This window comes from Streptomyces deserti, from assembly GCF_054782695.1.
The window spans coordinates 1-111,868 of record NZ_BAAGRZ010000021.1; the positions used below are offsets into that span (position 1 = coordinate 1).

107 protein-coding genes and 1 pseudogene (1 of these 108 cut by a window edge) are annotated in these 111,868 nt (G+C 72.1%); 40 read left to right on the top strand and 68 right to left on the bottom strand.

Annotated elements, in window-relative coordinates; genetic code table 11:
* The 4 genes from ACYVMZ_RS27740 to ACYVMZ_RS27755 form a co-directional block, all read right to left on the bottom strand.
* Positions 1–457, bottom strand: a 457-nt coding sequence (locus ACYVMZ_RS27740; protein ID WP_461084318.1) for a ParA family protein, incomplete at its 3' end; no start/stop codon positions are given.
* A gap of 175 nt (positions 458–632) precedes the next feature.
* Entirely contained in the window at positions 633–1,208 is a 576-nt protein-coding gene (locus tag ACYVMZ_RS27745) for a helix-turn-helix domain-containing protein (RefSeq protein WP_461084320.1), read from the bottom strand.
* Positions 1,205–2,707, bottom strand: coding sequence for a helix-turn-helix domain-containing protein (locus tag ACYVMZ_RS27750; protein ID WP_461084322.1), 1,503 nt, complete (start codon positions 2,705–2,707; stop codon positions 1,205–1,207). Before ACYVMZ_RS27750 ends, ACYVMZ_RS27745 begins: the two co-directional genes overlap by 4 nt.
* Positions 2,708–3,110: 403 nt before the next feature.
* The gene (locus tag ACYVMZ_RS27755; RefSeq protein ID WP_461084546.1) at positions 3,111–3,245 is read right to left on the bottom strand and encodes a hypothetical protein; all 135 of its coding nucleotides are present in this window, start codon (positions 3,243–3,245) and stop codon (positions 3,111–3,113) included.
* A 90-nt stretch (positions 3,246–3,335) separates the two neighbouring features.
* On the opposite strand from ACYVMZ_RS27755, the gene ACYVMZ_RS27760 reads away from it, so the two are divergent.
* The gene (locus tag ACYVMZ_RS27760) at positions 3,336–4,121 is read left to right on the top strand and encodes an SDR family oxidoreductase (RefSeq protein WP_461084324.1); all 786 of its coding nucleotides are present in this window, start codon (positions 3,336–3,338) and stop codon (positions 4,119–4,121) included.
* A 173-nt stretch (positions 4,122–4,294) separates the two neighbouring features.
* Entirely contained in the window at positions 4,295–5,866 is a 1,572-nt protein-coding gene (locus tag ACYVMZ_RS27765) for a sodium:solute symporter family protein (protein WP_461084326.1), read from the top strand.
* A gap of 121 nt (positions 5,867–5,987) precedes the next feature.
* Here the strand turns inward: ACYVMZ_RS27765 and ACYVMZ_RS27770 are convergent, their stop codons facing one another.
* The 8 genes from ACYVMZ_RS27770 to ACYVMZ_RS27805 all read right to left on the bottom strand — a co-directional run bounded on the left by ACYVMZ_RS27770 (position 5,988) and on the right by ACYVMZ_RS27805 (position 10,910).
* The gene (locus ACYVMZ_RS27770; protein WP_461084328.1) at positions 5,988–6,251 is read right to left on the bottom strand and encodes a TM2 domain-containing protein; all 264 of its coding nucleotides are present in this window, start codon (positions 6,249–6,251) and stop codon (positions 5,988–5,990) included.
* A 233-nt stretch (positions 6,252–6,484) separates the two neighbouring features.
* Positions 6,485–6,916: a DUF2752 domain-containing protein gene (locus ACYVMZ_RS27775; protein WP_461084330.1), complete on the bottom strand. Its 432-nt coding sequence runs from the start codon at positions 6,914–6,916 to the stop codon at positions 6,485–6,487.
* Complete coding sequence (locus tag ACYVMZ_RS27780) at positions 6,909–7,367, bottom strand: TM2 domain-containing protein (RefSeq protein ID WP_461084332.1); 459 nt, start codon at positions 7,365–7,367, stop codon at positions 6,909–6,911. The genes ACYVMZ_RS27775 and ACYVMZ_RS27780 overlap by 8 nt, the downstream gene beginning before the upstream one ends.
* A 107-nt stretch (positions 7,368–7,474) precedes the next feature.
* Complete coding sequence (locus ACYVMZ_RS27785; RefSeq protein WP_461084334.1) at positions 7,475–8,590, bottom strand: ADP-ribosylglycohydrolase family protein; 1,116 nt, start codon at positions 8,588–8,590, stop codon at positions 7,475–7,477.
* Positions 8,591–8,725: 135 nt separating this feature from the next.
* The gene (locus ACYVMZ_RS27790; protein ID WP_461084336.1) at positions 8,726–8,986 is read right to left on the bottom strand and encodes a hypothetical protein; all 261 of its coding nucleotides are present in this window, start codon (positions 8,984–8,986) and stop codon (positions 8,726–8,728) included.
* Positions 8,983–9,330 (bottom strand): hypothetical protein, encoded by a 348-nt coding sequence (locus ACYVMZ_RS27795; protein ID WP_461084338.1) that lies wholly within the window; start codon positions 9,328–9,330, stop codon positions 8,983–8,985. Before ACYVMZ_RS27795 ends, ACYVMZ_RS27790 begins: the two co-directional genes overlap by 4 nt.
* A gap of 101 nt (positions 9,331–9,431) precedes the next feature.
* Positions 9,432–10,250 (bottom strand): helix-turn-helix domain-containing protein, encoded by an 819-nt coding sequence (locus ACYVMZ_RS27800; RefSeq protein ID WP_461084341.1) that lies wholly within the window; start codon positions 10,248–10,250, stop codon positions 9,432–9,434.
* A 225-nt stretch (positions 10,251–10,475) separates the two neighbouring features.
* A complete protein-coding gene (locus tag ACYVMZ_RS27805; RefSeq protein WP_461084343.1) occupies positions 10,476–10,910 on the bottom strand; it encodes an ATP-binding protein in 435 nt (144 codons plus the stop codon).
* A gap of 113 nt (positions 10,911–11,023) precedes the next feature.
* Between ACYVMZ_RS27805 and ACYVMZ_RS27810 the strand changes: the two genes are divergently transcribed.
* The 5 genes from ACYVMZ_RS27810 (at position 11,024) to ACYVMZ_RS27830 (ending at position 13,449) form a co-directional block, all read left to right on the top strand.
* On the top strand, positions 11,024–11,836 hold the full coding sequence (locus ACYVMZ_RS27810) for a helix-turn-helix domain-containing protein (RefSeq protein ID WP_461084345.1): 813 nt from the start codon (positions 11,024–11,026) through the stop codon (positions 11,834–11,836).
* The gene (locus ACYVMZ_RS27815) at positions 11,833–12,018 is read left to right on the top strand and encodes a DUF397 domain-containing protein (RefSeq protein ID WP_461084347.1); all 186 of its coding nucleotides are present in this window, start codon (positions 11,833–11,835) and stop codon (positions 12,016–12,018) included. The genes ACYVMZ_RS27810 and ACYVMZ_RS27815 overlap by 4 nt, the downstream gene beginning before the upstream one ends.
* A gap of 92 nt (positions 12,019–12,110) precedes the next feature.
* Positions 12,111–12,605, top strand: a complete 495-nt coding sequence (locus tag ACYVMZ_RS27820) for a DUF2165 domain-containing protein (RefSeq protein ID WP_461084349.1) — start codon at positions 12,111–12,113, stop codon at positions 12,603–12,605.
* A 32-nt stretch (positions 12,606–12,637) separates the two neighbouring features.
* Complete coding sequence (locus ACYVMZ_RS27825) at positions 12,638–13,099, top strand: prevent-host-death family protein (protein WP_461084351.1); 462 nt, start codon at positions 12,638–12,640, stop codon at positions 13,097–13,099.
* Positions 13,096–13,449 carry a hypothetical protein gene (locus tag ACYVMZ_RS27830; protein WP_461084353.1) on the top strand — a complete coding sequence of 118 codons (354 nt, stop codon included), beginning with the start codon at positions 13,096–13,098 and terminating at the stop codon, positions 13,447–13,449. Before ACYVMZ_RS27825 ends, ACYVMZ_RS27830 begins: the two co-directional genes overlap by 4 nt.
* 19 nt (positions 13,450–13,468) lie before the next feature.
* Here ACYVMZ_RS27830 and ACYVMZ_RS27835 read toward each other — a convergent pair whose 3' ends face one another.
* The 4 genes from ACYVMZ_RS27835 to ACYVMZ_RS27850 all read right to left on the bottom strand — a co-directional run bounded on the left by ACYVMZ_RS27835 (position 13,469) and on the right by ACYVMZ_RS27850 (position 17,913).
* Positions 13,469–14,035, bottom strand: coding sequence for a hypothetical protein (locus tag ACYVMZ_RS27835; RefSeq protein ID WP_461084355.1), 567 nt, complete (start codon positions 14,033–14,035; stop codon positions 13,469–13,471).
* Positions 14,036–14,116: 81 nt separating this feature from the next.
* Positions 14,117–16,702, bottom strand: a complete 2,586-nt coding sequence (locus ACYVMZ_RS27840) for a bifunctional FO biosynthesis protein CofGH (RefSeq protein ID WP_461084356.1) — start codon at positions 16,700–16,702, stop codon at positions 14,117–14,119.
* Positions 16,703–16,776: 74 nt separating this feature from the next.
* Complete coding sequence (locus ACYVMZ_RS27845) at positions 16,777–16,917, bottom strand: hypothetical protein (protein WP_461084358.1); 141 nt, start codon at positions 16,915–16,917, stop codon at positions 16,777–16,779.
* A gap of 126 nt (positions 16,918–17,043) precedes the next feature.
* Positions 17,044–17,913, bottom strand: a complete 870-nt coding sequence (locus ACYVMZ_RS27850) for an LLM class F420-dependent oxidoreductase (RefSeq protein ID WP_461084360.1) — start codon at positions 17,911–17,913, stop codon at positions 17,044–17,046.
* A gap of 186 nt (positions 17,914–18,099) precedes the next feature.
* Here ACYVMZ_RS27850 and ACYVMZ_RS27855 point away from each other — a divergent pair, with 186 nt between their 5' ends.
* Positions 18,100–19,608: a CehA/McbA family metallohydrolase gene (locus ACYVMZ_RS27855; RefSeq protein WP_461084362.1), complete on the top strand. Its 1,509-nt coding sequence runs from the start codon at positions 18,100–18,102 to the stop codon at positions 19,606–19,608.
* Positions 19,609–19,658: 50 nt separating this feature from the next.
* Here ACYVMZ_RS27855 and ACYVMZ_RS27860 read toward each other — a convergent pair whose 3' ends face one another.
* Complete coding sequence (locus tag ACYVMZ_RS27860; protein WP_461084364.1) at positions 19,659–20,498, bottom strand: endonuclease/exonuclease/phosphatase family protein; 840 nt, start codon at positions 20,496–20,498, stop codon at positions 19,659–19,661.
* A gap of 111 nt (positions 20,499–20,609) precedes the next feature.
* Here ACYVMZ_RS27860 and ACYVMZ_RS27865 point away from each other — a divergent pair, with 111 nt between their 5' ends.
* Positions 20,610–21,002 (top strand): nitroreductase family deazaflavin-dependent oxidoreductase, encoded by a 393-nt coding sequence (locus tag ACYVMZ_RS27865; protein WP_461084366.1) that lies wholly within the window; start codon positions 20,610–20,612, stop codon positions 21,000–21,002.
* 58 nt (positions 21,003–21,060) lie between these two features.
* Here ACYVMZ_RS27865 and ACYVMZ_RS27870 read toward each other — a convergent pair whose 3' ends face one another.
* From ACYVMZ_RS27870 to ACYVMZ_RS27895, 6 genes are all read right to left on the bottom strand, one after another.
* A complete protein-coding gene (locus tag ACYVMZ_RS27870; protein WP_461084368.1) occupies positions 21,061–22,512 on the bottom strand; it encodes an aldehyde dehydrogenase family protein in 1,452 nt (483 codons plus the stop codon).
* Positions 22,509–24,239, bottom strand: a complete 1,731-nt coding sequence (locus ACYVMZ_RS27875; protein WP_461084370.1) for an N-acyl-D-amino-acid deacylase family protein — start codon at positions 24,237–24,239, stop codon at positions 22,509–22,511. The genes ACYVMZ_RS27870 and ACYVMZ_RS27875 overlap by 4 nt, the downstream gene beginning before the upstream one ends.
* Positions 24,240–24,357: 118 nt before the next feature.
* On the bottom strand, positions 24,358–25,476 hold the full coding sequence (locus tag ACYVMZ_RS27880) for an LLM class flavin-dependent oxidoreductase (RefSeq protein ID WP_461084372.1): 1,119 nt from the start codon (positions 25,474–25,476) through the stop codon (positions 24,358–24,360).
* 115 nt (positions 25,477–25,591) lie between these two features.
* Positions 25,592–26,362: an SDR family NAD(P)-dependent oxidoreductase gene (locus ACYVMZ_RS27885; protein WP_461084374.1), complete on the bottom strand. Its 771-nt coding sequence runs from the start codon at positions 26,360–26,362 to the stop codon at positions 25,592–25,594.
* 9 nt (positions 26,363–26,371) lie between these two features.
* On the bottom strand, positions 26,372–27,292 hold the full coding sequence (locus ACYVMZ_RS27890) for an LLM class F420-dependent oxidoreductase (RefSeq protein ID WP_461084376.1): 921 nt from the start codon (positions 27,290–27,292) through the stop codon (positions 26,372–26,374).
* Complete coding sequence (locus tag ACYVMZ_RS27895) at positions 27,289–28,527, bottom strand: amidohydrolase family protein (protein WP_461084378.1); 1,239 nt, start codon at positions 28,525–28,527, stop codon at positions 27,289–27,291. The genes ACYVMZ_RS27890 and ACYVMZ_RS27895 overlap by 4 nt, the downstream gene beginning before the upstream one ends.
* Before the next feature lie 220 nt (positions 28,528–28,747).
* Here ACYVMZ_RS27895 and ACYVMZ_RS27900 point away from each other — a divergent pair, with 220 nt between their 5' ends.
* Together ACYVMZ_RS27900 and ACYVMZ_RS27905 are read left to right on the top strand one after the other, a co-directional pair.
* Positions 28,748–31,699, top strand: coding sequence for an AfsR/SARP family transcriptional regulator (locus tag ACYVMZ_RS27900; RefSeq protein ID WP_461084380.1), 2,952 nt, complete (start codon positions 28,748–28,750; stop codon positions 31,697–31,699).
* A gap of 202 nt (positions 31,700–31,901) precedes the next feature.
* Positions 31,902–32,054 carry a hypothetical protein gene (locus tag ACYVMZ_RS27905; RefSeq protein WP_461084382.1) on the top strand — a complete coding sequence of 51 codons (153 nt, stop codon included), beginning with the start codon at positions 31,902–31,904 and terminating at the stop codon, positions 32,052–32,054.
* A gap of 247 nt (positions 32,055–32,301) precedes the next feature.
* Here ACYVMZ_RS27905 and ACYVMZ_RS27910 read toward each other — a convergent pair whose 3' ends face one another.
* Positions 32,302–33,903: a FadD3 family acyl-CoA ligase gene (locus ACYVMZ_RS27910; protein WP_461084384.1), complete on the bottom strand. Its 1,602-nt coding sequence runs from the start codon at positions 33,901–33,903 to the stop codon at positions 32,302–32,304.
* Positions 33,904–34,027: 124 nt separating this feature from the next.
* Between ACYVMZ_RS27910 and ACYVMZ_RS27915 the strand changes: the two genes are divergently transcribed.
* From ACYVMZ_RS27915 to ACYVMZ_RS27930, 4 genes are read left to right on the top strand one after another with little or no spacing between them, the layout of a single operon-like run.
* Positions 34,028–35,185: a lipid-transfer protein gene (locus ACYVMZ_RS27915; RefSeq protein ID WP_461084386.1), complete on the top strand. Its 1,158-nt coding sequence runs from the start codon at positions 34,028–34,030 to the stop codon at positions 35,183–35,185.
* 7 nt (positions 35,186–35,192) lie between these two features.
* Positions 35,193–35,606 carry a Zn-ribbon domain-containing OB-fold protein gene (locus ACYVMZ_RS27920; protein ID WP_461084388.1) on the top strand — a complete coding sequence of 138 codons (414 nt, stop codon included), beginning with the start codon at positions 35,193–35,195 and terminating at the stop codon, positions 35,604–35,606.
* Positions 35,603–36,373, top strand: coding sequence for an enoyl-CoA hydratase/isomerase family protein (locus tag ACYVMZ_RS27925; RefSeq protein ID WP_461084390.1), 771 nt, complete (start codon positions 35,603–35,605; stop codon positions 36,371–36,373). The genes ACYVMZ_RS27920 and ACYVMZ_RS27925 overlap by 4 nt, the downstream gene beginning before the upstream one ends.
* Positions 36,374–36,422: 49 nt before the next feature.
* On the top strand, positions 36,423–37,373 hold the full coding sequence (locus tag ACYVMZ_RS27930) for an alpha/beta fold hydrolase (RefSeq protein ID WP_461084532.1): 951 nt from the start codon (positions 36,423–36,425) through the stop codon (positions 37,371–37,373).
* 7 nt (positions 37,374–37,380) lie between these two features.
* On the opposite strand, the gene ACYVMZ_RS27935 is transcribed toward ACYVMZ_RS27930, so the two are convergent.
* From ACYVMZ_RS27935 to ACYVMZ_RS27945, 3 genes are all read right to left on the bottom strand, one after another.
* Complete coding sequence (locus ACYVMZ_RS27935; protein WP_461084392.1) at positions 37,381–37,986, bottom strand: hypothetical protein; 606 nt, start codon at positions 37,984–37,986, stop codon at positions 37,381–37,383.
* Between the two features lie 217 nt (positions 37,987–38,203).
* Positions 38,204–40,591, bottom strand: a complete 2,388-nt coding sequence (locus ACYVMZ_RS27940) for an outer membrane protein assembly factor BamB family protein (RefSeq protein WP_461084394.1) — start codon at positions 40,589–40,591, stop codon at positions 38,204–38,206.
* A 189-nt stretch (positions 40,592–40,780) separates the two neighbouring features.
* Complete coding sequence (locus tag ACYVMZ_RS27945; protein ID WP_461084396.1) at positions 40,781–41,548, bottom strand: VOC family protein; 768 nt, start codon at positions 41,546–41,548, stop codon at positions 40,781–40,783.
* A 134-nt stretch (positions 41,549–41,682) separates the two neighbouring features.
* Here ACYVMZ_RS27945 and ACYVMZ_RS27950 point away from each other — a divergent pair, with 134 nt between their 5' ends.
* Entirely contained in the window at positions 41,683–42,318 is a 636-nt protein-coding gene (locus ACYVMZ_RS27950) for a TetR family transcriptional regulator (RefSeq protein ID WP_461084534.1), read from the top strand.
* Between the two features lie 280 nt (positions 42,319–42,598).
* Here the strand turns inward: ACYVMZ_RS27950 and ACYVMZ_RS27955 are convergent, their stop codons facing one another.
* Complete coding sequence (locus tag ACYVMZ_RS27955) at positions 42,599–43,051, bottom strand: Lrp/AsnC family transcriptional regulator (protein WP_461084398.1); 453 nt, start codon at positions 43,049–43,051, stop codon at positions 42,599–42,601.
* Positions 43,052–43,133: 82 nt separating this feature from the next.
* Between ACYVMZ_RS27955 and ACYVMZ_RS27960 the strand changes: the two genes are divergently transcribed.
* Positions 43,134–43,757, top strand: a complete 624-nt coding sequence (locus ACYVMZ_RS27960) for a LysE family translocator (RefSeq protein ID WP_461084400.1) — start codon at positions 43,134–43,136, stop codon at positions 43,755–43,757.
* Between the two features lie 3 nt (positions 43,758–43,760).
* Here the strand turns inward: ACYVMZ_RS27960 and ACYVMZ_RS27965 are convergent, their stop codons facing one another.
* Entirely contained in the window at positions 43,761–44,234 is a 474-nt protein-coding gene (locus ACYVMZ_RS27965) for a nitroreductase family deazaflavin-dependent oxidoreductase (RefSeq protein WP_461084402.1), read from the bottom strand.
* Positions 44,234–45,409, bottom strand: coding sequence for an acyl-CoA dehydrogenase family protein (locus ACYVMZ_RS27970; RefSeq protein ID WP_461084404.1), 1,176 nt, complete (start codon positions 45,407–45,409; stop codon positions 44,234–44,236). The genes ACYVMZ_RS27965 and ACYVMZ_RS27970 overlap by 1 nt, the downstream gene beginning before the upstream one ends.
* Positions 45,410–45,515: 106 nt before the next feature.
* Here ACYVMZ_RS27970 and ACYVMZ_RS27975 point away from each other — a divergent pair, with 106 nt between their 5' ends.
* The 3 genes from ACYVMZ_RS27975 (at position 45,516) to ACYVMZ_RS27985 (ending at position 47,970) form a co-directional block, all read left to right on the top strand.
* Positions 45,516–46,679, top strand: a complete 1,164-nt coding sequence (locus ACYVMZ_RS27975) for a thiolase C-terminal domain-containing protein (RefSeq protein WP_461084406.1) — start codon at positions 45,516–45,518, stop codon at positions 46,677–46,679.
* A gap of 186 nt (positions 46,680–46,865) precedes the next feature.
* Positions 46,866–47,324 carry a pyridoxamine 5'-phosphate oxidase family protein gene (locus ACYVMZ_RS27980; protein ID WP_461084408.1) on the top strand — a complete coding sequence of 153 codons (459 nt, stop codon included), beginning with the start codon at positions 46,866–46,868 and terminating at the stop codon, positions 47,322–47,324.
* Positions 47,308–47,970, top strand: a complete 663-nt coding sequence (locus tag ACYVMZ_RS27985; protein WP_461084410.1) for a pyridoxine/pyridoxamine 5'-phosphate oxidase — start codon at positions 47,308–47,310, stop codon at positions 47,968–47,970. The genes ACYVMZ_RS27980 and ACYVMZ_RS27985 overlap by 17 nt, the downstream gene beginning before the upstream one ends.
* Positions 47,971–48,109: 139 nt before the next feature.
* Here ACYVMZ_RS27985 and ACYVMZ_RS27990 read toward each other — a convergent pair whose 3' ends face one another.
* A complete protein-coding gene (locus ACYVMZ_RS27990) occupies positions 48,110–48,658 on the bottom strand; it encodes a YciI family protein (protein WP_461084536.1) in 549 nt (182 codons plus the stop codon).
* 136 nt (positions 48,659–48,794) lie between these two features.
* Positions 48,795–49,469: an HAD family hydrolase gene (locus ACYVMZ_RS27995; protein WP_461084413.1), complete on the bottom strand. Its 675-nt coding sequence runs from the start codon at positions 49,467–49,469 to the stop codon at positions 48,795–48,797.
* Positions 49,470–49,599: 130 nt separating this feature from the next.
* Here ACYVMZ_RS27995 and ACYVMZ_RS28000 point away from each other — a divergent pair, with 130 nt between their 5' ends.
* The 4 genes from ACYVMZ_RS28000 to ACYVMZ_RS28015 all read left to right on the top strand — a co-directional run bounded on the left by ACYVMZ_RS28000 (position 49,600) and on the right by ACYVMZ_RS28015 (position 52,771).
* Positions 49,600–50,814 carry a helix-turn-helix domain-containing protein gene (locus ACYVMZ_RS28000; protein ID WP_461084415.1) on the top strand — a complete coding sequence of 405 codons (1,215 nt, stop codon included), beginning with the start codon at positions 49,600–49,602 and terminating at the stop codon, positions 50,812–50,814.
* A gap of 94 nt (positions 50,815–50,908) precedes the next feature.
* The gene (locus ACYVMZ_RS28005) at positions 50,909–51,271 is read left to right on the top strand and encodes a hypothetical protein (RefSeq protein WP_461084417.1); all 363 of its coding nucleotides are present in this window, start codon (positions 50,909–50,911) and stop codon (positions 51,269–51,271) included.
* Positions 51,268–51,750 carry a DUF6415 family natural product biosynthesis protein gene (locus ACYVMZ_RS28010; RefSeq protein WP_461084419.1) on the top strand — a complete coding sequence of 161 codons (483 nt, stop codon included), beginning with the start codon at positions 51,268–51,270 and terminating at the stop codon, positions 51,748–51,750. Before ACYVMZ_RS28005 ends, ACYVMZ_RS28010 begins: the two co-directional genes overlap by 4 nt.
* A 439-nt stretch (positions 51,751–52,189) precedes the next feature.
* Positions 52,190–52,771, top strand: a complete 582-nt coding sequence (locus ACYVMZ_RS28015) for a hypothetical protein (protein ID WP_461084421.1) — start codon at positions 52,190–52,192, stop codon at positions 52,769–52,771.
* A 20-nt stretch (positions 52,772–52,791) separates the two neighbouring features.
* On the opposite strand, the gene ACYVMZ_RS28020 is transcribed toward ACYVMZ_RS28015, so the two are convergent.
* From ACYVMZ_RS28020 to ACYVMZ_RS28035, 4 genes are all read right to left on the bottom strand, one after another.
* Complete coding sequence (locus tag ACYVMZ_RS28020) at positions 52,792–53,649, bottom strand: GNAT family N-acetyltransferase (RefSeq protein WP_461084423.1); 858 nt, start codon at positions 53,647–53,649, stop codon at positions 52,792–52,794.
* 139 nt (positions 53,650–53,788) lie between these two features.
* Positions 53,789–54,391: a GNAT family N-acetyltransferase gene (locus tag ACYVMZ_RS28025; RefSeq protein WP_461084425.1), complete on the bottom strand. Its 603-nt coding sequence runs from the start codon at positions 54,389–54,391 to the stop codon at positions 53,789–53,791.
* A 4-nt stretch (positions 54,392–54,395) separates the two neighbouring features.
* Positions 54,396–54,809: a Zn-ribbon domain-containing OB-fold protein gene (locus tag ACYVMZ_RS28030; RefSeq protein ID WP_461084427.1), complete on the bottom strand. Its 414-nt coding sequence runs from the start codon at positions 54,807–54,809 to the stop codon at positions 54,396–54,398.
* A complete protein-coding gene (locus tag ACYVMZ_RS28035; RefSeq protein WP_461084429.1) occupies positions 54,810–55,259 on the bottom strand; it encodes a DoxX family protein in 450 nt (149 codons plus the stop codon). It lies immediately after the preceding gene.
* Positions 55,260–55,563: 304 nt separating this feature from the next.
* Here ACYVMZ_RS28035 and ACYVMZ_RS28040 point away from each other — a divergent pair, with 304 nt between their 5' ends.
* The 3 genes from ACYVMZ_RS28040 (at position 55,564) to ACYVMZ_RS28050 (ending at position 59,997) form a co-directional block, all read left to right on the top strand.
* Positions 55,564–56,751: a flavin-containing monooxygenase gene (locus ACYVMZ_RS28040; RefSeq protein WP_461084431.1), complete on the top strand. Its 1,188-nt coding sequence runs from the start codon at positions 55,564–55,566 to the stop codon at positions 56,749–56,751.
* 191 nt (positions 56,752–56,942) lie between these two features.
* Positions 56,943–59,168, top strand: a complete 2,226-nt coding sequence (locus ACYVMZ_RS28045) for an acetate--CoA ligase family protein (protein WP_461084433.1) — start codon at positions 56,943–56,945, stop codon at positions 59,166–59,168.
* 7 nt (positions 59,169–59,175) lie between these two features.
* Positions 59,176–59,997: an enoyl-CoA hydratase/isomerase family protein gene (locus tag ACYVMZ_RS28050; RefSeq protein WP_461084435.1), complete on the top strand. Its 822-nt coding sequence runs from the start codon at positions 59,176–59,178 to the stop codon at positions 59,995–59,997.
* Positions 59,998–60,058: 61 nt separating this feature from the next.
* On the opposite strand, the gene ACYVMZ_RS28055 is transcribed toward ACYVMZ_RS28050, so the two are convergent.
* Positions 60,059–61,018, bottom strand: coding sequence for a hypothetical protein (locus ACYVMZ_RS28055; RefSeq protein ID WP_461084437.1), 960 nt, complete (start codon positions 61,016–61,018; stop codon positions 60,059–60,061).
* 79 nt (positions 61,019–61,097) lie between these two features.
* Here ACYVMZ_RS28055 and ACYVMZ_RS28060 point away from each other — a divergent pair, with 79 nt between their 5' ends.
* Positions 61,098–61,799: a flavin reductase family protein gene (locus tag ACYVMZ_RS28060; protein WP_461084439.1), complete on the top strand. Its 702-nt coding sequence runs from the start codon at positions 61,098–61,100 to the stop codon at positions 61,797–61,799.
* On the opposite strand, the gene ACYVMZ_RS28065 is transcribed toward ACYVMZ_RS28060, so the two are convergent.
* Both ACYVMZ_RS28065 and ACYVMZ_RS28070 read right to left on the bottom strand, forming a co-directional pair.
* Complete coding sequence (locus tag ACYVMZ_RS28065; protein ID WP_461084441.1) at positions 61,773–62,894, bottom strand: methyltransferase; 1,122 nt, start codon at positions 62,892–62,894, stop codon at positions 61,773–61,775. The two genes, ACYVMZ_RS28060 and ACYVMZ_RS28065, sit on opposite strands and share 27 nt — an antisense overlap.
* A gap of 106 nt (positions 62,895–63,000) precedes the next feature.
* Positions 63,001–64,299 (bottom strand): MFS transporter, encoded by a 1,299-nt coding sequence (locus tag ACYVMZ_RS28070; RefSeq protein WP_461084443.1) that lies wholly within the window; start codon positions 64,297–64,299, stop codon positions 63,001–63,003.
* Positions 64,300–64,370: 71 nt separating this feature from the next.
* Here ACYVMZ_RS28070 and ACYVMZ_RS28075 point away from each other — a divergent pair, with 71 nt between their 5' ends.
* Positions 64,371–65,570, top strand: coding sequence for a GlxA family transcriptional regulator (locus ACYVMZ_RS28075; protein WP_461084445.1), 1,200 nt, complete (start codon positions 64,371–64,373; stop codon positions 65,568–65,570).
* A 73-nt stretch (positions 65,571–65,643) separates the two neighbouring features.
* Here the strand turns inward: ACYVMZ_RS28075 and ACYVMZ_RS28080 are convergent, their stop codons facing one another.
* The 3 genes from ACYVMZ_RS28080 to ACYVMZ_RS28090 all read right to left on the bottom strand — a co-directional run bounded on the left by ACYVMZ_RS28080 (position 65,644) and on the right by ACYVMZ_RS28090 (position 68,917).
* On the bottom strand, positions 65,644–66,693 hold the full coding sequence (locus tag ACYVMZ_RS28080) for an alcohol dehydrogenase catalytic domain-containing protein (protein ID WP_461084538.1): 1,050 nt from the start codon (positions 66,691–66,693) through the stop codon (positions 65,644–65,646).
* A gap of 11 nt (positions 66,694–66,704) precedes the next feature.
* Positions 66,705–67,865, bottom strand: coding sequence for an acyl-CoA dehydrogenase family protein (locus ACYVMZ_RS28085; RefSeq protein ID WP_461084447.1), 1,161 nt, complete (start codon positions 67,863–67,865; stop codon positions 66,705–66,707).
* A gap of 137 nt (positions 67,866–68,002) precedes the next feature.
* Positions 68,003–68,917, bottom strand: coding sequence for an SDR family NAD(P)-dependent oxidoreductase (locus ACYVMZ_RS28090; protein ID WP_461084449.1), 915 nt, complete (start codon positions 68,915–68,917; stop codon positions 68,003–68,005).
* Between the two features lie 103 nt (positions 68,918–69,020).
* Here ACYVMZ_RS28090 and ACYVMZ_RS28095 point away from each other — a divergent pair, with 103 nt between their 5' ends.
* On the top strand, positions 69,021–69,956 hold the full coding sequence (locus ACYVMZ_RS28095) for a cyclase family protein (RefSeq protein WP_461084451.1): 936 nt from the start codon (positions 69,021–69,023) through the stop codon (positions 69,954–69,956).
* Between the two features lie 431 nt (positions 69,957–70,387).
* Here the strand turns inward: ACYVMZ_RS28095 and ACYVMZ_RS28100 are convergent, their stop codons facing one another.
* The 4 genes from ACYVMZ_RS28100 to ACYVMZ_RS28115 all read right to left on the bottom strand — a co-directional run bounded on the left by ACYVMZ_RS28100 (position 70,388) and on the right by ACYVMZ_RS28115 (position 74,650).
* Positions 70,388–70,873: an ATP-binding protein gene (locus ACYVMZ_RS28100; protein WP_461084540.1), complete on the bottom strand. Its 486-nt coding sequence runs from the start codon at positions 70,871–70,873 to the stop codon at positions 70,388–70,390.
* A 510-nt stretch (positions 70,874–71,383) separates the two neighbouring features.
* On the bottom strand, positions 71,384–72,307 hold the full coding sequence (locus ACYVMZ_RS28105) for an acyl-CoA dehydrogenase family protein (protein ID WP_461084453.1): 924 nt from the start codon (positions 72,305–72,307) through the stop codon (positions 71,384–71,386).
* Between the two features lie 8 nt (positions 72,308–72,315).
* Positions 72,316–73,449 (bottom strand): acyl-CoA dehydrogenase, encoded by a 1,134-nt coding sequence (locus ACYVMZ_RS28110; RefSeq protein ID WP_461084455.1) that lies wholly within the window; start codon positions 73,447–73,449, stop codon positions 72,316–72,318.
* Between the two features lie 7 nt (positions 73,450–73,456).
* Positions 73,457–74,650 carry an amidohydrolase family protein gene (locus ACYVMZ_RS28115; RefSeq protein WP_461084457.1) on the bottom strand — a complete coding sequence of 398 codons (1,194 nt, stop codon included), beginning with the start codon at positions 74,648–74,650 and terminating at the stop codon, positions 73,457–73,459.
* Between the two features lie 90 nt (positions 74,651–74,740).
* On the opposite strand from ACYVMZ_RS28115, the gene ACYVMZ_RS28120 reads away from it, so the two are divergent.
* A complete protein-coding gene (locus ACYVMZ_RS28120) occupies positions 74,741–76,258 on the top strand; it encodes a class I adenylate-forming enzyme family protein (protein ID WP_461084459.1) in 1,518 nt (505 codons plus the stop codon).
* On the opposite strand, the gene ACYVMZ_RS28125 is transcribed toward ACYVMZ_RS28120, so the two are convergent.
* A complete protein-coding gene (locus ACYVMZ_RS28125; RefSeq protein WP_461084461.1) occupies positions 76,242–76,754 on the bottom strand; it encodes an EF-hand domain-containing protein in 513 nt (170 codons plus the stop codon). The genes ACYVMZ_RS28120 and ACYVMZ_RS28125 overlap by 17 nt on opposite strands.
* Before the next feature lie 225 nt (positions 76,755–76,979).
* A complete protein-coding gene (locus ACYVMZ_RS28130; RefSeq protein ID WP_461084463.1) occupies positions 76,980–77,360 on the bottom strand; it encodes an STAS domain-containing protein in 381 nt (126 codons plus the stop codon).
* A 350-nt stretch (positions 77,361–77,710) separates the two neighbouring features.
* Between ACYVMZ_RS28130 and ACYVMZ_RS28135 the strand changes: the two genes are divergently transcribed.
* Both ACYVMZ_RS28135 and ACYVMZ_RS28140 read left to right on the top strand, forming a co-directional pair.
* Positions 77,711–78,292, top strand: a complete 582-nt coding sequence (locus ACYVMZ_RS28135) for a sigma-70 family RNA polymerase sigma factor (RefSeq protein WP_461084465.1) — start codon at positions 77,711–77,713, stop codon at positions 78,290–78,292.
* A 152-nt stretch (positions 78,293–78,444) separates the two neighbouring features.
* Positions 78,445–79,794, top strand: coding sequence for a maleylpyruvate isomerase N-terminal domain-containing protein (locus ACYVMZ_RS28140; RefSeq protein ID WP_461084542.1), 1,350 nt, complete (start codon positions 78,445–78,447; stop codon positions 79,792–79,794).
* 63 nt (positions 79,795–79,857) lie between these two features.
* On the opposite strand, the gene purU is transcribed toward ACYVMZ_RS28140, so the two are convergent.
* Together purU and ACYVMZ_RS28150 are read right to left on the bottom strand one after the other, a co-directional pair.
* On the bottom strand, positions 79,858–80,739 hold the full coding sequence (gene purU / locus ACYVMZ_RS28145; protein WP_461084467.1) for a formyltetrahydrofolate deformylase: 882 nt from the start codon (positions 80,737–80,739) through the stop codon (positions 79,858–79,860).
* A gap of 480 nt (positions 80,740–81,219) precedes the next feature.
* Positions 81,220–81,720, bottom strand: coding sequence for an SCO4402 family protein (locus ACYVMZ_RS28150; RefSeq protein WP_461084469.1), 501 nt, complete (start codon positions 81,718–81,720; stop codon positions 81,220–81,222).
* Between the two features lie 117 nt (positions 81,721–81,837).
* Here ACYVMZ_RS28150 and ACYVMZ_RS28155 point away from each other — a divergent pair, with 117 nt between their 5' ends.
* Complete coding sequence (locus ACYVMZ_RS28155) at positions 81,838–83,151, top strand: ABC transporter substrate-binding protein (protein WP_461084471.1); 1,314 nt, start codon at positions 81,838–81,840, stop codon at positions 83,149–83,151.
* A gap of 73 nt (positions 83,152–83,224) precedes the next feature.
* Here ACYVMZ_RS28155 and ACYVMZ_RS28160 read toward each other — a convergent pair whose 3' ends face one another.
* A complete protein-coding gene (locus ACYVMZ_RS28160) occupies positions 83,225–85,075 on the bottom strand; it encodes a hypothetical protein (protein WP_461084473.1) in 1,851 nt (616 codons plus the stop codon).
* 351 nt (positions 85,076–85,426) lie between these two features.
* Entirely contained in the window at positions 85,427–86,812 is a 1,386-nt protein-coding gene (locus tag ACYVMZ_RS28165) for a transcriptional regulator (protein WP_461084475.1), read from the bottom strand.
* Positions 86,813–87,118: 306 nt separating this feature from the next.
* Between ACYVMZ_RS28165 and ACYVMZ_RS28170 the strand changes: the two genes are divergently transcribed.
* The 3 genes from ACYVMZ_RS28170 (at position 87,119) to ACYVMZ_RS28180 (ending at position 90,303) form a co-directional block, all read left to right on the top strand.
* The gene (locus tag ACYVMZ_RS28170; protein ID WP_461084477.1) at positions 87,119–87,784 is read left to right on the top strand and encodes a bifunctional DNA primase/polymerase; all 666 of its coding nucleotides are present in this window, start codon (positions 87,119–87,121) and stop codon (positions 87,782–87,784) included.
* Positions 87,785–87,937: 153 nt separating this feature from the next.
* On the top strand, positions 87,938–88,714 hold the full coding sequence (locus ACYVMZ_RS28175) for an ABC transporter ATP-binding protein (protein ID WP_461084479.1): 777 nt from the start codon (positions 87,938–87,940) through the stop codon (positions 88,712–88,714).
* On the top strand, positions 88,711–90,303 hold the full coding sequence (locus ACYVMZ_RS28180; RefSeq protein WP_461084481.1) for a transporter: 1,593 nt from the start codon (positions 88,711–88,713) through the stop codon (positions 90,301–90,303). Before ACYVMZ_RS28175 ends, ACYVMZ_RS28180 begins: the two co-directional genes overlap by 4 nt.
* A gap of 87 nt (positions 90,304–90,390) precedes the next feature.
* Here ACYVMZ_RS28180 and ACYVMZ_RS28185 read toward each other — a convergent pair whose 3' ends face one another.
* Positions 90,391–91,263 carry an alpha/beta fold hydrolase gene (locus ACYVMZ_RS28185; RefSeq protein ID WP_461084483.1) on the bottom strand — a complete coding sequence of 291 codons (873 nt, stop codon included), beginning with the start codon at positions 91,261–91,263 and terminating at the stop codon, positions 90,391–90,393.
* Between the two features lie 667 nt (positions 91,264–91,930).
* Positions 91,931–92,623, bottom strand: coding sequence for a metal-dependent transcriptional regulator (locus ACYVMZ_RS28190; RefSeq protein ID WP_461084485.1), 693 nt, complete (start codon positions 92,621–92,623; stop codon positions 91,931–91,933).
* 305 nt (positions 92,624–92,928) lie between these two features.
* Between ACYVMZ_RS28190 and ACYVMZ_RS28195 the strand changes: the two genes are divergently transcribed.
* A complete protein-coding gene (locus ACYVMZ_RS28195) occupies positions 92,929–93,684 on the top strand; it encodes an SIS domain-containing protein (protein ID WP_461084487.1) in 756 nt (251 codons plus the stop codon).
* A 72-nt stretch (positions 93,685–93,756) separates the two neighbouring features.
* On the opposite strand, the gene ACYVMZ_RS28200 is transcribed toward ACYVMZ_RS28195, so the two are convergent.
* Positions 93,757–95,166: a PAS domain-containing protein gene (locus ACYVMZ_RS28200; protein ID WP_461084489.1), complete on the bottom strand. Its 1,410-nt coding sequence runs from the start codon at positions 95,164–95,166 to the stop codon at positions 93,757–93,759.
* A 465-nt stretch (positions 95,167–95,631) separates the two neighbouring features.
* On the opposite strand from ACYVMZ_RS28200, the pseudogene ACYVMZ_RS28205 reads away from it, so the two are divergent.
* Positions 95,632–96,106 (top strand): annotated as a pseudogene (locus ACYVMZ_RS28205) (HIT family protein).
* A 56-nt stretch (positions 96,107–96,162) separates the two neighbouring features.
* On the opposite strand, the gene ACYVMZ_RS28210 reads toward ACYVMZ_RS28205, so the two are convergent.
* Positions 96,163–97,263: a citrate synthase 2 gene (locus tag ACYVMZ_RS28210; RefSeq protein WP_461084491.1), complete on the bottom strand. Its 1,101-nt coding sequence runs from the start codon at positions 97,261–97,263 to the stop codon at positions 96,163–96,165.
* A 321-nt stretch (positions 97,264–97,584) separates the two neighbouring features.
* Here ACYVMZ_RS28210 and pdxH point away from each other — a divergent pair, with 321 nt between their 5' ends.
* Positions 97,585–98,253, top strand: coding sequence for a pyridoxamine 5'-phosphate oxidase (gene pdxH / locus ACYVMZ_RS28215; RefSeq protein WP_461084493.1), 669 nt, complete (start codon positions 97,585–97,587; stop codon positions 98,251–98,253).
* 21 nt (positions 98,254–98,274) lie between these two features.
* Here the strand turns inward: pdxH and ACYVMZ_RS28220 are convergent, their stop codons facing one another.
* The 12 genes from ACYVMZ_RS28220 to ACYVMZ_RS28275 all read right to left on the bottom strand — a co-directional run.
* Entirely contained in the window at positions 98,275–98,895 is a 621-nt protein-coding gene (locus ACYVMZ_RS28220; RefSeq protein ID WP_461084495.1) for a hypothetical protein, read from the bottom strand.
* A 107-nt stretch (positions 98,896–99,002) separates the two neighbouring features.
* Positions 99,003–99,614: a TetR/AcrR family transcriptional regulator gene (locus tag ACYVMZ_RS28225; protein ID WP_461084497.1), complete on the bottom strand. Its 612-nt coding sequence runs from the start codon at positions 99,612–99,614 to the stop codon at positions 99,003–99,005.
* A complete protein-coding gene (locus tag ACYVMZ_RS28230; protein WP_461084499.1) occupies positions 99,602–100,342 on the bottom strand; it encodes an enoyl-CoA hydratase family protein in 741 nt (246 codons plus the stop codon). The genes ACYVMZ_RS28225 and ACYVMZ_RS28230 overlap by 13 nt, the downstream gene beginning before the upstream one ends.
* Positions 100,339–101,943 (bottom strand): 4-coumarate--CoA ligase family protein, encoded by a 1,605-nt coding sequence (locus ACYVMZ_RS28235; RefSeq protein ID WP_461084501.1) that lies wholly within the window; start codon positions 101,941–101,943, stop codon positions 100,339–100,341. Before ACYVMZ_RS28235 ends, ACYVMZ_RS28230 begins: the two co-directional genes overlap by 4 nt.
* Positions 101,944–101,999: 56 nt before the next feature.
* Positions 102,000–103,133 carry an acyl-CoA dehydrogenase family protein gene (locus tag ACYVMZ_RS28240; protein ID WP_461084503.1) on the bottom strand — a complete coding sequence of 378 codons (1,134 nt, stop codon included), beginning with the start codon at positions 103,131–103,133 and terminating at the stop codon, positions 102,000–102,002.
* Positions 103,134–103,214: 81 nt separating this feature from the next.
* Positions 103,215–105,056, bottom strand: coding sequence for an acetyl/propionyl/methylcrotonyl-CoA carboxylase subunit alpha (locus ACYVMZ_RS28245; RefSeq protein ID WP_461084505.1), 1,842 nt, complete (start codon positions 105,054–105,056; stop codon positions 103,215–103,217).
* 8 nt (positions 105,057–105,064) lie between these two features.
* Complete coding sequence (locus ACYVMZ_RS28250; RefSeq protein ID WP_461084507.1) at positions 105,065–106,663, bottom strand: acyl-CoA carboxylase subunit beta; 1,599 nt, start codon at positions 106,661–106,663, stop codon at positions 105,065–105,067.
* Positions 106,660–108,333 carry an acyclic terpene utilization AtuA family protein gene (locus tag ACYVMZ_RS28255; protein ID WP_461084509.1) on the bottom strand — a complete coding sequence of 558 codons (1,674 nt, stop codon included), beginning with the start codon at positions 108,331–108,333 and terminating at the stop codon, positions 106,660–106,662. Before ACYVMZ_RS28255 ends, ACYVMZ_RS28250 begins: the two co-directional genes overlap by 4 nt.
* Complete coding sequence (locus ACYVMZ_RS28260; RefSeq protein WP_461084511.1) at positions 108,330–109,124, bottom strand: TIGR03084 family metal-binding protein; 795 nt, start codon at positions 109,122–109,124, stop codon at positions 108,330–108,332. Before ACYVMZ_RS28260 ends, ACYVMZ_RS28255 begins: the two co-directional genes overlap by 4 nt.
* A gap of 280 nt (positions 109,125–109,404) precedes the next feature.
* The gene (locus tag ACYVMZ_RS28265) at positions 109,405–110,367 is read right to left on the bottom strand and encodes an EamA family transporter (protein WP_461084513.1); all 963 of its coding nucleotides are present in this window, start codon (positions 110,365–110,367) and stop codon (positions 109,405–109,407) included.
* A gap of 167 nt (positions 110,368–110,534) precedes the next feature.
* Positions 110,535–111,728: a lipid II:glycine glycyltransferase FemX gene (locus tag ACYVMZ_RS28270; protein ID WP_461084515.1), complete on the bottom strand. Its 1,194-nt coding sequence runs from the start codon at positions 111,726–111,728 to the stop codon at positions 110,535–110,537.
* A gap of 78 nt (positions 111,729–111,806) precedes the next feature.
* A protein-coding gene (locus ACYVMZ_RS28275) for an FAD-binding and (Fe-S)-binding domain-containing protein (protein ID WP_461084517.1) crosses the window boundary here: on the bottom strand, positions 111,807–111,868 show its end. 2,866 nt of this gene lie beyond the right edge of the window; the window shows 62 of its 2,928 coding nt (coding positions 2,867–2,928); its start codon lies beyond the right edge, outside the window; its stop codon occupies positions 111,807–111,809.

The window sequence follows — 111,868 nt, forward strand, 5'->3', positions numbered from 1 at the left end:
CGCGCTCGGCCTCGTCGAAGGTGGCCACGAGCTTGCGGCGCTCGATCTTGGTGGGGGCGACCGGCACGATCAGCCGGTTCGCCTCGGTAACAGCCTCGTGGAAGATGCGGGCGCTGCCGCCGCCGGCGTCGACCACGATCGCGCCGAACTCGGCGCGCTTCTCACGGATGTGCTCGGCGATGTCGTCGAACGGGTACCGCTCGACGACCAGGTTGGCCGGGATCTCGAAGCCCTCGGCCTGGGCGACCTTGAACCAGTCGTAGGCGGACTGGCTGGTCGCGTCGGCGTCCAGCAACAGCGTCGGCAGGCCGAGGACGACGGCGTAGTACAGGGCGATGAACCAGGCGGAGGTGGTCTTGCCGGTGCCGCCCTTGAGCATGCCGACAACGATCACGAAGGCGTCCCAGGCGCTCGCTGTGGCCGCCGCCAGGGTCTTGATACGGGTGTTCTCGTTCACGTGTGCTTGATCTCCTGAAAGGGGGAAGGTGCGTTGACTTGTGCGGGTCGGCGAGAGGACCGACGTTGTTGATCGCCGCGTGTCAGCGACGGGGGTGCCCGTGCCGCGGGGCTGCGTCCGGGATGGCACACGGTCGGCTTCTCGATGTGTTGGGCACGTGCGAGGACGGAGGCGTTCATGGCTGCTTCCCCGTGTTGCGGGCCGGGCCGTGGTGGTGCTGGGGACGCATGCGGGTGCCTGCTTGGTGCAGGAGCCGGTAGACGGTGGCGACGGAGTAGCTGCACTCCTTGGCGAGGTCCGGGACCGCGGCGCCGGCCTCGTACCGTGCCCGCAAGGACAGCGCGAGCTTCTGCCGCTCAGGAGCCCGCGCTGCGACGCGCATCCGCAGCGTCTGCTGCGTGGTGCGCGGGATGCCTCCGGCCTCGATCAGCAGACGCCGCGCGGCACGCCTCGTCACCGCCCCCGCTGCGGCCAGTTCGGTGAGGGTCGCGCCGTGCTGCTCATAAAGGGTGCGCAGACGGGACGCGAGACGGCGGCGTGCCTGTCCGTCCTCGCGCATCCTGCGGGTCTGCCAAGGAGTGCGCATCACGGTCCCGGCCTCACGCAGGCGGTTAAGGACCGTTCCGTAGGACAGGCCGCTGGCGGCGACGAGTTCGTCGACCGTGGCGCCGGACTCGTACTGCTCGCGCAGGGTTGCCAGGGCCACCGGCTCACTCTCGATCGCTGTCGCTGGGGTGTGCTGTGGGTTCATGCGGCGGAGTTCCATTCGCTGAGGGCTTCGGCATGGGCAGCGGCCAGCTCGTCATAGGTGCGCTGGTCAGCGAGGGTGATGAGGATCAGTCGGCCATCGGTGGCCACCCGCCAATCGGCGGCCGGGCGACCGGTGAACGGATCGAGGACGGCTCCGCCCGGGGCGTGCCAGGCGGGCGGGATCTCGTCGGGCCGTGGCGCCGGGACCAGGACCTGCCGCCCGTCGCGGACGATCACCACGGCCTTGCTGCGGTGCTCCGCGAACCGGTCCAGTGCCTCTCGGTAGGCGGCGCGCTCGGCCGCGTGCAGCGCCTTGCGTCGGGCCGCGACGCCGACGGTGCCGTGGCACTTGGCAACGTCGTCCCAGCCGTGTGCCGGCTGGGCGTGCGGGCCGGTCGTAGCGTCCGGCAGGCCGGTGCCGATGCCCTCCAGGGCACGGGGGGCGAGGGTCCACGTCTCCCCGTGGTGGTGCACGAGGCCGTGGTCGGCCAGGCGTCGCAGGGTCCGGTAGGCGGTGGCGCGGGAGACCGAGGAGGTGCCGACGAGTTCGCTAACGGTCTGGGCCGGGCGGACGTGCAGCGCTCCGATGATCATGAGTGCGGAGCTGCCGAGGCCGTGGTGGGCGAAGGCGTCGTGGCCCATCAGCCGGCCGATGATGGTGGAGTCGATGTCGGCGGTCGTGGCTGTCTCAGGGGTGGGCCACTCCTCAAGTGCCGGGTCGGGGGGGTACTGAGTGGTCCGGAGACGAGACAGCGGTACCGGGACGGCCTGGTGGGCGGAGCCGTCGTCGAGGTACCAGGTGGAGCCCTCCCGGCCGTGGCCGACCCGCAGGCGGCGCAGCCATCCCTGGGGCTTGAGGATCGTCTCGTAGACGGCCCGCAGGGTGGTGCGGGAGACGCCGGCTTCCTCGGCGGTCTGCCGCTCGCTAGCGTGGTGCAGCGGGCCGCCCGCGATCTCGGCGAAGGTCAGATGCGCCCGCAGCACCCGCAGCGCGGTCCGCCCCCGCTCCCCGCGCCAAGGCGTCGTCTCGATGCGATCCCGCAGCGCGGCAAGGACCTCGTGTGCCTGGTGGCGCGATTCCAGCAGCCGGGTGCTGCCGACTGCGGCCGAGGCGCTGGTCCACACCCGTCGGATGTAGTCCAGGGCGCGCGCCTGACCGGAGCGCAGCGCGATGTGCCGGGCATGCCGACCGCCCTCGTGGTCGGGGTGTAGCAGCAGCCGAGTCAGCTGGTCGAAGGTTCCGCCGGCGCGGGCCACATGGCAGGCAATGGCCGATGTGATCCGGTGACCGTGCTCGGCGGCGCCCTGGCGGTCCTCACGCAGGACCAGAGTGCGGCCATCGGAGCCGAGCCGGCTGTAGCTGCCCGTGGCGTAGCGGCCGGTGAGGTCGCCGAGCAGGATGAGCTCGGCAGCAGCCGAAGGGAGTTGGTGGAGGCCCTGTCGGCCGAACGGGTGAGGGATCTGTCGTTGTGGTTCTGCCTGGTGGATGGGGTGTGGCACGGTGGGGTCGTCTCGCAAGGACAGGGGACGCCACCCAGGGCCCGCTAAAACCACGGGTGGTGTCCGGAACCGACCTCCAATCGGTGCCAGCGAAGCCTCCAGGATGGCCGTCCTGGGGGCGTTCGTATGCCTGGCTCCGCTGTGGAGGCAGGCGTCCCCATCGCGGCTCGACCGGGGTGAAGCGAAGAGCGTCGAGGTTGTTCCCTGATTGACCCGGCCAACTCGGGTCCGCTCGGAGCCAGTTCAGAGGGATCGCCTCTGACTGCCTCCGAGCGGCCCGGGTCGAACCGGGGTCGAATCAGAGCGTTTCCCTCTGACTGCCTCCGATCGCCTCTGCAACCCGTCCTAGCAGGTCACAGCCGTTTCGACTGCCATAAGCCCAGGTCAGAGGGGTGCTCCGGAATTACCAGCGGTTGTAGGCGTACTCGTGGCCGGGGTGCGGTTCGACCAGGGTGATCAGCGCGTGGCCGGGGCGGGTGCCGTAGGGGCCGACGGCGGCCAGTTCGGCGTACCGCTCGCTGCGGGTGTCTTCGGGCATGGGGTCCCCCTTCCTTCCTCCGCCGTACGCCCATACTCTGACGGTCCGTCAGATAATGCGCCAGAGTTCCAGGAGTCCGGAGGTGGCCTCATGGCACTGCTCGCGGGCAGGACCGTCGTCGTGTCGGGCGTGGGCGCGGGGCTCGGGCGGCAGGTCGCGGCGGCCGTCGTGCGGGACGGGGGCAACGCGGTGCTCGGGGCGCGCACGCAGGCGAACCTGGCGAAGACGGCCGCCGACCTCGACCCGGACGGGGCGCACACGGCCTACCGGGCGGCCGACATCACCGACGAGGGGCAGTGCGCGGCGCTGGCGTCCCTGGCGCGGGAGCGGTTCGGCCGGATCGACGCGGTCGTCCATGTGGCCGCCCTGGACGGCTACTTCGGCGGTCTGGAGGACGCGGACTTCACGGCCTGGCAGCGGGTCCTCGACGTGAACCTGCTGGGCACGCTGCGGATGACCCGGGCGTGCCTGCCGGCGCTGAAGGTGCGCGGCGGCTCGGTCGTCTTCGTCGGGACGCAGTCGGCGGTGGCGGCCCCCTCTCAGGTGCGGCAGGCGGCGTACGCGGCCTCGAAGGGTGCGCTGACCAGCGCGATGTACTCGCTGGCGCGGGAGCTCGGGCCGTACCGGATCCGGGTCAACACCGTGCTGCCGGGCTGGATGTGGGGGCCGCCGGTGCAGGCGTACGTACGGTGCACGGCGCGGGCCGAAGGGGTTCCGCAGGATGTGGTGCGGGGAAGACTGACGGACCGTATGGCCCTTCCGGACCTGGCGACGGACGCGGACGTGGCGGACGCGGCGGTGTTCCTGGCCTCGGACCGGGCGCGGGCGATCACGGGCCAGTCGCTGTTGGTCAACGCGGGTGAACTGATGCGCTGAGACGGCACTTTCCGGCCACGCCGGAGCCTCTGCGGAGATTCATATACGTAAACGGAAGTCATCAAGCAGAACTTTTTTACGGTGTCTTGACCTTCCTCTCGCTTGCCGTGGGCACGGCACCCAACCCAGAGTTCACATGCCTGACCCTGGCGGCGAACCCTGGAAGGGGACACATGAACGGTCTCGACTGGGCCGTGCTCATCGGCTACTTCGCCGTGATGGTCGCGATCGGCGTCTGGTCGCACAAGCGGGTGGACAACGTCAGCGACTTCTTCACGGCCGGCGGCAAGATGCCCTGGTGGCTGTCCGGCATCTCGCACCACATGTCGGGCTACAGCGCGGTGATGTTCACGGGCTACGCGGGCATCGCCTACACGTATGGCGTCACGTCGTTCGTGACCTGGTCCTTCCCCATCGCCCTCGGTATCGCCATCGGGTCGAAGCTGTTCGCGCCGCGCATCAACCGGCTGCGCTCCCGGCTCCGTGTGGCCTCCCCGCTGGAGTATCTGAAGAATCGTTACGACCTCAAGACCCAGCAGGCGCTGGCCTGGTCCGGCATGCTGCTGAAGATCGTGGACGTGGGCGCGAAGTGGGCCGCGATCGCCACGCTGCTGTCCGTCTTCACCGGTATCTCGCTCAACCAGGGCATCCTCATCACCGGCGGCATCACCGCGATCTACTGCACCATCGGCGGCCTGTGGGCGGACGCGCTGACCGAACTCGGCCAGTTCGTCATCCAGTTGCTGGCCGGCATCGCGATGCTCGTGGCGGTGTGGGTACGGCTCGACGACCACGGCGGCTTCTTCGGCGTGTGGGACCAACCCGAACTCCACGGCCACGAGAAACCGCTGGTGGGCCCGTACGGCACGGTGTTCCTGCTCGCGTTCCTGTTCATCAAGCTCTTCGAGTACAACGGCGGCATGCTCAACCAGGCGCAGCGCTACATGGCCACGCCCAACGCCCGCGAGGCCGAGCGCTCGGCACGGCTGTCGGCGATCCTGTGGCTGGTCTGGCCGCTGGTGCTGTTCTTCCCCATGTGGATGTCGCCGCTGCTGGTGGAGTCGCAGAAGGCGGACGGTTCGGACTCGTACGCGCTGATGACCGAACAGCTGCTGCCGCACGGCCTGTTGGGCCTGGTCATCGTCGGCTTCTTCTCGCACACGATGGCCATGTGCTCCTCCGACGCCAACGCCATCGCGGCCGTCTTCACCCGTGACTGCGCACCGGTGATCTGGGCCAGGGCACGGACGTGGAGCGAGGGCCAGGGCCTGCGCGTGGCGCGGATCGCGACGGTCGTCTTCCTCGGTCTGTCCATGGCGGCGGCGACCCAGGTCAACTCCCCCACGTTCAAGGACATCATCACCGTCGTCATCAAGTGGGTGGCCGGGCTGATGGGCCCGATGGCGATCCCGATGATGCTGGGCCTGCTGCGGCCGTTCCGCCGGTCCGGTCCGACGGCCGCGCTGGTCAGCTGGTCGATGGGTCTGCTGGCCTTCTGGCTGGTGAACTACCCGATCCACTGGAACGTCGACGGCGGTGTGCCGCTGCAGTTCCAGGTGTCGATCCCGCTCGCGGTGTCGCTGATTCTGTACATCCTGATCGGCTTCGTGAAGCCGGAGGACACCCCGGAGCGGCTGGCGATCATCGAGAAGATCAACACGGACGGGGACGGCGCTGCGGCTGCGGCGATTCCGGCGCCCGCGGGTGGTGTGGAAGACCCGGTGCGGACGACGGTGAAGGACTGAGTCGGTGCAGAACTGAGCCGGTGCAGAACTGACACCCATCGACGGCAGGGCGAGGGCCCCGCCTCCCGCGGGGAGTGGGGCCCTCGCTGTGCCGTGTGCGGTCGTGCGCCGCGGCCCGTGTTCAGCCGCGCAGGACGCGGCCCTGCTTGTCGGTGCGGTCGTTGCTGGTCAGGAAGAGGATGCCGTCGATCAGCGCCCAGATGCCCAGCCCGCCGCAGGTGAACAGCTGGGCGATACCCACGCCGACGGAGCCGACGTAGAAGCGCCCGATGCCCAGGGTGCCGAGGAAAAGCTGGAGGATGCCGGCGACGATCTTCGACTTGTCGGAGTACGGGCGGCCCTGCGGGTCAACTCCGTAGGGGGCTTCGGGGGTGGGGACGGTCATAACGAACTGCTCCTGGATGTGCTGCGAGAGACCGGAACAGGCTGCTCCGGTGCCAGGGCGAATGCCGTCAGAGTGTCGTGACAACCTCGGCCGTGTCCTGAACACGGTGCTGTGTGGCCCCGATCCCGCCCGGTGATCCCCCTGTGACCAGTGATCTTAGAGAGACACACGCCGTGGAGGGAGTGGCGGGAACTGATTGTTCCTCTTCCGTGATCAGGTGGGGCACCCTCTTGTCACCCCTGGACCACGTTGCGGACCACCGTCCACGTCACCGCCGCCGCCAGGATCACCGCCTGCGCCCGGCGGCCGAGCCGGGGGCGCCAGCGCCGGCCGCGCAGTCCCTCCCAGATCCAGCGCCCGAGCAGCGCCAGCGCGTACGGCGAGGCGAGCAGCAGGGCCCTGTTGTCCAGCCAGGCGTCGGTGAACTGGCCGTGCATCAGGTCGTACGCCATGCGGGTGCCGCCGCAGGCCGGGCAGAGCAGCCCGGTGACGAGGCGGAACGGGCACCGCGGCAGGAGGTGGCCGGGCTCGTGCGGGTCGGTGACGTAGAGGTAGGCGGCGCCGACCGCCCCGGCGGCGAGCACGGCGAGGGGTGCCGCCGCCGGGTGCGTCGGGAGGAACCGGCGCGCCGCGGCGGGCCCGTCCGGACCCGCCGCGTCAGCCACGCAGGACCCGCCCGTCGGAGTCGGTGTTGTTGTTGCCGGTCAGCAGGATGATTCCGTCGATCAGCGCCCAGATGCCCAGCCCGCCGCAGGTGAACAGCTGGGCGAGGCCCAGGCCGACGTTGCCGAGGTAGAAGCGTCCGACGCCGAAGGTGCCGAGGAAGAGCTGCAGGACACCCGCGACGATCTTGGACTTGTCGGAGTACGGGCGACCGTAAGGGTCATAGCCGTAGGGCGCGTTGGGGTCGCCGGTGTAGGTGCCCGGCGGGACGGGGCCGGCGGGGTAGCCGCCCTGCGGGTACCCCTGCTGTGCGTAACCGCCCTGCGGGTAGCCCTGCTGGGGGTAGCCGTAGGGACCGGCCTGGCCGCCCGCCTGCGGCCCGGGGCCGGGATACCCGTATCCGGGCGGAGGGGACTGGGGCGGCTGGGGCGGCTGGTTCGGCTGTTCGGACACGTGGGGTTCTCCCGCCAGATACTCGTATGGGTGACTTGCATGATGAATGCAGCTCATCGTGCAGGAGCGCACCGGTGCGTGAAAAGCCAGGGCGCCGTCCGAGCCGGTCAAACCCTCGGATACCGGGCCAGCCAGGCCGGGCTGGACACCCCCGGGCCGTGCAGGGCGGGCCCCTGGGTCATCTCCATGGCGAAGTCGTCGGCGAGTTCCAGGATGGTCGGACGGCCCTCCAGCTCGGCCAGCCAGGCCGGCGGGAGTGCCGTCTCGCCGTGCAGGGCGCCGAGCAGGCCGCCGGTCAGCGCACCGGCCGCGGCGGAGGGCCCGTCCTGGTTGACGGCGAGGCACAGCCCGTGCCGGACGTCCTCCCCCACCAGCGCGCAGTACACGGCGGCGGCCACCAGCCCCTCCGCCGTACCCTCCCCCGTCAGCCGGGCCACTCGCTCCGGCGTCGGCATCCCCTGCCGTACGGCACCCAGCGCGTGCTGCAGCGCGTCGGACACCGGCTGGTGCCCGGGCCGGCCGGCCATCAGCGCCAGCGCCCGCTGCACGGCGCCGTCGAGACTGTCGCCCCGGGCCAGCGCCTGCACGATCACGGCGTACGCGCCCGCCGCGAGGTACGCGGTGGGGTGCCCGTGGGTCTGCGCCGCGCACTCCACGGCGAGCTGCACGACCAGCTGCGGCTCCCACCCCACCAGCAGCCCGAAGGGCGCGGAACGCGCGGCGGCCTCGGGCCCCGGCTCACCCGGGTTCTTGGGCGCGTCGAGGGTGCCCATGGTCTGGTCGCCGAGCCCCAGCAGCAGCGCACGGCTGGGATCCCGCCGGGCGTAGAGCCACTCCTCCCGCGCCAGCCACCCGTCGTCCTTGCGCCGCTCGTCGGGCCCCCAGTCGCGCTGGGTGGCGGCCCAGCGCAGATACGCCCGGTGCAGATCGGTCGGCGGATGCCAAGCTCCGGTGTCTCTGCGCACCTGGGCGCGTATCAGCCCGTCCACGGAGAAGAGCGTCAGCTGCGTGAGGTGGGTGATGGCACCGCGTCTGCCGTACGCGGGGGCCAGGTCGACCAGCCCCTCCGCCCCGTACGCCTCCCGGATCCCGGCCAAGCCGAGCCCGTCGACCGGCGCACCCAGCGCATCCCCGACGGCCACGCCCAGCAGCGTCCCGCGCACCCGGCTGCGGAAGTCCTGCTGCTCGGTACGTCCCCAGACGGCACCAGCTGTCGCACTCACCTAGTCCTCCCAGGGGCACCGTCCGTACGTACGACAGCTCAGCACTGTAATCGAACGGGGACGGGGGGTTCAGGTGGTGTGGTATGCGGGATGTGGCCGGGATCGTTGTCTTGGGTGGTCGTGAGTGGTCAGCTGTCAGCCGTACCAGGTGACATTGCAGACGTAGACGCACTCATGGCGCGGCACGGCCAGGAAGCTGATGAAGCCACGCCCGCCGAGGATGTCGAACTCTCGCAACCCACCCTCCCGGTCGAAGGGCCTGCCGACCCTCACGGAGTCATGGCCGAGCGCGGCCGGCTCGGCGGCAAGCCGCTCGACCTCCGCCACCACTCCGAGCGCCAATCCGCCAGTGACGTACTCGGCACTCGGGTTGTAGTCCCAGGACCAGTCGGTCACAGGCCTGCCTCTGCCTCCGCGACCTCCCGGATCGCGCGAATCTCGGCGATGGCCTCCGACGGGTCCTGTTCGCCGGCGTCCACGATCCGTTCCAGCTCCCGCAGGCGCGCGGCACGCACAGGGTGTCGTTCGATCGCGACGAACACGGCCCACGAGTGCACGAAGGCGCGCAGGGGCGCCAAGCTCTGGGTCTGCTGGGCGTGGGTCGTGGCTTCGAAGAGGTGCTGCGTGAGGGCTGGAAGTCGGCTGGGTGCAATCCGGGCGACCGCGTCCCGCAGCGCGTCCGCAGTCAGCTCAGGCATGGGGATCAGCGGTCCGTACGGGCCGTCGCTCTGAGCACTCACGGTGACCTCCGGTGCTGGTGGTTCGCTCCTCGTACGGTACCGGCGGAGGCTGCGGGACGCTGCTGAGACGGAGCAGGCCACATGACTCGTTCCGGGCATGGCTACGCCACCTGCCGCTCGGGCTGCTCGGTCGTCCGGCAGTCGCGGCAGCGGCCGGGGCGTGGTGCACGGAACGCGCGGTCGCAGCTGTCGCAGGTCTGGAGTGGGTCGGGTCGCGGGGCGGTCGTGGGGCGGGGTGGGACGGGGAGCGGTGGCGGCAGGAGGGCGGTGAGGCGGTGGGCGAGGAAGGCCGCCGGGTGCTGGATCGGTTCCTGGGGCAGGCCGGTCGTCAGGGTGCGCTGTACGGCCGTGACGGGCACACCTCGGTCCAGCCAGGTGGTGACGGCCGGGGCGAGGCGATGTACGTCGCGTTCGGTGAGGAGCAGACGGGAGTCCAGGGTGCGCAGGCCCGCGAGGAGGTCGGCGGCGGTGCGGTGCTGCGGCTGGGGAGCGGTGGTCGGTGCCTGCGGGGCGTGCGCCGCTGCCCGTCGGGGCCGCTCGGGTTCCGCAGCCGCGAGGGCCGCCGCGAGCCGTGGCCTGTTGTACGAGATGGTCCGGGTCACGACTCGGCCCGATTGAAGACGCTCCTTGGGGCGAGCCAGGTACCCGTGCGCCTCCAGCTCCCGCAGGGCCGCGGCGATCCGGATCTCCCCCTCGGGGAACTTCGCGGCCAGCGCCTTGATGCCGACCGGGGTCCCGGCGGGCAGCGACTGGATGTGGACCGCGAGACCGATCGCCGTCAGGGACAGCTCCGGGTGCTGGGCGAGGTGGTTTCCGACCACGACGAAGTGGTCGTGGTGCGGTTCGTTGACGTGCTCGACGCCGCCGGCGGAACGGCCGGACGAGGCGCGCGCGGGCGCGCTAGGCTGCTTGTCAGTCATCGGGAAGGCCTTTTCTTCCTCGGTGATCAGGCCCTCGCACTGGGATGGCAGTCCCGGCGGGGGCCGATGCATGTGTGCGGTTGTCGCGGCTGACGCTGCACGATGTAACACCCTCCGCGCCAGCCGAGTTGGTGATGTTCACCCTTGCGGGTGATCGACGGGGGCGGTGGGGGTGGGTTGGTTCTTTCCCCGGTTCTTTGGTCTTTGGCGTCGGGCCGGACCGGGTCATGGATCCGCGCGATCCGGGGCCAGTTCCGCCCACACCGTCTTGCCATGCGCAGGCGCCTCCTCGACGCCCCAACGGTCCGCGTACGCCGCGACGATCCGCAGGCCACGGCCTGCTTCCGCGTCCTCGACCTCCGGGTCCGGGAGACACGGGATCCGGTCGCCCCGGGCGTCGGTCACCTCGATGCGCAGGGTGCGGTCCGCGTACAGCTTCATCCCCAGCCGGAAGTCCCTGCCCCGGACACGTCCATGCAGCACGGCGTTCGACGCCAGCTCGGCCACCACCTGCGCGGCGGCCTCGAACGGCTCACCCCAGTCGTCGAGTTGGCGCTCGGCGAGCAGACGGGCGAGTCGGGCACCTCTGCGAGTCGCGGACAGCTGGATCGAGAAGTGGCGGGTGGCGGCGGTGACTTGGCGGAGCGATTTCTGGCTCATGTCACCTAGCGTGGCCAGCTGTCCCTACTCTGAACAGCAACGACCTCGGTACGGAGAGTGACTGTCCGGGTGTGGATCGGGGTCGTACGGGTCGTACGTAGAGAGGGGACGGTGTGGAGGACGAGGAGGCCGCGGCCATCGTCAGGACGGTCGCACGGCAGATCAAGCTGTGGCGCGAGGCCGCCGGGCTGAAGCAGGCGGAGCTCGGCGCGGCGATCGGGTACGGCGAGGACATGGTCTCGTCCGTGGAACGGGGGCGGCGGATCCCGAAGCCGGACTTCCTGGACAAGGCCGATGAGGTGCTCGGGGCGGGCGGGAAGCTGGCCGCGATGAAGGAGGACGTGGAGAAGGCGCGGTATCCGAAGACGGTTCGGGATCTGGCCAAGCTGGAGGACGAGGCCGTCGAGCTAGGCGCCTACGCCAGCCACCACATCCATGGTCTCCTGCAGACGCCGGAGTACGCCCAGGCGTTGTACGCGATGCGACGCCCCGCCTATACGGAGGACGAGATGGAGCGTCTCGTCGCAGCCCGCATGGCACGGAAGGCCGTCTTCGATCGCGTACCCCGACCGCTGGTCACGTTCGTACAGGAAGAGGTGACACTACGACGGCCCCTCGGGAGCAGAATGGTGCTGCGACACCAGCTCGAACACCTGCTGGAGATGAGCCAGTTGAGGCACGTCGAGATCCAGGTGATGCCCACTGACTGCGAGGACCACGCGGGCATGGGCGGCTCGCTCCAACTCTTGAAACTCCGGAACGGCAAGACGCTCGGGCACACGGAGTCACAACTGCACAACCGGCTCATCAGTGATCCCCGGGAGGTCCAGATCCTGGAGATGCGCTATGGCATGATCCGGGCGCAAGCGCTCACACCCCAAGAATCGCTGGCCTTCATCGAGAAAGTACTGAAGTGGGAGACATGACCGCCCTGGAATGGTTCAAGAGCAGCTACAGCAGCAACGACGGCCCTGAGTGCGTCGAAGTCGCCATATCCCCCGCAACCCCCACCGTCCACGTCCGCGACTCCAAGAACAAGGACGGCGCCCGGCTCGCGTTCACGGATGCCACCTGGACGGAGTTCGTGGAGTTCGCGGCGGAACGCTGAACCTCAGGCGTGGCTGGGCGCCCCGGCGGCGCCCCCGTCGTATCTGGCTCAATGCCTACCGGGCGCCGAGGCCTGGGCGGAAAATGATCTGCATGACGACCACCCCACGCACCCTCTCCCTCACCGCGACCCTCCTCACCGCCTCCGTCGCCCTTTACATGGCCCTCGTCGCCTTCGGGAACATCACCGACTTCGGGACCAACCAGCAGTTCGTCAGACACGTGCTGGCCATGGACACCACCTTCAAGGACGACGACCTGATGTGGCGGGCGATCACCAGCAAGGGGATCCAGGACGCCGCCTACGTCGCGATCATCGTCTGGGAGACCGTCGCCGCGCTCGTCCTCATATACGGCACATGGCTGTGGGCCCGGCGTGACCACGCCCGCGCCCGCCGGTTCTCCACGTACGGCCTGCTGATGGTCCTGCTGCTGTTCGGTGCCGGGTTCATCGCGATCGGCGGTGAGTGGTTCGCGATGTGGCAGTCGGGCGACTGGAACGGGCTCGACGCGGCGACCCGGGTGTTCACGTTCAGCGGCATCGTGCTGGTCGTCAACCACCTGCCGTTCGGCCCGGCCCGCGATTGACTTCGGAACATGTTCCGAAGTACTTTCGGAACATGTCCACCCCCACAGTCGCGTTCTCCGAGCTGTCCAAGAACTCGAAGCGTGTCGCCGAAACGCTCGACCGGGCTCAGCGTGTGCACATCACCCGTCGGGACGGCGAGGACCTGTATCTGACGACGGCGCGCCATGACCAGCAGCGAGAGGAGACGGCGGACATCACGGCCCGCCTTCTGGCCGCCCTGGTGCGCAGTGATGCCGGCGAGCGGGCCATACTGCGTGCACTCCCCTCGGTGTTCCCGTGGGTCCGTCACCTGTCGGGGGACGAGCTGAAGCAGTTCGTGGCCGAGCTCATCGACGCCACGCACGACGCGGCCCAGTTGGACGTCCACGCCAATCTCCACCGCGTCGTCGTCGAGTGGCGCGCGACGGCACGGATCCTCGCCGACCCCGAGCTCACCGCGCAGCTCACCCGCCGCCTGCCGGACGAGGATCACGGCGAGGTGACCGCGCCGTGAGCCCCAAGCGCGGCGACGACGTCGCTCCACCGCCGGTGGGCGAGGAATGGCGTCTGCGATTCGCGACGAACGAGGCGGCGAAGGGATGGGGCGAACTGTGCGCGGAGGCTCCGGGCAACACCCGGCGCTGCTTCGAGGCGCTGCGCAGCGACCCGCTGTCCCGAGCGGATCCCGACCGTCAGCACCGGCTCCGCGGCCGTCTGGCCAGGGGTAACCTGGGCGGTCAGCCGTATCCCCAGTGGGAGTACGAGGTGACCGCAGGCGGTCGCGTGCGCTACCTCGTCGACGAGCAACGCCGAACCGTCCATCTGGTGTACGCCTCGCCCCGTCACCCCAAGGACACCGAATAGCCCCCTCAGCAGGCCTGCGCTACTTGACCACCACGACCGACGTCCCCGTCGTGCCGAAGGCCCACAGTGCCGAGCCGTCCGCCTTGGGCATGCGGATGCCGCCCGTCTGCGTGCCCGAGGCTGCGGGTCGGGGGGAGGAGCCGTCCACCGCGTTGGAGAAGGCGATGGAGAGGCCGTTCTTCGCGGTGAAGTAGAGGATGTGCTCGACCTGGACACCGTCCGAGCCGATCGTGGCCTCCGTGCGTTTCGAGACCGCGTACGTCCCCGGATCCGGGCTGACCGTCCCCGGCCACACCGCGAACGTGCGGCGCGTGGCGTCGCTCGCGTCGACCAGCCACACCCGCTTCCGCCCGAGCGAGTAGACGATGCGCCGGCCCGTGCCGGAGTCGTCCGGCACCACCGCCGGGGCCGACTCCTTCGGCCTCGGCTCCGCGCTCGCCGACGCCGAACTGCTCGGCCGGGCCGCCGTCGCGGTCGGGTGCGGGCCCTGGTCCGCCTGCACGGCGAGGACGGCCACCGCCGCGACCGCCCCCACGGTCAGTCCGGTCACCCAGGCCCACGAGGGAATTCGGGCAGGCACGGGCACGCATCTCCTCAGTCTCCGGCCCCAGTACCCAGCGATACGGGGGTCGGATCATCGTACCGATCCCCGTATCGTCCACTCGTCTCAGTCCAGCACCGGCAGCAGCTCCGGCAGATGCCCGTCGGACGCCTGCGCCGCCCGTTGCCGTTCCTCCGGGACCTCCCTGTACAGGGTGGTGCGCGGCCTGGCCGGGCGGCCGGCCGCCTCCGCGACCGCGATCAGGTCGCGGACCGACTTGTAGGAGCCGTAGGACGAGCCCGCCATACGGGAGATGGTCTCCTCCATCAGCGTGCCGCCCAGGTCGTTTGCGCCGGAGCGGAGCATCTCGGCCGCGCCGTCCGTGCCCAGTTTCACCCAGCTGGTCTGGATGTTGGGGATGTGCGGGTGCAGGAGCAGGCGGGCCATCGCCGTGACCGCGCGGTTGTCGCGGACGGTCGGGCCGGGACGGGCGATGCCCGCCAGGTACACGGGTGCGTTGGTGTGCACGAACGGCAGGGTCACGAACTCCGTGAAGCCGCCCGTCCGTTGCTGGATGCGGGCGAGGGTCCGCAGGTGGCCCAGCCAGTGGCGGGGCTGGTCGACGTGGCCGTACATCATCGTCGAGGACGAGCGGATGCCCAACTCGTGTGCCGTCGTGACGACTTCGATCCACGTGGCCGTGGGCAGCTTGCCCTTCGTGAGGATCCAGCGGACCTCGTCGTCGAGGATCTCCGCCGCCGTGCCCGGGATGGTGTCCAGGCCGGCCTCCTTGGCGGCCGTCAGCCACTCGCGGATGGACATGCCCGTCCGCGTCGCGCCGTTGACCACCTCCATGGGTGAGAAGGCGTGGACGTGCATGCCGGGGACGCGTTCCTTGACCGCCCGGGCGATGTCGAAGTACGCCGTGCCCGGCAGGTCGGGGTGGATGCCGCCCTGCATGCAGACCTCGACCGCGCCGACGTCCCAGGCCTGCTGGGCCCGGTCGGCGACCTGTTCCAGCGACAGCGTGTAGGCGTCGGCGTCCGTGCGGCGCTGCGCGAAGGCGCAGAAACGGCAGCCCGTGTAGCAGACGTTGGTGAAGTTGATGTTGCGGGTGACGATGTAGGTGACGTCGTCGCCCACCGCCGACTTGCGTACGTCGTCCGCGATCCGGCACAGGGCGTCCAGCGCCGGGCCGTCCGCGTGGAGCAGGGCCAGCGCCTCGTCGTCGGTCAGCCGCGTCGGGTCGTCGGCGGCCGTGCTGAGCGCGGCCCGTACGTCGGTGTCGATGCGCTCCGGTGTCATGCCGGGGACGGCCGCCTCGCGCAGGGCGCCCCAGTCGCCGTACACCTCGTCGAAGTCGTCGCGGCGGTCGGACGTACGCCCCTCGGTGTCGATCGACACGTGGAGGTCCGTACGGCCGGAGGGGACGAAGACCTCCTCCGGTTCCTGCCACGGCAGCCCCTGCGGCAACGCCTCGGGACGTGCCAGGCCCGTCTCCGGGTCGGCCAGCGCCGCCACGTGCGGGCGCAGCCGGGGGTCCAGCCAGGGCTCGCCGCGCTTCACGAACTCCGGGTAGACGCAGAGACGTTCCCGCAGGGAGAAGCCGGCGGCCGCGGACCGTTCGGCCAGTTCCTCGATCTGCGGCCAGGGGCGTTCGGGGTTGACGTGGTCGATGGTCAGCGGGGAGACGCCGCCCCAGTCGTCGATGCCGGCGTGGATCAGCCGCTCGTACTCGGAGTCGACCAGGTTCGGAGGGGCCTGCAGGCAGGCCGACGGGCCCATGATCAGGCGGGCGACCGCGACCGTGGCGACCAGTTCGTCCAGTTCCGCGTCGGGCATGCCACGCATCGCCGTGTCCGGTTTGGCACGGAAGTTCTGGATGATGAGTTCCTGGATGCCGTGGTAGGCGCGCGAGATCCTGCGCAGGGCGAAGAGGGATTCCGCCCGCTCCTCGTACGTCTCGCCGATGCCTATGAGGATCCCCGAGGTGAAGGGGACCGAGGAGCGGCCCGCGTCCTCCAGCACCCGCAGGCGTACGGCCGGTTCCTTGTCCGGGGAGCCGTGGTGCGGGCCGCCCGGCTCGGACCAGAGCCGGGTCGCCGTCGTCTCCAGCATCATGCCCATCGACGGCGCCACGGGCTTCAGTCGCTGGAAGTCGGTCCAGGTCATGACGCCCGGGTTCAGGTGGGGCAGCAGGCCCGTCTCCTCCAGGATGCGGATGGAGATGGCCCGTACGTAGGCGATGGTGTCGTCGTAGCCGTGGGCGTCGAGCCACTCGCGCGCCTCGGGCCAGCGGTCCTCGGGCTTGTCGCCGAGGGTGATCAGGGCTTCCTTGCAGCCGAGGGCGGCGCCACGCCGGGCGATGTCGAGCACCTCGTCGGGGGACATGAACATCCCGTGGCCCGCCCGGCGCAGCTTGCCGGGGACGGTGACGAAGGTGCAGTAGTGGCACTTGTCCCGGCACAGCCGGGTGAGGGGGATGAAGACGCTCTTCGAGTACGTGATGACGCCGGGCCGGCCCGCCGCCTCGAGGCCCGCGTCGCGCACCCGGGCGGCCGAGGCGGACAGGTCCTGAAGGTGCTCGCCACGGGCCTGGAGGAGGACCGTCGCCTCGGTGACGTCGAGGGAGACGCCGTCCCGGGCACGTTTGAGAGCGCGACGCATGGAGTTCTCGGTGGGGCCGGTTCCGGAGGTCGCGGAAGTCGTCATCCTTTGAGCATACGGTCGGGGTGATCAGGCGAGGCAGCGACGACTGCGACGGCTGCGATCGCGCGAGCGCCCTGTCAGTGGAAGGCCAGCCACCCGATGCCGAGGGCACAGGTGAGGCCGCCGGCGATCAGGGCTGCGGGCCGGTGGCGGCGCAGTGCGTAACCGAGCAGAAGGGCGGTGAGCAGGACGGCCACCGTGCCGATCGCGCCGTGCAACGGCCCTTTGCTGTAGCCGTACTCACCGAAATGCTGTGCAACCCACGCAAACCAGGCGATTCTCATGCGGCCCTCAGGATCAACAGCGCCGCGTCCCGGGGGTCTGGACAACAGTCAGCCAGTTTGTCATGTCCCGCCGTGTCGGCCGTCCGGGAGATACCCCGCATACGCGTCCAGCGCCCGCAGCACCTCCCCCTCCCCCGCCGACGGCAGCTGCACCACCACCTCCTTGATGCCGAGCTCGGCGTAGTGCGCGAGCTTGCCCGGGGTCGGGCGGACGGCGTACGGGACGACCTGGAGGGCGTCCGGGTCGCGGCCCGCGTCGGACCAGGCGGCGCGCAGGGCGGGCAGGGTCTCGGACAGGCCGCGCCCTCCGATGGGCAGCCAGCCGTCGGCGTACTCGCAGATGTGCGCGAACAGTTTCGGCCCGGCCGCGCCGCCGACCAGCGTGCGCGGGCCGATGACCGGGCCGCGCGGCTTCCGCACGGGCTTGGGATGGGCGAAGCTCGCGCGCACGCTCCCGAACTCGCCCTCGTAGGCGGTCGGTTCCTCCGCCCACAGCGCGCGCATCAGGGCCATCCGGTCGCGGACGAGCTCGCGTCGCGTGTGCCACCGCACACCGTGGTCGGCGGCCTCCTCGGCGTTCCAGCCGAAGCCGACGCCGAGGGTGAAGCGCCCGCCGGAGAGGTGGTCCAGGGTCGCGATCTGCTTGGCCAGGTCGATCGGGTCGTGCTGGGCGACCAGCGTGATGCCGGTGCCGAGGCCGAGCCGCTCCGTGACCGCCGCCGCCTGCCCGAGCGCGACGAACGGGTCGAGGGTGCGGCCGTACTCGCGCGGCAGCTCACCGCCCGCCGGGTAGGGGCTGGTCCGCTCGACGGGGATGTGCGTGTGCTCGGGCAGGTACAGCCCGGCGAAACCGCGCTGCTCCAGCTCGCGGGCGAGCCGGGCCGGGGTGATCGTCTCGTCGGTGAGGAAGATCGTGACGGCGATGTCCATGCCCCCTCTCTACCCGGCCCGACTCCCCCTGTCCATACCGACCAGTCGGCATCCGTAGCCGGATCTACCCCGGACAGCTTCCGATCCCCTTGCCGTGCACGGCAGTTCACGGCTCAATACGAGGGTTGCACGCACCACCCTGCACCACCCATGCCATGTCACCCACGACACCCTGGGAGCAGCAGCATGTGCGAGGACAACCACGGCCCAGTCGGCAGACGCGCCCTGTTCGTGACGGGCGCCGCCGCCGCGCTTACGTTGGGAAGCGTGAGCTTCGCTTCAGCGGCCGGACGGGACCGGCAGACGCGGACCGTGCGCGGCACCCTGCCGCCCGGGTCGCCCGACTTCGTGTACGTACCGGTCGAAGTCCCAGGCGGCGTACGGGAGATCAAGGTCGCCTACACCTACGACCGGCCCTCCGTCCCCGCCGGGACCACGGGCAACGCCCTCGACATCGGCATCTTCGACGAACGCGGCACCGAGCTCGGCGGCCGGGGCTTCCGGGGCTGGTCGGGCGGGGCGCGCACCGAGTTCTTCATCCGCGCGGACGACGCGACGCCCGGCTACCTCCCGGGCCCGGTGCGCGAGGGCACGTGGCACATCGCCCTCGGGCCGTACACGGTGGCCCCGCAGGGACTGTCGTACGAGATCACGATCACGCTCACCTACGGGGATCCCGGCGAGGTCGCCCGGCCGGTGTATCCGCCGGAGCGGGCCAAGGGGCGGGGCCGTGCCTGGTACCGGGGCGACTGCCATCTGCACTCCTGGTACTCCGACGGCCGCCGCACCCCGGCGGAGGTCGGGGCGCTGGCACGGGCGGCGGGCCTGGACTTCATCAACACCTCCGAGCACAACACGCACGCGGCGCACGCGCACTGGGCGGACGTGGCCGGTGACGACCTGCTGGTCCTGATGGGGGAGGAGGTCACGACCCGCAACGGGCACGTGGTGGCCCTGGGCACGGACCCGGGGACCTTCGTCGACTGGCGCTACCGGGCCCGCGACAACCGCTTCGGCCGGTTCGCCCGCCAGATCCGGCGGGCAGGCGGTCTCGTCGTACCCGCCCACCCGCACGCCACCTGCATCGGCTGCAACTGGAAGTTCGGCTTCGGCGAGGCCGACGCGGTGGAGGTGTGGAACGGCCCCTACACGCCCGACGACGAGGTGGCGCTCGCCGACTGGGACGGCATGCTGGTCGCCTCGGTGCGCTCGGGCTCCCGGTCCTGGATCCCGGCGATGGGCAACAGCGACGCCCACCGCGACCCGGACGTCGTCGGGCGCCCCCAGACGGTGGTGCTGGCCGACGACCTGACCCGGGAGGCGATCCAGGAGGGCATCCGCGCGGGCCGCTCGTACATCGCCGAGTCGAAGAACGTGACGCTGTCCTTCACGGCGAGCGGCGGCCGTGGCGAACACGCCGGAATCGGCGAGCGGCTGGAGGTGGACCGGGACACGCCGGTCACCGTGCGCCTGGAGGTCTCGGGCGCCCCCCGCTGCACGGTCCGCCTCGTGACGGACCAGGGCGTGCTGCACACCAGCGCCCCGCTCCCGGTGGCGGGCTCGGGCGTGGTCGAGTGGCGGGCGACGCCCTCGTACGCGGCGTACGTCCGCGCGGAGCTGCGGCACGAGACGGCGGCGGGACCGCTGCCGGGGGCGCTGGCGGCGTTCACCAACCCGATCTTCCTGGGGCGGTGAGACCGCTCGGCGGACGGTGACCTCGTGTGAGGGCGGCGAGGGGCGCCGTCTCACTCCTGGTCCGCCCGCTCCGCCAGGTCCGCCACGACCGCCGCGTGGTCCGACGGCCAGACCCCGTCCACGGGGCCGTCGCAGGCCCGCCGCACGCTCCGGACGTGCCCGAGTGCGTCCGGGCCGGGCGGCCCCACGTGGATGTAGTCGATGCGCACGCTCGGCTCCCGGCCGGGCGCCACGTACGGGTTGGCCGCGTCCCAGGTGGCGGAGGGGGCCGCCGGGTCGGCGTACTCCCAGGCGTCGAAGAGGACCTGGCGGGGCACGGCCGGGGCGGTCTTGTAGCCGCCGAGGAGGCGGATCTCGTCGGAGTCCGGCCAGGCGTTGAAGTCGCCGGTGACGACGGGCGGGAACGGGGTGTCGCCGCGGTGCCGGGCGACGAACTCGGCGAGCGCGGCGACCTGGCGGCAGCGGGCCGCCGAGGCGTGCAGGGCGGAGGTGAGGTGGACGGTGAAGAACGGGACCTCGTAGGAGGGGGTGGCGAGGCGGGCGTAGAGGGCGAGCCGGCCGTCGTCCACGTCCGCCGGGGCGGGCAGCGGCAGCACGTCCTCGTCGACGACGGGCCACCTGCTGAGCACGGCGTTCCCTATGTCGACGCTGTCGGCGGCGGGGCCCGCGAGTCGCCGCCGCCAGCGCTCGGGCGCGTGGGAGCCGGCCCAGGTCCAGTGCAGGCCCAGCTCACCGGCCAGCCACTCCGCGAGGTTCTCGCCGTCGGCGGCCCACACCTCCTGCAGGCCCACCACGTCCGGGCGCAGCTCGCGCAGGGCCGTGAGGATCGCCTTCTGCCGGGTCTCCCAGGGGCCGAAGCGCCACCACAGGTTCCAGGTCACCACCCGCATCCGCAGCCACCCGCTCTCGTCATGCCGCGTCAGATGACCATTGAAGCAGGAACCATCGAGGAAACAGATGGAAGAAACAGTGAGAGCCCGGTGCGAAGGAGTGCCCCTGCCATGTCCCGCCTCGCCGACCTCAGATTCCGCGCCGCCACGGCCTTCCAGCGCCGGGTGGGCAACCCGGTGCTGCGCCGCCTCCCCCTCCAGACGGTGCTGGAGACCACGGGCCGCGTCTCCGGGCTGCCCCGTCAGACCCCGGTGGGAGGCCGGCGCGTCGGCGACTCCTTCTGGCTGGTGTCGGAGTTCGGCGAACGGTCGCAGTACGTCCGCAACATCAAGACCGACCCGCGGGTACGGGTACGCATCCGGGGCCGCTGGCACACGGGCACGGCCCACCTGATGCCCGACGACGACCCCGTCGCCCGGCTGCGCTCCCTGCCCCGCCTCAACAGCGCCGGGGTGAGGGCGTTCGGGACGGATCTGCTGACGGTGCGGGTGGATCTGGACTGAGCAGACGGGCCGTGCGCGGCCTGCAGCCGTTCGCACGTCCTCGGCCTCGTCCTCGTCCTCAGCCCGGCCACACGATCGCCTGCACCTCGCTGTAGGCGTGCAGTGCGTACGAGCCGACGTCCCGGCCGACCCCGCTCTTCTTGAAACCGCCGAAAGGGGCCTCCATGTTGCGGCCGACGGTGTTGATCCCGACCCCGCCCGCGCGCAGCCGCCGCGCCACGCGGAAGGCGCGGGCCACGTCCCCCGACCACACGTAGTCGATCAGGCCGTAGTCGCTGTCGTTGGCCATCGCGACCCCTTCGTCCGCCTCGTCGAAGGGGATGACGACGACCACCGGGCCGAAGATCTCCTCGCGGGCCACCCGCATGTCGTTGGTGCAGTCGGCCAGGAGGGTCGGGGCGACGTAGAAGCCGCGGTCGTACGGCGGCCGTTCGCCGCCCGTCACCACGACCGCGCCCTCCTTGCGGCCGACGTCGACGTACGACTCGACCCGTTCGCGGTGCGCGGCCGAGATCACCGGCCCGACCACCGTGTCCGGCTCCCTGGGGTCGCCCACCTTCAACCGGCGTGCGCATCCGGCCAGTTGCTCGACCAGCCGGTCGTACACGCCCCGCTGGGCCAGCACCCGGGTCGGTGCCGTGCAGATCTGGCCGCTGTAGAAGGAGAAGGTGGTGCCGATTCCGGCGACCGCCGAGGCGAGGTCCGCGTCGTCGAACACGATCGCCGCGCCCTTGCCGCCCAGCTCCATCAACTGGCGTTTCATGTCCCGCCCGCACACCTGGGCGATGCGCTGCCCCACCGCCGTGGAGCCGGTGAAGCTCACCATGTCGACGTCGGCGGACGCGACGGCCGCCTCACCGACCTCGGTACGCGCACCGCTGACCACGTTGACCACGCCCGGCGGCACGCCCGCCGCCTGAAGCGCCTCGGCCATCCGGTAGACCGACAGCGGGTCCTGCGGGGCGGGTTTCACCACGACCGTGTTGCCCATCGCCAGGGCGGGGGCGATCTTCCCGGCCGGGTTGGCCCACGGGTTGTTGTACGAGGTGACGCAGGTGACGACGCCGACGGGCTGCCGTATAGCCAGCGCGCCCGTCACCCCCGCCTTCCCCATGGGGCCGGCCTCGTTGATCTGCGGCGGGACCGCCCACTCGGCGGGCTCCACGCGCGCGTACCGGCGGAATCGGGCGGCGGCGACGCCGACCTGCATGCGCCTGGCCGTCGCCGTGGTCGCCCCGGTCTCCGCCCGGGCCAGCTCCGCGTTCGGCCCCAGGTCACCGGCGATGATCTCCGCCGCCCGCGCGAGCACCGCCGCCCGCTCCCCCGGTGCCGTGCGCGACCACGGCTGGAAGGCCTCGCGGGCCGCGGCGCAGGCCGCGTGCACCTGATCCCGCGAGGCCTCCGGCGCCCACCCGACGGTCTGCTCGGTCGCCGGGTCGATCACCGCGTAGTGGCCGCCGTCGGGCTCCACCCACGCGCCGCCCACGAACAGCCGCCGGCCCTCGGTCACCGGGTGCTCACCGTGGCCGTGTCCCGCCCGGAACGCAGCACCTTCCCCGGCACCGCGCCCGTCACCGTGTCGTCCCGGATCACCTCGACCCCGTTGACCCACACGGCCCGCACCCCGAGCGCCTTGGCGTCCAGCCGCGGACTGTCACCCGGCAGGTCGTGCACCAGGGTGGCCTGACCCGCGCCGATCCGTTCCGGGTCGAAGAGGACGAGGTCCGCATGCCAGCCCTCCCGCACCCGCCCGCGCTCCCGCAGGCCGAAGAGGCGGGCCGGGTCGTCCGTCAGCATCTTCACGGCCTGCTCCAGCCCGGCCAGCCGCCGCCCGCGCAGGCAGTCCCCGAGGAACCGGGTGGTGTAGGGGGCTCCGCACATGCGGTCCAGGTGGGCGCCCGCGTCCGAGCCGCCCAGCAGGACGTCCTCGTGCCGCCAGGTCTCCGCCCGCAGCGCCCACGACGCCGGGTCGTTGTCCGTCGGCATCGGCCACAGCACCGTACGCAGGTCGTCGTTCGCGCAGATCTCCACCAGGCACGTGAAGGGGTCCTGGCCGCGCTCCGCGGCGATGTCCTTCACCACCCGCCCGGTCAGGCCCCGGTTCGCCTCGCTGTAGGTGTCGCCGATGACGTACCGCCCGAAGTTCGTCAGCCGCCGGAAGACGCCCGCCTCCTTGGAGCCGGCGCGCCGCAGCATCTCGGCCCTGGTCCGCGCATCCCGCAGCCTGGCGATGCGCTCGGGCACGGGCAGGCCCAGGATCTCGCCCCACCCGGGGATGAGGTTGAGCGCGCAGAAGGTGCCCAGGGACATGTTCATCGGCGTGAGGATCGGCATGGTGAGGGCCACCACCCGGCCGCCGGCCTTGCGCGCCCGCTCGCTCGCCTCCAGCTGCCTGGGCACCCGCTCCGGGACGGCCGCGTCGATGGTCAGGACGTTCCAGTTCAAAGGCCGCCCCGCCACCGCGCTCATCTCCACCAGCAGATCGATCTCCGCGTCGCTGAACTGGTCCAGGCAGCCCGCGACGATCCCCTCGATCTGCGTGCCCTCGTGCTCACCGACCGCCCGCGCCAGCGCCAGCAGCTCCTCCGGCTTCGCGTGCCGGGAGGCCACGGGCTGCCCGTCCCCGTCGGAGTGGGTGCTCGACTGGGTGGTGGAGAAACCCCACGCACCGGCGTCCATGGCGTCGTGCAGCAGCCGTACGATCCCGGCAAGCTGCTCCTCGCTCGGCTGCCCGCCGACGGCCTCAGGCCCCATCACATACCGCCGCAGCGCACAGTGGCCGACCATGAACCCGGCGTTCACGGCGATCCGCCCTTCCAGGGCGTCCAGATACTCCCCGAACGTGTGCCAGTTCCAGGGCGCCCCCTCCTCCAGCGCGACCAGGGACATGCCCTCGACCTTGGACATCATCCGGCGGGTGTAGTCGGCGTCCTGCGGCCTTGCGGGGTTCAGCGGCGCGAGAGTGAACCCGCAGTTCCCGGCCGCGACGGTGGTGACCCCGTGGTTCAGCGAGGGCGTGGCGTACGGGTCCCAGAAGAGCTGGGCGTCGTAGTGGGTGTGCGGGTCGACGAACCCGGGGGCGAGGACGAGGCCGGTGGCGTCCTCGGTGGTGCGGGATCCTGCGGTGATCCTGCCGATGGCGGCGATACGGCCGTCGCGGATGCCGACATCGGCGGTGCGACCGGCCGCACCCGTCCCGTCCACGACCCTCGCGCCTTTGATGAGGTGATCGAGCATGGGCTTCCTCCTCGACTCAGGTGTCGGGCACGCCCCCAAGGGGCGCGGGGCTGTGTCGGCCTGCGGCTGCCGCGTGGGCGCGGGCGACCACACCCAGCCCGCAGGCCGCCGTACGCCCTCAGCCCGCCCTCCGAAACCGCGTGGTCCGGTGCACCGGATCCGTATCGATCTTCGGAATCACGTGCTCCCCGATCAGCCGGATCGTCCGCAACGTGTCCTCCCGCGAGATCCCGATGGGCACCCCGAACACCAACTGGTCGGCCCCGGCCTGCTCCCACCGCTTGCACCGCATGAGCACCTCGTCCGGATCCCCGCAGATCAACAGCTCCTCGGCGATCAGATGCTCGATGATCTCCTCGGTGAACTCGGGCAGCGTCTTCGGCCAGACGGGGAAGCCGTCGGGCCGCGGGAAGGTGTCGTGGTAGCGGAAGAGAAGCGACTGGAGGTAGTGCAGCCCTCCGCCGGCGGCGATCCGCACCGCCTCCTCGTGCGTGGGCGCACAGACCGCGGTCGTCGTCACCATCACGTTGTCGTTGACGAAATCCCCGACGGGCTCCGCGTCCACGATCGCCGTCTTGTACTGCTCCAGCACCCACTCCATGTCGGAGACCTTCTGCACGCTGAACCCGAGCACCCCGAGGCCCTTGCGGGCGGCCATGGCGTACGACGGCGGCGACCCGGCCGCGTACCACATCGCCGGGTGTGACGTGCCGTACGGCTTGGGCAGGACCTTCCTCGGCGGCAGCGACCAGTGCCTGCCCTGGAAGCCGGGGTACTCGTCCTGGAGCCACATCTTCGGGAACTCGGCGATGGTCTCCTCCCAGATCTCCTTCGTGTGGTTCATGTCGGTGACGCCCGGGAGGAAGCCGAGGATCTCGTGCGAGCCGGCCCCGCGTCCGCTGCCGAACTCGAAACGGTTCCCGGTGAGGTGGTCGAGCATGGCGACCTTCTCGGCGACCTTCACCGGGTGGTTGACCGGGGCGAGCGGATTGAAGATCCCCGAGCCCAGGTGGATCCGCTCCGTCGCGTGTGCCAGGTATCCGAGGAAGACGTCGTTGGCGGAGAGGTGGGAGTACTCCTCCAGGAAGTGGTGCTCGGAGGCCCAGGCGTACTTGAAGCCGCACCGGTCCGCCTCGATGACGTACTCGGTCTCCTCCATCAGCGCCCTGTGCTCGGCGAGCGGGTCGGTCTCGGCGCGCTTGCCCACGTATCCCTGTACAAAGAGCCCGAATTCCAAGGAGGTTCACCGTCCCCAGCGTCATTTCTGACGAGTCGTCAGATTCATAGGCCGACTGTTCCACCGGCTCCTTGGAGCGTCAATAGCTGACGTACCGTCAGCCAAGCGGGGCCGGTCAGACCACGCTCACACCCGCCAGCCAGCCCCCGTCGATCACGAACGGCTGCCCGGTGATGTACGACGAGTCGTCGCACGACAGGAACAGCGCGAGCCGCGCCACCTCCTCCGGCCGCCCGATCCGCCCCAGCGGCACGAGCCGGCGGTAGAACCGGTCGAGGCCCTGCGCCGTCGCCTCCGGATCGGCGTCCGGGTCGAGGCGGGCCGGGTTGGACATCGCGGTGTCGATGGCGCCGGGGCAGACGGCGTTGACGCGTATCCCCCGCCCCGCCAGTTCCAGGGCGGCGACGCGGGTCAGCCCGAGGACGGCGTGCTTGCTGGCCGCGTACGCGCCCACGGCGGCCATGCCGGTCAGCCCGGTGTAGGAGGCGGTGTTGACGATCGTGCCGCCGTCGGTCATCTCCGGGGCGACGGCCCTGATGCCGAGGAAACAGCCGACCTGGTTGACCCGTACGACCTCCATGAACTCGTCGAGGGGCGTGTCCAGCAGGGCGTGGAAGCGCAGGACGCCGGCGTTGTTGACCAACCCGTCGATGCGGCCGTGGGCGTCCTTGGCGGCGGTGACCGCGGCCCGCCAGTCGTCCTCGCGGCCGACGTCGAGGTGGACGTACCGGGCGCCGATCTCCTTCGCGAGGGCCTCCCCCTGGTCGTCGAGGACGTCGGCGACGACCACCTCGGCGCCCTCGGCCGCGAAGAGCCGGGCCTCCTGTTCGCCCTGTCCGCGTGCGGCGCCGGTGACGATGACGACCCGTCCGTCGAGCTTGCCCATGCGGTCTCCTCACAGGTGGGGGGCGATGTCGGCGCCGAACGCCTCGATCTGGTCGGTGAGTTCGCCGCGGCTCCGGCTGCGGAACCGCACCTGGATCTGGTGCACGCCCATCGCGCGGTAGGCGCGCAGGGACTCGGCGAGGGCGTCCGGGGAGCCGGTGAGCGTGCGTCGCCCGACCTCCCAGGCCGGCTCACCGGCATACAGCGGCTCGGTGATCGCGCCGACGGTGAACGGTGCGTCCAGGCCCGCCTCTTCCCGCAGCCGGCGGATCCGGGCGAGCTGCGCGGGCAGCCGGTCCCGGGGGTCCCCCTGCGGCAGCCAGCCGTCGCCCTTGAGCGCGGCCCGGCGTACGGCGGCGGGCGAGGAGCCGCCGACCCAGACCGGCAGCCGTGGCTGCGCGGGCCGGGGACGCTGACCGAGGCCTTCGAAGTCGTACCGCTCGCCGTGGTGCTCGGGGAACTCCTCCGGCCCGAGTGCGGCACGCAGGGCGTCGATGGTCTCGTCGAGAAGAGGGCCCCGCCGGCGGAAATCCACGCCCAGCGCCTCGAACTCCTCCGGTACGTGCCCGGCGCCGACGCCGAGGATCAGCCGGCCCCGGCTCAGGTGATCAAGGGTCGCGTACTGCTTGGCGGTGAGCAGCGGATGCCGCAGTCCGACGACCGCGACATGGCTGAGCAGGCGGACGTGTTCGGTGGCTGCGGCGAGGAAGGAGAGAGTGGCGACGGGGTCGTACCAGACCGTGCTCATCGCGGCGGCCAGCCGGCGCGGAATGCCGACGTGGTCGCAGCACGCGAGGTAGGCGAAGCCGGCACGGTCGGCGGCGCGCGCGACCTCCACCAGGTCCTCCGGGCCGGCGGTGGTCTCCCAGGGCTCGGTGTAGAGGGTGCTCTGGGACTGCACGGGCAGCTGGATGCCGTACCAAAGGCTCACCTGGCACCGCCCGGCCACAGCCCGTCGTCCGTGAGCCCGAGCAGCTCGATGGCGTTGCGGCGGACGATCCGCTCGACGACGTCCGCGTCCAGGTGCCCCATCTGCGCCTCGCCGACCTCGCGGGACTTGGGCCAGGTGGAGTCGGAGTGCGGGTAGTCCGTCTCGTACAGGACGTTGCCGACGCCGATGGAGTCGAGGCTGCGCAGCCCGAAGGCGTCGTCGAAGAAGCAGCCGTGGACGTGCTCGGCGAACAGCTCGGAGGGCGGCCGGTGCACCTTGTCGGCGACGCCGCCCCAGCCCCGGTTCTCCTCCCAGACGACGTCGGCACGCTCGAGGATGTAGGGGATCCAGCCGATCTGCCCCTCGGCGTACATGATCCGGAGGTTGGGGAAGCGTTCCAGCTTCCCGCTCATCAGCCAGTCCACCATCGAGAAACAGCAGTTGGCGAAGGTGATGGTGGAGCCGACGGCGGGCGGGGCGTCGGCGGAGGTGGAGGGCATGCGGCTGCTGGAGCCGATGTGCATGGCGATGACGGTGCCGGTCTCGTCGCAGGCGGCGAGGAAGGGGTCCCAGTCGTCGGTGTGCACGGAGGGCAGCCCGAGGTGCGGGGGTATCTCGGAGAAGGCGACGGCGCGCACGCCGCGCCCGGCGTTGCGGCGGACCTCCTGGCCGGCCAGCTCGGCGTCCCAGAGGGGGATGAGGGTGAGGGGGACGAGCCGTCCCTGGGCGTCCGGCCCGCACCACTCCTCCACCATCCAGTCGTTGTAGGCCCGCACGCACAGCAGGCCGAGCTCCCGGTCTTTCGCCTCGGTGAAGGTCTGGCCGCAGAAGCGGGGGAAGGTGGGGAAGCACAGGGCGGACTGGACGTGGTTGACGTCCATGTCGGCGAGGCGGGCGGGCACGTCGTACGACCCGGGCCGCATCTGCTCGTAGGTGATGACCTCGAGGCGGATCTCGTCCCGGTCGTAGCCCACGGCGGTGTCGAGACGGGTGAGGGGCCGGTGCAGGTCCTCGTAGACCCACCAGTCGCCGACGGGCCCGTCGTCTCCCGCCCGGCCCATGACGGGCTTGAAGCGCCCGCCCAGGAAGGACATCTCCTTCAGCGGCGCACGCACGATCCGGGGCCCGGTGTCCTGGTACTTCTTCGGCAGTCTGTCCTGCCACACGCCCGGAGGCTCCACGGTGTGGTCGTCCACGGAGATGATCAGCGGAAACGTGCTCTCGTGGGTGTCCATGGCGCTCACCGTAGCGCTGATCTGACGGTCCGTCAGCTACGCGAACGGGGGGCGGTTGGCGGTCGTTGCCGTGCGGAAGTGTGCGGACCGGGTGTGGACCTTGTGACCTCCCGTGCGCCGGCCTGTGATCGGTGTCTCCGACGGCTGACGCACATGCCATGAACAAGGCAAACTGGCGTGGTTGCGGGGTGATCCGGAAGACAGGGCCTAGGGGGACTGCATGGACGGTGTACCGCGGGTGCCGGAGCAGCGGCGTCCCGGCTCCTCGGCGGAGCCGCCGGCGCTGCGCTTCAGCGTGCTCGGACCGGTGCGCGCCTGGCGCGGCGACGAGCCACTCCAGACCGGCTCACCCCAGCAACGCGCCCTGCTGGCCGCCCTGCTGCTGCGCGAGGGCCGTACGGCCACGGCGGCGGAGCTGATCGACGCCCTGTGGGGCGAGGAGCCGCCCTCGCAGGCATTGGCGGCGGTACGGACGTACGCGTCGCGCCTGCGCAAGGTCCTGGACCCGGGCGTCCTGGTCAGCGAGTCCGGCGGTTACGCGATACGGGGCCTGGGCGAGGGCGCCCTGGACCTGGCGGTCGCCCAGGATCTGGCGACGGAGGCGGAGAAGGCGCGGTCCGCCGGCGACCTCTGCCACGCCCGCGACGTGCTGCGGCGCGCCCTGGCCCGGTGGGACGGGGAGGCGCTGGCGGGCGTACCGGGCCCGTACGCGGAGGCACAGCGCGTACGCCTGGAGGAGTGGCGCCTGCAACTGCTGGAGTCCTGCCTGGACATGGACCTGGAGCAGGGCTGCCACGCGGAGGCGGTCTCGGAACTGACGGCCCTGACGGCGGCGCACCCCCTGCGGGAGCGGTTGAGGGAGCTCCTCATGCTCGCCCTGTACCGCAGCGGCCGCCAGGCTGAGGCGCTCGCGGTGTACGCGGACACCCGGCGGCTGCTGGCGGAGGAGCTCGGGGTGGACCCCCGGCAGGGCCTGAAGGAACTCCAGCAGCGCATCCTGCAGGCGGACCCGGGGCTGGCGGAACCGTCGTCCCCGGCGCCGGAACCGGCCGTGGTGCCGGTGCGCCCGGCCCAACTGCCCGCTACCGTCCCCGACTTCACCGGCCGCAGCGCCTTCGTGCGCGAGCTGAGCGAGATCCTGGCGTCTTCGGAAGGCCGGGTGATGGCGGTGTCGGCCCTGGCCGGCATCGGCGGCGTGGGCAAGACGACCCTGGCGGTGCACGTCGCCCACCAGGCGCGCTCGGCCTTCCCGGACGGGCAGCTGTACGTGGACCTGCAGGGCGCGGGCCCTCGGGCGGCGGAACCGGAGACGGTACTGGGCTCGTTCCTGCGGGCGCTCGGCACGGCGGACTCGGCGATCCCGGACTCGCTGGAGGACCGGGCGGCGCTGTACCGCTCGGTGCTGGACGGCCGCCGGGTGCTGGTCCTGCTGGACAACGCGAAGGACGCCGCCCAGGTGAGGCCGTTGCTGCCCGGCACGGAGGGCTGTGCCGCGCTGGTCACCTCCCGGGTGCGGATGGTGGACCTGGCGGGCGCCCACCTGGTCGACCTGGACGTGATGTCGCCGGACGAGGCGCTGGCCCTGTTCACGAAGATCGTCGGCGAGGAGCGGGTGGCGTCCGAGCGCGAGGCCGCCCTGGACGTGGTCGCGGCCTGTGGCTTCCTGCCCCTGGCCATCCGCATCGCGGCCTCCCGCCTGGCGGCCCGCCGCACCTGGACGGTGTCGGTCCTGGCGGCGAAACTGGCCGACGAACGCCGCCGCCTGGACGAGCTCCAGGCGGGCGACCTCGCCGTGAAGGCCACCTTCGAGCTGGGCTACGGCCAGCTGGAGCCGGCCCAGGCCCGCGCCTTCCGCCTGCTGGGACTGGCGGACGGGCCGGACATCTCACTGGCGGCGGCTGCGGCCGTGCTGGATCTTCCGGCGGAGGAGACCGAGGACCTGCTGGAGTCCTTGGTGGACACGTCACTGCTGGAGTCGGCGGCGCCTGGCCGCTACCGCTTCCATGATCTGGTGCGGCTCTACGCGCGTGCGTGTGCCGAGCGGGACGAGCAGCCGCCTGGTGAGAGGGAGGCGGCGTTGTCGCGGTTGCTGGACTTTTATCTGGCGACCGCTGCGGGGGTGTACGTCCTCGAGCGACCCGGTGATCAGCTGTTGGCGCACCTCGCCCCCACCAGTCAGCCGGGGCTCACCTTCACCGACCGCAAGATGGCCGGCGATTGGCTCTACACAGAAGCCCCCTGCGTGCTCGCATGCGTCCGCCAGCACGCCACAGGGCCTTCTCTCCGCCGCGCGGTGGACCTCCTCTTCTCCGCCAAGGACCTCGCGGAGTCGGGGGTCGACGCACGGCAGTACGAGCAGGTCGGCATGGCCGTCCTCACAGCCGCGGAACGGGCGGGTGACGCGCTCGTGCAGGCTCGCGCGCGGACGATCCTGGCGCACTCGCACAGCCTGTCCGGCAAGTTTCAACAGGCCGACGAACATGCGGCACGAGGAATGCGCCTCAGCGTGGCCGCAGACGACCCCGTATCGGGCGGATACGCCCCCAATGTCCGCGGGATCGTCGCGATCTATCAGAATCGGTACCAGGACGCGGAAGCGTACCTGGGAGAGGCCCTGAAAGCGTTCCGCGCCGATGGCAACCGTCCTGGAGAAGCAAGCGCGCTCAGCAACCTGTCACGCGTCCATCTCAGCGCAGGGAAGCCGGAAGTCGCCGTGGCCCTTGCGGAGCAGGCTCTGGCCATCTACCGCGACGTCGGCTTGACGTGGCGCCTCGCCAACGGCAAATACGCGCTGGGTCTGGCCCTCTCCGCGGTGGGGCGCCACAACGACGCCATGAATGAGCTCAACTCCGCCCTCCCCGTATTCCAGGAAAGCCGCCAGCGGCTCTGGGAAGGGATGACGCTGTTCCGCATGGCCGAGGTCTCCTTGGCGGCACGGCAGCCCGCGCGCGCTGCCGCACAAGCGGAACAGGCCCTCGCCCTGCTCCGCGGGATCGGCGGCGAATGGCGGCGCGGGAATGTGCTGACCGTTCTCGGCCGCGCACTCGGCGCGATCGGACAGTCCGGCCGAGCGCACGCCTGTTTGACGGAGGCACTGGCCATCTACGAGAAGCTGGACAGGCCGGAAGCCGCCGAAGTCCGGGGCCTGCTGTCGCGGGCGACCGCTGCCTGACCCCCGTGGTCGGCGTTCATCGTTCGTTTATCGCCTCACGGCACTCTCTTCGTCAGTCGATGCGTCGCGTCGGGGGGCAGACGGATCGACTCGCACGGCCGCATCACCAAGGTGAGCGGGCCTGAGGCGTCCGCCCGGCAGCACACGGGGGAGCTGCCGGGCGGAGCTGCCGAGAATCTCGCACCCCAGGGAGTTGAATGCCATGAGCGACGAGAAAACGACTGAGCCTGTTGTGGTCAAGCCTGAGGACGATCACGCCACTGGCGGCACTGAGACCAAGCCGCTCGACGACCACGCCACGGGCGGCGGGGAGTCGACCCCGCAGGACGACCACGCGACCGGGGAGCAGGCGTAACCGAACTCGGTCTACGGGGGATCGGCCGCGACGGCGCGGAGGGGGAGCCGTCGCGGCCGATGGGTGCCCGACACGCTGCACACCCTGAGGCACACGTCCCAACGCCGGGCGGGCCGGCCGGGAGCGTGCCTCGGGCGTTGGCGTCCGCGGCGGCGCAAAGGTGTGCCGCCGCGGACGGTCTGCGTGCGAGGGCCAGTACAGCTCAGTAAAGCTTGTTGACAGCCGTCACCGTGGTCCTCTTGGACGGTCACAGCAGGCGCCGGGTCCGGTTGCGCAGCTCCCCCTTCACCACCTTCCCGCTCGCGTTCCGCGGCAGCTCCCCCACGAACTCCACCGCCCTGGGCACCTTGTAGTTCGCCATCTCCCGGCGTGCCCAGGCGATCAGGTCGTCCCCCGTCACCACAGCCCCCGGCCTCCGCACCACGTACGCCTTCCCGACTTCCCCCAGCCGGGGGTCCGGGACCCCCACCACCGCCACGTCGGCCACATCCGGGTGCAGACCCAGCACCTGCTCGATCTCCGCCGGGTACGCGTTGAAGCCGCCGACGATGAACATGTCCTTGATGCGGTCGGTGATGCGCAGGTTGCCCGCCGGGTCCAGGACCCCGACGTCCCCGGTGCGCAGCCAGCCGTCCTCCGTCAGGACCTCGGCCGTGGCCGCCTCGTCCTCGTAGTAGCCGCGCATGACGTTGAAGCCGCGGACCAGGACCTCGCCGGGAATGCCGGGGCCCACCGTCTTCCCCGTGCCGTCGACGATCCTCACCTCCGTCCCGGGGATCGGGCGGCCGGACGTCGACGCGACGACCGTCGGGTCGTCGCCGCGGCGGCACATCGTGACGATGCCGCTCGCCTCGGACAGGCCGTAGGCCGTGAGGACCGTGGTCACGCCCAGTTCGCCCCGCAGCCGCTCCACCAGGCGCAACGGCACCACCGCCGCGCCCGTCACCACCAGGCGCAGCGCCGAGAGGTCGTGCGCGTCCCGGCCCGGATGGTCGAGCAGCGACTGGAGCAGGGTCGGCGGGCCCGGCAGCACGGAGATCTGTTCCGCCGCTATGTTCGCCATGGCCGTGGCCACGTCGAACACCGGCTGGGGGATCATCGTCGCGCCCCGCATCAGGCAGGCCAGCACCCCCGCCTTGTAACCGAAGGTGTGGAAGAACGGGTTCACGATCAGGTAGCGGTCGCCCTGACGCAGGCCCGCCAGGTCGCTCCAGATGTCGTACGCCCGCAGCGTCTGCGCGTGGGTGATCACCGCTCCCTTCGGGCGGCCCGTCGTGCCCGAGGTGAAGATGATGTCCGAGGGACACGTCCCCGACACCGCAGCCGCCCGTGCCCGGGTCTCCGCCTCCCCCACGCCCTCCCCGCTCGCGAGGAAGTCCTTCCAGGTGAGGAAGCCGGCCGGGGCGTCGTCCGACAGCACCACCACCCGGGACAGCGCCGGCAACCCGGCCAGCGGCCCGGCGCCCGGCCCCTCCCCCGCCGCCCTCCGCAGCGACGCCACGTACGACGTGCCCAGGAACGTGCCCGTCACGAAGAGGAGCCGGGTGCCGCTGCGCCGCAGGACGTCCGCTGCCTCCGCGCCCTTGAAGCGGGTGTTGAGCGGGACGAGGACCCCGCCGGCCGAGACCGCGCCGAGTGCCGCGACGATCCAGTCGAGGGAGTTGGGGGCCCAGATGCCGACCCGTTCTCCCGGACCGATCCCGTTCGCCAGGCACGCCGCCGCCGCGCGTTCCACGCGGGCGCCCAGTTCGCCGTACGTGATCCGGGTGCGGCCCTCGACGACCGCCTCGGTCTCCGCGTACCGCGAAGCCGCCGACCGGACCAGGTCCGCAACGCTGTCCCACTCCACAGCTGGCCTCCTCGCGGCACAGGAGCTGACTGACCGTCAGATTAGCGGTAGCCTGACGGGCTGTCAGCACATCCCCTCGGCGGCATCGGCAAGTCCCCTCGGCGGCAACGGAGGTGCGTGCGGCATGGCAAGTACGGGAGGCCTCAAGGACGCCACCGCCATCGTCGGTATCGGGCAGACCCCGTTCGCCAAACACCTCCCCGAGGACGAGCGCACGCTCGCCTGCCGTGCCGTCCTGGCCGCGCTCGACGACGCCGGGATCGCGCCCGGCGAGGTCGACGCCCTCGCCTCGTACACCATGGAGGAGACCGACGAGGTGGAGCTGGCGAAGGCCGTCGGGCTCGGTGACCTCACCTTCTTCGGTCAAGTCCCCTACGGCGGCGGGGGTTCCTGTGGCACCGTCGCGCTCCTCGCCGCCGCCGTCGCCGCCGGCCAGGCGACCGTCGGCGTCGCCTGGCGGTCGCGGAAGCGGGGCTCGGGACCCCGGCCGTGGACGAACACCGCCGTGCAGCTCCCCACCCCGGCCCAGTGGACCCGGCCCTTCGGCCTGCTCCGGCCCGTCGACGAGATCGCCGTCCTCGCCCGCCGCTACCTGCACGAGTACGGCGCCACCCGGGACCACCTGTTCAACGTGGCCCTCGCCTGCCGGAACCGGGCCAACCAGAACCCCGCCGCGATCATGTACGACCGCCCCCTCACCCGCGAGATGTACATGACCTCCCGGTGGATCAGCGAGCCCCTCTGCCTCTACGACAACTGCCTGGAGACGGACGGCGCCCTGGCCTGCGTGGTCGTCTCCCGCGAGCGCGCCCGCGACTGCGCCCAGCGCCCCGTCTACGTCCACTCCGCCGCCCAGGGGCTGCCCGCCCAGCACCACGGCATGGTCAACTACTGGAACGACGACCCGCTCACCGGCCCGGCCTGGACCGCCGCCCGGCACCTGTGGAAGCACGCCGACCTCACGCCCCAGGACGTGGACGTCGCCCAGATCTACGACGCGTTCACGCCTCTCGTGCTGCTCTCCCTGGAGGGGTACGGCTTCTGCGGCCGGGGCGAAGGGGGCGCCTTCACCGAAGGGGGCGCCCTGGAGATCGGTGGGCGACTGCCGGTCAACACCGGTGGGGGCGGGCTGAGCGAGGCCTATGTGCACGGCTTCAACCTCATCACCGAGGGCGTGAAGCAGCTGCGCGGGACCAGCACCGCGCAGGTGCCGGGGGCCGCCACCTGCCTGGTCACCGCGGGTGAGGGCGTCCCGACCTCCGCCCTCCTGCTGAGGAGTTGAGACAGACGTGCTGACACCCGTCATCGACACCGACGGCGCCCCCTTCTGGCGGTACGCCGCCCAGGGCGAGCTCCGCATCCAGGCGTGCGCCGACTGCGGCGAGCTCCGCTTCCCGCCCCGGCCCTGCTGCCCGCACTGCCAGTCCTTCGCGAGCGAGTGGCGCAGGGTCTCGGGCCACGGCCGCGTCTGGTCCTACGTCGTCCCGCACCCGCCCCTGCTCCCCGACTACGCGGAGCTGGCGCCGTACAACGTCGTGGTCGTCGAGCTCGCCGAGGCGCCCCGGATACGGCTGGTCGGCAATCTCGTCGCCGGACCCGGGCAGCCGGTCGACTCCCTTCCCCCGGACCGGATCCGTATCGGCGCCAGGGTGCGGGTCGTCTTCCACGACGGCCTGCCCCAATGGGTCCTGGAGCGGTCATGAGCGTGCGCGTCAGCACCGACCAGGACACCGGAGTCGCCGTCGTCACCCTCGACCGGCCCGGCAGACTCAACGCCATCGACCTGGCCACCGCCGACCAACTGACCGAGACATGGCGGCGGTTCCGCTTCGACGACAGCGTGCGTGCCGTCGTCCTCACGGGCGCCGGCGAGCGGGCGTTCTGTACGGGGATCGACCGTGACGCCGTCGTGGCGCAGCCGAACTCGCCGTACATGCAGGACGACCCGCTGCTCACCGTCGGCCCGAAGGCGAACGACCTGTGGAAACCGGTCGTCGCCGCCGTGCGGGGCATGGCCTGCGGAGGCGCCTTCTACCTGCTCGGGGAAGCGGAGTTCGTCGTCGCCGACACGACCGCCTCCTTCTTCGACCCGCACACCACCTACGGCATGGTCAGCGCCTACGAGTCCGTCCTCATGGCGCAGCGCATGCCGTACGGCGAGGTCGCGCGGATGATGCTCATGGGCACCGCCGAGCGGATCTCGGCGCAACGGGCGTACGACATCGGACTCGTCAGCGAACTCACCCCTCCCGGCGAGGACGTGGCGGCGGCGATCGACCGGGCCGCCGTCATCGCCGGGTATCCGGCCGAGGCCGTGCAGGGGACCGTGCGGGCCCTGTGGGCGGCCCGGGAAGGTGCCCTGGCTCAGGGGTTCGCGCAGGCGCCTCAGCTGATCGCGCTCGGGAACCGGGCGAGGGAACGGCAGACGGAGCTGTTCGCCGGGCGTCGGCGCACGTACCGGTCGCGTTAGCAATTCCCTTACAGCGCCCGCGTATGCTCGGCGGGTGGTTGAGCACCGAATGATCGACGTGAACGGTATCCGGCTGCACATCGCCGAGGAGGGCGAGGGCCCGCTCGTGGTCCTGCTGCACGGCTTCCCCGAGTCGTGGCACTCCTGGCGCCACCAGTTCGGGCCGCTGGCCGCGGCGGGGTTCCGGGTGGTCGCCCCCGACCAGCGCGGGTACGGCCGCAGCGACCACCCCGAGGACGTGGCCGCGTACAGCATCCTCCACCTCGTCGGTGACGTGGTCGGGCTCATCCACGCGCTGGGCGAGGAGCGGGCGTTCGTCGTCGGGCACGACTGGGGTGCGCCGGTGGCCTGGCACACCGCGCTGCTGCGGCCGGACATGGTGCGCGGGGTCGCGGGGCTGAGCGTGCCGCCGCCGTTCCGTGGAGAGCGGCCGCCGCTCCGGACCATGCGGGAGCGGTTCGGCGGGCGGTTCTACTGGAACTACTTCGAGCGACCCGGTGTCGCCGACGCCGAGTTCGCCAAGGACCCCCGTACCAGTCTGCGCAAGCTCCTGTACTCCGCCTCCGGTGACGCCCCGGGCGCCGCCCGCGCCGAGCAGGCCCTCGTCGACCTGGAGCGGGGCTGGCTCGCGGACATGACCGACCCCGAGGTGCTGCCGGACTGGCTCACCGAGGAAGACCTCGACGCCCTCACCGAGAGCTACGCCCGGGGCTTCACCGGCGCGCTCAACTGGTACCGCAACCTCGACCGCAACTGGGAGCTGACCGCCGCCTGGCACGGCGCGGTCGTCACCCCGCCCGCCCTGTACATGTACGGCGACCGGGACCTGGTGCCCGCCTTCCCCGGCACGCCGGAACTGATCGAGAGGCTCCCGCGGTTGATGCCGAACCTGCGCAGGGCGCCGATCGTGCTGCCGGGCTGCGGCCACTGGACCCAGCAGGAGCGTCCCGCCGAGGTGACCGCCGCCCTGCTCGACTTCCTGACCGGCCTGCCGGACTGACGTACCGTCAGTCCGTAGCCACCTCCGCCTTCGGTTCGACCTCGCAGTGGTCGACCGAGGACGCCTTGCTCTTCCTGCTCATCTCGATGTCGACGGTCAGCTTGTCGTCGGCGGGCACGTCGATCCGCCACGTCTCGTCCTTGATCGTGGCGTCCTGCCCGTCCCGGAAGGAGACCGCGACCCAGAAGGCGGTCTCGACCGCGTTGGGGTTGGTCACCTCGACGGTCGCGTACGGCTCCTTGACAGTCGCGCACTTCAGCAACTTCACGGTGGCGGGCTTCAGTCGGTCACCGGCGGGCCCGCTGTCACCGTACGGGTCGTCGGTGGCCGAATCGCCGTAGTCGCCGTTGCCGTAGTCGCCGTCGTCGTAGTCGCCGTTGCCGTAGTCGTAGTCGCCGTCGCCGTAGTCGCCGTAGTCGTCGGACGAGCCGCCCGATGTCGAGCCCGAGGTCGACGACGAGCTGTCGTGGTCCTGCTGGGAGCTGCTGCAGCCGCCCCCTCCCCCGCCGCCGCTGCCACTTCCGTGACCGCGTCCGGTCGAGAAGCCGGTCAGTGACAGCACCATCAGCACCGACACCGCCGCATACCTGATTCCGCGTCCCCGTAGCCGCATGCCGGCCACCCTATCCAGCCACCTGTCACGGCCATGTCACCACATGGCGACCACCGCGTCCCCGGCGTACCGTCTGCCGTGAGAGCGGCGAACGGGCCGCTCCCCGAAGCGACGGCCGCCGTCTGGAACCCCTTCCGTGCGCCGGTCGACGGCCGTCCCGGACCGCCCGGCGCCCTGTGGTGCGCGCCGGTCGACGGCCGTTCCGTACTGCCGGGCGCTACGTCGTACGCGCCGTGCCCGTGCCCAGTTCCGCGTCCAGGGCGTACACGCAGCGGTCCTTGCTGCACGCGTACACGACGCCGTCCTTGACGACCGGGGAGCCGGTGATCTCGCCGCCGGTCGCGAGTTTCCAGCGCAGCCGGCCGTCGTCGGCCTTCAGGGTGTAGAGCAGGTGGTCCGTCGAGCCGAAGTGGATGCGGCCCTCGGCGACCGCGGGGGCGCCCACGATGTCGCCGCCCGCCTGGAAGCGCCACTTGGGGGTGCCGGTGACGGCGTCCAGTGTGTAGAGGCCCTTGCCGCTGCCGACGTGGACGTGGCCCGCGGCCACCAGGACGGGCTCGATGGACGCCCGGGACTCGGTGGCGATGCGCCAGCGGTCGCGGCCGTCGGTGGCGTCGAGGGCGTACACCGTGCCGAGGTAGTCGGCGAGGTAGATGCCGCCGCCGGTCACCGCCGGGCCGGGGACGAAGGCCGGCGGGGAGAGGAAGACCGCCGGGGCCTCGAAATGCCACTTCACGTGCCCGCCCGCGATGTCCAGGGCGAGGACGCGGGTGCCTGCGGAGACGTACACGTAGCCGTCCGGGGCCTGCGTGAGCCGTACGGGTACGCCGCCGCAGGAGGCCGCGTCGCCGATCGGGTACGACCAGCGCTCGTCGCCCGTACGGGCGTCCAGTGCCCTCAGCCGGGCGTCCTGCCAGACGTACACCGTGCCCTCGTGGACGGCCGGGCCCGCCTCCGGGGACTCGAAGTCGCTCTGGACGCCGGTGATCTCCCACAGCTTCTGGCCGTTGGAGGCCTCCCAGGCCTGGACGCCGCCGCCGCGGGTGCCGGTGACGACCGTGCCCCGGTCGGCCCTGAGCGAGTACACCCAGGCGTCCGTCTGCAGGCGCCACAGGTCGGTGCCCTCGCGGGCGTCCAGGGCGAAGAGGGTGGGGCCGTCGGAGGCGTGGATCCGGCCGTCCGCGACCGCCATCGACCAGGCCACGTCCCGGGTCTTGAAGCGGCGGCGGCCGGTCGCCACGTCCAGGGCGTGCACCTCGAAGGAGGTGACGTACACGAGGTCGTCCGCGACGGACGGGGTGCCCCACACGTCGTTGGACATGCGGAACCGCCAGGGCCGCCACCCGCTCGGCTGCTCCGGCGGCGGGGGCGGGGCCGCGGGCGCCGGTACGGCGGGGTCGGCGCCGTTGACGCCGGGGCGCGGCTTGGACCAGGACGCGGCGAGGGCGGCCTCCGGAGGGGGTGCCTTGACGGCGGCGGCGCGGACCTCGGCGACGCGCGGCCCGGGGCCGATGGGCACCTGGGCGCCGGCCAGCCGCACCGGGCCGGTGTCGGGGGCGCCGACCGGCGCGGGCACGGGGGCGGGGCCCGGCGGCGGGGCCGGGACGACGGGGTCGTGCGGGGGCGGGGGCGGGACGGGCGCGGGCGGCCGGGCGGCCCCCGCTCCGCCGCCACTGCGGCCGGGGCCGGAGGACGGCTTGCTCGGCGGGCGGCCGTTGCGCCGGGCCTCGATCAGGGCGACCGCCTTCTCCGGCAGCCACGCCGACGCCGTACCGCTGTCGTCGGAGCCGGAGCCGAACAGGTGCGGGGCGAGCTGGGCCTGGAGGTCGGCGGGGGTGGGCCGGGCCGATGCCTCCATCTGCATGCAGGACTCGATGAGCGGGCGCAGCTCGTCCGGCAGCCCCTCCAGGTCCGGGCCCTCGCGCAGCAGCATGAAGACCGTCTCGACCGGGTTGGCGCCGTGGAAGGGCGGGTGCCCCGTGGCGGCGAACACCAGGGTCGACCCGAGGGAGAAGACGTCACTCGCCCCCGTCACGCTCCGCGAGTCCTTGGCCTGCTCCGGCGACATGTAGGCGGGCGTGCCGACGGCGACGTTGGTCATCGTCAGACGTGTGTTCGAGACGCCCGAGGCGATACCGAAGTCGATCACCCGGGGGCCGTCCTCGACGACGAGCACGTTGGACGGCTTCAGGTCGCGGTGGACGAGCCCGGCGCCGTGGATGGACTGCAGCGCCTCGGCCACGCCCGCCGCGAGCCAGCGCACCGCCTGGGCCGGCAGCGGCCCGCACTCGTTCACTATCTCCTCGAGGGAGGGCGCGGGAACGTACGCGGTGGCCAGCCAGGGCACGGCGGCGCGCGGGTCGGCGTCCACGACGGCCGCCGTGTAGAAGCCGGAGACCGCCCGGGCCGCCTCCACCTCGCGGGTGAAGCGGACCCGGAACAGCTGGTCCTCGGCCAGCTCCGTCCGGACCGTCTTGATCGCCACGCGCCGGCCGGACGCCGAGCGCGCGAGATAGACCAGCCCCATGCCGCCGGCACCCAGCCGTCCCAGCACCTCGAACGGCCCGATCCGCCGCGGATCGTGCTGCGTCAGCTGATCCACCACTTGCCTGCCACCTCCCCGTACGAGCCGCGCCGGTCACATCTGTACGCGACCCCGTGCAGCGTCTCACCACCGCACCGCCATGGCGGCACGCACCCTGATTCTTCCTGTCCGGGGCGCTGGTTGCGAACCCGGCGACGAACGGGGTGTCCAGCACCATATACGGACGAAAACGGACGGAGAAGCGGCAGCTCAGCGGTGCAGCAGTGCGAAGGACGCCCCCTGATCGTCGGTGACGACGGCGACCGTGCCGTAGGACGTCTCAAAGGGGGGCGCCTGGATCCGGCCGCCGAGCCGGGTGACGTCCTCCAGTGCGGCCGGTACGTCCTCGACGGCAAAGTGGACGAGGAAGTGGGGCGGCATCTCGGCGGGGAAGACGTCGGAGACGGGGGCGCGGCCGAAGTCGGGCTCGGCCTCCGGCCCGAACAGGGCGTCGTGGAACAGGTCGCCGTAGAAGGCGTTGGCCGCCTCGGTGTCCCGGGTGTACAGCTCGGCCCAGGCGAAGGTGCCCGGCTCGTGCCGTCTGCCGAAGCCGGGGTGGGTGCCCGGCTGCCACAGGGCGAAGACGGCGCCCTCGGCGTCGGTGACGAGGGCGGTGACGCCGAGGTCGGCGACCGGCAGGGGCGCGGACACCACCTGCCCGCCGGCCGCGCGGATCCGCCCGCACAGCGCCGCGGCGTCCGGGGTGGCGAAGTACACCGTCCACACGGTGGGCAGCCGGCCGTCCAGCTTGCGGACGAGCGCGGCGACGGGTTCGCCGTCCTTCAGCGCCCGGGTGAAGGAGCCGTACCACTCCTCGAAGGTCCACCCGAAGAGCTCACCGTAGAAGCGCTTGCCCGCCTCGACGTCGGGGAGCTGCGCGTCCACCCAGCAGGGGACGCCCTCGCCGTAGACGCCCTGCCTGGAGCGACCCTCCCGGGAGGCGCCCTCTCCGTCCACCGGTGCCCTGTTTTCGGCCATGTCGCCAAAGTAACCGGGTACCACGCAGCCCGCAGACCAGGCACACCAGCCCCCGCACCCCCTCGCACCCCATTTGCAGTCGGCCGAATAGCGCTGGGATCACCCCTCGGTAAGCTGACGACATGACAGGACAAGTGCGTACCGTCGACGGCCGCGTGGCCGGTCGGCGTGGGCAGGCGACCCGGCAGAAGCTGCTCGACTGCCTCAGCGAGATGCTCAGTTCCTCTCCTTACCGGGACGTCAAGGTCATCGATGTCGCCCGGAAGGCGGGCACTTCACCCGCGACCTTCTACCAGTACTTCCCGGACGTCGAGGGCGCCGTCCTGGAGATCGCCGAGCAGATGGCCGCCGAGGGCGCCGGGTTGACGCAGCTCCTGGAGGGACGGTCGTGGGTCGGCAAGGCCGGCTGGCAGACCGCCCAGGAACTCGTCGACGGATTCCTGGAGTTCTGGCGCAAGAACGACGCGATCCTGCGCGTCGTCGACCTCGGTGCCGCCGAGGGCGACAAGCGCTTCTACAAGATCCGCATGAAGATCCTCAACTCGGTGAACAACTCCCTCGCGGACGCCGTCGCCGAGTTGCAGTCCAAGGGCCGGGTCGACAAGGACGTCAACCCCGCGGCGATCGCCGGTTCGATCGTCGCGATGCTCGCGGCCGTGGCCTCGCACCAGAAGGGCTTCTCCTCCTGGGGCGTGAAGCAGGCCGAACTCAAGCCGAACCTGGCGCTGTTGGTGCACCTGGGCATCACCGGCAGGAAGCCGACGAAGTAGCCAGGCTTCGGCTGATCTCTGTTTTCCCACCCCCAAGTCCTGTCAGGCAGGCGGCGGTCCACCCGAGTGGACCGCCGCCTGTCGCGCTGTGCGGCCTCTCGTGCTAGGCCCTGTCGCCAAACTCCCGTCGTCCGCCCGGAGGGCGGGCTCCGCGGCGTCAGGTGCGTGCTCTCGGCGTGCCGGGCCCTGGCCCACGTACTGGATGTACTTGGGCCGGGGCCCGGTGCGGCGAGAGTGCGCACCTGACGCCGCGGAGCAGGCGGGAGTTTGACGACAGGGCCTAGGCCGGCAGCGGCCGGTCCTTGACGACGTGCTTCATCACCAGCGTGGACGTCAGCCGCTGCACCCCCGGCAGGGTGGCGAGCCGCTCGTCGTACAGCCGCTGGTAGGCCGCGAGGTCGGCGGCGACGATCCGCAGCAGGTAGTCCGGCTCCCCGAACAGCCGCTGCGCCTCCAGCACCTCGGCCACCTCGCTCACCGCCTTCTCGAACTCGGCGACCGTGTCCCGGTCCTCCTGCCGCATGGAGACGAAGACCAGCGCCTCGAAGTTCAGCCCCACGGCGGACGGCTCCACCACCGCCCGGTACCCGCTGATCGCCCCCGACCGCTCCAGTTCCCGCAGCCGCCGGTGACACGGCGAGACGCTCAGCCGCACCCGCGCGGCCAGCTCGGTCACGGTCAGCCGCCCGTCCTGCTGCAGCTCGGCAAGAATTTTCCGGTCCATGTCGTCCATGGAGAAAATTCTGCCTCGCCGTACGAGACAGCGGGGAAACTTCAGGAACACTTTCGGGCCGAATCCACCTAATGTCCCCACCATGGACTCCGGACCCCTTCTCTCCTTCCTCGCGGTGGACCTCCTGCTGGTGTGCGTACCGGGTGCCGACTGGGCGTACACGATCTCGGCCGGGCTGCGCGGCCGGTCGGTGCTCCCGGCGGTGGGCGGCCTGGTGACCGGATACGCCCTGCACACCGTGCTGGCGGCGGCCGGGCTGGCGGTCCTGGTGGCGGGCTCACCCCTGCTGCTCACCGCGCTGACGGTGGCGGGGGCGGCGTACCTGGTGTGGCTGGGCTGGGGCGTACTGCGCCGGCCGGGCACTCCGGGCACGGACGGGGAGGCCGTCGCGGCGAGCGGCGCCCGCGCCTTCCTGCGCGGGGCCACGATCAGCGGCCTGAACCCCAAGGGCCTGCTGCTCTACCTCTCGGTCCTGCCGCAGTTCCTGGCGACCGGGGGCGGCCATCTGCCCGTGCCCGTGCAGACCGGTGTGCTGGGGTTGCTGCACATGGGGTGCTGCGCCGCCGTCTACCTGACGGTCGGCGTCGCGGCCCGCGCCGTCCTGGGCGCCCGTCCGGCCGCGGCGCGTGCGGTGGTGCGCACCTCGGGTGCGGCGATGCTGGGGGTCGGGGCGCTGCTGCTGGTGCAGCGGCTGGCCACGTTCTAGCGGCTACCTCCGTACGAGCCTGAACAGCCGGATCTCCCGCTCCACCCGGGCCTGGTACGCGGCGTACGGCGGCCAGAACTCCAGCACCGCCTGCCAGGCCGCCGCCCGCTCCTCCCCCTCGAGCAGCCGGGCCGTGACGGGGATGTCCTGCCCCCTCCAGCTGATCTCGGCGTCGGGGTGGGCGAGGAGGTTGTGACTCCAGGCGGGGTGGCCGGGCCGGCCGAAGTTGGAGCCGACGACGATCCAGCCGCGCCCACCCTCCTCGGGCAGGCAGGCCAGCGGTGTACGGCGCGGCAGTCCGCTCCTCGCCCCGGTCGAGGTGAGGACCACTCCCGGCAGCAGCCGGGCGCTGAGCAGCACCTTTCCGCCCGTCGACCGGTGGATGGCCCGGTCCAGCGCGGGCACGGCGTACGGCGCGACCCGCGCGAAGCCCCGGGTCGAGGACACCCTCTGCGCCCACCGCACACCCGCCCCCATCAGCCGGCCTCCTCGAAGAGACGCGCCACGTCGGCGGCGTGGGCCCGCAGCCGGTGCGCCGGCCCGAACAGCAGCTCGTCGCCCGCCGCCCGCTTGAAGTACAGGTGGGCGTCGTGCTCCCAGGTGAAACCGATGCCGCCGTGCAACTGGATCCCCTCGGCGGAGGCGGCGCGCAGGGCGTCCAGGGCCTGGGCGAGGGCGAGGGGACCGACGCGCTCGTCGCGGGTGGTCGCCCAGGCCGCGTAGTACGCCGCGGAGCGGGCCGCCTGCACCTGGACGTACACGTCGGCGAGCCGGTGCTTCACCGCCTGGAAGGAGCCGATCGGCCGCCCGAACTGCTCCCGCCGCCCGACGTACTCGACGGTCCGCTCCAGCACCCGGTCGGCGGCCCCCACGGCCTCGGCGGCGAGGACGGCGGCCGCGCCGTCACCGACGCGGGCGAGCACGGACAGCACGTCCGCGCCCTCCTGCCCCAGCAGCTGCGCGGCCACGTCCCGCAGTTGGACGCGGGCCTGCGGACGGGTCGCGTCCAGCGCGGTCCGCCGTACCCGTACGACACCGTCGGCCTCTCCGGGGACGAGGAACAGCAGGACGCGGGAGCGGGCGAAGCCCCCGGTGTGGGCGGCGACCACGAGCAGCCCCGCACTGTGCCCGTCGAGGACCTGGTCGGCCTGCCCGTACAGCCGCCAGCCGCCGCCCGTCCGGCGGGCCTGCACTCCGCCGGCCCGTCCGCCGCCCGCCCAGTCCCCGCCGTTGCCGCCGGTGAGCGCGAGGGCGGTGGTCAGGGCGGTGCCCGGCACGGCGAGGGCGGCGGTGAGGCGGCCGGAGGCCAGGCGGGGCAGCAGGTCGGCGCGCTGGGCGTCGGTGCCGAGGGCGAGGACGAGCGGGGTGGTCAGGACGGCGGTCGCGAGCAGGGGCGAGGGGGCGAGCGCCCGGCCCGTCTCCTCGCAGGCCAGGGCCAGTTCGGTCGCCGAGCAGCCGACACCCCCGTACGCCTCCGGGACGGCCAGCCCGGGCAGGCCGAGCTGTTCGGCGAGGGCGGTCCACAGGGCGGGGTCGTGCCCGGCCGGGGTGTCGACGGCGGCCCGCAGCTCCTGGGGACCGCACCGCTTGTGCAGCAGTGCGCGCAGGGTGCGGCGGATCTCGTCCTGTTCGGGGGTGAAGCGGGCGTCCATGGGCGGCCTCCGAATCTGACGGCTCGTCATATTAGGGGCAGCGGATCGTGATGCCCAGAGGCGCGACACCTCCCGCCCGGCCGCTGCCTGACGTACCGTCAGGTGCATGCCCAGGAAGGTAGCCGTCGTCGGCGTGGCACTCTCCGACTGCGGTCGCGTGGCCGACGCGACCCCGTACGCCCTGCACGCCCAGGCGGCCCGCCGCGCACTCGCCGACGCCGGTCTCGGCCGCGAACTGGTGGACGGCTTCGCCTCGGCGGGCCTCGGCACGCTGGCGCCGGTCGAGGTCGCCGAGTACCTGGGCCTGCGCCCCACCTGGGTCGACTCGACCTCGGTCGGCGGCGCCACCTGGGAGGTCATGGCGGCCCACGCGGCGGACGCGATCGCGGCGGGGCACGCGCGTGTGGTGCTCCTGGTCTACGGCTCGACGGCCCGCGCGGACATCCGGGCGGGCCGCCGCACCGGCACTCTGTCCTTCGGCACGCGGGGCCCCTCGCAGTTCGAGGTCCCGTACGGCCACACCCTGATCGCCAAGTACGCGATGGCCGCCCGCCGCCACATGATCGAGTACGGCACGACGATCGAGCAGCTGGCCGAGGTGGCGGTCCAGGCCCGGGCCAACGCGGCCCTGAACCCTCAGGCGATGTTCCGCGACCCGATCACCGTGGACGACGTCCTGTCCGGCCCGATGATCGCCGACCCGTTCACCAAGCTGCACTGCTGCCTGCGCTCCGACGGCGGGGCGGCGGTGCTGCTGGCGGCCGAGGAGTACGTACGGGACTGCCGTACGGCCCCGGTGTGGGTGCTCGGGACCGGGGAGCACGTCTCCCACTCGGCCATGTCCGAGTGGGAGGACTTCACCACGTCCCCGGCGGCGGTGAGCGGGCGGCTGGCGTTCGAGCGGGCCGGGGTGAGGCCGTCGGAGGTCGACTTCGCGGAGATCTACGACGCGTTCACGTACATGACTCTGGTGACCCTCGAAGACCTCGGCTTCTGCGGGAAGGGAGAGGGCGGGGCGTTCGTGGCCAAGGGCCGGCTGCGGGTCGAGGGCGGGGAACTGCCGGTGAACACGGACGGCGGGGGCCTGTCGGCCCAGCACCCCGGGATGCGGGGACTGTTCCTGCTGGTGGAGGCGGTGCGGCAGCTGCGCGGGGAGGCGGGGGCGCGGCAGGTCCGGCGCCCCGGAGGCTCGTTGCCGCGGTTGGCGGTGGCCTGCGGGACGGGGGGCTGGTTCTGTTCGTCGGGGACGGTGGTGCTGGGCGCCGGGTGAGTCGTGGGTGGGTGCCGGTGAGGCTCGGTGAGTGGTGGGTGGGTGCCGGTGAGGCCCGGTGAGTGCCGGTGAATTCCGATGATTTCCAGGTCAGTTGAGGGCCAGCTGAGGGAACATCCGCCCGCACGACCGGCGTTGAGACGAATCACAAGGTCGACGACACCCGATCCGCTGGAGGACACCGACATGGCCCTGAGCCGCGAAGAGCGCGAGAAGTTCCTGACCGAGCCGCACATCGCCGCGCTGGCGGTCGACGCGGGGCCGGGGAGGGCTCCGCTCACCGTGCCGATCTGGTACCAGTACGCGCCCGGCGGCGACGTGTGGATCCTGACAGAGCGGGACTCCCGCAAGAACAAGCTGATCAGCCAGGCGGGCCGGTTCTCGCTGATGGTCGACCGGCTCGAGCCCACCGTCCGGTACGTGTCGGTGGAGGGGCCGGTCGTGGACACCGCCCCCGCCACCGTCGAACAGCTCCGGGAGATGTCGGCCCGCTACCTTCCGGCCGAGACGGTCGACTCCTACGTGGAGTTCTCCCTCAAGAACCACGGCGACCAGGTGATCGTCCGGATGCGCCCCGAGCGCTGGGTCTCCTCGGACCTCGGCTCCGTGGCCGACTACGCTCCGGAGGATGCCGGATCTTCATGAGCTGCTGAGGTCCCTGCGGGTGTGGGACCCGGCCGTCACCGAGCTGCCGCCCTTCGATCCCGGTGCGGCGCCTGCCGACCCTCTCTCCCTGTTCACGGACTGGTTCGCGCAGGCGGTGGCGGCCGGGCAGACCGAGCCGCACACCGTCTCGCTGGCGACGGCGGACGAAGAGGGCCTGCCCGACGTACGGATCGTGATGCTGCACGGCGCGGACGCGGACGGCTGGTCCTTCGCGACCCACGCCGACAGTCGCAAGGGCCGCCAGCTGGCCGCACGGCCGTACGCCGCGCTCTGCTTCTACTGGCCGGGGCTGGCACGGCAGGTGCGGGTGCGGGGGCCGGTGACCGTGGGGTCGGCCGAGGAGGCGCAGGCCGACCTGCACGCCCGCTCCACCGGCGCGTTGGCCGCCGCGCTGACCGGGCGGCAGAGTGAAGTCCTGGACTCGGTGGAGGAGTTGGCGCAGGCGTCCGAGGCGGCGTGGGAGCGGGCCCGGCGCGAGCCGGAGGCCGACGTGCCGTCGTGGACGCTGTACCGGCTTCGGCCGGACGAGGTGGAGTTCTTCCAGGGGGATGCGGGGCGGCGGCATGTGCGGGTGCGGTATCGGCGGGAGGAGGAGGGGTGGATGCGCGAGCTGCTGTGGCCGTGAAGGGTCCGGCCGCCGGCCCGACTGGGCGAACGTCGCCGCGGTCCGGCAGTCCTGACCGGCGGCCCGGTGACGGGAACGGCTTCACCCGAGCCCGGCCGCGCCGCCTGTTCCGGCATGACAGGGTCCCCCGGTTCGGCGTTCACCGCCGCCCGCCGAACTCCCAGTCGTGGACCTCGACGTCGGCATAACGGTCCCGAGTCAGAACGACGCGTGCCGTGTCCGGGTCGGGGGCCCTGAGCAGCACCGCCGTACCCAGCCAGACGGTGCCGTCGTCGGACAGCAGCGGCCCGTACGCGATCAGCTCCTCCCGGCCGGGCGGGACGTCGAGGTCGGCGGCCTCACCCGAGCCGAGGCCGAGCACCAGGTACCGGTGACCACCGGTCCGGCCACCGGGGAAATCCCACATGGTGCGCCCCAGCATGTTGCGCCACCGGCGCAGCAGCACGTCCCGGTACGCGCCGGCCTGGTAGTTCGGCTCGTCGAAGACGAACGCGCGGGCGGCCGCGGGGTCCGGCAGGTCGACGATGTGCACGCTGCCGGTGGGCGTTTCACCGTCGCCGGCGAAGGTCGGACCGCGAGCGATCATCTCCGCCGCGTACCGGTCCATGTACGACCAGTGCTCTTCCAGCAGCTCCTCGCGCAACGTGACGGAACCGGGCCGATCGCGGTGGTAGCAGAAGAACTCCATGCCCACGGACCCTTCCCCACATACGACAGCATCTCAACGGAATTACGCACGACGACCGCCCGCTCCAGACGCGGGACGGTCCACCGCCTCGGGAGGCTGGGACAGGCAGCTGTTGTGGCCGTGAACGGTCGCCTTCTCACCGTTCGCCGCGTACGAGTTCGACCACTAGATCGGTATCCCGCAGGTCCGACAGCACAACCTCTGCACCGGCGTCTCGCAGTCTCGCCTCGTCGCTGCGCCCCGAGGCCACAGCGATCACCCGTACGTCGTTCAGGTGGGCGCCTTCGACATCGGCTGGGGTGTCGCCGATCAGCACCGCCTCTCCGGCCGAGACCTCAGCGTGTCGGAGGCAGAGCCGGACCAACTCGGCGCGCACATCGTGGTCTTCTCCGTAGGCGCCGAGGTCCCACCGGATGTGCCGGTCGAGCCCGAAGACCTGGAGTTTGATCTCGGCGACCGGGCGGATGTTTCCCGACACCACGGTTTGATCGACGCCATCGGCGTCGAGTGCGTCGAGGATGGCAGCGGCACCCGGCAGGGCGTGGCCCCGCTCGCGTAGATCAGCAATCCGCTTCAGATGCTCATCCGTCAGGGCGGCGGCGAACCGCTCGAAGTCGGGGCGGTCCGTGACCAGGCCGTGCAGCTTCGCCGTCTCGCGGAAGATCACTGGCTCTGTGATGCCATCGATCTTGGCTTGCGCACCCATGACCAGCCCTGTGGTCCGCTCGAAGGCCGCAGCCGACATCTCGCGGCCCACGCCGCGTGTGTCGATCAACGTGTGGTCGATGTCCCACAGAACCAGCCGCGCCATGGTGCCTCCCCAACTGCCCAGCCATCACTGGGTCATAACGTGCCACTCGAATGTGTACGCACAGTGCACGCGGTAACGCACTGCGTCCTACGCTGACGCTACGAGACGCGAGCGGGGAAGGGGGCTGAGGGTGACCTCACCGAGACTGCCCGTGGGCCAGCGAGTCAAGTACTACCGGCGGAAGAACGGCAACCGGACACAAGTGGCCATCGCTGGTCTGTGCGGCATCAGTGAGCGCTACCTCCAGCAGATCGAGGCCGGCCAGAAGGTCCCGTCCGCAGACGTTCTGGCGCGGCTCGCCACCGAGCTCGGAGTGCCGCTGGCCGCTCTGCTCGCTGAAGACCCTGCCGAGGAAACGGGCGTTCCCCTCACCGCTGCGCCTGCGGTTGCCCGCGCGCTGATGGGTTACGGCCCTGAGAGCCGCTCCGTGCCTGCGAGTCCTGCACAGCTGCGCGAACGGGTGGAGCAGGCCTGGCGGATCTGGCAGTCGTCGAAGGTCCGCTTCACGGAAGCGGCCGGCGTCCTCCCCGGCCTGATCGGCGACGTGGAGCATGCGGTACGGATACACCGCTCGGGAGGCGACGCCGAGGCGCGCCGCGAAGTCCTGCGTGTGGCGGCCGACCTCTATGGACTGCTGCGGTCGTATTGCCGCCGCACCGGGCGCCTCGACCTGTCGCTCATGGTCGCCGACCGGGCGATCCGAGCCGCGGAAGACGCGGACGACCCGGTGCGCATGGCGGCGGCCCAGTGGAACCTCGGCCACGTCCTGCTCTCGCACAGCGAGCACGGCGCCGTCGAGGAGGCCAAGGAGGTCGCGGTCCGGGCGGTCGAGCAGTTACGCCGTGCGCCGGTCATGGCCGAGGCCAAGGCTGTTGAGGGCGCCCTCGAACTGGTGGCAGCGGTCTCCGATGCCCGCCGCCGTCGGTGGTGGGAGGCGCGTCAGCGGCTCGAGCAGCGTGCTGTGCCGCTCGCCAAGAAGGTCGGCGATGGCAACGTTCAGTGGACCGTGTTCGGGCCGATGAACGTTCACGTGCACGCGATGAGCATCGAGATGCTGGCCGGGGAAGCCGCTGAAGCCCTGCGCGTGGCGGACAAGGTCAACACGAGCCGACTGCCCAGCCGCGAGCGACAGTTCACGTTCGGCCTGGAGCTGGCCAGGTGTTGCGACCTGCGCCGGGAGGACGCGGCTGTCCTCGTGCACCTGCTCGACCTGGAGAACATCGCCCCTGAGGACCTGGCTAGAAGCCCGCTCGCCCGCGACATGATCTCCGGTCTCCAGAAACGGGTCCGCCCCACCTTCCGCCGCCGGGTCAACGAACTTGCCGAGCGGCTCGTGCTGGTCTGACCCGAACCCCTGGTTCACCCGAACTCCCGGTTCGGGTGCCGCCGCTGGTCCAGCCGTACCTTCGCCGCACAGCGGAACGAAGGATGGACGACAGATGATCAGGGATACGACAGAGATGATCAGCGCGGCCGGCATGCGGCTGGCATCCGCCGGCGTTCAGTGGGACGCCGTGAAGGTCGGTCGGCGCCTGGGCCTCCGTGCGATCGAGCGGATCGCGGAGCCCGGCGCCGTGGCCGTGGATCCACATGCCGCCGAACCAGTGCCGTACTTCTTCGTCCCAGCGGGCAGCGTCGCCCACTGGGACGTGCCGCAGACAACTACGCTCGGCCCGGACGCCCACGTAGTGCTTCCGCCGGACCGCAAGGAGACAACGCCCGGCCCGTACTGGCTCATCTCTCAGCAGCGCGGACTCATCCCGACCGCTGTGCTGCGCGAGGCGCTGGAGGCAGCCCGATGAACGCCACCCGCACCGATACGGACGCCCCGCCCACGAGCACGTCGGCAATGCGCGCCGCAGCGACCTGGTTCTTCGACCAGCCCACGCTGCCGCGCCACCAGAGCACGAAACTGTTCAGCCAGGACTTCCACGACTTCCTGGACCAGCTGATCCCGCGGATCGAGAAGCTCACCGCAGCCGGCCCCGAGGACGACGTACCCGCGCAGGTGGCCCTGGCCGGAGTCGCCGAGGCGCGCCGTCGTATGGACGAGCCCGAGGCCGCGGGCCTGCGTGGCGAGGTTGAGCGCGTGAAGCGGCTCGCCCGGTCCGTGGTGGCGCTGTGCGACCACTACGACGCGCTCACCGGTATCACGATGTGCGTGGTCTGCGACCGAGTGATCGAGGGCGATGAGTGGGAGCCGTCCGACCAGATCGGCCCCTACGGCGGGGTGGTCCGTTCGGGCCGCGTCCACTTTGCGTGCGCCACGCGCCACCGCTGACGAGCGGCCCCCTGCTCCGGCGTAAGGGGTCGTCCCCATGGCGACCGCAGGGTCAGGGTCGCGCCCGCAGCTCCCGCCTTGCCGGTGCTCTTCAATCACGGGTCCCAAGCCTCACTGCCCCAGCCCCCAGGAGTGGCCGGGGCAGCTGGTCGACAGGAACCAGAAGAGCAGACCCGACCGACGACGGAACGGGCCGAACCCGGACCGGGGCCGACGCGTCACAGGAGCGGAACGTGGCCTCCGGCCGTCCACCGCACACCGTCCACCGGTCCGCAGTCAGTCCCAGGGAGACCCATGCGTACGCGGCTACTACCCTCTGGGAGCGGTCGTCCAGCTGCCCGAGAACGGCCTCCGCGACGCGGCCGACAGGAGCGCCTACGCGACCGGGAATCTCGACCTGCGGGGGAAGCTACCCGCCGCCCCGCGCGAGAAGGGGAAGGTGACGTGGGAAGGCGGGGTCTCGCTCACGGCGCCGCTCATGGAGGCCGAGCAGGCGTACCTGGCCCTCGACCGTGCCGGCAGCCCCGGACCGCGTCTGACGGTGACCGGAGCGAAGCTGGGGGAAATGGCGGTCGTCACCAGCCGTGGGCCTGCGACCGTCCCGGCGTGGCTGTTCACTCTGGACGGCTACGACAGTCCGCTCAAACGGGCTGCGGTGAGCCCCTCAAGACTCCCCGAGCCGCCCATCGAGCCGCTCGGGCAGGAGGTGCCGAGCGACCTGCTGGCGCCGCTCGGCGGGCTGGTCAAGGTGGCGCGGGACAGCCGGTCCGTCACCGTGGTGGCCACCCATGGGCCCTGCGACGACGGTCCCGCCGTGGACGCACTGGAGACGAACGGCAGTGTGGTGCTGTCCGCATCCACCACCGGGGCGAAGGACGGCGACTGCACCGCCGAGATGCACGGCGAGAAGGTGACGGTGAAGCTGGACCGGCCGGTCGGCAACCGTGTCGTCCTGGACGCGTTCACGGGTCTGCCGGTGCCGTACGACGAGTGGCCCAGGACTTCACCGAGCTGGAGCTGAGCCACCCCCGGACACCGGTCCTACGAGAAGTCGTACACCACGAAGTCCGCCACCGGCCGGTATCCGATCCGCTGGTACAGCGCGTTGCTCGTCGGGTTGGCCAGGTCCGTGAAGAGCAGTACGTCCTGCATCCCGGCGGCCAGCGCGGCCCGGCTGACCTCGGCGGTCGCGGCGCCCGCGTAGCCCCGGCCGCGCAGGTGGGGCGGGGTGTAGACGCCGGTGACGCGGACCTGGCCGGCGACCTCGGGGGTCGTTCCGGCCATGGCGGCGGGAGTGCCGTCGGGGGTCTCCCAGAAGGTGACGTCGCCGCGTTTGATGCGGGCGTCCGCCCACTCGGCGGGGTCCTGGCCGACGCCTCCTCCGGTGGCCTCGCTGAACTCCAGGGACCAGCGCACCAGTTGGTCGCGGTCCGCCTCGCCGGCGACGCGGGGCCGGCCGGGCGGGACGGGTTGGGGCACGGTCAACGTGCCGAGGCGGTGGAGCCGTTGACGCAGGCGGAGTGTGGCCGTGACGCCCGTGCGCCGCTGCCAGGCCTCGGCGAAGGCGGCGGCGGTGTCGGGGTCGGCGTTCACGCCGGGCAGGCGCCGGCCGAGGGCGGCCAGCCGGGCGGCGAGGGTGTCGGCCTCCTCGCCGGTCAGGGCGGTGAGGTTCAGCCAGTGCGGCGGCGTCCGGAAGAAGGACGCCCGGACGGCTCCGTCCCGTTCCAGAACGCCGAACTCCGGTATTCCGTCGCCGTACACGTGCGGTCCGCGTGTACGGAGGTTCTCCGTGACGGTCAGCGGAACGGTGTGCAGCGCCGGCCGGGAGCGGAGGAAGGCGCCCGCACGGGTCAGGAAGTCGTCGAGGTCATGGGTGAGGTACCAGTCGTCGGAGTGCATGCCTCATGATCTCGCCCGCGTCCGTTGGCTCACTCGCCGTCGGCCTCGGCGGGGGTGCGGGCCACCAGGGTGTTGCCGTGCGTGACCGTGTTCCGGACAGTGGCTCGGCCTTCAGCCGGTTCACGAGGTCCATGTGCGCTCATGGCCCCGTCGGCTCCGGATCCGCCGCGAGCCGCGCGTGCAGGTGGGCGTCCCGGAACGCGTCGTGCCGGCCCTCCTCCAAGATCGCCCCGCGCAGGGTCCCCTCGTACCGGAATCCGCAGCGCTCGGCGACCCGGCAGGAAATGTCGTGGCCGACCGCGTGATCCAGCTCCAGGCGGTGCAGGCCGAGTTCGGCGAACGCCCAGCGGGTGGTGAGCAGCAGGGCGCGGGTGGCGACGCCCCGGCCGCGGGCCTCGGGGAGGACCCAGTAGCCGACGCGCGCCACCTTCAGGACCGGCTTGATCTCGTTGACGCCGATGTGCCCCAGCGTCGCACCGCTGTCCGCGTCCGTGATCCGGAACGACACCGACGTGCCCTCCGCGGCGCTGCGCACCCGGGCGCGCAGCGACTCCCGGGCCGCGGCGAGGTCCGTGACCGTTCTGATCGGGGTGTTCCAGCGCCGGAACTCCGGGTCCTGGTTGCCCCGCAGCCACGCCTCGACGTCGGCGTCGGACGCGGCGTCCCAGGGGCGCAGGCGGAGGCCGTGGCCGTGCGGTTCGGGGAGGTGGCGGGTCCGGGAACGGTTGCGCGTGTGGGCCATTGGGTCATTCAAACCCGCCGGCGCGGAACACGGGTACTCCGTCCCGGAACGCCACCTCCAGTCCCATGCCGGCCACCGGCCGCACGTCCTCCACGAGTTCCGTCATCATCCGCGGTCCTTCGGCGAGGTCGACGACTGCGGCGACGTACGGGGTGCGGTGCGTGAAGGGCGGCAGGTCGTTGCGGTGGACGACGGACCAGGTGTAGAGGGTGGCCCGGCCGCTCGCGGGCTCCCAGGTGACGTCCTCGCTCCAGCAGTGCGGGCAGAACTCGCGCGGGTAGTGGTGGGCTCGGGCGCAGGCGCGGCAGCGGCGGATGAGCAGCCGGCCCTCGGCGGCCGCGTCCCAGTACGTCCGCGTGAACGCGTCGATCTCCGGTACGTCGAACCGGGCGCCCCCGCCGGGCCGGTCGCCGCCCATTCAGAACAGGCCCAACGCGCTGTCCAGCGACCACGTCTGCCACGCCATGCCGAACAGCGCGACCACCGAGATCAGCGCCATCATCGAGTTCTGCCCCTGCTCGGCGACGTCGTGGATCATCAGGGTGAGGTAGAGGGCGTTGAGGAGCAGCCCGCCGGCCAGGGCGATCGGGGTGAGGAAGCCGGCGATCAGGCCCAGTCCGAGGGCGAGTTCCGCGTACACGACGACGTACGCCATCACGCGCGGGCGCGGTGCGACGAGTGCGTCGAAGCCCGAACGGACCGTGGACCAGCGGTGCTTCGCGGCCACGTCCGCCGCCCAGAGGATCCCGGTGCCCCGCTCGAACCAGGCCTTCCGGTCCTTGTGCCGCCAGCTCTCCAGCCACCACAGGCCGAGCCCGATGCGCAGCACGGCGAGCCATTCCGCTCCGGTGAGCCAGATCGTGTCCATGGAATCTGACGGTACGTCAGTTCTTGTGGGGCGCAAGCCCTCCGGGGACCGACCGGCCTGGGCGACGACGTCAGCCACCTCTGCTACGGGGACGAGGGCCACGGCGCGAACACCGACCCGGGCGACTTCATCCGGTGGATCGCCAAGGTGACGGGCCACAAGGGCTGACAGGCCCCAGGGTGGCCACGACCCCGGGCACCTGGTGCCGAGGCGTACCGGGATCGATCATGACCGTGATCGATCCGCAACCCATTCCGGTCTTGACCTATACCCATCAAGCGGGTGGGTGGCTACGCTCCCGCTCATGGCCGACTCGACCCCGCCCGCGCACCCCGCCGACCGCCCCGTCTACGTCATCGGCGGCGGCCCCGGCGGTCTGTCCGCCGCGTACGCGCTGCGCGCCCAGGGCATCCGGGCCGTCGTCCTGGAGAAGTCCGACCACGTCGGCGCGTCCTGGCGGCGCCACTACGACCGGCTGCACCTGCACACCACGCGGCGGCTGTCGAGCCTGCCCGGGCTGCCGATGCCCCGCCGGTTCGGCCGGTGGGTGTCCCGGGACGACGTGGTCCGGTACCTGGAGAAGTACGCCGAGCACCACCGGCTGGAGATCGTCACCGGCGTCGAGGTCTCCCGCGTCGAGCGCACCCCGGACGGCACCGGCTGGCTGCTGCACGCCACCGGCGGCCGGGAGCTGACCGGCGCCGCGGTCGTCGTCGCCACCGGTTACAACCACACCCCGCGCATCCCGGACTGGCCCGGCCGCGACAGCTACACCGGCGAGTTGCTGCACGCCTGCGCGTACCGCGACGCCCAGCCCTTCGCCGGGCGTGACGTCCTGGTCGTGGGCGTCGGCAACACCGGGGCCGAGATCGCCGTCGACCTGGTGGAGGGCGGCGCCTCCCGGGTACGGCTGTCGATCCGCACACCTCCGCACATCGTGCGCCGCTCGACCGCCGGCTGGGCCGCCCAGTACACGGGTGTGCTGGTACGGCGGCTGCCGGTCGGCCTCGTCGACCGGCTCGCCAGGCCGGTGGCCAGGCTGAGCGTGCCCGACCTGTCGGCTCACGGCCTGCCCCGCCCCGACACCGGCCTCTACAGCCGGGTCACCGAGGGGGCCATCCCCGTCCAGGACGTCGGCCTGATCGACGCCGTACGCAAGGGCAGGGTCGAGGTCGTGGCCGCCGTGGAGAGCTTCGAGGACGGCAAGGTCGCGCTCGCCGACGGCAGCCGCATCGAGCCGGACGCCGTCATCGCCGCCACCGGCTACGTCCGCGCCCTGGAGGGGCTGGTCGGCCACCTCGGCGTGCTCGACGCACGCGGCAAGCCGGTCGTCCATGGCGCCCGCACCCCGCCGAACGCGCCCGGCCTGTACTTCACCGGGTTCACCAACCCCATCAGCGGCATGCTCCGCGAGCTGGCCATCGACGCCCGGAGGATCGCGAAGGCCATCGCCCGGGACGGTGCGGGGGCGGTGTCCCGGCTCCCGGTCTGAGGGAGGCGCCCGACTCTGCGCCCGGGCACAGGGCAAGCCCGGTCCGAGCGCCCGCACGCGACCAGGCAGGCCCTTCGACTTTGCCCGTCGGCTCTTCAACTTCGCTCGCCGCACCCATTCCTGACGTCGAGCCAGTTCAGTAATCTGACAGAGCGTCAGTTAGCGGCTGTCTCACAGGAGCGGGCGGAACGATGCTTGGATCGACCCACGGCACCCTGACCACCGACTCCCGCCGGGCCCGGGCCATCGCCTGCGGTGAACAGCCCGGGCCCGCCGTGCACGGCAGGCCGGCCGAGGTGGGCGATCTCGATGTCAGCGGGCGTCCGCTGCACGCCGAGGTCCCCGATCTGGACCGTTTCTTCCGCCCCGGGTCCGTCGCCGTGATCGGCGCCTCGGACGCCGAGGGACGGCCGAACACCGGTATCACCAGGCAACTGCTCGACTGGGCCGGGCGGGTCGGCGCGCGGCTGCACCCCGTGCATCCGAGCCGCCCGTCCGTCTTCGGCATCCCGTGCTCTCCTTCCGTCGCCGACCTGCCCGAGCAGGTCGATGTGGCTGTCGTGCTGGTCGGTGACCCCCTTCCGGTGGTCGAGGAACTCGCCGAGGCCAAGGCGAGGTTCGCGGTCGTCTTCGCCTCCGGGTTCGCCGAGACGGGCCCGGAGGGTGCGGCGGCCCAGTGCCGGCTGGCCGCCGCCGTCGGGCGGTCCGGGATGCGGCTGCTGGGGCCGAACACCAACCTCAACGCCTTCGAGCGGTTCCGGGACGATCTCGACGGGCCCGCGATCGCGCTGATCACCCAGTCCGGGCACCAGGGCCGGCCCGTCTTCGCCCTCCAGGAACTCGGCATCCGGCTCTCGCACTGGGCGCCCACCGGCAACGAGGCCGACCTGGAGACGGCCGACTTCCTGTCCTACTTCGCCGAACAGCCCGAGGTCGGTGCCATCGCCGCCTACATCGAGGGACTGAAGGACGGCCGCTCCTTCCTGCTCGCCGCTGACCGGGCCGCCCGGCGCGGGGTGCCGGTCGTCGCGGTCAAGGTGGGCCGCACCGAGACCGGCGCCCGCACGGCCGCCTCACACACCGGCAAGCTGACGGGCGCGGACGCGGTGGTGGACGCGGCGATGCGGCAGTACGGGGTGATCCGGGTCGACGGGCTCGACGAACTCCAGGACACCGCCGCCCTGTTGGCGCGGGCCCGGCCGCCGCGGGCCGACGGGGTCGTCGTCTATTCGATCTCGGGCGGCACGGGCGCGCACGTCGCCGACCTGGCGGCCGGGGCCGGACTCAGGCTGCCGGTGCTGTCCGAGGCCAAGCAGGCCGAGCTGCACCAGTGGATACCGGAGTACCTGAGCGTGGCCAACCCCGTCGACAACGGCGGCCATCCTGTCGGGGACCGGCGCGGGCGGAAGATCATCGACGCGATCCTCGCCGATCCGGAGGTGGGCGTGCTGGTCTGCCCGGTCACCGGGCCGTTCCCGCCGCTGAGCGACCGGCTCGTGCGGGACCTGGTGGACGCCGCCGAGGGGACGGACAAGCTGGTGTGCGTGGTGTGGGGGTCGCCGGTCGGCACCGAGCCCGCGTACCGCGAGGTGCTGCTCGGCTCCTCGCGCGTGGCCACCTTCCGCACGGTCGCCAACTGCCTGACCGCCGTCCGCGCCCACCTCGCCCACCACCGGTTCGTGACCGGCTACCGCTCCCCCTTCGACGAGGCCCCGCGCACCCCCTCGCCGTCCTTCCGCAAAGCGCAGGCCCTCATGCGCCCAGGACAGCAGCTGAGCGAGCACGCGGCCAAGCAGCTGCTGCGGGCGTACGGCATACGCGTACCGCGCGAGCAGTTGGTGACCAGCGCGGCGGCGGCCGTACGGGCGGCGGGACTGGTGGGCTACCCGGTGGTCATGAAGGCCTCGGGCGCCCGGATCGCCCACAAGACCGAGCTCGGCCTGGTGAAGGTCGGGCTGACCTCGGCCAGCCAGGTCCGGGACGCCTACCGGGAGTTGACGGACATCGCCCGCTACGAGGACGTCTCGCTGGACGGCATCCTGGTCTGCCAGATGGTGGAGCAGGGCGTCGAGATGGTCGTCGGCGTCACCCACGACGACCTCTTCGGGCCGACCGTCACGGTCGGGCTCGGCGGGGTGCTCGTGGAGGTGCTGCGGGACACCGCCGTACGCGTGCCGCCCTTCGGGGAGGAGCAGGCGCGGGACATGCTCACCGAACTGCGCGGGCGGGCCCTGCTCGACGGGGTCCGGGGGCGTCCCCCGGCGGATCGCGACGCGCTCGTCGAGGTCGTCCTGCGGGTGCAGCGGATGGCGCTGGAGCTCGGGGACGACCTCGCGGAGCTCGACATCAATCCCCTGATGGTGCTGCCGAGGGGGCAGGGGGCCGTGGCGCTGGACGTGCTGGCGGTGTGCCGCTGAGATGAACATGCCCGAGTCCCCCCATGTGACCGGAAATTCCGCTGAGTCATGGGTACAGCACGCCACTGACACTCAGGTCGCGCACATCACGCTCAACCGCCCGGAAACCCTCAACGCCCTCACCCGTGACCAGCGAGAACGCATCATCGGCCTCCTCTTGGACGCCTCCGCCGACCCCGGCGTACGGGCCGTCGTGATCACGGGGACCGGCCGCGGGTTCTGCGCCGGAGCGGACCTGCGCGGCGGGGCACCGACAGCGGAACGGACCCCCGGCGACGTCGCCCGCACCCTCCGCCTCGGCGCCCAGCGCCTGATCGCCGCCGTCCTCGACTGCGAGAAGCCGGTGATCGCAGCCGTGAACGGCACGGCGGCCGGCCTCGGCGCCCATCTCGCCTTCGCCTGCGACCTCGTCCTGGCCGCCGAGTCGGCCCGGTTCCTCGAGGTGTTCGTGCGGCGCGGGCTCGTACCCGACGGCGGCGGAGCGTATCTGCTGCCCCGGCTCATCGGGCCGCATCGGGCGAAGGAGCTGATGTTCTTCGGCGACGCGCTCACCGCGGCGGACGCCGAGCGCCTGGGTCTGGTCAACCGGGTCGTCGCGGACGCGGAGCTGGGGAAGACGGCCCGCGAGTGGGCCGCGCGCCTGGCCGCCGGACCGACCCGCGCCCTGGCCCTGACCAAGCAGCTCGTCAACGCCTCCCTCGACACCGACCGCGCCACCGCCTTCGCCGCCGAGGCCGCCGCACAGGAGATCAACATGACGACGGCGGACGCCCAGGAGGGCGTGTCGAGCTTCGCGCAGCGGCGCAGTCCCGAGTTCCGGGGACGGTGATCGCAGGCCAGTCTTCGCACAGAGGAGGAATCCCGAGTTCCGGGGCCGGTGAGCGCGCAGGTCAGGCCCGTGTCAGGATGCGCAGCTCGCCCGCGTCCGGATCGCCGAACAGCACGAACAGCTCCGGCTCGCGCGCCGTGCCGCCGATCGTCCAGTACGTGTCCTGCCCGCACCGGTCGCCGAGGCGGACGACGACACCGTCCCGCTGCGCGGGGCCGTCGTCGAGGTACTGGTCGTGGCGGCCCTCCCTGTCCAGGAACCAGATGCCGGTGCCGTCGCACACGGTGAAGTCCTTGGCCGAGGGCGCGTTGAACTCGTTCTCGGTCGGGAGCCCGGTCACCTCCGCCCGCCCGCCCGGGTCCAGCCGCAGCACCGCGCCGTCGGGGCCACGCCAGGCCCCGGTGAGTTGCCCGGCGGACAGTACCGGAGGCTCGTACTCGTCGATCAGGCCCGAGGCCGTGCCCACCACGCCGCCCACCAGGACCACGAAGCACAGACCGAAAGAGACGAGCGCCGAGCGGAACCAGATGCCCAGGCCGCTCCACGGCCGCCCGGTGACCTGTGCGCGCCGCCGGACGCAGACGACCGCCAGCGCGGGCAGCAGACCCAGCCCGGCCGACAGCGGCGCCGTCGTGATGAGCGGCCGGCCCCACAGCACGGCGGCCGACCCGGCCCAGCAGGCCCCGACGAGCGCGGCGCAGAGCGGGAGCCGGGCCCACTCCGGCCCGCGGACCCGCCCGGACGTCAGGTGGGCGAGCACGGCGGCCGGTGCCATCTGCGCGGTGGCGTGCAGCAGTCCGGCCACGGGCAGGACCACCGGCGCGAAGACGGCCATGCAGAGCAGGCCCAGCGCGCCGCCGCCTCCGGCGCCGTAGTCGTCCCCGCGGAAGCTCCCGATCCACCAGGCCAGGCCGAACGCGGGATACTGCGCCGCGCACATCCCGGCCGCGGCCATCAGATCCGTGGACGTCCAGGCCGTACGGACGCGCCGCAGCCCCCGGCGTATGTCTCCCCACCCCATGGGCGCAGCGTACGTACAGGTTCTCCGTGTGCTCACCCAGCCCTTCCCATCTGACGTACCGTCAGATTCAATGGTGGCCATGATGGGACAAGCGGGGATGGCGGAGGCCGCCGTCCGCTACCTCAGGTCGGTCCGGGCACCGGTCCCGGAGCGCGTCGAAGCGTTGCCGCGCCCCGAGCTGCGATGCGTCGGCGCGGACGAGCGCGCGCCCGTGGACCAGCGGGAGTTCCGGCATGTCCTCGGGAACTTCGCGACCGGGGTGACCGTGGTCACCGCTCCCGCCACCGACGGCACCGGCACCCCCGCCGGCTTCGCCTGCCAGTCCTTCAGCTCCCTCTCCCTCGACCCGCCCCTCGTCGCCTTCATGGTCGGCCGTACGTCGACGACATGGCCGCGCATCGCCCGTGCCGGGGTGTTCTGTGTGAACGTCCTCGGCGCCCGCCAGGGCGAGGTGTGCCGTGCCTTCGCGGTGAGCGGCGCGGACAAGTTCGCGGGGGTGGCCCACGATGCCGCGCCGGTGACCGGCTCCCCGCGTCTGGCCGGCGCCCTGGCCTGGATCGACTGCACGATCCACGCCGTCCACACCGGCGGTGACCATCTCATCGTGGTGGGGCGGGTGGCGGCCCTCGGCATGGGCGGGGACGACCCGGACGGGCCGCTGATCTTCCACCAGGGCCGGTTCACCCGGCTCCAGGACCGGTCAGCGGACCGCCACCGGCCAGAATCCCACCACCGGTCAGAGGATCGTCACCGGTCAGAGGACCGCCAGCCGCCACAGTGACGTGACCTCCGCCGCCCGTACGGCGTGCAGCGGATCACCCGTGTCCCGCGACCGCGGATGCCGCGGCCGGGTGTCGAGCCGGTCCAGCACACGCAGCCCCGCCCCCTCGAAGCCGGTGAGCAGGTCGGCACGCGTGCGCAGGCCCAGGCGTTCGGCCAGGTCGGACAGGACCAGCCAGCCCTCGCCGCCCGGTTCCAGGTGGTCGGCGAGCCCGGCGAGGAAACCCCGCAGCATGCCGCCACCCGCGTCGTAGACGCCGAGATCCAGGTCGGAGGCGGGCCGGGCGGGGAGCCAGGGCGGGTTGCACACGACCACCGCCGCCCGGCCCTCCGGGTACAGCTCCGGACCGGCGACCAGGACCGTCTCCCCCAGTCCCAGCCGCCGTACGTTGTCCCGCGCGCACTCCCGCGCCCGTGCGCTGACGTCCGTCGCCACGACTCGCCCGGCACCCCGGCGGGCCAGCACGGCGGCCAGCACTCCGGTGCCCGTGCCCAGGTCGAACGCCGTACGCGGCCCCGCGCCCCCGCCCGGCAGCGGTGCTCGTGCGACCAGGTCGACGTACTCGCCGCGCACCGGCGCGAACACCCCGTAGTGCGGGTGGATCCGCGCGCCCAGCGCCGGGACCCACACCCCCTTCTCGCGCCACTGCCACGCCCCGATGACGCCCAGCAGCTCCGTCAGCGCGACGGCCACGGGCCCCTGGAACGGCCCGTACGCCTGGGCGCACGCCCGGCGTACATCGGGCGCCCGGCGCAACTCCAGCGCGTAGTCGTCCTCCAGCAGGACGAGCAACCTGCCGAGCACCCGCGCGCGGTGGGCGCGGAACCGGCGGTACAGGTGGAAGGTCTCGGCCGGGGTCCCGCCCGGGCCGGGTGCGGTGCGGCCGACGCGGCGGTCCAGGGCGCGCAGCAGCTGGCGCGCGCCCTGGTAGTCGCCCCGCCACAGCAGCGCGGTGCCTTCGCAGACCAGGCGATGGGCGACGGCGGCCCGCATGCGGTCGTCGGCGACGACGATCCGGCGGGGCGCGGGCAGGCCCGTCTCAGAGTGCCAGCGGGCGGAACGGGGTTGAGTCTCGGTCCAGTGGATCGTGGACACGGTGTACTCCTCGGAGGTGTGAGCGTGATCGAGCGTGCGGCGTCACGTCGGCCACGTCACCGAGAACCATGCCCATCGTCACCTGCTGTCCTTCCGATCGGAACCCTCAGGCTACGGCAGGCGCCGCCGGCCGCCTCCGGATCACCAGCGCCATCAGCGCCGCCGCCGCGCACAGGGCGCCGGAGGCGTACCAGACCACGTCGTACGAGCCGAACGTGTCGCGGGCGACGCCGCCGAGGAAGGCGACGAGGGCGGCGCCGACCTGGTGGGAGGCGAGGACCCAGCCGAAGACGATCGCGCTGTCCTCGCCGTACTGCTCCCGGCACAGGGCCAGGGTGGGCGGGACGGTGGCCACCCAGTCGAGGCCGTAGAAGACGATGAAGAAGATCATCGGCGGGTGCACGCTGGGCGCCAGCAGGATCGGCAGGAAGAGGAGCGAGATGCCGCGCAGGGCGTAGTAGACCGCGAGCAGGCGGCGGGGTTCGAAGCGGTCGGTGAACCAGCCGGAGGCGATCGTGCCGATGACGTCGAAGACGCCGATGACGGCGAGCAGGGAGGCCGCGGCCGTCACGGGCATGCCGTGGTCGTGGGCGGCGGGCACGAAGTGGGTCTGGATCAGGCCGTTGGTGGAGGCGCCGCAGATCGCGAAGGTGCCGGCCAGCAGCCAGAACGGGCCGGTGCGCACCGCCGAGAACAGCACGGTCACCGCCCGGCGCGCGGCCCCCGGCACCGGGGCCGGCTTCGGCACGAACTCCTTGGCGCCGTACGGCTTCTGGCCGACGTCCGCGGGGTGGTCGTGCAGCAGGAGCCACACGAACGGGACGACCGCCAGGGCGGCGAGGGCCACCGTGACGGCGGCCGGCCGCCAGCGGTACGTCTCGATGATCCAGGCCAGCAGGGGGAGGAAGATCAGCTGCCCGGAGGCCGAGGCGGCGGTGAGGATGCCGCTGACCAGGCCACGCCGCTCGGTGAACCAGCGGTTGGTGACCGTCGCGGCGAACGCCAGCGCCATGGAGCCGGAGCCGAGGCCGACCAGCAGGCCCCAGCAGAGCATGAGCTGCCAGGCCGAGGTCATCCACACCGTGGTGCCCGAGCCGAGCGCGATCACGGTCAGGGCGACCGCGACGACCCGCCGGATGCCGAAGCGGTCCATCAGCGCCGCGGCGAAGGGCGCCGTCAGCCCGTACAGCGCGAGGTTCACGGAGACCGCGGCGCCGATCGTGCCCCGCGACCAGCCGTACTCCTGGTGCAGCGGGTCGATGAGCAACCCGGGCAGGGAGCGGAAGGCTGCGGCGCCGATGATCGTGACGAAGGTGACGGCGGCGACGAACCACGCCCGGTGGACGCGGTTGCGCCGCACCGGACGGGGCTCCTGGAGCGTGGCGGCTTCGGTTGTCTGGGTCACGACACAGAGCTTCCGGTCCGCGAGCGGCGCGATCGAGTGGCCCAAGGGACACCATTCGTTAGGATCGGGCCATGGCCTCTGAGCGTGCGTTCCGCCCGCACCGCGTCGTCGTCCTCGCCCTCGACGGGCTGCTCCCCTTCGAACTGGGCATCCCCCACCGGATCTTCGGGCGCCCCAGGGACGCCGAGCGACGGCGTCTGTACGAGGTCGTCACCTGCTCGGTCCGGCCACCGGGCCCGGTGGAGACCGACGCCGACTTCTCCGTCCACGTCCCCAACGGCCCGGAGGCCCTGGCCACCGCCGACACCGTGATCGTCCCGGCGTCCTACCAGCTCGGCCCGGTGCACGAGGAGGGCGTGCTGACCGACGAACTGGCCGCCGCGCTCGCGCACATCCGGCCCGGCACCCGGCTGGCCTCGATCTGCACGGGGGTCTACGTCCTCGCCGCCGCCGGCTACCTCGACGGCCGCCCGGCCACCACCCACTGGGCCGACGCCGAGCGCCTCCAGCGCCTGTTCCCGCGGGTCAAGGTCGACCCGGACGTGCTGTTCATCGACGACGGCGACGTCCTGACCTCCGCGGGCGTCGCGGCGGGCATCGACCTGTGCCTGCACATCGTGCGCCGCGACCACGGCGCCGCCGTCGCCAACGACGTGGCCCGCCGTACGGTCGTACCGCCGCACCGCGACGGCGGGCAGGCGCAGTACATCCAGCGGCCGGTGCCCGATCCGCAGCAGTCCTCCACGACCACCGCCCGCGCCTGGGCGCTCGGCCGCCTCCACGAGCCGATCCAGCTGCGGGACATGGCCGCGCAGGAGTCCATGTCGGTGCGCACCTTCACGCGCCGGTTCCGCGAGGAGGCCGGCGTCAGCCCGGGGCAGTGGCTCACCCAGCAGCGGGTGGAACGGGCCCGGCACCTGCTGGAGACCACCGACCTGTCCGTCGACCGGGTGGCCCGCGAGGCCGGCTTCGGCACGGCCCAGTCGATGCGGCAGCACCTACAGGCGGCGCTCGGGGTCACCCCCACCGCATACCGGCGGACCTTCCGCGCCGGACGCGACGGCACCAGGATCGACGGCGCCGGACGCGACGGCACCAAGATCGACGGCGCCGGGCGCGCCACCACCGGAAGCCACAGCACCAGGCCCGCCACCACCGGAAGCCACAGCACCAGGCCCGCCACCACCGGGAACCGCAACACCAGGATCCACAGCGTCGGGCCCTACGACGGCGTCGGCGCCCGGAGCCGAGCCGGCCTCACACCGAGCTGAGCCGGCCACCTCCCGCCGAGCCGATCGGGCCCCCGCCGTCTCTCCCCCCACCACTCCGATCGCCGTCAGCACGTCAGAACGTCAGCACCGCCCTGGCCACCCGCCCTGCCCCGGCGTCCGCCACCGCCTTCTCGAAGTCCTCCACCGGGTACGTCTCCGTCACCAACTCGTCGAGCAGCAGACGGCCCCGCCGGTACAGCTCCACGTACAGGGCGATGTCCCGCTGCGGGCGGGAGGAGCCGTAGCGGCAGCCGAGGATGGACTTGTCCAGGTACATCGAGGAGACCCGGAAGGACGCCTCGGCACTGGCCGGCGGGACGCCGAGCAGCACGGCCTGACCACGGCGGTCCAGCAGCTCGATCGCCTGCCGGATCAGCTCCACCCGCCCCACGCACTCGAAGACGTGGTCCGCCCCCGTCGGCAGCAGGTCCCGCACCCCCTCCGTCGAGGTGAGGAAGTGGGTCGCGCCGAACCGCCGCGCCACCGCCTCCTTGGCCGGATCGGTGTCGACCGCGACGATCTCCAAGGCCCCCGCGAGCCGCGCCCCTTGCAGGACGTTGAGGCCGACCCCGCCCGTTCCGATCACCACCACACGCTCCCCGCGATCGACCCGCGCCCGGTTCAGCACGGCTCCCACCCCGGTCAGCACCCCGCACCCGATGAGCGCGGCGGACGGCATCGGCACGTCCTTCGGGATCCGCACGGCCTGCACGGCCCGCACCACGGTCCGCTGCGCGAACGCCGAGTTGGACGCGAACTGGTACACCGCCCGCCCCGCCCGCGTGAACGGCCGCCCCGGCCGCCCGATCGCCCGCCGGCACATCGTCGGCCGCCCCCGGTCGCAGTCCGCGCAGGTACCGCAGTTGGCGAGCGTGGACAGCGCCACGTGATCCCCGGGCCCGACATGCGTGACCCCGGCCCCCACCGCCTCCACCACCCCCGCGCCCTCATGCCCGAGCACCACGGGAACAGGGAAGGGTATGGTCCCGTCCACCACCGACAGATCGCTGTGGCACAACCCGGCCGCCGAGATCACCACCAGCACCTCGCCGGGCCCCGGGTCCCGTACGTCCAGATCGTCCACGACCCGGACCCGCTTCCCGTCGAAGACCACGCCTCTCATCGGGCGACTCATCACACGGCTCCCTTGGGCTCCCTGGGCAGGCCGAGCACGCGCTCGGCGATGATCGTGCGCTGGACCTGGTCCGAGCCGCCGTAGATCGTGTCGGCCCGGGCGAAGAGGAACAGGTGCTGCAGAGCGTCGAGTTCGTACGGCGCCGAAGGCGACCAGTCCGCCGGGCCGGCACCCGCCTCCGCCCCCCGCACCAGCATCGCCAGCTCCCCGAGCCGCTGGTGCCATCCCGCCCACAGCAGCTTGGCCACGCTCGGAGCACCGGGATCGCCCGAACTCCCCAGCGTCCGCAACGCGTTCCAGCGCATGGTGCGCAGTTCGGCCCACTGGCGTACGAGCCGGTCGCGTACGACGGGATCGTCGGCGGCGCCCGTCCGCACGGCGGTCCGTACGACGTCGGCCAGCTCCTGCGCGAAGCCGATCTGCTGGGCGAGCGTGGACACCCCGCGCTCGAAGCCGAGCAGGCTCATCGCGACGCGCCAGCCGCCCCCCTCACCGCCGACGACGTGCTCCACGCGTGCGCGTGCCCCGTCGAAGAACACCTCGTTGAAGTCGCTCGTGCCGGTCAGCTGACGGATGGGGCGGACCTCGACGCGGCCCGGCTGGTCCATGGCGACGAGGAGGAAGCTCAAGCCGTGGTGGCGGCGGGAGCCGGGCTCGGTGCGGGCCAGCACGAAGCACCAGTCCGCCTCGTGGGCGAGCGACGTCCAGATCTTCTGGCCCGTGACGCGGTACGTGCCGTCCGCCTCGCGTACGGCCGTCGTACGGACGCCCGCCAGGTCGGACCCGGCGCCGGGTTCGCTGTAGCCCTGGCACCAGAGTTCCTCACCGGCCGCGACCGGGGGGAGGAAGCGGGCCTTCTGCTCGGGCGTGCCGTGGGCGAGGAGGGTGGGGGCCAGGAGGTTCTCGCCGATGTGGCCGGAGCGGGGAGGAGCGGATGACCGGGCGTACTCCTCGGCCCAGGCGACCTGCTGGGTGAGGGTGGCGGTGCGGTTGCCGTAGCCGGACTCGGGCCAGCCGAGGCCTATCCAGCCGGCCTCGCCGAGGGTGCGTTCCCAGGTGCGGCGGTCCTGTACGTTTTCCGCGTCCTGTGCGTGTGTGGCGAGCCAGGCTCGGGCCTCGGCTCGGAAGGCCTCGTCCTCTTCGGTGAACGTGAAATCCACGGTTGCCGCCTTACGTTGGCCGGCTGGACGTCTGTTCCTCGGTGGCTCGGCACTGCGGCTGGGGGGCGGGGGTGCGCGACCCGGCGGCACGACTGCCCGCAACCGGGCCGGCCCCGGCAGCGCGCCGACCGCAGGCCCTACGCGTGGGGGCGTGCCCCCCGCGCCGCCGCCCGGGCCATCTCCTCCACCCGCTCCAGCAACGGCATCGGATCCACCCCCACCGTCCCCGGCAGGAAGTCCGCGATCCGTTCCGGGGTCCAGGAGCCGCCCTCCGCGTATGCGGCCCGCAGTTCCCTCGGTTGGGCCCACACGGCGATCTTCGGGCCCGCGATCGTGTACACCTGCCCCGTGATCCGCTGCTCCCGCGCCCGGCCGGACAGCAGGTAGACCACCAGGGCGGCGACATCCTCGGGTTCGCCGATCTCCGCCAGCTCCATGGGGACGTTCGCCGACATCCGCGTACGGGCCACCGGCGCCACCGCGTTCGCGGTCACCCCGTACTTGTGCAGGCCCAGCGCCGCGCTGCGTACCAGCGAGATGATCCCGCCCTTCGCGGCGCTGTAGTTGGCCTGCGACACCGAGCCCTGGTGGTTGCCGCTGGTGAAGCCGATCAGCGTGCCGGTGCGCTGCTCGCGCATCACCGCCGAGGCGGCGCGGAAGACCGTGAAGGTGCCCTTGAGGTGGGTGGCGACCACCGCGTCCCACTCCTCCTCGGTCATGTTGAACAGCATCCGCTCCCGCAGGATCCCGGCCACGCAGACCACACCGTCGAGCCGCCCGTACGACGACAGCGCCACATCGACCACCCGCTGACCGCCCGGCATCGTGGAGATGTCGTCGGCCACCGCGACCGCTTCGCCGCCCGCCGCCTCGATCTCCTTGACCACGGCCTCGGCGACCTCGCTGGTCGGCGAGGCCCCGTCCACCGCGACCCCGTAGTCGTTCACGACGACCTTCGCCCCCTCGGCCGCCGCCGCGAGTGCGACCGCCCGCCCGATGCCCCGTCCGGCGCCCGTGACGGCGACGACCTTGCCTGCCAGGAAGTTCCCCACGCCCGGCCCCTTCCCGTTCCCCGGTTTCTGACGGACCGTTAGATTCTCTTGCTCCGATTCTACGACCCGTCAGATACTCCGAGACAAGCCCCGGGGAGGGACCATGTCACCGCCGACGCTCCATCCCGCCTTCGACGACATCGCCAAGCGCGTGAACAACTGGGGCCGTTGGGGAGCCGACGACGAGCTCGGCACCCTGAATCTGATCAACGACGGGGTCGTCCGCCAGGCGGCGGCCACGGTCCGCACCGGGCGCCGTGTCCCCCTGGCCCTCCCCCTCCGGCAGGACGGCGTGCAGACCGGCGTGATCCCGGGGCGGGTCAATCCCCTGCACGTCATGGTGCAGATCAACCAGGAGGTGTTCGGGCCGGGCACGGTCGCGTGCAGCGACGACGCCGTGACCATGGGACTGCAGGCGGCCACCCACTGGGACGCGCTGCCGCACGTGTCGCACTCGGGCCGGCTCTACAACGGCCGCCCGGCAGACACCGTCACCGCGCACGGCGGCGCCGGCTTCAGCGGCATGGAGAAGGTCCGGCACCTCGTCTCGCGCGGGGTGCTGCTCGACGTTCCCCGCGCGCGTGGCGTCGACCGGCTCGACGGCTCGCACGCCGTCACCCCGGAGGACCTGGACGCCGCCGAGGAACTCGCCGGTACGCGCGTGCGTGCCGGTGACGTCGTGCTCGTACGGACCGGGCAGGTACAGGTGCTGCTCGCCGGGGACCGGCACGCGTACGCGTACCCGTCGCCGGGGCTGTCGATCCGGACGCCGGAGTGGTTCCACGCGCGCGATGTCGCGGCCGTCGCCGACGACACCTTGACCTTCGAGATATTTCCACCCGAGGTGGATGATTTGTGGCTGCCCGTGCACGCCCTCGATCTCGTGGAGATGGGGATGCCGCAGGGCCAGAACTGGAATCTCGAAGAGTTGTCCACAGCCTGTGGAGAAGAGGGCCGCTACGCGTTCCTGCTGTCGGCGACACCCGAACCGTTCGCGGGAGCGACCGGGGCTCCGGTGGCGCCGGTCGCCATCCTCTAGGCCGGCACGGGCAGTCGGCCGTCAGAGAAAGTCGACCGTCAGGGAAAGTCGGCTGGCGGCGCGGCGTGTCCGCCCCGAGCACGGCATCGCGCGCCGCCACCCGACTCCGGCGCTCCCACCCCGGCTCCCCGTTGCCCTGAAGGAACCGACGCCGATTCACGACTCACACTCGTCGAGGGCACCCGTCACCGGAGCCCTCGTCGTCCCCTCGCGGCGAATCGCTGAACTCAAGAGTGATCACATGATTACGCGGCGTCAACACCCGTTCGGGGATTCATCCCCTATGCACCATTTACTCCGGGCGCGCACGAAAGCACATCCCGGCGCACCGCCGCACGTTCCGCACGCACGGCCCCACGTCCGTGCACCCGTGCACCGGCCCCGCCGCCACACCGCGCAGGGACGGTCCGGCCGGCGCGCACAACGCGGCCTCACACCGCCTCGTACGCCAGTCCCTCGCGGGCCGCCGCCGCACCGCCGCCGTACGCCACCGCGCCGCCCCCGCACGCCGTGGTGGCCTCCCGGGACTTTGCGCACCGGTCCAGCTCGCACCAGATGCGCTTGCCGGTGCCCTCGGCGCTCCAGCCCCAGCGGTCGGCGAGTCCGTCGACGAGGGCGAGGCCGCGGCCGCCGGTGGCGTCATCCTCGGCGCACCGCGGCACCGGGGCCCGGTCGCTGCGATCGGCCACCTCCAGGCGGACCGTGGACTCCTTGGCCGTCGCTCCCGGGAGGGACAGTCGCAGCACGGCGGGGCAGCCGGTGTGCACGACGGCGTTGGTGACGAGTTCGGAGACGAGCAGGATCAGCGTCTCGGCGAGCGGTTCGTCGGCCTCTATACCGGACCCGGCCAGACGTGAGCGGGCCCACCGCCGGGCCCGCCCCACTTCTGCGGGGTCGGGTCGGATCTCCAGCTGCACTTGAAGCACCTGCACCGCTCACACCATCCGAACCGGCGGACACTTAGGCTCGCGCCTCACGAGGGCCACGATCGTAGCCATTTTCTGCATGGCCAGAACAACGGCCGGGACATGGATCACGGAACGTGAATCCCATGTGCGACAGCATGGTTGACGTACAGTCACCCCAACAAGCGCTTCGGGCATATTCCAGCGCGAAGGAGTACCCGTGCGGCATACTGTGCGACGCCCGCTGCGGTGAGTCGAACAGGCAGCGGCACAAGGCCTTACCGCCCCGCGAGCAGCGGCACGCAACGGCACTCCCGAAGTCGCCCCTGGGGCAACTCCAGCGCGGCGTGTGCTCAGAACCACTCGCATCTCACACAAGGTACCGGAGTGGGCGGTCGGCCACAGGCCGTGACGAGTCACGTGTAGGACACGACCCGGTATCAACGCTCCGTGATTCCGGTATGCCACAATCCGCGACACCCGCGCGGGGCGGTTTCGGTATCGCCGCAGCCAGACGGCCCGTCAGGCCGTCCCGGACAGCAGGTCGGCAGCGAGCAGTTCCTCACTCTCCGTGATCATTCCCGTACGGCGGGTCCGCACCCAGGCCCGCTTGAGGTGCAGGTGGACATCGGACTCCCAGGTGAAGCCCATGCCGCCGTGCACCTGGAGGCAGTCGCGGGCGCCGCGTACGGCGGCCTCGTCGGCGAGCAGACGGGCCGTGGCGATGTCGGCCGGGTCGGCGGTGACGGCCGCCGCGTACACCGCGGCGCGTGCCGTCTCGACGCGCACCAGCATCCCCGCGCACAGGTGCGCCACCGCCTGGAAGGCCCCGACCGGACGGCCGAACTGCTTGCGCGCCCGGGCGTGTTGCACCGCCAGCTCGCACGCGCGTGTGGCGGTGCCGAGTTGCTCGGCGGCGGTGAGGAGGACGGCGACGGGGTCCACGGCCGCCGCGCGGCCGGGCACGCGGTGCAGGGGTGTCAGCGGGTCGACCGAGCGCAGCGGTACGGCCCCACCGGCGTCCCCCCGTACGACGTCCGCCCGCGCCAGCCACTCCACCAGGCCGCCCTGGACGGCCGTCACGACCGTCTCCCCGGTGGCCGCGCCCGGCACCGCACCGGCCGCGAGATGCGTGGCCACCAGCGGCCCGGGCAGCAGCGCCCGCCCCGCCTCCTCGAACGCCAGCACGGCCTCCGGCAGCCCGAGCCCGACCCCGCCGTCCGCCTCCGGCAGCCGCAGCGCGAAGAACCCGGCCTCGCCCAACTCCCGCCACAGCGCCCGGTCCAGCCGCGGCGGGGCAACAACCCCCGGCTCCGCCCCGGTCCGCTGCGCCCTGCCCGGCCCGTCGACGGCGGCCCGCAGCGCCTCCCGCCCGAAGCGCCGCGCCAGCAGCTGCCGTACGCCGTCCCGCAAGTCCCGTTGGTCGTCCGTCAATTGGAAACGCATGGTGGCGGTCACCGTCCCTTCGGCAGTCCGAGGATGCGTTCGGCCACGATGGTGTGCTGGATCTGCGAGGTGCCCGCGGCGATGGTGTACGACAGGGACGACAGCCGGTCGCGTACCCACGTCCGGTCGGCGTCCAGCGACTCCACGCCCAGGACGTCGGCCGCGGCGTCGTACAGCTCCTGCCGCGCGTGCGAGTACCGCAGTTTGAAGACCGAGCCGGCCGCCCCCGGCACACCTCCCGTCGCCTCAGCCGCGCTCACGTTCCACTGGGTCAGCCGCCACAGCGCGCGGAACTCGGCGTTGAGCCTGCCCAGCCTCCGCCGCAGCGCGGGGTCGTCCCAGCGGCCGTTCCGGCGTGCCTCGGCGGCGAGTTCGCCGAGCACCCGCCGGCAGGCCACCACCTCGCCCGCGAAGGCCGTGCCGCGTTCGAAGGACAGCGTCACCATGGTCACGCGCCAGCCGTCGTTCTCGGCCCCGACCCGGTTGCCGGCCGGCACCCGGACCTCGTCGAGGAACACCTCGGCGAACTCGGCGGACCCGGCGAGCGTCCGCAGCGGCCGTACGGTGATGCCCGGCGCGTCCATGGGCATGGCCAGCCAGGTGATGCCCCGGTGCTTCGGCGCGTCCGGGTCGGTGCGGACCAACAGCTCGCACCAGTCGGCGACTTCGGCGTGCGAGGTCCAGATCTTGGAGCCGGTCACCACATAGTGGTCGCCGTCCCGCCACGCGCGCGTGCGCAGCGCCGCGAGGTCGGAACCGGCCTCCGGTTCGCTGAAGCCCTGGCACCAGACCTCCTCGCCGCGCAGGATCGGCGGCAGCCAGCGGGCCCGCTGCCCGTCCGTCCCCTCGGCGGCGATGGTCGGCCCGGCGTGCAGCAGCCCGACGAAGTTCGCCCCCACATAGGGCGCGCCCGCCCGTTCCGTCTCCTCCAGGAAGATCAGCCGCACGGTCGGGGAGGCGTCCCAGTGGACGTCGCCGTACCCGGCGTCGTACAGCATCCGCTGCCAGCCGAGGTCGTACGCCCGCCGCCCCGGCCAGTCGTCGGGGGACGGCTGCGGCGGCAGCGTCGGCAGCACCCTCGCCAGCCACTCCCGCAGCCGCGCCCGGAACTCCTCCTCCTCGGGCGTGTACGACAGGTCCATGGCCGGTCTACTTGTCGAAGTCCAGGCCCAGCATCCGGATCGCGTTGCCCCGCATCAGCTTGTAGACCGTCTCGTCGTCGAGTCCCTTCACATGGTCGAGGGCGACCTCCTTGGTGTGCGGGAAGGTCGAGTCGACGTGCGGATAGTCGGTCTCGAAGGTGGCGTTGTCCCGGCCGACGACGTCGATCGAGGCGACTCCGTGCTTGTCGCGGAAGAAGCAGCAGAAGATCTGCCGGTAGTAGTACGTCGACGGGGGCTCGGGGATGGTGTCCCGGACCCCGCCCCAGGCCCGGTGCTCCTCCCAGACGTCGTCGGCGCGCTCCAGGGCGTACGGGACCCAGCCCATCTGCCCTTCGCTGTAGGCAAGTTTGAGGCGCGGGAACTTCACCAGGACCCCGCTGAACAGGAAGTCCATCATCGACGCCATGGCGTTGTTGAAGCTGAGCGAGGCCTGCACGGCGGGCGGGGCGTCCGGTGAGGCGGCCGGCATCTGGGAGCTGGACCCGATGTGCATGTTGACGACCGTCCCGGTCTCCTGGCAGGCCGCGAAGAACGGGTCCCAGTAGCCGGAGTGGATGGAGGGCAGCCCGAGGTGGGTGGGGATCTCCGAGAAGGTCACGGCACGCACCCCGCGAGCGGCGTTGCGCTCGATCTCGGCGACCGCTAGCCCGACGTCCCACAGCGGGATCAGGCACAGCGGGATGAGCCGCCCACCGCTGTCCCCGCACCACTCCTCCACCATCCAGTCGTTGTAGGCACGCACGCACGCGTGCGCCACCTCCTTGTCGTGCGCCTCCGCGAAGGTCTGCCCGCAGAAGCGCGGGAAGGTCGGGAAGCACAGGCTCGCCTCGACGTGGTTGAGGTCCATGTCCTTCAGCCGCTCGGCCGGGTCCCAGCAGCCGGGCCGCATCTCCTCGCGCGTGATGCCCTCCAGGGTCATCTCGTCGCGGTCGAAGCCGACGGCGGCGATGTTGCGCTTGTACGGGAACTTCAGGTCCTCGTAGATCCACCAGTCGGTCTGCTGGCCCTCCGGGTCCATCGTGATCTGGTACTTGCCGCCGACGTAGGCGAGCTCCCCGATGCCGGCGGTCAGCGGCTTGGGCCCGCGCTCCCGGTACTTCGCGGGCAGCCAGGTCTCGAAGAGGTGCGCGGGTTCGATCACATGGTCGTCGACGCTGATGATGCGGGGCAGTTCGGTCATGGTCCCCTCCGCCGGGCCGTACTCATCTGATGAGGCGTCAGATAGCATCGCATCTGACGATCCGTCAGCCAAGACAGGCAGGGGGCACCCGTGAACGAGACCCCGCACTCCCTGAGTTCCTCCCGCACACTGTGGGAGCTGCTCGACCGTCGCGCCCGCCTCACCCCCGACCGCCCGCTCTTCCTCCAGGACGACCGCACCCTGACCTGCGGCGGGCTGTGCGCGCGTGCGGAGCGGGCGGCGGCCGGGCTGTACGGCATGGGGGTGCGGCCGGGCACGGTGGTCGCCTGGCAGCTGCCCACCCGTATCGAGACGGCCGTCCTGTCCTTCGCGCTGGCCCGCCTGGGCGCCGTACAGACACCCGTCATCCCCTTCTACCGGGACCGGGAGGTCGGCTTCGCGCTCCGGGAGTCCAGGGCGGAGTACTTCGCGGTACCCGGCGTGTGGCGCGGCTTCGACCACACGGAGATGGCCCGGCGGCTCGGCGCCAAGGGCGTCTTCGAGGCGTACGACGAGCTGCCCGACGGCGACCCGTCCGTCCTGCCTCCGCCGCCTTCCGACGGCGGTGAGGTCCGCTGGATCTACTGGACCTCGGGCACCACCTCCGACCCCAAGGGCGTCCTGCACACCGACCGCTCCCTGATCGCGGGCGGCTCCTGCCTCGCCCACGCGCTGCGTCCGGCCCCGGACGACGTGGGCTCGATCGCCTTCCCGTACGCCCACATCGGCGGCCCCGACTACACGGTGATGCTGCTGCTGTACGGCTTCCCGGCGGTGCTGTTCGAGCAGTTCGCGCTGCCGGACGCACTGGAGGCGTACCGCCGGCACGGGGTGACGATCGCGGGCGGGTCGACGGCGTTCTACTCGATGTTCCTGGCGGAGCAGCGCAAGCAGCCCGGCGTCCCGGTGGTCCCGTCCCTGCGGCTGCTCGCGGGCGGCGGGGCGCCCAAGCCGCCGGAACTCCATGACGCCGTCGTACGGGAGATGGGGGTGCGGCTCACCCACGGGTACGGCATGACCGAGGTGCCGATGATCACCATGGGGTCGCCGGACGACGGTGCCGAGCTGCTGGCGACGACGGAGGGCCGGCCGCCGGAGGGGATGGAGATGCGGATCGTGGACGGGGAGGTGCGGCTGCGCGGGGAGGTGGTGTGCCGGGGCTATCTGGATCCGGCGCAGACGGCCGAGGCGTTCGACGCGGAGGGGTTCCTGCGCACCGGGGATCTCGGGCACCTGACCGACGGCGGGCACCTGGTCCTCACCGGCCGCCTGAAGGACGTGATCATCCGCAAGGGCGAGAACATCTCGGCCAAGGAGATCGAGGACCTGCTGCACCGGCATCCGGCGGTCGGCGACGTGGCGGTGATCGGGCTGCCGGACGCCGAGCGCGGGGAGCGGGTGTGCGCGGTGGTCGAACAGCCGCCGGGGGCGTCGGCGTTGACGCTGGAGGCGGTGACGTCGTACCTGCGCGCGGAAGGGCTGTCGGTGCACAAGCTGCCGGAGCAGTTGGAGGTCGTCGACGCCCTTCCGCGCAATGACACCCTGCGCAAGGTGCTCAAGTACAAGCTGCGCGAACGCTACTCGGGGAGCCCTACTCGGGGACGGTGAAGTAACGGGCGAAGGCAGGCATGATCTCCGCCTCGCCCACCTTTCCGTCGCCGTCCGCGTCGAGGGCGGCGGCGGCCGTCCGCGCGAGGTCCTCGGGCACGCCGAGCGCCTTGAGCACACGGGCCGCGTCCGCGACGGTGGCCGCTCCGTCTCCGTCGGTGTCGGCGACGGCGAGGGCCGCGTGCAGGAAGGGGCGGGCGATCTCGGCGAACCGGTCGGGATTGTCGCGCAGGCGCTTGACCGCGCCGGTGACGAACTCCTCGCGGGTGATGCGCTGGTCGCCGTCGCGGTCCGCTATCCCCGCCATGCCCTGCCAGAACGCCTCGGCGCCGCCGTACAGGGCCTGCCCCTTGTCGGACCGGGCCGCGGTGCCGAACTCGGTGAGCAGGGCCTTGGCCGCTCCCATGAAGTCCTCGCGGTCGATGTAACCGTTGCCGTCCTGGTCGAAGGTGGCGAACCGGGCGGCGATCCTGCGCTCGTACTCGCTGCTGACCATGTCTGTTTCGGGCCGCCTTACGTCGGGTGGGCTGCGTCTCGGTCGGAGCGTACGACGGGGGAAGCCGTTCGGGAGCACGAAAACGGCGGTTGTGCCAAGACTGGGGGAATTCCGCGACAACGGCGTGTCACAGGTGGGTGATCGAGCTCACTTCGATGACGGCTCACGTCGATGAAGCTCACGTCGATAAGGGCTCACGCCGGTGAGGGCTCACGCCGGGACGGCTCAGGCCGACAGGGGACGCGACTCCTCGTCCACGGCCGAGGCGAGGTCCGGGTGGACGTCGAAGAGCCGGCGGACGCCGAGCGCGCCGAGGACCCGGTTGACATGGCTGCCGTCGACCGCGCCCTGGGCGGGCAGTATCAGGCGCAGACTGCCCTGGCAGGAGCGCAGCAGGCGGCGCGCGGCGATGAGCACGCCGACACCGCTGGAGTCGCAGAAGAAGACTTCGGAGAGGTCGAGGACGAGACAACGGCGGCCGTCGGCCACCGCGTCGTGCACCCGCTGACGCAGCACCGGCGACGTCACCAGGTCCAGTTCGCCCGACACCTGGAGCACGGCCCACCGGCCCTGCTCACCGTCGGTCACTTTGAAGGTCACCACCACGCCCTTCGCTCGCCAAAACGGAAGCAGTTCCTACGCTTCCTTGCAGCGCGGCTGCCCAGCGGCCGTTCCCTGAAACCCGCCCCGAAAAACGGGCCCCTCTCAGAAAAGGCTTGTTTCAGTCGACTTCGATCCTGTTCGATCAGGTCTGATCAGAGGATCGGTGGGTAGGCGCGCCCCCAACGGCACCGTCACGAGCGCCGGTGGCCCCCTACCACCTGCGGCTCGCCAGGGGGCGCGCATTGCCACAAAGGGGCGTGCGCTGTCTGATGTGCCGACTACATTCGAGGTGCCGGTGGGCACAGGCTGGACAGGGCACGGGCGTGGGAGACGAGCGGGGGTGAGGGGGCCGCATGGCGAAGAAGGACGTACCGCCCCGCTGGGACCGGAAGATGCAGCAGCGGCTGGCCCGCGGGGAGGCGGCCGCCCTCGGTGAGCTCTACGACCGGTTCGCCTCGCTCGTGCACGGCCTCGCCCACCGCGTGCTGGGCGACGAGCGCGCCGCCGACGGCATCACCCGTGACGTCTTCGCCCACGTCTGGGAGCATCCGGACACGTACGACCCCAGGCAGGGCCCGCTGCGCACCTGGGTCGCCACGCTGACCCACCGCCTCGCCGTGCAGCGACTGCGCGCCGACGAGACCGCCGCCCTGGCCCGCGGCGGCCCCGGCACCACCGAGGAACTGGAGCGCAAGGTCCGCCACGCCTCGGTCGCCGCCCGCGCCGACTACATCGTCCAGTCCATGCCCGCCCCGCTGCGCGCCGCCCTGGAACTGGCCTACTTCCAGCGCCGCGACTACCGCCAGACCGCCGCCGACCTGGGCGTCACCGAGGAGGAGGCGCGCCGCCGGCTCCGCCTCGGACTCCAGTTGCTGTCCACCGCCCACACCACCGAGGCGCCCGGGGCTCCGCCCGGATACGGGGGTGCGGCGTGAGCGGCCAGAACAAGAAGGACGCCACGCAGGAGGCCGGGTCCGTACCGGACCTCCCGGTGTCGGAGGGCACGCGGGGCGCGGATCCACAGCACAGCGAGGCGAGTGGTTCCGGCGGAGCGGAAGACCCCCGCAGCGCGAGCGACCGGGGACGGATGGGCGGACCGGAACAGCCGTCCGAACCAGGATCAGGGGGGCCAGGGCAACCGTCCGAGCCCGGACAGCCAGGCGAGCCGGGTGATCCGGGACAGCCGGGCGAGCCCGGCCACCCCGGCGGTCAGGGCCCGTCCCGGCCGCCCCGGATACCCATGCCGCGTGCGTCCGTCGAGGACAGTGGGCTGCCGCTGCCCGCGCTGGAGGAACTCGCCGACCCGGGGCCGCCCCCCGCGCCTCTCGTGCTCGATCACCCCGTGCTGAAGTCGTTGCTGGGCGCCTGGGCGCTGGCCGCCTGCTCGGCGGAGGAGGCGGCGGCCGTCGAGGAGCACCTCGGCGAGTGCGGACCCTGCGCGGACGAGGCCCTGCGGCTGCGCGACGCGGTCGGCCTGCTGCAACGCCCCGAGAGCCTGGACCTGGACCCGGGTCTGCGCACCCGCGTCCTGGAGTCCTGCCTGGAACGCCGCCCGCCGCGCATCCCGGTGCCGGACTGGGCCGCCGCGTACGACGCCGAGACCGCGCGCCTGGACGCCCTGCTCCAGGACTTCGGGGACGCCGAGTGGCACGCGCCCGTACGGCTGCGCTGGTACCAGGCCGACAAGGCCACCAGCCGCCGTACCACCGTCGCCGGGGTCATCGCCCACCTGCTGACGGTCGACGGGCTGGTCGCGGTCGCACTCGGCCTCGACGACCCGCTGGGCGACGTCACGCCCGAGTCACCGACCCCGGCGGCCCGCACCGAGGCGTACTGGCGTGCCTCGCGCTTCCCGCCCACCCGCGCGGTGCGGGCGCCATGGCGGGAGCAGAGCCACACCCTGGTCCGGACGGTGTCCTTCACCGGCGGCGGCTCGGGCCGGATGCCGATCTCGTACGGCGCCTTCCAACTGCCGCTGCACGACGCGATGCTGGACCGGGCCTTCGAGTGCTGGGTGCACGCGGAGGACATCGCCGAGGCGGTGGACTACCCGTACGACCCGCCCTCCGGGCGCCATCTGAACCGCTTGATCGACCTGGCCGCCCGCATGCTGCCGCGGGTGCTGGCCGCCCGCCGCCGCTCCGGGCTGGCCGCGCCCACCCGACACCGCCACCTCGTCGCGGCCGGCGAGCCGTGCCGCAGCCTCCGGCTGGAGATCGAGGGCTCGGGCGGCGGCGAGTGGCTGATCCCCCTGGACTCGCCCGCGGCCAAGGGCTCCGCCGAGCACGAGGTGGCCCACGTCGCGCTCGACGGCGCCGAGTTCTGCCGCCTGGCCGCCGGACACCTGCCTCCGCAGGAGGCGGCGGCCGGGCAGGTCGGGGACCGGGAGGCGATCAGGGACGTGCTGTTCGCGGCGGCGTCGCTCAGCCGGATGTAGATGTGGACCCGGACCCGGGCCCGGATGCAAACCCGACCCCGGACCGGCCGGAAAGCTGCGAACCTACGCGAACACCACCGTGCGCCGACCGTTGAGCAGAATCCTCCGCTCGGCATGCCACTTCACGGCCCGGGCCAGTGCCTGGCACTCCACGTCCCGGCCGATCGCGACCAGGCCCTCGGGCGACACGTCGTGGCCCACCCGCTCGACCTCCTGCTCGATGATCGGCCCCTCGTCGAGGTCCGCGGTCACGTAGTGCGCGGTCGCACCGATCAGCTTCACGCCCCGGGCGTGCGCCTGGTGGTAGGGCTTCGCGCCCTTGAAGCTCGGCAGGAAGGAGTGGTGGATGTTGATGATCCGCCCGGCGAGCTGCTTGCACAGGTCGTCGGAGAGCACCTGCATGTAGCGGGCGAGGACGACGAGTTCGACGTTCTCCTCGCGCACGATCTCCAGCAGCCGCGCCTCGGCCTCGGACTTGGTGTCCTTCGTGACCGGAATGTGGTGGAAGGGGATGTTGTACGACGCCACGAGCTCGGCGAAGTCGGGGTGGTTGGAGACCACCGCGGCGATCTCCACGGGCAGCGCCCCGATCCGCGCCCGGAACAGCAGGTCGTTCAGGCAGTGCCCGAACTTGCTGACCATGATGACGATGCGCATCTTCTCGTCGGCCCGGTTGATCTGCCACTCCATCTGGAAGGCGTCACCGATCGCCGCGAAGCTGGCCCGCAGCTTCTCCACCGTCACCGGCGCCTCCGCCGAGAAGTGGACGCGCATGAAGAACAGACCCGTGTCGTGGTCCCCGAACTGCTGGCTGTCCTCGATGTTGCAGCCGGTCATGAACAGGTAGCTCGACACGGCGTGCACGATGCCCTGCTTGTCCGGGCAGGAGAGGGTGAGGACGTACTGGTCGGCCGGGGCCGCGGCTCGGGTGGACTGCTCGTTCATGCAGGACAGGGTCCCATATTCAAGGGGCCGACCGGTCCGCCGTCCGTTCCCCGGACCACCGTCCCACTCCACGGACCGCATCCCCGCCGCCCGGACCGCCGTCCCGCTCCTCCGGTCGCCATCCGCTGCCCGGCCGCCGCCCGCTCCACGGACCACCATCCCGCTCCCCCGGCCGCCGTCCACTTCACGGGCCGCATCCCCGCTACCCGTCGGACAGCCGTCCCGATCCCCCAGTCGCCGCCCGCTCCACAGACCGCACCCCCACCGCCCGGACCGCCGTCCCGCTCCCCTGGCCGCCGTCCACTTCACGGGCCGCATCCCCGCTACCCGTCGGACAGCCGTCCCGATCCCCCAGTCGCCGCCCGCTCCACGGACCGCACCCCCACCGCCCGGACCGCCGTCCCGCCCGGTCAGCGTCCCGCTAAGCGGACCGTTCCCCGCTGCCCCGGCCGCCGCACCACTCCCTCAGTCGCCGTCCCGCTAAGCGGACCGCGTCAGTATCCGCAGCACCTCGAGGCTCCGCGGCGGCTGGTCGGGGTCCTCGCCGTCGCTCGTCGCCAGGCGCACGTGCGCGTCACGGGCCGCCCGCACCGCCTCCGGCCAGCTGGGATGCTCGAGATAGACGCTGACCGGTGCGTCCGGGCCGACCTGGTGCATGATCCGCAGCACGCGCAGGACCGCGGTGTCGACGAGAGCCGCCTCCTGCGAGTCGCGGAAGATCGTGCCGACGTACTTCTCGGCGGACCAGTGGTCCAGCCAGGTGTCCTCGACCAGCCGGTACACCGCGTCGGTCACGTCGCCGTAGCCGTCCACGCCGGCCAGCCAGACGTCCCGCTGGAAGGCGGGATCGGAGAGCATGTGCAGCGCGGAGCGCACATTGCTGCGCCAGCGCCACCACGGCATGTCGTTGACAGGCATGCCGCCCATGGTGGATGAGCGACGGCCGCGACGGGAAGAGTTCTCCGAACCTTGCACGGTCATCGATCGTACGTTCCCCTCCTCAGGAGTCTCACAGACCCCCGTAATTCACCTCCGCGTCACCAGCTGTTGACCGAAGATCGCTCCCGGGTTAGCCATGTGACGGAATCGTGCGGATCCATGACCGGCAGGCGTCGCACCCCCCGCACTTTCGTCCTCCGCCTCCTCTCCCGTCCCGTCCGCAACGGTGCCCTGACCGTGGGCGCTCTGGTGGCGTGTGCGTCGCTCGCCACCGGTTGCGGCGTCGTCCCCGGTACCACGGGGGGTTCCGGGGACGATCCGATCACCGTCATGACCTGGGCGCCGCAGGGCACCAAGGCCACCAACAAGCCCGGCATGCCCGCCTTCGCCCGCGCCTACGCCCGCTGGATCAACGCCAAGGGCGGGATCAACGGCCGTGAGCTCAACGTCCTGACCTGCAACGACCACAACGACAGCGTGGCCGCCGCCAAGTGCGCCCGGCGCGCCGCCGAGGAGAACGCCGTCGCGGTCGTCGGATCCTACAGCCAGTACGCCGACTCCTTCTTCCCCCCGCTGGAAGGCGAGGGCATCCCGTACATCGGCGGCTACGGCATCACCAACGACGAGTTCACCAGCCCCCTGTCCTACCCGGTCAACGGCGGCATGCCCGCGCTGCTGGCCGGCCTCGGCAGCGCACTCGCCGGGGGCTGCGGGCCGGTCACGCTGGTGAGGCCCGACACCATCGCCGGCGACCAGCTGCCCGCGCTGCTCGACTCCGGCCTGAAGTCGGGCGGGCACCCGGAGGCGAACGACCAGCGGGCGGCGGAGGACGCCACCGAGTACGACGGCCAGTCGCAGCGGGCGCTGGAGACGGCGACCAGGGACCCGTTGAAGGAGGGCTGCGTGGTGCCCGCGCTCGGCGACCGCACCGACACCTTCATGGACTCCTTCCGGCGCGCCCGCGACACCTACCCGGACGTGCGGACGGCCACCGTGCTCGGCAGCGTCGACCAGACGACGATCGACGTGACCGGCGGGGCGTCCGGGCCGTACGAGGGCTCGTACATCACCGGCTGGTATCCGGTGGCGAGCGATCCGCGCTGGGACGAGATGAAGAAGGTGATCCGGGAGGAGGCCTTCGGCGACAACCGCATCGATCCCGCGGACGCCGGAGTGCAGACCACGTGGATCGCCTACACCGTGTTCCAGCAGATCGTGGAGTCGCTCGGCGACGGGGAGGTGACCGCCGACACGGTACGGCGGGCCCTCGACAACGGTCTCGAGGTCACCACGGGCGGGCTCACGCCGCCGCTGCAGTGGAGGTTCCAGGACAAGCTCGCCTCCGTCGGCTTCCCGCGTCTGGTCAACGCCAACGTGACCCTGCAGGTCGTACGGGAGGGGCGGCTGGTCGCGGCCCGGAAGGGGTTCGTGGACGTGACGCGGACGCTGCGCAGCGCTGAGGTGACGTGGTGACGTCATGACCTGAGGTGATCTGAGGCGGTGGGTCGGGTGTGGGCCGGGGGTGATCGCCGGCCCACCGTGCGTCTCAGAGCTGGGTCGGCTGCCTCTGGGGCAGGCCGTACTGCCGCGCGATCGCGTTCCACAGCTTCGCGGCCTTGGCCTTCTCGGTGCTCGCCGTGCCGCTGGCCCGGTTGCCCGCCTGGGTCTGGGCGGTGGCGCGGGCCTGGCCCTTCTTGCAGAGCTTGCCCTTCTTGCCGGCGACCTGGTCGGCCCACGCCGCGTAGTGGTTGTCGGCGGACGCCGAGGCCTGCCACGCCTTGGTGAGGGCGGTGGTCAGCGCGGCGTGGTCGGGCAGCTTGTCCACCGCGAGGCCGGACAGGCTGGTGACCAGCTGGGTGCGCTGCTTGCCCGCGTCGCGCAGGTTCTTGGCCGCCTGCGGGAGGTTCTTGCAGGCCTTCACGTCGGCCACCGCGTTGATCACGGTGGTGCGGCTGTCGCCGCTGTCGGCCAGCAGCTTGTCCAGCTCGACCGCCTGCTGCCGGGCCGGATCGACCGACGGCGAAGGGGAGGCGCTGGTCGCGGGGGCCGTGACGGAGACGGTCTGGTTGCCGCCCTTGTCGTCGTCGCCCCCGCCGCTGCCGAGCAGCGCGCCGGCGCCGACGCCGAGGACGGCGATGCCGACGCCGACGGCCGCGATGACCGGCACGCGGGAACGGGGACGGCCACCCCGCCCCCGTCCGCCGCCGTCGCCCCGGCCGGGCGGGGCGTGGGAGGGCTGGGCGGCGAACGCGGCCTGCGGCTGCTCGACGCGGGGCAGGTGCTGGGTGGCGGCGGCCGGGCTCTGGCCGCCCGGCTCGCCGCGGAAGAGGTTCTCGAACCCGGCGGGCGGCTGCCGGTCCCCGCCGCCGGGCCGTACGCCGTAGGGTGCCCCGGCGGGCTGGTCGGTCACCGGCGCGATGTACTGCGTGGCCTCGGCGTCCGGGTTCGCGGCGGGCGGCAGCGGCCCGGCGCCCGCCCCTGCCCGCGGCGCCCGTCCCAGGTACCGCGTCGCCTCGGAGTCCGACTCGGCGGGCATCTCGGGCGGCAGCGCACCCGCCCCCACCGGCGGTATGTACTGCGTCGCCCCCTCGTCCGCGGGGGCGGCGGCCACGGGCGGCAGGTACTGCGTGGCCGCCTGGTCAGCCCCAGGCGTCCGGGCACCCGCGGTCCCGTCCGCGACCGGCGGCAGGTACTGGGTCGCGCCCTCGTCGGAGGGCGGCGGCAGGGGCGCACCGCCGACGGGCCCGGAGCCGTACGCGTTACCGCCGTGGGCCGGCGGCGGCGCACTCTGCCCGGCTGAGCCGTCGGGGGAGCCGTACGCACCGAAGCCCTGCCCGCCGGACCCGCCCGGGGAGCCGTACGCGCCGGAGCCCGCGGGGGGCTGGGAGTCGGCGGGCGGGGGCAGGGGGGCGCTTGCGCCGGGGACGCCGTACGCGTGCGTGCCCGTCGGCGGCGGCTGCGGCGACGGGTGGTCGTGCGGGGCGTACGAGACGTGTCCGCCGTGGGTCTGGGGCGGGGCGCCCTCGGGCGGCAGCGGGCCCGGGCCGGACTGGGGCGCCGGGCCGCCGGCCTGCTGCTGGGTGCCCCATGGGGACGGCTCCGGTGTGCCCCACTGCTGGGGCGGCGGGGACTGCCAGTCGCCCTGGCCCTGCGGCGGGGGCGGGGCCTGGTGCTGGTCGGGGCCCCACGGCTGGCCCCAGGTCTGGCCGCTGGGCGGGGCCGAGGCCGGTGCCTGGCCGGTCGGGCGCGGGCCGGAACCGCGGCCGCCGGGTCCGACCGGTCCGCCGGGTCCGCCCGTCGTGCCCGGCAGCAGGGGCTCGCCACCGTCGGAGGGCAGCACGATGCCTTCGCGCGCGGGGCGCGCCGAGGGCTCCTCGCCCTGTCCACTCTGCGTCACCGGGACTCCTACTAATGGGGGACCTTGTGAATCGTCGGCTCACGCTACCGGGTCCCCTGAGCCCCGTGCTACGCAGCACAGGGCCTCACCTCCTGCCCTGTGAGCGCCGTAACAAACCGGCCTCCGCACGCCGCCGGTGCCGCCTCCGCCACGTCAACCCGGCGTTTCCCGCCCGTTCACGATCTGCGTCGTGCTCCGTTCACGACCCGCGTCGTGCTCCGTTCACGACCCGCGTCGTGCTCCGTTCAGGCACCCACGTGGTGTTCCCTTTGCGCACCCATGTCGGGTTCCCCACACGCACCGGCGGCCGGATCGCCATGCACCGGCCGCCGGGCTCGTTTCACGTTTCGTTCACGCGGCCGCCTGTAGATCCAGTCGCGCCCCGAACTCCCGCACCACCGGCTCGTCCCGGTACGGCTCCAGCCGCTGCTGGAAGTCCTCCAGGTACTCGACGCCCCGGTTGGAGCGCAGGCCTTCGAGGAGTTCCACGGCCTTCATGCCCGTACTGCAGGCCTGTTCGATCTCGCGCTGCTGCACCTGCGCGGTGGCCAGCAGCACATAGCCGATGGCCCGCCGCCGCGCCCGCGACTCGGGATGCCCGGCCAGGGACTCCTGCGCGTGCCGCGCCGCCGCCTCGGCGTGCCCAAGGTCCCGGTGGCAGTGCGCCAACTCGTCGGCGAGGTAGGCCTCGTCGAAGTGCGCGATCCACGCCGGGTCGTCCCCGGAGTCCGGGTCGGCCGCCTCCATGGCGCTCACCGCGCGCCCGGCCGCCGTCTGGGCGGCGCGCGCGTCGCCCATCAGGGCGTGCCCGCGCGCCTCCGCCGCGTGGAACATCGCCTCCGCCCGCGGAGTCACCCGCCCGCGCGCCCCCTCCTGCGCCGCGCGCGCCAACTGCGCGATCTCGCGCGGGTTTCCGAGCTGCGCGGCCAGGTGACTCATGGAGGCGGCCAGGACATACCCGCCGTAGCCCCGGTCCCCGGCCGCCTGCGCCAGCCGCAGCGCCTGGATGTAGTACCGCTGGGCCAGCCCCGGCTGCCCGGTGTCGACGGCCATGTATCCGGCGAGCTCGGTCAACCGCGCGACGGCGGCGAAGAGTTCGCGCCCCACCGTCTCCCGGTACGACCCCGCCAGCAGCCCGGAGACGACGCTGTTGAGGTAGTGCACGACGACCGGCCGCACATGCCCGCTGCCGTACTGGTGGTCGAGGTCCACCAGCGCCTGCGTCATGTCCCGTACGGCCGCCACGTCGGACTGCCCCACACGCGGCCCGCCCGAACGCGCCACCGACGTGTCCGGAGCGGAGATCAGCCAGTCACGGCTCGGTTCGACCAGCGCGGACGCGGCGACGGACGAGCCGGACAGGAAGTCCCGCCGGCCCACGTCACTGCGCCACAGCTCACACACCTGCTCGATCGCGCCGAGGACGGTCGGCGAGAACTGCAACCCCACGCCCGACGCGAGGTTCTTGCCATTGGCCATGCCGATCTCGTCGATCGTGACCGTACGGCCGAGTTTGCGGCCGAGCGCCTCCGCGATGATCGCCGGGGCCCGCCCCCGTGGCTGCTGGCCGCGCAGCCAGCGCGCCACGGACGTCTTGTCGTAGCGCAGATCGAGGCCGTGCTCGGCGCCGCACATGTTGACCCGGCGGGCGAGCCCGGCGTTGGAGCATCCGGCTTCCTGGATGAGCGCCTGCAGCCGTTCGTTCGGCTGCCGCGCGACGAGAGGCCTGGCGGCCATGGCACTACCCCCTGTGGCTGTGGTGCCTGCCCACGCACCGAGTTGACGTGTCTTCAGCGGCCGGACCCCTCGCGTCCCGGCGAAAAGATCGGGCCGTGAAGATCAATGCCCCGTCGACATGCCGACAATGCGAGGCATGTGAGGATTGCCGGGGTAAGACTGTTGTCGACCCCACTCGTGGCTACCCAGCTCCGGTCGCCGATCCTCCCGCGCGCCCCCGCGCGTGCACCCATGCGCCCGGATGCGGGACCGATGCTCCTCCCCCGCGCATGCGCGCGTGCGTAACCCCTGGTGACGCCCAGAGTTGTGTTCATCGTGGAAGAGACGATCCCGGGCATCGAAGCCGCTCAGATCCCGAAGCAGCGCGGGGAATCATCGCTGCTGGAGACCGCAGTCCGCTACGCCGAGGAGCGTCACTGGGACGTGTTCCCGGGTACCTGGCTGGAACCCGTCGACGGGGAGCATCGCTGCTCCTGCGGCGACACCGCGTGCCCCCTGCCCGGCGCACATCCGGCGCGCCCGGACTGGGCGACCCAGGCGACCGGCAGCGCGACCGTCGCCCGCCGGATGTGGCAGAAGCAGCCGACGGCGTCGATCCTGCTGCCCACCGGCCGTACGTTCGACGCGATTTCCGTGCCGGAGACGGCCGGGTTTCTCGCGCTGGCCCGGATGGAGCGGATGGAACTGACGCTCGGCCCGGTGACGTTGACGCCGGACCGGCGCATGGAGTTCTTCGTGCTGCCCGGGGCGTCGGTGAAGGTGCCGGATCTGGTGCGCAAGCTGGGGTGGTCGTTGTCGTCCCTGGATCTGACCGTGCTGGGGGAAGGGACGTATGTGGCCGCGCCTCCTACGCGGTTCGGGTCCCGGGGGGCCGTGCAGTGGGCCTGCCGGCCCACGCCGGCGAATCGGTGGCTGCCGGATGCGGAGGAGTTGATCTCGCCGCTTGCGTATGCGTGCGGCAGGGATCGGTAGCGGCGCCTTCTGACCTGCCCGCTCCGTGTGCGGTGGCGGCTTCCCGTGGTGTGCGGTTGCTCGCGCCCACGCGGCGGAGCGCACATCAGCAGAGTCTCGCGCCTCTTCGGCGCGCTTCTCCCCCCGTAGGGTTCATGGTGAACGGAGGGAGATGTGGTGAGTACTAGCGCCGTACGCGTGCAAGGGCTCTGGAAGCGGTTCGGGCAGCAGGTCGCCGTCGCCGGGATCGATCTGGAGTTGCCCGCGGGCAAGTTCATCGGGCTTGTCGGGCCGAACGGGGCCGGGAAGACCACCACGTTGTCGATGGTGACCGGGCTGCTGCGGCCCGATCAGGGGACCGTCGAGGTCGTCGGGCACGACGTGTGGCGGGATCCGGTCGAGGTCAAGGCGCGGATCGGGGTACTGCCGGAGGGGCTGCGGCTGTTCGAGCGGCTGTCGGGGCGGGAACTGCTGGCCTACTCGGGCCGGTTGCGCGGGCTGCCCGGCGCCGAGGTCGACAAGCGGGCCACGCAGCTCCTCGACGTCCTCGACCTGGCCGGTGCGCAGCACAAGCTCGTCGTCGACTACTCGACCGGCATGCGCAAGAAGACAGGGCTCGCCACCGCGCTCCTCCACAATCCCGAAGTGCTCTTCCTCGACGAGCCGTTCGAGGGCGTCGACCCGGTCTCCGCGCAGACCATCCGGGGCGTCCTGGAGCGGTACACGGCGTCGGGCGCCACGGTCGTGTTCTCTTCCCACGTCATGGAGCTCGTCGAGTCGCTGTGCGACTGGGTCGCGGTGATGGCGGCCGGCCGGATCCGCGCCCACGGGCCGCTCGCCGAGGTGCGCGGGGACGCGCCGTCGCTGCAGCGGGCGTTCCTCGAACTCGTCGGGGCGAACAGCCGGGACGCCGGTACCGACCTCGACTGGCTGGGCGGCGGGAAACGGTGACCGCGCCCACCATCACCCCGGTCGTCATACGGCTGAAGCTGTCGCTGCTGCGCAACGGGCTGCGGCAGTCCGGCGGGCGGCGGGCCGCGTACATCGCCTCCGCCGTCTGCGCGCTGCTGTTCGCCGTGCTCCAGCTGATCGGCCTGATCGCGCTGCGCGGGAACGCGCACATCGAGGCCCTCGTCGTGCTGCTGGTGGCGGTGCTGGGGCTGGCCTGGGCGGTGATGCCGCTGTTCTTCCCCAGCGGCGACGAGACGCTCGACCCGACCCGGCTCGTGATGCTGCCGCTGCGGCCCCGGCCCCTGGTGCGGGCGCTGCTGGCGGCCTCGCTGGTGGGGATCGGGCCGCTGTTCACGCTGTGCCTGCTGGCCGGGTCCGTGATCGCGGTGGCGCGCGGCGGGGCGGCGTACGCCGTCGGGGTCGTCGCCGTCGCCCTGGCGCTGCTGGTGTGCGTGGCCTTCGCACGGGCCGTCGCCGCCGCCAACGTACGGCTGCTCACCAGCCGCAAGGGCCGCGACCTCGCCGTGCTGAGCGGACTGGTCATCGCGGTCGGGGCGCAGGTCGTCAACTTCGGGGCGCAGCGGCTGGGTTCGTCGGGGCTGGAACAGCTCGACCCTGCGGCCGATGTGCTGCAGTGGGTGCCGCCCGCGTCGGCGGTCGGTGCGGTGCACGCGGTGAGCGAGGGCTCGTACGGGATCGCCGTCGCTCAGCTGGCGCTGAGCGCGGGTGCGCTGGTGGTGCTGCTCGGGGTGTGGTCGCGGCATCTGACGCGGCTGATGACCTCGCCCGACGGGTCCACGCTCCAGACCGCCGGGACGGCCGCCCGCGAGCGGACCTCGACCGGGCTGTCCCGGCTGCTGCCCGCGGGCCGCACCGGCACGGTGATGGAGCGCAGCCTGCGGTACGTGTGGCGCGATCCCAAGACCAAGGCGGCCTGGGTGACCTCGCTGGCCATCGGGCTGATCGTGCCGGTGTTCAACGCCTGGCAGGGCACCGGGTCCGTGTACTTCGCCTGCTTCGCCGCCGGGATGCTCGGCATCCAGATGTACAACCAGTTCGGGCAGGACTCGTCCGCGTTCTGGATGGTCGCGATGACGATCTCATCGACGCGTGACGCGTACGTCGAGCTGCGGGCGCGGGCACTGGCCCTGCTGCTGATCACCGTGCCGTACGCCGCGTTCGTGACCGTGGTGACGACCGCCATGCTCGGTGAGTGGCGCATGCTGCCGGAGGCGCTGGGGCTGTCCTTCGCGCTGCTCGGCGCGATGCTCGCGACCGGTGCGTGGACCTCCGCCCGCTTCCCCTACTCCATCCCGCAGGAGGGCTACAAGAACGTCGCCCCCGGGCAGACCGGGCTCGCCTGGATCTCGATCTTCGGCGGGATGATCGCGGCCGCGCTGCTGTGCGCGCCCGTCATCGCGCTGGCGATCTGGGTCAACGTCAGCGCGGGCGGGGAGATGTGGAGCTGGCTGCTGCTGCCCGTGGGCACGGTGTACGGGGCGGTGCTCACGGGGCTCGGGCTGCGGCTGGCCGCTCCGCGGACGGCGGGGCGGCTGCCGGAGATTCTGGCGGCGGTCAGCAAGGGTTGAACCTGGCCGGGGGCTTGGCCCTCGGCGCGGGGCTTCAGACTGCGGGCTCGGGGGCTCGGGGCTTGGCTCGGGGCTTCGGGCTTGGGATCAGGGGTCCGTGAGTGAGTCCAGGAACGGCTCGATCGCCGCGCGCCACGCCTCCGGCTGGTCGTAGTGCACGAGGTGGCCGGCGTCGGCGACCTCCGCGTACTGGCCGCGGGGCAGGACGCGGACCATCTCCTGGGCCTCCGCACGGCCGAGTTCGCCGTCCAGGCCGCGGACGACCAGGGCGGGGCACTCGACCTGGGCCAGCTCCTCCCAGTGGGCGTCGTACACCCATGTCTCGCGGGAGCGGAGCATCTGTTCCGGTTCGAAGACGGGGCGCCAGCCGTCGGGGGACTCGGCCATCACCTCGGCGTAGAACTCGCCCCGGGCCGGATTCGGCCGCTCGACCCACGGGTCGTCCTCGCCGAACCACTTGCGGACGTCGGCCAGCGTGGCGAACGGAACCGGCCAGGCCTTGAACCACTCCGCCCACTCGCGCTGCGAGGCCGCGCCGAGCGCGGAGGCCCGCATGTCACAGATGATCACGCCGCGCACCAGGTCGGGGCGTTTGGCGGCGAGCTGCCAGGCCGTCAGCGCGCCCATCGCGTGGCCGATGAGGACGGTCGGGGCGAGGCTCAGCTGTTCGAGCGCGGCCTCGGCGTCCTCGACGTACGCGTCACGGGTGAAAGCCGCCTGAGGGGGCTTCTCGCTCTGGCCGTGGCCGCGCTGGTCGAGCGCGACCGCGCGGTACCGCTCGGAGAGCCAGCGGGCGGTGGACGCCCAGTGCGAGGCGCGGCCCATCAGGCCGTGCAGTAACAGCACGCTCGGGGAGCGTTCCGCCGGATCCGCCGCCGGGTCGGTCTTGGGCGGGTCGCCGAACTCCCAGGCGGCGAGGCGTACGCCGCCCGCCCCGATCACGTCGATGCGTCGCACCATTGGTCCTGGCACCCCCCAAGCTCCGCTCGGACCGCGCGCTCCCGCTCGAGCCGGCCGGTCCTGTCAACCGTGTTCTGCCTGCCGTGCTGGTCGTGCATGTTGCCGGTGTCGTGCCTGTTGCCGTTCCTGTGGCGCCAGGCGCGTGTGTCTCTGTGGTCTCCGTGGTCTGCGTGCACACCTTGTGGAGCGCGGGTTCCGCTTGACTTGTCACCCGCAGGCTATCGAATGCTCATTCGAGAATGCGCTTTCGGCGCGCAACACCCCTCATTCGAGTGACCTCCCTCAGGGATTGATCGCCGCCACCGAGGGGAGACCTTCACCGGGAGGCGGACCGCTCGGGGAAACCGGTCCGAGGGGGATGACCCTGAGAGCTCGGGGCTCCGGGTCAGCACAGGGGAGGACAGGCCCCGGCGCCACACGGCGCCGGGGCCCTCCACGTCTGCACGGCACATCCTCCCGCCCCTCCCCGGCCGGGTGACATCGCTGTCAAGCCGGCCAAGCCCCTCAAGGTCATATGCCTCTCTGCCTCACGCGACAGCCTCGCACGCGAAGCGGACGCGCGCTGCGATTCGACGTACTGAATCTTGGATTCGACGCGATCGCGCCAACCCCACAACTGCCCCGGTCGTCACGCGAGTTGGCAAGGAGTGGGCGCCCGGTGGCGGGATCAGGGCTTCGCGACGAACACGTGGGAGGCGACGTCCGCCTCCAGCTCGGCCGCCTCGCCGCCGCTGCCGACCAGCACGCCGCCCGCCGACTCGGTCACGCTCACGACCGAGCCGGGCTGCACGCCGGCCCGGCGCAGCGTGTACATCAGCTGCGCGTCGGTCTGGATGGGCTCGCCGATGCGCCGGACGACCACGGTCTTGCCCTCCGGGCCCGGGTCGAGAGACGCCAGCGACACCATGCCCTCGTCCAGGAACGGGTCGGCGCCGTCCTTCTCGCCGAGCTCCTCCAGGCCGGGGATGGGGTTGCCGTACGGCGACTCGGTGGGGTGCCGGAGCAGCTCCAGCACGCGCCGCTCCACGGCCTCGCTCATCACGTGCTCCCAGCGGCACGCCTCGGCGTGCACCTGCTCCCACTCCAGGCCGATCACATCGACGAGCAGGCACTCAGCGAGGCGGTGCTTGCGCATCACGCGCGTGGCGAGCCGACGGCCCTCGTCCGTCAGCTCCAGGTGCCGGTCGCTGGCGACGGAGACGAGGCCGTCGCGCTCCATACGGGCCACCGTCTGGCTGACCGTCGGGCCGCTCTGATCCAGCCGCTCGGCGATCCGGGCGCGCATGGGGACCACACCTTCCTCCTCCAGCTCGAGGATGGTGCGGAGATACATCTCCGTGGTGTCGATCAGTCCGGACATACGTGCCCCTCGATTAGCTCTGCCGGAGGCTGGCCGCCTCACCGGCGCGTGCGCTGGCCCTGTCATCAATTCTGCCGGATACGACTGACAACCGTGCCGCGGCGTGGAAACAGGCTGCCTCCGGCGGGGGGCGGGATGCCTGCGGCGGCCTGCGCGGCTTCGGTGGCCGGGGCGCGCACCCACCCGCCCAAGCCACAGCGCCGGGTGCCTGCCGCACGACCGACACCCCTTCACCCCCGTATTGACACCACACTGGTCCAGACCGCACGGTGATCCGCGACACACCTACCCCCGGAGGGACCCGCATGAGCGACCGCCGGCCGGCCGGCCAGTTCCTCGACGCCGCGATCGGCCTGCTGCAACGGCTCCGCGACGAGGAGGCCGACAGCATCGCCGCCGCCGGCACGCTCCTCGCCGACACCGTCGCCTCCGGCGGACGCCTCTTCGCCTTCGGCGCCGGGCACTCCTCCCTGGCCGCGCAGGACCTCGTCTACCGCGCCGGTGGTCTGGCCCTGATGAACCTGCTCGCCGTCCCGGGCGTCGTCGGCGTCGACGTCATGCCCGCCACCCTCGGCTCGGCCCTGGAGAGAGTGGACGGGCTGGCGAGCGCGGTCCTGGACAGCTCCCCGCTCCGCGCGGGCGACGCCCTGGTGATCATCTCCCTCTCCGGCCGCAACGCCCTCCCCGTGGAGATGGCCATGAACGCCCGCGCCCTGGGCGTGCAGGTCATCGGCGTGACATCGGTGGCGTACGCCTCGGAGACGACGTCCCGGCACTCCTCCGGCACGTTCCTGAAGGACCACTGCGACCTCGTCCTCGACTCGAAGATCGCGGTCGGCGACGCGGAACTCACCCTCGACAACGTCCCGGCCCCGTTCGCCCCCGCCTCCACGGTCGTCACCACGGCCCTGCTCCAGGCCGTCATGGCCACGACCGCCGCCACCCTCGCCGACCGCGGCATCGAGCCCCCGCTCCTGCGCTCCGGAAACGTCGACGGCGGCCACGAGTGGAACGGCCGCATCCTGGAGCAGTACCGGGACCGGATCTTCTACCGGTACTGAGACAGGTACCGGACAGGCCCACCCCGGTACCGGTACCGAACACCAACCGACAGCGGTCGGTACCGAGCCCGGCTACCGCGACGGCGGTTCCTGCCCCACCAGACCCGCCAGATCCAGCGCCGCCGCGATCCGTACCGCCACATCCTCCGCGTACGCCGCGTCCGACCGCTCGAACGCGCTGCGCCCAGCCCCGCGCAGAAACGTCACGACCCCCAGCGTCCGCCCCCGGCTGCGCAGCACCGCGCACAGCGCGTGCACCGCGTCCGCCGGCCACTGCCGCGCCAGCGCCCACGCACGGGCCTCCGCCGCCGGCACGGCACCCGCGCTGGCCCGCACCGTCCCGGCCCGCTCCGCGCACTGCAACGCCGGATGCCCCGCGTCGTACCGCACCGGCAGCCCGGCCTGACCGGCGAACTTGCTGGGCCCGGGCGCCCCGGACGGCGTGGCGGCGACCCGGACCAGCCGGACCGGGCCCTCGGCCTCCGCGTCCGTCAGCGCCCCGCCGGCCACCCGGTCGATCAGCGCGTGGTCGGCGAACCCGGCGAGCGCGAAGTCCAGGTGGACGGTCGCCGCCTCCGCCGGGTCCTCGCACTCGGCGGCCGCCCGCGCCGCGCGGTGCAGCTGCTGCGTACGGAACCGCAGCAGCGACGCCTCCTGCTCGCCCTGCTTGGCCTCGGTCACGTCCTGGAACAGCCAGCCGACACCGAGCGGCACCGGCTCCTCCGCGAGCGGCGACGCCAGCCGCAGGAAGCCGCTGCGCCAGCACCGCCGCTTCTCGCCCTCCGGCGTGCGCACGCTCACCCAGATCTCGGCGGGCGCGGGCGGCGCACCCTCCGCCAGCACGTGTGTGAGCGCGCTCTCCAGTTCCTCGACGCCCTGGGACAGCAGTTCCCCGAGCGGCCGCCCCAGCACCGACGTACGCCCTGTCCCCAGCGCCCGCGCCGCGTGCGCGTTCACCACGGCCGGCCGCAGATCCGCGTCGACGAGTACGACACCCCAGCTCGCGTCCTCGAACAGCGCCTCGCTCAGCGCGATGGACCGCTCCAGATCGATCTGCGCGTGCACCTCGCTGAACGCGCAGTACACCCCCGCCGGTTTCCCGTCCGGCCCGCGCACCGCCGCCGACTGGGTCCGTACGAGCACCCGCCCGCCGTCCTTCGTCAGCAGGGCGAACTCATGCACCTGCCGGCCCGGGGAGTGCATGGCGGACATCAGCCGCCCCTCGACCTCCTCGGCGTCGGCGCTGCGCACGGCCCACCCGGCGAACCCCTGCCGGCCCACGGCCTCGGCCGCGGTCCACCCCAGAATCCGCTCCGCCTCACGGTTCCAGTGCGTCACGACCCCGTCCGCGTCGAAGGCGCACAGAGCCGCGTCCATCCCGTCCAACAGCGCGGCAAGCAGATCGGAACCGTCCGAGCCGTCCCGCTCGGGCTCGTCCGGCCCCAGCTCGTCGGTGGTCCCACTACGCCGGGAAGCACTCACCTGGACCCCCTGCAGGCTGCGTCCGCACGTACGGCACGTCGGTTCGCTACGTGCAATCATTCAACTTGAACGTGACCCAGCGCACATCGGGTTCCCACAAGATTGAAGGAATCGTTGTACGGCGGCAATCCTCACAATCACGGGTCCCCGCCCCTCGTGACGTCAACTTCTCGAAAAACCGGTTGATCGGTGGCCGACCGGTTCTTAGGGTGCCTGGTACACGAGAGGGGAGGTGGTTCGGCAGATGTATGAATACCGGACGCGTGAGGTGGCTGCGGGCTAGCGGTCCGCCACCACAACCAGTGCGGTGCCGGACCAGCGCGTGAGAGACGCGTGCAGCCGGCCCAATCCCAAGCAGTCACCCGACCCGCGAGTCGCCGGTACGTCCGGCCGGCTCCTCCACTGGAGGACCCAGGCTCGCGGGTCGTCTGCGTTTCTGGTCAGGGGTGAGGAGAGGCGCCGACCATGAAGGGTGACTGGCGGGCGGACCGGGTCGGCAGTGCGCTGCGGGGTGAGAACCCCACCGTGCTGCGGAGACTGGCCGCGGGTTTCGCCGTGATCGGTGACGTGCAGTTTCTGCCAGGGTACTCGGTGCTGCTGGTGGATGATCCGGCGGTGCAGCGGCTGTCGGACCTGCCGAAGAGCAAGCGGCTGGCGTTCCTGTCCGACATGGACCGGCTGGGGGAGGCCGTCGAGCGGGCCTGCGGGCGGCTGATGCCGGGCTTTCGGCGGGTCAATCTGGAGATTCTCGGGAATACCGACCCGTTTCTGCACGCGCATGTGTGGCCGCGCTTCGACTGGGAGCCGGACGACCTCGTGCGGCGGCCGGTGTGGCTGTATCCGCGGGAGAGGTGGAGTGAGGAGCGGTCTGCGCTCGGACCGCAGCACGATGAGTTTGCGGGCCTTGGTCGGCGAGGAGCTGGACCGGCTCGCGTCCTGAGTCGTCCGGGGGTGCAGGACGCGAGCCGCCCATGGGGTCGTGCGGTGTGGGAGGGGTCAGCGGGCGATGTCCGCGTAGCCTCCGATCTCGCGGGGGTCGCGCGGGCCCGGGCCGATGTAGCGGGCCGAGGGGCGGACCAGGCGGCCGGTGCGCTTCTGTTCCAGGATGTGGGCCGACCAGCCGGCCGTGCGGGCGCAGGTGAACATGGACGTGAACATGTGGGCCGGGACTTCGGCGAAGTCCAGGACGATGGCCGCCCAGAACTCGACGTTGGTGGCCAGGACGCGGTCGGGGCGGCGGTTGTGGAGTTCCTCCAGGGCCGCCTTCTCCAGGGCTTCGGCGACCTCGAAGCGGGGGGCGCCGAGTTCGCGGGCGGTGCGGCGCAGGACGCGGGCGCGGGGGTCCTCGGCGCGGTAGACGCGGTGGCCGAAGCCCATGAGGCGTTCGCCCTTGTCGAGGGTTTTCCTGACGTACGCCTCGGCGTCTCCGGTGCGTTCGATCTCCTCGATCATGTGCAGGACGCGGGAGGGGGCGCCGCCGTGCAGGGGGCCGGACATGGCGCCGACGGCGCCGGAGAGGGCCGCTGCCACGTCCGCGCCCGTGGAGGCGATGACCCGTGCCGTGAAGGTGGAGGCGTTCATGCCGTGTTCGGCGGCCGAGGTCCAGTAGGCGTCGACCGCTGCCACGTGCTTGGGGTCGGGCTCGCCGCGCCAGCGGATCATGAAGCGTTCGACGACGGACTGGGCCTTGTCGATCTCGCGCTGCGGGACCATGGGCAGGCCCTGGCCGCGGGCGGACTGGGCGACGTAGGACAGGGCCATGACGGCGGCTCGGGCCAGGTCCTCGCGGGCCTGTTCGGCGTCGATGTCGAGGAGGGGTTTCAGGCCCCAGACCGGTGCCAGCATGGCGAGTGCGGACTGGACGTCGACGCGGATGTCGCCGGAGTGCACGGGGATCGGGAAGGGCTCGGCGGGCGGCAGGCCGGGGTTGAAGGCGCCGTCGACGAGCAGGCCCCAGACGTTGCCGAAGGAGACGTGCCCGACGAGGTCCTCGATGTCGACGCCCCGGTATCGCAGGGCGCCGCCCTCCTTGTCCGGTTCGGCGATCTCCGTCTCGAACGCGACGACTCCTTCGAGTCCGGGTACGAAGTCGGACATCAGGCGGCTCCTAGTGAGGTGTGCGACAGATGGTGTTGTGGGGTGGGACGACCCTGTGGACGCCCGGGGGGACGGCCACGTGGACGACCATGTGTCGGTCGGCGGGCGGAGGCGGTGGCCGTCCTGGCGGCTCCACGGTCGTTTCCGGCGACTCGCGGTCCTGGACGGTCCGGTTCCCCCCTGTGATGCCCCGTGCGGTCGGCGGCCATCCAACCGGAACGGCACCAGCACGATATCCGTGAGTGCCAGCGTTGGGGAGAGGTTGCGGCACTCAGTGCCAGTCAGTGACGAAGCACACCGTGTATACGGCAAGATGACCGCGTGACCGACCGCGACGCCGTCCCCTTCGATCTCGCCTCGATGCGCAAGCAGTACCGGGCCGAGGGGCTCTCCGAGACCGACCTGGCCGCCACCCCCGTGGAACAGTTCGCGCGCTGGTTCAAACAGGCCGCGACGGAGGGCGGCATGTTCGAGCCGAACGCGATGGTCGTCTCCACGGCGGACGCCGAGGGCCGGCCCAGCTCCCGCACGGTGTTGCTGAAGCACTTCGACGAGCAGGGCTTCGTGTTCTACACCAACTACGACTCCCGCAAGGCGCGTGACCTGGCGGTGAACCCGTATGTCTCGCTGCTGTTCCCGTGGCATCCGATGGCCCGGCAGGTGATCGTCACCGGGGTGGCGCGGCGGACCGGGCGGGACGAGACGGCGGCGTACTTCCGTACTCGTCCGCACGGCTCGCAGCTGGGTGCCTGGGCCAGTGCGCAGTCGTCGGTGATCGCCACGCGCGCGGAGCTCGACGGGGCGTATGCGGAGCTGGCGGCGCGCTATCCGGAGGGCGAGCAGGTGCCGGTGCCGCCGCACTGGGGTGGTTTCCGGGTGGCTCCGCAGACGGTGGAGTTCTGGCAGGGCCGGCAGAACCGGCTGCACGACCGGTTGCGGTATGTGGAGCGGGCGGACGGCAGCTGGCGGGTGGAGCGGCTCAGTCCGTGAGCGGCGGCTCGGCCGGGCTCGTCAGAGCTTGCCCCAGACGTATGCCGTGCGATGGCCGTCGAGGAGTTCGGCTGTCCGGGCGCGGAATTCCGGGGTGAGCTCGGGCCAGTTCCAGAACTCGAAGCCCAGGTGGCCCACGGCGAAGCAGTCGTCGGCCCACGTCCATTCGGGCAGCGGGACGGGCTCGGCGCAGGCCGGGCAGTCGACGGTGGCGGTGCCGGTCTCCTGCCAGGCGGTGATCGCGGTGACGAAGTGCGGCCAGAGGCCGTCGCCGGTCGCGCCCGGCGGCTCCTCGCCCTCGTCGTCCGGCATGAAGTCGTACGGCTCGGCGTCGAAGGCCGTCGTCGTGGCGCAGCGCGGGCAGGTCACCGCTTCCGGGGCGTCCTGGCCGCCGTCGAAGACCGTGCGCCCCGTGTGGACGGCGAGGCCCTCGGTCGGTTCCCGGTCCGCGTCGTCCTGCGCCGCCGCCCGCGCCCAGTTCGGGCCCGGCGGGTGCCCGAGCGGCTGCCCCAGGACGCAGTCCTCGCGCTCGGCGAGGACGATGCCCTCGGCCACGAGCCAGTCGACGACGCGCTGTGCGAGCCGCGCCGCCTCGTCCTCGCTCGCGTCGAGGTCGACGATCGTCTGAAAGTAGTCCCCCATGGCTGTCCCCCGTACCCGTGGCCTCGCCTGCTGTCACCGGCTTCACACGGTACGGCCCGGCACTGACAACGGCCTCCGCACACCCCCTGGCGGCCTCGGCCGCGCCCTCAGGCCAGCGCCTCGTCCAGCAGCCGCGCCCACTGGGCCACCACCCGCTCCCGCCGTGCGGCGTCGTCGGTGAGCAGGTTGGCCAGGCCCAGCCCGCGGGCCATGTCGAGGAGGCCCTGTACGGTCTCCCGGACGCCCGGGCGGGACTCGTCCGCGGCCAGCAGGTCCACGGCGATGCGGTGGGTCTCGCGGCCGACGCGGGCCTCGAGTTCGGTGACGCGGGGGCGCAGCTGGTCCTCGTTGGAGGCGGCGACCCACAGGTGGAGGGCGGCGCGGAACAGCGGGCCGGTGTAGAGGTCGACGAGTGCGGCGACCACGGCCCGGCGGTCGCCTGCCGCGCCCTGCGGGAAGAGGGCCCGCAGGGCGAGGGAGCGTTCTTCGGCGACGTACTCGACGGCCGCGGTGAACAGGTCCTCGCGGGTCGGGAAGTGGTGCTGGGCGGCGCCGCGGGAGACGCCGGCGCGTTCGGCGACGACGGAGACGGTGGAGCCCGCCCAGCCGTGTTCGGCGAGGCAGGCCACGGCGGCTTCCAGGAGCCGCTGCCGGGTGGCCCGGCTGCGGTCCTGCTTGGGGAGTCGGTCGGCGCGGTCGACCGTGTTCACAGCACCCATGCGGGATCCCGTCGTTCGAGGAAGGCCGTCATCCCCTCGCGGGCGTCGGCGGAGGCGAACAGCCTGGCGGAGAGCCTGGTCAGTTCGGCCGCCTCCAGATCGAAGGTCTCCAGCACCTTAGCCGTGAGCAGCCGTTTCGTCTCGGCCAGGGCGTTGGGGGCGGCCCGGCGCAGGCCGTCGAGGACGGGGGCCAGGGCCTGGTCCACGTCGGTGCCGTCGCCGGCCGCCGTGATCAGTCCGATGCGGGCCGCCTCGGCCGCGCCGAAGGTCTCGCCGGTGAGGCAGTAGCGGGCGAGGGCACGCGGGTCGGTGCGGGGCAGCAGGGGCAGGGAGATGACGGCGGGCGCGACGCCGAGGTGGACCTCGGTGAAGGCGAAGGTGGCCGCGTCGGAGGCGACGGCGATGTCGCAGGCGCCGAGCAGGCCGAGGCCGCCCGCGCGGACGTGGCCGGTGACGCGGGCGACGACGGGCTTGTCCAGCTTGACGATCTGCCGCAGCAGTCCGGTCACGGCCTTCGGGTGCGGCGGGTCGCGCAGGTCGGCGCCGGCGCAGAAGGTGTTCCCGGTGTGGGTGAGCAGGACGGCGCGTACGGTGTGGTCCTTGTCGCACTGCTTGAGCGCGTCCTTGAGTCCGGTCACGAGTCCGGCCGACAGGGCGTTGCGGTTGTGGGACGAGTCGAGGGTGAGGGTCTCGATGCCACGCGCGCGCGTGCGGGCGATCGGTGTCATGAGCGCTCCCGGAGCCGGCGGCGCAGGATCTTGCCGGAGGCGGCGCGTGGGACGCCGTCGATGAAGGTGACGCGGCGGACGCGCTTGTAGGGGGCGACGCGTTCGGCGACGTACATCATGACCTCGCCTTCGGAGAGGTCGGCGGCTGCCTGCCGGCGGACCACGTACGCGTGCGGGACCTCGTTGCCGTCGTCGTCGTGGGCGCCGATGACGGCGGCGTCGGCGATGCCCGGGTGGGTCAGAAGCAGCGCCTCCAGTTCGGCGGGGGCCACCTGGAAGCCCTTGTACTTGATGAGTTCCTTGACGCGGTCGACGACGTACAGCCAGCCTCCCCCACTCTCGGCTTCGCTCGAGCGGGAGGTGCCCCCACCGTCGACGTGCCCGACGTCGCCGGTGTGCAGCCAGCCGTCGGTGTCGATCAGGGCGGCGGTGGCGTCGGGGCGGCCCAGGTAGCCCTTCATGACCTGGGGACCGCGGATGAGGATCTCGCCGGACTCGCCGGCGCCGAGGTCCTTGCCGGGGTCGTCGAGGGAGACGATGCGCATCTCGGTGCCGGCGATGAGCTTGCCGACGGTTCCGGGCGGTGCGTCGTGCATGGCGTCCAGGGGGACGACGTGGGTGCCGGGCGACAGTTCCGTCATGCCGTAGGCCTGGCCGACGGGCGGCAGGCCGAGCCGCCGGGAGCAGGCGGCGGCGAGCTGCGCGTCCAGGGGTGCGGCGGCGCTGATGAGGTACTTCAGGGACGACAGGTCGTACGCGGCGACCAGGGGGTGCTTGGCGAGGGCCAGGACGATCGGCGGGGCGACGTACAGGCCGGTGATGCGGTGGTTCTGGATGGCGGCGAGGAACGTCTCCAGGTCGAAGCGCGGCAGGACGACGACGGTGGCGCCGAGCCGGAGGGGTGCGTTCATCAGGGCCGTGAGGCCGTAGATGTGGAAGAACGGCAGGACGGCGAGGATGCAGTCGCCGGGGCCGGCCGCGATGGCCGGCTGGAGCTGGGCGAGGTTGGTGGCGATCTGCCGGTGCGTGAGCATCACGCCCTTGGGGATGCCGGTGGTGCCCGAGGAGTACGGCAGGGCGGCCACGTCCTCGGCGGGGTCGATGCCGACGTCGGGTTCGGGGGCCGTGGAGGCCAGCATGTCGATCAGGGAGCGGTGGCCGGGCGCGCTGTCGCACACGAAGATCTCCCGTACGCCGCCCGCGAGTTCGGCGGCCCGGCGCGCGGTGTCCAGCAGCGGGGAGACGGTGATGATCCAGCGGGCCGCCGAGTCCCGCAGCTGTGTGCCGAACTCCTCGGCGGTGGCGAGCGGGTGGACGGTGGTGACGGTGGCACCCGCGCGCGTGCCCGCGTAGAAGGCGATCGGGAAGGAGATCGTGTTGGGGCTGTGCAAAGCGAGTACGTCGCCCTTGCGCACGCCGGCCTCGGCGAGGGCGGCGGCGATGCGCCGGTGGAACCGGTCCACCTGCTCGTACGTGAGGGTGGTGCCGTCGGTGCCGTCGATGAGGGCCGGGGCCCCGCCGAACTCGGCGGCCCGGCCGAGCACGGCCTCGTGGATGGGGAGTTCGACGGGCGGGACGTCTGCGTACGCGCTGCGGAACACGGTTCCTCCTCCCGCGCCGACGGCTGTCGGCGGCTGTCGGCGGGTGTCGGCGGGTGTCAGTACGACTTGGGCAGGCCCAGGGTCTGGTGGGAGACGTAGTTGAGGATCATCTCCCGGCTCACCGGGGCGATACGAGCCACACGCGCGGCCGTTATCAGCGAGGCGAGGCCGAACTCACGCGTGAGGCCGTTCCCGCCGAGGGTGTGCACGGCCTGGTCGACGGCCTTCACGCAGGCCTCGCCGGCCGCGTACTTGGCCATGTTGGCGGCTTCTCCGGCGGCCGTGTCGTCGCCGGCGTCGTACAGGTGGGCCGCCTTCCGCGTCATCAGGCGGGCGAGTTCCAGGTCGATGTGGGCCTGCGCGAGAGGGTGGGCGATGGCCTGGTGGGCGCCGATGGGGGCGTTCCAGACGGTGCGTTCGCGCGCGTACTCGACGGCTCGGGAGAGGGCGTAGCGCCCCATGCCGATCGCGAACGCCGCCGTCATGATGCGTTCGGGGTTGAGGCCGGCGAAGAGCTGGAGCAGTCCCGCGTCCTCGTCGCCGACGAGCGCGTCGGCAGGGAGCCGTACGTCGTCCAGGACCAGCTCGAACTGCTTCTCGGCGGCGTGGAATTCCATGTCGATGGGGTGCCGGGTGAAGCCGGGCGCGTCGCGCGGGACGATGAACAGGCAGGGCTTGAGGCGTCCGGTGCGGGCGTCCTCGGTGCGGCCGACGATCAGGGTCGCGTCCGCGATGTCGACGCCGGAGATGAACACCTTGCGGCCGGTGAGGAGCCAGTCGGCGCCGTCGCGGCGGGCGGTGGTGGTGATGCGGTGGCTGTTGGAGCCGGCGTCGGGTTCGGTGATGCCGAAGGCCATGAGGAGGGTGCCGTCGGCCATGCCGGGGAGCCAGTGTCGTTTCTGGGTTTCTGTGCCGAAGCGGGCTATCACTGTGCCGCAGATGGCCGGGGACACGATCATCATCAGTAGGGGGCAGCCTGCTGCGCCGAGTTCTTCCAGGACGAGGGAGAGTTCGGTGATGCCGCCGCCTCCGCCGCCGTATGCCTCCGGCAGGTTGACGCCCAGGTAGCCTAGTTTGCCTGCTTCTGGCCAGAGTTGTGCTGTGTTGCGCTCACGGCCGTGCCGCTGACCGAGGGCCGATACGGCGGCTTGCAGGGCTTTGTGTTGTGCTGAGTCTGGGGTGGGGGGCATGGGGATCCTTCCCGGGTGCGGGTTCGTCGTGGTTGATCGCGCTCACGCGGCGGAGCCGCATATCGATACAGCCCCGCGCCCCTAGGTTTCCGAGACCACCGCCAGCAACATGCCCGGGTCCACCTGTTGCCCCGGTACGGCGTGCACAGCCGTCAGGGTTCCAGTGACGGGCGCTGTGATCTGGTGCTGCATCTTCATCGCCTCCAGCCACAACAGGGGCTCTCCGGCCCGTACGGCGGTGCCCACGGACAGGCCGTCGGCGATGCGGACGACCGTGCCGGGCAGGGGGGCCAGGAGGGAGCCCGGCGGGTGCTGGGTGGTGGGGTCGGGGAAGCGGGGCAGGGCGGTCAACGCGGTGGAGTTGACGTAGACCTGGTCGCCGTACGTGGCGACCTCGAACTTTCGCTGGACTCCGTCCACTTCGAGGACGACCAGACGCGCATCGGCGTGTACGACCCGTACCCCGTCGGCCGTGAGGCCCGCCCGCGTGTGCCGGTAGCGGGCCTCGTGTTCCTCGCCCGCCATGGCGTACCGCTTGCGCTGCGGCTGGGAGGGCAGGTTGCGCCAGCCGCCGAAGCGGGAGCGGCCGTGGGCGTCGGCGAGGGCGGCGGCCAGCGGGGCGTACGGGTCGGGGTCCGGCTCGGTCAGTTCGGCGAGGAGGCGGCCGTAGAAGCCGGTGTCCATACGGCCGGCCGTGAACTCCTTGTGGCGCAGGGAGCGCACGAGCAGGTCCCTGTTCGTCACCGGGCCGTGGATCGTCGCCCGTTCCAGGGCCGTGGCGAGTGTGCGGATCGCCTCCGCGCGGGTGGGGGCGTGCGCGACGGCCTTGGCGAGCAGGGGGTCGTAGTGGACGGTGATGCCGTCGCCGTCGGTGTAGCCGGTGTCCAGGCGGATGCCGTCGGGCACGGCGAGGCGGTGCAGGCGGCCGGTCTGCGGGGCCCAGTCGCGGGCCGGGTCCTCGGCGTAGAGGCGGGCCTCGATCGCGTGGCCACGCGCGCGTGGCGGGTCGTTTTCCAGGGCGTGGCCTTCGGCGATCCGGATCTGCTCGGCGACCAGGTCGATGCCGAACACGGCCTCCGTGACGGGGTGTTCGACCTGGAGGCGGGTGTTCATCTCCAGGAAGTGCGCCTTGTCGTCGGCGACGAGGAACTCGACGGTGCCGGCGCCGACGTAGCAGACGGCACGGGCGGCGCGTACGGCCATGGCGTGCAGCTCGCGCGTGAGCGCCTCGGGCAGGCCGGGTGCCGGGGCCTCCTCGATCACCTTCTGGTGGCGTCGCTGAAGGGAGCAGTCGCGGGTGCCGAGCGCCCGGACGGTGCCGTGTGTGTCGGCGAGGATCTGCACCTCGATGTGGCGGCCGTTCTCCACGTACGGCTCGACGAACACCTCGCCGTCGCCGAAGGCGCTCGCGGCCTCGGCGCGCGCGGCGGCCAGTGCGGCGTCCAGGTCCGGCAGCCGCCGTACGATCCGCATGCCGCGCCCGCCGCCGCCGGCGGCCGCCTTCACCAGGACCGGCAGGTCGGCCTCGGTCACCTCGCGCAGAGGGGCGATGCCCATGAGCTCCTTGGCGCGTGTCTTGGACGCCATCGCCTCGATGGCCTGCGGGGGCGGGCCGATCCACGTCAGGCCCGCGTCGAGGACGGCGCGGGCGAAGTCGGCGTTCTCGGAGAGGAAGCCGTAGCCGGGGTGCACGGCGTCCGCACCGGCCGCGACGGCCGCTTTCACGATCGCCTCGCCGCGCAGGTAGGTCTCGGCGGGCGCCGCCCCGGGGAGCCGTACCGTCGCGTCGGCCCCACGCGCGTGGAGGGCGTTCTCGTCGGCGTCCGAGTGCACCGCGACCGTCCGGATGCCCATGTCCCGGCAGGTGCGGAAGATCCGGCAGGCGATCTCGCCCCGGTTGGCGACCAGCACAGTGGTGATCACGTGATCCCTCACATCCGGAAGACGCCGAAGCCGCCGCGCGCGCCCTCGTAGGGCGCCGTGTGCAGGGCGGACAGGCACAGGCCGAGGACGGTGCGGGTGTCGCGCGGGTCGATGACGCCGTCGTCGTACAGCCGCCCGGACAGGAACATCGGCAGCGACTCGGACTCGATCTGCCGCTCCACCATGGCGCGCAGCGCGGCATCCGCCTCCTCGTCGTACGGCCGGCCCTTCGCGGCGGCCGACTGGCGGGCGACGATCGACAGGACGCCCGCGAGCTGCTGCGGGCCCATGACGGCCGACTTGGCGCTGGGCCAGGCGAACAGGAAGCGCGGATCGTACGCCCGCCCGCACATGCCGTAGTGCCCGGCTCCGTACGACGCCCCCATGAGGACGGACAGATGCGGCACCTTGGAGTTGCTGACGGCGTTGATCATCATCGCGCCGTGCTTGATGATGCCGCCCTGCTCGTACTCCTTGCCGACCATGTAGCCGGTGGTGTTGTGCAGGAAGAGCAGCGGGATGTCGCGCTGGTTGGCGAGCTGGATGAACTGGGCGGCCTTCTGGGACTCCGCGCTGAACAGCACGCCCTGGGCGTTCGCCAGCACGCCGACGGGATGGCCGTGCAGGGTCGCCCAGCCGGTGACCAGGCTCGTCCCGTACAGCGGCTTGAACTCGTCGAAGTCGGAGGCGTCGACGATCCGGGCGATGACCTCGCGCGGGTCGAAGGGGGTCTTCAGGTCGCCGGGGACGATGCCGAGGAGTTCGTCCTCGTCGTACCGGGGAGGCTCCGCCGGGCCCGGATCGTCGTACGCCTTGCGGTGGTTCAGGCGCGCCACGACCCGCCGGGCCTGTCTGAGGGCGTCCTGCTCGTCGACGGCGAAGTGGTCGGCGAGGCCCGACACGCGCGCGTGCATCTCGGCGCCGCCCAGGGACTCGTCGTCGCTCTCCTCCCCGGTGGCCATCTTCACCAGCGGCGGCCCGCCGAGGAACACCTTCGCCCGCTCCTTGACCATGATCACGTGGTCGGACATGCCGGGGATGTACGCGCCTCCGGCGGTGGAGTTGCCGAAGACGACGGCGATGGTCGGGATCCCGGCGGCCGACAGCCGGGTCAGGTCGCGGAAGATGGCGCCCCCGGGGATGAAGATCTCCTTCTGGGACGGCAGATCGGCGCCCCCCGACTCCACCAGGCTGACGCAGGGCAGCCGGTTGGTGAGCGCGATGTCGTTGGCGCGCAGGGCCTTCTTCAGGCTCCAGGGGTTGCTGGCGCCGCCGCGCACGGTCGGGTCGTTGGCGGTGATCAGGCACTCGACGCCCTCGACGACGCCGATGCCGGTGACGAGGGAGGCGCCGACGGTGTGGTCGCTGCCCCAGGCGGCCAGCGGCGACAGCTCCAGGAAGGGGGTGTCCGGGTCGAGGAGCAGCTCGATGCGCTCGCGGGCGAGGAGTTTGCCGCGCGCCCGGTGCCGCGCGACGTACTTCTCGCCGCCGCCGGCGAGGGCCTTGGCGTGCTCGGCGGCCAGCTGGTCCAGCTTGGCGAGCATGGCCTCGCGGTTGGCCCGGTAGTCCGGGCTCGTGGTGTCCAGGGAGGAGCTGAGGACCGTCACAGAAGGGCCTCCGGGATGTCCAGGTGGCGGGAGCGCAGCCATTCGCCGAGGGCCTTGGCCTGCGGGTCGAAGCGGTGCTGGGCGGCGACGCCCTGGCCGAGGATGCCCTCGACGACGAAGTTGAGGGCGCGGAGATTCGGCAGGACGTGCCGGACGACGGGCAGTTCACGGCTCTCGGGGATCAACTGCCGGAACCGGTCGGCCGTCAGCTCGTGCGCGAGCCACCGCCAGGCGTCGTCGGTCCGGGCCCACACCCCGACGTTGGCGTTGCCGCCCTTGTCCCCGCTGCGGGCACCGGCGACCAGGCCGAGGGGAGCCCGTCGCGCAGGCCCCGGCGGCAGCGGCTCGGGCAGCGGCGGTTCCGGTACGTCGTCGAGTACGGCGGTGTCGTGGGCCGGGGGCACGGGGATGCGGCGCCCGTCGTGGAGGACGGCCACATGGTCGACGGCACCATGGGGGACGTACACATCCTCGAAGACCCCATAGGGCGCGCCCTTCCCCGGTGGTGCCAGCACATGGAAGCCGGGATAGCTGGCGAGTGCCAGCTCCACGGCGGCCCCGCTCAGCGCCCGCCCGACGACCTCCTGGTCCGGGTCGCGTACGACGAGCCGTAGCAGGGCGCTCGCGGTCTCCTCGGTGTCGGCGTCCGCGCGGTCGGTCCGGACGAGGTTCCATCGGGCCTCGGCGGGAGGTGACTTGGCCAGCGCGTCCTCCATCTGCTCGCGCACCAGGGCGGCTTTCTGCTCGACGTCGAGCCCGGTGAGGACGAAGACGACCTCGTTGCGGAAGCCGCCGAGCCGGTTGAGGCCGACCTTGAGGGCCGGCGGCGGCGCCTCCCCGCGCACGCCCTCGATCCGCACCCGGTCGGGGCCCTCCTGGCTGAGCCGCAGGGTGTCCAGCCGGGCGGTGACGTCGGGTCCCGCGTACCGGGCACCGGCCGTCTCGTACAGCAGCTGGGCGGTGACCGTGCCGATGTCGACGAAGCCACCGGTGCCGGGGTACTTGGTGATGACGCCGCTGCCGTCCTCGTGGAGTTCCGCGAGCGGGAAGCCGGGGTGCCGGACGTCGCCCTCGGTGAAGAAGGCGTAGTTGCCGCCGGTGGCCTGCGTCCCGCACTCCAGGACGTGCCCGGCGACGACCGCGCCCGCGAGCCGGTCGTACTCCCCCGGTCGCCAGCCGAAGCGGGCGGCGGCGGGCCCGGTCACCAGGGCCGCGTCGGTGACCCGCCCGGTGACCACCACGTCGGCCCCCTCGCGCAGACAGGCCGCGATCCCGAAACCGCCGAGGTAGGCGTGGGCGGCGAGGCTGCCGGGATACGCGGTCGTGAGGTCGTCGCCCTCGACGTGCGCGACCCGTACCGGGATGCCGAGCCGGCCGGCCAACTGCCGTACGGCTTCGGCGAGTCCGGCCGGATTGAGCCCGCCGGCGTTGGTGACGAGCTTGACGCCCCGCTCGTGCGCGAGCCCCAGGCACTCCTCCGACTGCCGCAGGAAGGTGCGGGCATACCCGGCGGAGGGGTCCTTGAGGCGGTCCCGGCCGAGGATGAGCATGGTCAGCTCGGCGAGGTAGTCGCCGGTGAGGACGTCCAGTGCGCCGCCGGTGAGCATCTCGCGCATCGCGTCGAAGCGGTCGCCGTAGAAGCCGGAGGCGTTCCCGATACGCAGGGTCACCGGCCGGCCCCCTTCGGCGGGCGTCCGGTGCCGGATGGCCCCGCGAAGGCCTGGGCGAGGTCCAGCCAGCGGTCGGCGTCGGGGCCGTGGGCGTGCAGGGCGGTGTCGGCCCGGTGGATCCGCTGGGCGACCAGGAGGCAGAAGTCGAGGGCGGGCCCGGTGACGCGTTGCGGGGCGTCCTCGGGGCCGTACGTCCACACCTCGCCGGAGGGCGCGAGGAGCTCGACGCGGAAGGCGTCGGCGGGCGGTGTGAGCCCGTGCACGACGTGGGCGAAGTCCCGGGTGCGCACCCCGAGCCAGGCCACATGCCGCAGCCGGTCGGTGGGTGGGCGCACCACACCCAGGGCGTCGGCCACGTCCAGGCCGTGGGCCCAGGTCTCCATAAGACGGGCCGTTGCGATGGAGGCGGCCGACATGGGTGGGCCGTACCAGGGGAAGCGCGTTCCGGGTGGCGCGGCCCGCAGCGCCTGCTCCAGCGCCCTGCGCCCTTCGCGCCACCGCGCCAGCAGTTCGGCGGGCGGGAGCCGGGAGCCCTCCTCGGCGCCCTCGTCGACGAAGGAGTCCGGTGCGGCCAGCGCCTTCTCGGCCAGCGCCTGAAACGCCTCCGCGTCGGTCACGGCCAGCAGCGCCGAACGGTCGGTCCAGGCCAGGTGCGCGATCTGGTGGGCCACAGTCCAGCCGGGCGCGGGCGTCGCGAGCGCCCAACGCCCCGGGTCGAGCCCGGCCACGAGCCGGTCGAGCTCCTCGCTCTCCTCGCGCAGATCGTCGATCACGGGCGTCGGATCGGACACGGTGCGCTCCCCTCGGGGCACGGCGGTGTGCGGGCGGTGCGGGGCGGTGCTGTGCGGGGTGGTGCGTGTTGGTGGCGTGGCGTGGCGGTGCGGCGTGGTGAGGAGCATGGCAGCGCCGACAGAAACAATCAAGCGTGCTTGCATGAAAACGCGAGAAGGCGGCTTCCGACGTTCCCGCGCCCCTGGTCCCGGGAAGGCCAGAGGCGGGCGGGGCCGTCGCCCGCTGACCTCAACTTCCCCTAAGTCACTCTCAGGACGGGTCAGGACCGCTCAGGACGGGTCAGGAAGCGTCCGGACGCTTCCTGACCCGTCCCACCTGCGTCCGCACTGCGCCCATGCTCGCCGCGATGACGAGGGCGATGGCCGCGGCCTCGGCCGTGGACAGGGCTTGGTCGAGGATGAGGAAGCCCGCTGTCGCCGCGAGGGCCGGTTCGAGGCTCATCAGGATGGCGAAGGTGGAGGCGGGCAGGCGGCGCAGGGCGAGGAGTTCGAGTGTGTAGGGGAGGACGGAGGAGAGGATCGCGACGGCGGCGCCGAGGGCGAGCGTCGTCGGGTCGGCGAGCTTCGCGCCCGACTCGGCGATCCCGAGGGGGAGGAACAGCACGGCCGCGACGGCCATGGCGAGGGCCAGCCCGTCGGCCTGCGGGAAGCGGCGGCCCGTACGGGCACTGAAAACGATGTACGCCGCCCACATGGCGCCCGCCCCCAGGGCGAAGGCCGCACCTGTGGGGTCGAGACTGTCGAAGCCTCCACCGCCGAGGAGGAACACGCCCGCGAGGGCGAGCGCGGCCCATACGAGATTGATCGCGCGGCGGGAGGCCAGGACCGACAGGGCCAGGGGGCCGAGGACCTCCAGGGTGACCGCCGGGCCCAGCGGGATGCGGGCGACGGCCTGGTAGAAGAGGCCGTTCATCGCGGCCATGGTGATGCCGAAGACGATCACCGTGCCCCAGTCGGTGCGCGAGTGCCCGCGCAGCCGGGGCCGGCAGATCACCAGCAGGACGACCGCGGCGACCAGCAGCCGCAGCGTCACCACGCCCAGGGCTCCGGCGCGCGGCATCAGCAGCACGGCGAGGGCTCCGCCGAACTGGACCGAGACGCCTCCGGCGAGGACCAGGCCGACGGGCCCCAGGGAGCCCCAGCGGTGCGGGGCACTGGCCGGTGCGGGCGCGTCCCCGGCCGCCGGGGCGGCTGCCGGGAGCGGGGCAGGGCTGGACGGGGTGGCGGAGCTGGGGGTGGTCACGGGGCCTTCCAAGGAACTCGGCTCGGATTCCTGCGTTCATCGGGGTGTACTACCCGGTCCAGGTTAGTGGACTTCGACAGGAGCGTGAACCCTTTATGTGCCTGTACTCGTGAACCCCTCTGCGCGCCTGTCCTTGACGGTGCCGGCGACCGCGGAGGCCGCCGACGTCACCGGCGCGACATGTACAGCCCCAGCGCCTTGTGCAGCAGCCGGTTGAGCGGGAACTCCCACTCGCCGAGGTACTCGACGGCCTCGCCACCCGTGCCCACCTTGAAGCGCAGCAGACCGAGCAGAGGGTTGGAGTCCTCCAGGGTGTCGGTGATGCCCCGCAGGTCGTAGACGGCGGCGCCGAGTTCGTGGGCGTCGGCCATCATGCGCCACTGCACGGCGCTGCTGGGCTGGACCTCGCGCCTGCGGTCGGTGGAGGCGCCGTAGGAGTACCAGACGTGCTCGCCGACGGTCAGCATGGTGGCCGCGGCGAGGACCTCGCCGTCGTGGTGGGCGAGGTAGAGCCGCATGCGGTCGGGGTGCTCGGCGGTGAGCGCCGTCCACATGCGCTGGAAGTACGGCAGCGGGCGCGGGACGAAGCGGTCCCGTTCGGCCGTCTCGGCGTACAGCTCGTGGAAGGCGGGCAGGTCCTCGTAGCCCCCGCGAACCACCTTCACGCCGGCCTTCTCCGCCTTCTTGATGTTGCGCCGCCACTGCTGGTTCAGACCTCCGTGGATGTCCTCCAGGGACCGTCCGGCGAACGGGACCTGGAAGACGTACCGGGGCTGTCCGGCGGCGAAGCCCTCCTCGGCGCCGGGTGCGCACGGTCGCCAGCCCATGCGGCGCAGGCGGTCCACGACGCCGGCGGCCCGCTCGTCGTACGCCGTCGCCGCCACGTCGCCCAGCCGCCGTGCGGAGGGGTCGGCGATCGCCGCCTTCACCGCCTCGGCGCTCCAGCGGCGCACCACCACGGGCGGCCCCATCCTGACGGTGAAGGCACCCTGCCGCTTCAGGTGCGCGAGCATCGGCTCCAGCCAGCGGTCGAGGTCGGAGGCGTACCAGTCGATGAGCGGGCCCTCGGGCAGGTACGCGAGGTAGCGCTTCAGCCCGGGGAGGGGCCGGAGCAGGACGAGTCCCGCGCCGACGAGCCGCCCGCGCCCGCCGTCGTCCTCGCCCTCGCCCTCGTTCCCGCCCCTGCTCTCGCTCCCGCCCCTGCTCTCGCTCTCGCTCTCGGCGAACCATCCGAGGCTCTGCGCCCGCCAGTCCGGCTTCACCTCTCCCCAGGACGGGACCTGCATGTGGCTGGCGGAGGGGCGGGCCGCGACGAACGCCTGGTGCTCGTCCCGGGTGATGGGCTGGACGCGGAAGGCCATGCGCGGGCTCCTTCAAGTGGCTGGTTTCGTCAGCGTATGAGCCGCTTCGGGCGTCTCCCGGCTCTGACACTCCCTTCGTCACTCCTCCCCCAGTCCCTCCCCCAGCTCCTCCTTCAGCCCCTCCGCCAGCACCTCCGCCA

Excerpts from the sequence above, each read along its gene's own strand:
- ACYVMZ_RS27975 (WP_461084406.1), top strand. The coding sequence starts at position 45,516 with ATGCCCAGGAAGGTAGCCGTCGTCGGCGTGGCACTCTCCGACTGCGGT.
- ACYVMZ_RS27755 (WP_461084546.1), bottom strand. The coding sequence starts at position 3,245 with ATGCCCGAAGACACCCGCAGCGAGCGGTACGCCGAACTGGCCGCCGTC.
- ACYVMZ_RS27960 (WP_461084400.1), top strand. The coding sequence starts at position 43,134 with ATGGACTCCGGACCCCTTCTCTCCTTCCTCGCGGTGGACCTCCTGCTG.
- ACYVMZ_RS28220 (WP_461084495.1), bottom strand. The coding sequence starts at position 98,895 with ATGGGGGACTACTTTCAGACGATCGTCGACCTCGACGCGAGCGAGGAC.
- ACYVMZ_RS27995 (WP_461084413.1), bottom strand. The coding sequence starts at position 49,469 with ATGGCGCGGCTGGTTCTGTGGGACATCGACCACACGTTGATCGACACA.
- ACYVMZ_RS28010 (WP_461084419.1), top strand. The coding sequence starts at position 51,268 with ATGAACGCCACCCGCACCGATACGGACGCCCCGCCCACGAGCACGTCG.
- ACYVMZ_RS27760 (WP_461084324.1), top strand. The coding sequence starts at position 3,336 with ATGGCACTGCTCGCGGGCAGGACCGTCGTCGTGTCGGGCGTGGGCGCG.
- ACYVMZ_RS27865 (WP_461084366.1), top strand. The coding sequence starts at position 20,610 with ATGTCCCGCCTCGCCGACCTCAGATTCCGCGCCGCCACGGCCTTCCAG.
- ACYVMZ_RS28040 (WP_461084431.1), top strand. The coding sequence starts at position 55,564 with ATGGCCGACTCGACCCCGCCCGCGCACCCCGCCGACCGCCCCGTCTAC.
- ACYVMZ_RS28035 (WP_461084429.1), bottom strand. The coding sequence starts at position 55,259 with ATGGACACGATCTGGCTCACCGGAGCGGAATGGCTCGCCGTGCTGCGC.
- ACYVMZ_RS28185 (WP_461084483.1), bottom strand. The coding sequence starts at position 91,263 with ATGGTGCGACGCATCGACGTGATCGGGGCGGGCGGCGTACGCCTCGCC.
- ACYVMZ_RS28110 (WP_461084455.1), bottom strand. The coding sequence starts at position 73,449 with ATGGACCTGTCGTACACGCCCGAGGAGGAGGAGTTCCGGGCGCGGCTG.
- ACYVMZ_RS27805 (WP_461084343.1), bottom strand. The coding sequence starts at position 10,910 with ATGAGCCAGAAATCGCTCCGCCAAGTCACCGCCGCCACCCGCCACTTC.
- ACYVMZ_RS28225 (WP_461084497.1), bottom strand. The coding sequence starts at position 99,614 with ATGGGTGCTGTGAACACGGTCGACCGCGCCGACCGACTCCCCAAGCAG.
- ACYVMZ_RS27900 (WP_461084380.1), top strand. The coding sequence starts at position 28,748 with ATGGACGGTGTACCGCGGGTGCCGGAGCAGCGGCGTCCCGGCTCCTCG.
- ACYVMZ_RS28240 (WP_461084503.1), bottom strand. The coding sequence starts at position 103,133 with ATGCCCCCCACCCCAGACTCAGCACAACACAAAGCCCTGCAAGCCGCC.
- ACYVMZ_RS28025 (WP_461084425.1), bottom strand. The coding sequence starts at position 54,391 with ATGGCCCACACGCGCAACCGTTCCCGGACCCGCCACCTCCCCGAACCG.
- ACYVMZ_RS27970 (WP_461084404.1), bottom strand. The coding sequence starts at position 45,409 with ATGGACGCCCGCTTCACCCCCGAACAGGACGAGATCCGCCGCACCCTG.
- ACYVMZ_RS27875 (WP_461084370.1), bottom strand. The coding sequence starts at position 24,239 with ATGCTCGATCACCTCATCAAAGGCGCGAGGGTCGTGGACGGGACGGGT.
- purU (WP_461084467.1), bottom strand. The coding sequence starts at position 80,739 with ATGAACGAGCAGTCCACCCGAGCCGCGGCCCCGGCCGACCAGTACGTC.
- ACYVMZ_RS28135 (WP_461084465.1), top strand. The coding sequence starts at position 77,711 with ATGGCGAAGAAGGACGTACCGCCCCGCTGGGACCGGAAGATGCAGCAG.
- ACYVMZ_RS28095 (WP_461084451.1), top strand. The coding sequence starts at position 69,021 with ATGTCACCGCCGACGCTCCATCCCGCCTTCGACGACATCGCCAAGCGC.
- ACYVMZ_RS27825 (WP_461084351.1), top strand. The coding sequence starts at position 12,638 with ATGTCCACCCCCACAGTCGCGTTCTCCGAGCTGTCCAAGAACTCGAAG.
- ACYVMZ_RS28190 (WP_461084485.1), bottom strand. The coding sequence starts at position 92,623 with ATGTCCGGACTGATCGACACCACGGAGATGTATCTCCGCACCATCCTC.
- ACYVMZ_RS28060 (WP_461084439.1), top strand. The coding sequence starts at position 61,098 with ATGATGGGACAAGCGGGGATGGCGGAGGCCGCCGTCCGCTACCTCAGG.
- ACYVMZ_RS28210 (WP_461084491.1), bottom strand. The coding sequence starts at position 97,263 with ATGTCCGACTTCGTACCCGGACTCGAAGGAGTCGTCGCGTTCGAGACG.
- ACYVMZ_RS27985 (WP_461084410.1), top strand. The coding sequence starts at position 47,308 with ATGCCGGATCTTCATGAGCTGCTGAGGTCCCTGCGGGTGTGGGACCCG.
- ACYVMZ_RS27930 (WP_461084532.1), top strand. The coding sequence starts at position 36,423 with ATGATCGACGTGAACGGTATCCGGCTGCACATCGCCGAGGAGGGCGAG.
- ACYVMZ_RS28005 (WP_461084417.1), top strand. The coding sequence starts at position 50,909 with ATGATCAGGGATACGACAGAGATGATCAGCGCGGCCGGCATGCGGCTG.
- ACYVMZ_RS27885 (WP_461084374.1), bottom strand. The coding sequence starts at position 26,362 with ATGGGCAAGCTCGACGGACGGGTCGTCATCGTCACCGGCGCCGCACGC.
- ACYVMZ_RS27935 (WP_461084392.1), bottom strand. The coding sequence starts at position 37,986 with ATGCGGCTACGGGGACGCGGAATCAGGTATGCGGCGGTGTCGGTGCTG.
- ACYVMZ_RS28105 (WP_461084453.1), bottom strand. The coding sequence starts at position 72,307 with ATGCGTTTCCAATTGACGGACGACCAACGGGACTTGCGGGACGGCGTA.
- ACYVMZ_RS27770 (WP_461084328.1), bottom strand. The coding sequence starts at position 6,251 with ATGACCGTCCCCACCCCCGAAGCCCCCTACGGAGTTGACCCGCAGGGC.
- ACYVMZ_RS27850 (WP_461084360.1), bottom strand. The coding sequence starts at position 17,913 with ATGGACATCGCCGTCACGATCTTCCTCACCGACGAGACGATCACCCCG.
- ACYVMZ_RS27860 (WP_461084364.1), bottom strand. The coding sequence starts at position 20,498 with ATGCGGGTGGTGACCTGGAACCTGTGGTGGCGCTTCGGCCCCTGGGAG.
- ACYVMZ_RS27990 (WP_461084536.1), bottom strand. The coding sequence starts at position 48,658 with ATGGAGTTCTTCTGCTACCACCGCGATCGGCCCGGTTCCGTCACGTTG.
- ACYVMZ_RS28155 (WP_461084471.1), top strand. The coding sequence starts at position 81,838 with ATGACCGGCAGGCGTCGCACCCCCCGCACTTTCGTCCTCCGCCTCCTC.
- ACYVMZ_RS27800 (WP_461084341.1), bottom strand. The coding sequence starts at position 10,250 with ATGACTGACAAGCAGCCTAGCGCGCCCGCGCGCGCCTCGTCCGGCCGT.
- ACYVMZ_RS27945 (WP_461084396.1), bottom strand. The coding sequence starts at position 41,548 with ATGGCCGAAAACAGGGCACCGGTGGACGGAGAGGGCGCCTCCCGGGAG.
- ACYVMZ_RS27895 (WP_461084378.1), bottom strand. The coding sequence starts at position 28,527 with ATGGACACCCACGAGAGCACGTTTCCGCTGATCATCTCCGTGGACGAC.
- ACYVMZ_RS28115 (WP_461084457.1), bottom strand. The coding sequence starts at position 74,650 with ATGACCGAACTGCCCCGCATCATCAGCGTCGACGACCATGTGATCGAA.
- ACYVMZ_RS28125 (WP_461084461.1), bottom strand. The coding sequence starts at position 76,754 with ATGGTCAGCAGCGAGTACGAGCGCAGGATCGCCGCCCGGTTCGCCACC.
- ACYVMZ_RS27955 (WP_461084398.1), bottom strand. The coding sequence starts at position 43,051 with ATGGACGACATGGACCGGAAAATTCTTGCCGAGCTGCAGCAGGACGGG.
- ACYVMZ_RS27905 (WP_461084382.1), top strand. The coding sequence starts at position 31,902 with ATGAGCGACGAGAAAACGACTGAGCCTGTTGTGGTCAAGCCTGAGGAC.
- ACYVMZ_RS28045 (WP_461084433.1), top strand. The coding sequence starts at position 56,943 with ATGCTTGGATCGACCCACGGCACCCTGACCACCGACTCCCGCCGGGCC.
- ACYVMZ_RS27765 (WP_461084326.1), top strand. The coding sequence starts at position 4,295 with ATGAACGGTCTCGACTGGGCCGTGCTCATCGGCTACTTCGCCGTGATG.
- ACYVMZ_RS28270 (WP_461084515.1), bottom strand. The coding sequence starts at position 111,728 with ATGGCCTTCCGCGTCCAGCCCATCACCCGGGACGAGCACCAGGCGTTC.
- ACYVMZ_RS27980 (WP_461084408.1), top strand. The coding sequence starts at position 46,866 with ATGGCCCTGAGCCGCGAAGAGCGCGAGAAGTTCCTGACCGAGCCGCAC.
- ACYVMZ_RS27745 (WP_461084320.1), bottom strand. The coding sequence starts at position 1,208 with ATGAACCCACAGCACACCCCAGCGACAGCGATCGAGAGTGAGCCGGTG.
- ACYVMZ_RS28020 (WP_461084423.1), bottom strand. The coding sequence starts at position 53,649 with ATGCACTCCGACGACTGGTACCTCACCCATGACCTCGACGACTTCCTG.
- ACYVMZ_RS27855 (WP_461084362.1), top strand. The coding sequence starts at position 18,100 with ATGTGCGAGGACAACCACGGCCCAGTCGGCAGACGCGCCCTGTTCGTG.
- ACYVMZ_RS28165 (WP_461084475.1), bottom strand. The coding sequence starts at position 86,812 with ATGGCCGCCAGGCCTCTCGTCGCGCGGCAGCCGAACGAACGGCTGCAG.
- ACYVMZ_RS28150 (WP_461084469.1), bottom strand. The coding sequence starts at position 81,720 with ATGACCGTGCAAGGTTCGGAGAACTCTTCCCGTCGCGGCCGTCGCTCA.
- ACYVMZ_RS27820 (WP_461084349.1), top strand. The coding sequence starts at position 12,111 with ATGACGACCACCCCACGCACCCTCTCCCTCACCGCGACCCTCCTCACC.
- ACYVMZ_RS28075 (WP_461084445.1), top strand. The coding sequence starts at position 64,371 with ATGGCCTCTGAGCGTGCGTTCCGCCCGCACCGCGTCGTCGTCCTCGCC.
- ACYVMZ_RS28230 (WP_461084499.1), bottom strand. The coding sequence starts at position 100,342 with ATGACACCGATCGCCCGCACGCGCGCGCGTGGCATCGAGACCCTCACC.
- ACYVMZ_RS28080 (WP_461084538.1), bottom strand. The coding sequence starts at position 66,693 with ATGAGAGGCGTGGTCTTCGACGGGAAGCGGGTCCGGGTCGTGGACGAT.
- ACYVMZ_RS28055 (WP_461084437.1), bottom strand. The coding sequence starts at position 61,018 with ATGGGGTGGGGAGACATACGCCGGGGGCTGCGGCGCGTCCGTACGGCC.
- ACYVMZ_RS28030 (WP_461084427.1), bottom strand. The coding sequence starts at position 54,809 with ATGGGCGGCGACCGGCCCGGCGGGGGCGCCCGGTTCGACGTACCGGAG.
- ACYVMZ_RS28140 (WP_461084542.1), top strand. The coding sequence starts at position 78,445 with ATGGGCGGACCGGAACAGCCGTCCGAACCAGGATCAGGGGGGCCAGGG.
- ACYVMZ_RS27965 (WP_461084402.1), bottom strand. The coding sequence starts at position 44,234 with ATGGGGGCGGGTGTGCGGTGGGCGCAGAGGGTGTCCTCGACCCGGGGC.
- ACYVMZ_RS27915 (WP_461084386.1), top strand. The coding sequence starts at position 34,028 with ATGGCAAGTACGGGAGGCCTCAAGGACGCCACCGCCATCGTCGGTATC.
- ACYVMZ_RS28195 (WP_461084487.1), top strand. The coding sequence starts at position 92,929 with ATGAGCGACCGCCGGCCGGCCGGCCAGTTCCTCGACGCCGCGATCGGC.
- ACYVMZ_RS27925 (WP_461084390.1), top strand. The coding sequence starts at position 35,603 with ATGAGCGTGCGCGTCAGCACCGACCAGGACACCGGAGTCGCCGTCGTC.
- ACYVMZ_RS28050 (WP_461084435.1), top strand. The coding sequence starts at position 59,176 with ATGCCCGAGTCCCCCCATGTGACCGGAAATTCCGCTGAGTCATGGGTA.
- ACYVMZ_RS27815 (WP_461084347.1), top strand. The coding sequence starts at position 11,833 with ATGACCGCCCTGGAATGGTTCAAGAGCAGCTACAGCAGCAACGACGGC.
- ACYVMZ_RS27840 (WP_461084356.1), bottom strand. The coding sequence starts at position 16,702 with ATGACGACTTCCGCGACCTCCGGAACCGGCCCCACCGAGAACTCCATG.